Source organism: Chitinophaga eiseniae (genome assembly GCF_900167135.1).
Taxonomy (GTDB): Bacteria; Bacteroidota; Bacteroidia; order Chitinophagales; family Chitinophagaceae; genus Chitinophaga; species Chitinophaga eiseniae.
On record NZ_FUWZ01000002.1, the window covers coordinates 1,967,834 to 2,083,176 of the forward strand.

Genomic DNA, 115,343 nt, shown 5'->3' on the forward strand with positions numbered 1-115,343 from the left:
TAATACTTTCCTGGTAGAAACAATCCGCCAGCAGCTGGCGCCGCTGGGCATTGAAGTGGAAGTGCCCGACGAACTGACCGTAGCGTTTAAGGAAGCGCTGGTCATGGCGTTGATAGGCGCCCTGAGATGGAGGCAGGAAGTGAACGTGCTTTCTTCCGTTACAGGAGCAACGCAGGATTCTATTAACGGTGCGCTATGGATCAGTCAATAAACGACGGACCCTATTATATTAACGGCGGCAGACCTTCGGGACCTGCCGCCGTTTTTTTTGAAGATATAAACTTTCACTACGCTTCTAGCGGTGTAAAGGCAAACTTGTCGCCGTCAAACAGGCCCAGGTCACTGAGCTTCAGGTGCGGGATCACCAACAGTGCCATGAAAGACAAGGTCATATAAGGCGACGCGAGCGTAGCGCCCAGTTGTTTGGCAGCCTGGTCGAAGCGGCTGTACTGTTCAGCAATCGTATAGCCGTCGAGGTTGCTCATAAGTCCGGCAACGGGCAGCGGCAGCACCTGCAGCTCCTGCTGGTCTGCTACGCTGATACCGCCCTGATGTGCAATTACACCGTTGATAGCGGCGCAGATGCTGGCGTCATCGACGCCGGCGGCGATAATATTATGGCTGTCGTGCGCCACGGAAGAGGCGATGGCGCCGCGTTGCAGGCCAAAGCCACGGATAAAGGCGATGGCCGGCGGGGCCTGCCGGTAACGGTTCACGACCACCAGCTTGATAACATCCTGCTGCGTATCGCAGGCAATATGCCCGTCCTGTACCGGCAGCGTGGCCTGCAGGGCGTTGGTGATCAGTTGTCCGTCCATGGCTTCCATTACTTTGACTGTCGCAGCAGTGCCGGTGGAAGCCACCCTGAAGTCAGCAGGAGCTGACGGCTGGCATATAAAGTTGTTTACCGCAGGGGTATCTACCGGTTGGATCAGCGTTTTACCGTTTTCGGCTACTTTAATGCCGTTGATATATGTTGCGAGGACATGAAAATCTTTGAGATTGTCGGCGATGATAAAATCGGCAGGGTCGTTTTCCCGCAGCAGCCCCGTGTCCAACCGGTAATGCAGTACCGGGTTGACGCAGGCGGCACGCAATACTTTAAACAGATCGATGCCGTGGCCGAGCGCCCGTTTTACCAGCTGGTTGATATGTCCTTCCACGAGGTTGTCCGGATGTTTGTCATCACTACAGAACATGATCTTCTCCGGATGGTCGTGCAGCAGGGGGATCAGGGCTTCAAAGTTTTTGGCGGCGCTGCCTTCGCGGATCAGCACATGCATACCGTAGCCGAGTTTTTCTTTTCCTTCTTCCAGGGTGAAACATTCGTGGTCGGTGCTGATGCCAGCCGCGATATATATTTGCGCTGCTTCGCCGCGAAGCCCTGGTGCGTGGCCGTCTACCGGTTTGTTGTATTTTTTGGCGGCTGCTATTTTGGCCATTACGTCCGGGTCCTGGTGTAGTACGCCGGGGAAGTTCATCATTTCCGCGAGGTATTTGATATCGTCGCGTTGCAGCAGCTGATCGATATCGGCGACGTCTACGGTAGCGCCGGCCGTTTCAAATACGGTGGCGGGCACGCAGGAGGGGGCGCCGAAATTGAATTTAAACGGTACTTTTTTGCCGTTGTCCAGCATGAACTGAACACCTTCCACCCCCATCACATTGGCTATTTCGTGAGGATCGCTAACTGTAGACACCGTGCCGTGCACCACTGCAAGGCGGGCGAATTCAGAAGGGATCAGCATCGAGCTTTCTATATGTACATGAGCGTCTGTAAAGCCTGGCAGGATAAAATGCGGGTAGTCGTTGGTGTTACGAACGATCTGCCGGATGTGGCCGTCCGCAATATGCAGCGTGGCCGGGTAAATTTCCCGTTGCAGGATGTCTACAATATTGCCTGAGATCTGATAACTATTCATGCCGTAAAGCTAAGCAATAGCCGGCATTTTCAGCGTTTGCGCTGCAGCAGCTGCAAAAGGGGGTACGTTTTTTGGTGCCCTTGTCCATTCAAAAAAAAGACCGTGTTTATGAGATATGCAACCATTTTTTTACTGGCAGCAGGGATGGTGACAGGCAGCATCGGCCTGCAGGCCCAGACAGTGAACGAGATCCTCGACAAATACACCGCTGCCTTGGGTGGCACAGATAAGCTGAAAGCCATCAAAACACAATATACGGAAGGGGAGATGACGCTGAATTCCCAGCAGGGACTGAAGGTGCCTGTCAGAAAGTGGGTGAAACAGGATGAGGCGATGCGGATGGAGTTCGACATCCGGGACACCAAAAATATACAGGTGGTGCGTAAGGATGCCGGCTGGCAGTATATGCCGGTGACCACCAATCAGAACGTTGAAGAGATAGATCCTGCCGTTCGTAAACTGATGCAGCCGCAGCTGGATGTTACCGGGGAACTGTTTGATATTGCCGGTAAAGGTAAAAAGGTGGAGCTGGCAGGCAAAGAGACGCTGGACGGCGGCGAGGTATATAAACTGAAAGTGACAACTACCGAAGGTTTGAACGGTTTCGCGTACCTGGACGCCAACACTTTTTACCTGGTGAAAGCGACCAACGAAATCGATATTAAGGGGCACAAAGCCGAACTGGTAACACGATTGTCTGATTACCGGAAAACGGTGGATGGTTATGCTTATCCGGCGCAGGTAGAACAAACGACGGCCGACAGTAACGTGAAGATCCGTGTGAACAGGGTAGAGGTGAACCAGCCGATGGCAGATTCCCTGTTTGAGAAGCCGGCCGCTAAATAGAAGTTGTACAGGAGGCCGGGGCATCAGGCCCCGGCGCTGCGTTATTTATACAGTTTCATCATTTCTTTGGCTTCCGTAGCCAGTTTATCCGCCAGGTGCTGCGGCTCCAGTACTTTTACCTGGGCGCCATAACTCAGCAGCAGCATGGTCAGTTCCGGATTGATCACTACCTGGAGGGTGATACGGCATTCCTTACTATTGTCTGCCAGCACCTGCTGGGAGGAATGGATTGGCTGCGACTTGATATATTTCCCCTGCCTGGGAGAGAAGGACAGCACTACTTTTTCCGGCTCGCCATCGTGCACGGTGATACCGATCGCGTGCTGGAAGTAGCTGGCATCATCAAAATTTTTTTCATCAAAATGTTTCATGGTGGGCCACAGGTTCACCACCCTGTCCAGCGCGAAGGTGATGACCGCCCCGCCCCTGGTTTGCTGGCTTTTGCCGATGAGGTAAAAGCGGTGCTGGTATTCCCGCAGGTGATAAGGTTCCACCCAGTGTTCCTTTGGTTCGTTACGATCAAAGCTTTGGTAGGCGATGCGGATCACCTCCAGGTTTTTGATGGCGTCCACAATATCAGGGATGAACTGTGCGCCCTTGTATTGTGTGGTGCGGGTGAATTTGATAAGCCCTTTGTGTTGCAGGGCTTCCCGGTTCATTTTGAGGCTCGCGGCTATTTTGAGGATAGCGTCTTCAAACTGTTGCACAACAGGCAGGCTGCGGAACTGTTCGAGTATGCCGATAGCGATTTCCAGCCCCTGCAGGTCAGCTTCCTCAATAGGGATATTGCTGATGGAGAAGGAATCATCCGCATAACGGTACGTACGGCTGCTACGGTCATATACGATAGGCGCCATATAGTTGAGCTCCGGGTCCTGGCGCATGTCCTGAATATCTTTCTGAATAGTGCGGGTAGAGATCACCGCATCCATTTTGTCCGATACATATTCTATCAGGTTTTCCAGGGTGGGCTTTGGCAGCCTTTTGTTGCGCAAACGCTCGTCTATCCAGCGATAGCGCGAAACTGCGTCCTTGTTTTTTGGCACAAGCGTAAAATTTTGGGTTAAAAATAAGCATTTCCGGGTTTTAGGGGGAGATGATAAAAAAAATTTCACACGTTGTTGTCACTACGCAAATCCCTTGCGTGAGGAGCCGGTAGCTTTGTATTGTTATCAAAAGCTGATAGTTATGAGTAAAGCACATACATCAACAGCAACTATGCAAATGCAGGCCATTTCAGTGGGCCAGATCATTATGGACGATTCCAACTATCTGACATTATGGGGTCATGTGCAGCAGGATGGCGTGTGGTATCCTTGTGATCTTGTAACTACTTATGAAGTAATGAATACAATGTTAAGGTACAGCCATGAAAAAAATGATGCCGTACAAATGACCATTGTGAAGAAGTTGGAAACAATGCACCATATCCCGGAATTGATTGACGTAGAGGTAGAACTGGGAGGTGCGGTGGTTTTTGATAATATGCTCTTTCACATGAGCAGGCCGGAACACCATGAATGGGAAATCTGTGCGGACGACGCCTGCTATTTTATTCAAAAGGTGGTGGCCATGCCGGTGACGCCTCCGGTACCGCCGATGCGTGCAGCGTTTGCGGAGAAAATGGAGGAATGCCTGCAGACACTGCGCAACAAGTATGACCTGTACCTTGGATTTATTGAAATAGACCTGGAAGAGGAAGCTGCCCGCGTGAAAGCCGGCCTGACTGATGATCTTAGTTTCAGTACGGCCTATTATGCCTGGCAGCTACATCTTTCTGATCCATCTTGATTGAAAACCCCGTTTTTTCATCCGGATGTTTGTAAAACCCTTGTCCATTGTCCCTTTAACCCATGAAATATCCTTGTTTGTTAGTTCCATTTTTTACAAATCCCGTTGATTGAATCCTGTTTGTTTGCCCCTGTTTGTTAACCTCAAAACCCTATTTATGCCCTGGCCATTGTAGTTGTGTTTAACCCTGATTCATCCATTGTCCGCGGCCGCCGGGTATTTACGATGACGTTGTCAACGTAAGCCTGTCTGTCAGAACAGACAGTTGCCGGTAGGAAAAGCCTGCTGGTAGCGGCCGCGGTAACCCGGATCATCCGTTGTGGCCCGGATCATCCGTTGTGGCCCTGTCATCCGTTGAACCTGTAAAATCAGATGACCGTGACGGTCTGCCGCCCCAGAGGTCCATCACCCTCCCGGAAGGCAATCACCATGGTTAATCGATGCCGAATGGTTCATCGTTATCCCTGAAACAATCCATTGTGACCCTGAAGAGACAGGCTGCGCATTTCCCCGTTTGTGCAGCCTGTCTACCCAAACTACCTGCCGGTTCCCTATTTTCGCCTTCCTGGTTTTAAACCAGGAGGGTACCCGGTCGGAGATTTTACTTTCCGGAACCACTTTATCCAGTTCCTGAAAAAAAGCGATGAAAAAGTGAAAAAGTTATTTTAAAGTCTATAATTCTTGTAGGAAAATGCTATTTTTGGTCAAGTAAATTGTGAAATTATGAGTTTAAGACTGGGCGATACTGCTCCCAATTTCAAAGCTAAGACCACAATAGGAGAAATAGATTTTTACGAATACCTCGGCGATAGCTGGGGCGTCCTGTTCTCCCATCCCGCTGATTTTACCCCTGTTTGTACAACTGAACTTGGCAAAACAGCCCTTCTGAATGGCGAATTTGCCAAAAGAAACGTTAAAGTATTGGCACTCAGCGTAGATCCGCTGGATAAACATATGAGCTGGATAGGAGATATTAACGAAACGCAACAATGTGACGTAACTTTTCCTATTATTGCAGATGAAGACAAAACGGTAGCCAACCTCTACGGTATGATTCACCCGAATGCTTCAGAAACATTTACCGTAAGATCACTGTTCATCATTGGTCCCGATAAAAAAGTAAAACTGACGATCACCTACCCGGCATCTACCGGCAGGAACTTCAACGAAGTTTTACGCGTTATCGATTCCCTGCAGCTGACGGCTAAATACAGCGTAGCTACACCGGCAGACTGGAAAGACGGGGAAGATGTTATTGTGACGGCAGCAGTGCCTACGGCAGAAATACCGGAACGTTTTCCGAAAGGCCACAAAATTATCAAGCCTTATCTGAGAACAACACCACAGCCGAACAAATAAGAAACGACACAAAAGAAGCCGATCCACCACACAACCAGGTACCGGCTTTCGCTATAAGAGTTTTTAATGGTTGGTTTTTGATTTTTACGAAGCGGGGATTTTTCCCCGTTTTTTTTGCGCCTTACTTTTATATTATTAAATGCTATAATTTGTTTTAGCCGCCTTGTATAATTCCGGAAGTTGATGGATACCATCAATGTTCTCCTGATGAAAGTGCTGCTATGATAAGAGCCGTTGATAGTGAACAATGCCGCTTAGACAGACACAGCGAAGCGTTTTCCGCACCAGGTGTGATCGTTTACCGGTCCAGGCAGTCTGGTATGCATTGGCGCTTATGGCAGAGGCATAAAAAAGCCCGCCGGCATTATGCCAACGGGCCAGTATTAAACCAAAACGAGTTGTGTCCTACTCAGCTGTAATAGCATGTGCTATTACCTGTACGATCAAAACAGTGCCTGCGGTTACCGGTTTTTCCGTAACTGCGTGACCACGGCGTTGATATCTTTTGGCAACGGCGCTTCTACGGTATACGTCTTGCCGGAAGGGTCCTTAAACACCAGCATGGCAGCATGCAGCGCCAACCGGGAGAGTAACGGACGTTCTTCTTCTGTATGTTTCCCCAGCTTGAACTTTTTCTTGATGGACGATAACAACACAGGTTGCGGGCTGCCGTACAGCTCATCCACCGCAATCGGGTGACCGAGATGTTTCATGTGCACCCTGATCTGGTGGGTACGACCAGTATGGATCCGCCATTTCATCAGGCTGTAAAGCCCAAAAGATTCCAACACTTCATAGTCTGTCAGGGAAGCCTTGCCTTTGCGGTTGGTCACCATCTTCCCCTTCTGTACCGGATGCTCCATAATGCCTTCATTGACAGCACCTTTTTCCGGCATAGGAACGCCATGTACCAGGCCAAGGTAGTATTTCTCCACATCACGGCTCTCAAACAGCTGGGAGAAGTATTTGTGGGCTGCTTCGTTGCGGGCAAACAGGATAATACCGCTGGTATCGCGGTCCAGCCGGTGCACGGTGAATATTTCCCCGTAAGCCTTCTTCATGACAGCTATCAGGGAAGTGAGTTCATTGTCGTGGCGGTCCGGCAGCGTCAGCATGCCGGATGGCTTGTTTACAACAACAAAATCAGGTGTTTCCAGTAAAATATGCTCTTCTAATCGCACCGGTTATTTTTTAAAATGTTTCAGCAGGATCACTTCTTTTTCGTTGAGATAACGCCATTGGCCACGATTGAGCGTTTTTTTGGTGAGGCCGGCATACATCACGCGGTCCAGCTTTTCCACATTGTAGGAGAGATGCTCAAAAATACGACGGACGATACGGTTCTTGCCGCTGTGGATCTCAATACCAATCTGCTTTTTGTCTTTCGGGTCCACATACCCTAACGCATCTACGTAGGCTACGCCATCTTCAAGGGTAAGACCGGCAACGATCTGGTCGAAGTCCGTTTTGGTAAGCGGTTTGTCGAGTTCTACCTGGTATATCTTTTTGATGTTGTGTTTAGGATGTGCCAGTGTCTGTGCCAGTTCGCCGTCATTGGTGAGGAGCAGCAACCCGGAGGTGTTGCGGTCCAGGCGGCCCACAGGGTATACCCTTTCTTCGCCGGTGGCGTCCTGGATCAGGTCCATCACGGTTTTGCGGCCTTCGGGATCATCGGTGGTGGTGATGAAACCTTTGGGCTTGTTGAGCAGGATATACAGCAGGTTTTTGGTCAGATTTATTTTTTTATCCGCCAGTGTCACGGTGTCGGCGCTGGTCACTTTGGTAGCTGGTTCTACTACCACGGTACCGTTCACGGTCACTTTGCCTTCTTTGATAAAGTCTACCGCTTTGCGGCGGGAGCACAGACCACAGTGAGCAATGTATTTGTTCAGGGGCATTTCGCCCGGAGCGAAAGCGCTTTCTTTGCTTTCTTTTTTATGGCCGGAAGCCTGCGGGCTGCCGGTGCCGCCGCTTTTGGCTGCCATTCGCCTTTCCTGTTTGTCGGTAAAGCGATCATTGGTGCGGTCAAAGAATTTTTTGCGGTTAAAGCCACTGGGTGTTTCTTTTTTGGAGCCGCCTTTAGCTTCGTTAAAGTCTCCATGGAAAGAGCTTTCATCTTTGCGGGTATAGCTGTCGGTTTTTTTACCGAAAGGTTTTTTGTCGCCGTAAGTACGTTTGCGGAAGACGGGTTTCTCGTCATCACGGTCATCGCCGGAAAAGCCTTTGCGTACAGGTGCTTTACCATCGCCGAAGCTGCGTTTACCGGAGGTCGCTTTGTCGTCTCTGGAGAAACCTTTATCGCCGAAGCTGCGTTTACCAAAGGTTGTTTTGTCGTCTCTGGAGAAACCTTTATCGCCGAAGCTGCGTTTACCGGAGGTTGTTTTGTCGTCTTTGGAGAAACCTTTATCGCCGAAGCTGCGTTTACCGGAGGCCGCTTTGTCGTCTTTGGAGAAACCTTTATCGCCAAAGCTGCGTTTGCGGGGGGTGCTGTCATCTTTGGAGAAATCCTTATCACCAAAGCTGCGTTTGCGGGTAGGTTGTTCTCCGTTGTCGAACGTACGTTTGCGGAAGGTGGCGTTGCCATCATTGCTGTAGGTACGTTTACGTTGAGCGGGAGTATCTCCTGCGTTGTCTTTTGCAGATGCTCTTCCGGGCCTTTCGCCATCAAAGGAGGAGCGGTTGCGGTTGCCTGCTGCCGGTTTGTCTGTGTTGTCCGTTTTTCTTCCTTTAAAAGGAGCCGGGCCCTTCTTAGCAGGTTGTTTCTTCTTCATAAATTATTATTAATTGATGGCCATGCAAGCATGGCCCATAGATGTTTTTATTGTGCTGATTATCCTTTATTGGCCAGTTGTCCGCAGGCGGCGTCGATGTCTTTACCGCGGCTCCGGCGTAATCTGGCATTCACACGGTTTTTAGCGAGATAGTCCATAAAATCCTCCGCTGTTTCGGCGTCAGGTTTCTGGAAGCGGGCGTTGTCGATCGGATTGTATTCGATGATGTTCACCAGGTCAGCAGGCACCTGACGGTAGATTTTTATCAGCTCGTCAGCATCCTGTTTGGAATCGTTGAAGTCCCGGAAAAGGATGTATTCGAAGGATATCTCGTTACCGGTTTCCTTGTAGAAATAATTCAGCGCCGCCATCAGTTCCTTCAGGTTGTTGGAATCGTTGATAGGCATTATTTCGCTGCGTTTCTTGTCGTTGGCGGCGTGTAAGGACAGGGCAAGATTAAAGCGCACCTTGTCATCTCCCAGCTGGCGGATCATTTTAGCTACGCCCGCGGTCGACACGGTCACCCGCTTGGGAGACATGCCCAGGCCGTCAGGAGCGGTGATCCGCTCAATGGACTGCAATACATTTTTATAGTTGAGCAGGGGTTCACCCATGCCCATAAATACGATGTTGGTCAGCTTCTTTCCGTTATGCTCCATGGCTTGCTGGTTGATCAGCGCCACTTCATCATATATCTCGTCAAAATCCAGGTTCCGCTTGCGGTCCATGTAACCGGTGGCGCAGAATTTACAGCTGAGGCTGCAGCCTACCTGGGAAGATACGCAGGCAGTTTGACGGGTATCGGTAGGGATCAGCACGCCTTCCACGAGGTGATTGTCGTGTAAACGGAAGCGGCTTTTGATGGTGCCATCGTTACTGTGCTGGGTGGCATCCACTTTTACGGCAGGCAGTACAAAATTCTCTTCCAGCTTATGACGCAGGTCTTTAGAGAGGTTCGTCATGGCCTCAAAGCTGGTGGCATGGCGCAGCCACAACCATTCATACACCTGTTTCGCACGGAAGGCCTTTTCATCAATAGACCCAAAATATTCTTGTAAGGCTGGCAGACTTAAGTGCCGGATATTTTTTTTGTCAGACTTCATTATTGACCGTTATATGAGCAAATGGCTGCCTTACGGCAGTCGGAAAGCATCTGCAAAGATAGGTAAAATAGCAGTAGGCCCCGCGTTTATCACCTTTTAGCTTGATTATCAAGCTGAAAGAAAATAAATAATCATTAATTATTTGATAGTCAATTTGTTAAACATATTAATTGATGCTTGAAAAATGACTGTGGCGCCGGAAGCGGGGAGGAAGGCCGCCGGGGATTGACCAGAACGGAAAAAGCGGCAGCGGCAAAAAAGAGTTTTATATTGCAGATAAACACCAAAACCAACAACCATCAACATGAAAGTCGCTTATATTGTAGATGCAGTACGTACGCCCATAGGCCGCTATGGTGGCGTATTAAGCACAGTCCGCCCGGACGATATGCTGGCCCGCGTACTGAAAGCGCTGACAGACAGGAACCCTTCCATAGACCCGGCCGCCATTGAAGATGTGATTGCAGGCGCCGCCAACCAGGCCGGAGAAGATAACCGCGACGTAGCCCGTATGGCCGCACTGCTGGCCGGCTTACCGGTAACGGTCGGCGGCAGCACTGTGAACCGCCTTTGTTCTTCCGGCCTGCAGGCCATCATGGACGCCTCCCGTGCTATTATGTGCGGTGACGGCGAGATATACCTGGCCGGCGGCGTAGAAAGCATGACCCGCGCACCCTTCGTCATGAGTAAGGCAGATGGGCCCTTCAGCCGGAAAGCCGAGGTTTTTGATACTACCATCGGCTGGCGCTTTACCAATCCGCAGCTGGCCGCACTGCATCATCCCTATTCCATGGGGGAAACAGCGGAAAACGTAGCTCGCCAATGGCAGATAGGGCGGGAGGAACAAGACCGCTTTGCCCTGCGCAGCCAGCATCAGTACGCAGAAGCCCTCAACGCCGGCCGCTGGAACGATGAAATAGTGCCCATCACCGCCACTGTGGGTAAGGAACAGGTACAGGTGTCCCGCGATGAACATCCCCGGGAAACCACCCTGGAAAAATTGGCTGCCCTCCGCCCGGCATTCGCTAAAGACGGTTCGGTAACAGCAGGTAACTCATCCGGCATCAACGATGGCGCCGCCGCGGTGATGATCGTTTCCGAAAAAGCATTGCAACGGTTCAACCTAAAACCGCTGGCCATGGTACGCGCCATGGCAGTGGCCGGGGTAGACCCGTCCATTATGGGCATAGGCCCTGTGCCTGCCACCCAAAAAGCGCTGCAACGCGCAGGCCTTACCATCGACCAGCTACAGCTGGCCGAATTTAATGAGGCTTTTGCTGTTCAGGTGCTGGCCTGTATGCGCGATCTCGGCGTCAACCCCGATATCGTGAATGTGAACGGTGGCGCCATCGCCGTCGGCCACCCGCTGGGATGCAGCGGCGCCCGCATTGCCACAACCCTGCTGCATGAGATGAAACGCCGCCCGGAAGCACGTTATGGCCTCGCCACCATGTGCGTGGGCGTAGGACAAGGGGCCGCCATGATCTTTGAAAAATGCTGAGGGAAATATTTACAGGAAGGAAAGGACTTGCCTAAAAATAACGAGCGGTCGGACATTACATCCGGCCGCCCGCTGCTGGCAAGCAAAAAAAAGGGTCGTTCATAGACAAATTTGCTTCTCCGTCATCATCTTCCGGAGATTAATAAGGCCATATCTCATACGACCCAAAGCAGTATTGATACTCACTTGCGTGAGATCGGCAATTTCTTTGAAACTCAGTTCTGCATAATGTCGTAGGATAATTACTTCCCGCTGCTCCTCCGGGAGCATGTCCAGCATGATGCGGACGCGGTCGTGGCTCTGACGGGTAATGATCTTGTCTTCCACACAGCTGTCGCTGAAGCCCAGTACGTCGAAGATATCCTTGTCATCGCCGGTTTTTATCATCGGGGTGCGCTTGATCTTTCTAAAGTGGTCTACACACAGGTTGTGTGCAATACGCATCGCCCAGGGTAAAAATTTCCCTTTTTCTGTATAGCGTTCAGCCCTGATCGTGTCGATGATTTTGATGAAAGTATCCTGGAAAATATCTTCCGCCAGAAAAGAATCCTTTACAAGCAACAGGATGGAAGTGTACACCTTGTCTTTATGACGGTGAACCAATTCCTCCAATGCTGAAGTATGGCCTTTCTTGAAAAGGGTAATCAACTGCTCGTCGCACAATTTGTACATTATTTGCATAAACTTCTACAACTAGAACGGGTTAGTAAATAAATACGGATTTTACAGCCTGTTGGTTGTTTAATTGAGTAAAGTTTAAGCGATAATGAGCAGTTTTAAGCGTTAAAGATTTTGTTACAATTCCCAGGTATAGAAAACGTTCTACGCAAATATAAAAGAATACTTCAATAAAACAAATAATAAAAATAGCTTTTTTGCCCTTGGAGAGAAGCTTTTAGCCATTTTGGGGTACTTTGTTCAGGTTAATTTTCTGTGAATGAATTGCCTGACCAATTACTATTCAACTAACATCTTTTCCCGTAAATTTGTTCTGTCATGGCAATGAAAACTAAGAAAAAAGAAACCATCATTGATCCTCAGCCGGTTAACCCGCAGGACAATATCTTCATAAAAGGCGCCAGGGTCCACAATCTTAAGAATGTGAGCGTCTCCATCCCCCGCAACAAAATGGTGGTGGTGACGGGCGTATCCGGTTCGGGAAAATCGTCCCTCACCATGGACACCCTGTACGCAGAAGGACAACGCCGCTACGCGGAAAGCCTCAGTTCCTACGCCCGCCAGTTCCTCATGCGGATGAACAAACCGGACGTGGACTATATCAAAGGCATCTGCCCGGCCATCGCGATCGAACAAAAAGTGATCACCCGCACGCCTCGCTCCACCGTAGGCTCTATGACGGAGATCTACGATTACCTCCGCTTGCTGTTTGGCCGCGTTGGCAAAACCTATTCCCCCGTGTCCGGTCAGCTGGTGAAAAAACATGAAGTCAGCGACGTAACAGACTTTATCAGTAATCTCGAACATGGCAGCAAAGTGCTGCTGATGGTGCCTTTCCGCCGACATGCGAAAAGAGATGTGAAAGAAGAACTGAATATCCTGATGCAGAAAGGCTTCTCCCGTTTATACGCCCCGTCAGCGGGCGGCAACGGCCTGCTGCGCATCGAAGAGCTGATGGAGCAGAAAAAGCCGGCTGTGTCCGCAGATGCATGGGTGCTGATAGACAGGCTGGTGGTCAAAGATTTTGAGGAAGACGACAAACACCGTATAGCCGACAGCGTGCAGACAGCCTTCTACGAAAGCGAAGGCGACTGCTACGTGGAAGTGGACGGTAAAAACATCACCCACTTCGCTAACCGCTTCGAACTGGACGGCATCCAGTTTGAAGAACCGGTGCCTAACCTCTTCTCCTTCAACAACCCGTACGGCGCCTGCCCCACCTGCGAAGGCTTCGGCCAGGTGCTCGGTATCGACGCCGATCTCGTTATCCCCGACAAACGCCTCAGCGTTTTTGAAGGAGCCATCGCTCCCTGGAGAGGCGAGAAAATGGGCGAATACAAAGAGGCGCTCATTAAAGTGGCCCGTAAATTCGGATTCCCGGTACACAAACCTATCGCAGACCTGACAGATGAACAGGTACAGCTGCTGTGGACGGGCAATGAACACTTCTACGGCCTGAACGAATTCTTCAAAATGGTAGAGCAGAACCTCTACAAAGTACAATACCGCGTACTGCAGGCACGCTACCGCGGACGTACCGTATGCCATGAGTGCGGCGGCGGCCGTTTGCGGAAAGAAGCGCTTTACATCCGCGTAGGCGACAGCAATATCGCCCGCCTGGTGGACATGCCGGTATCAGACCTGAAAAACTGGTTCGATAACCTGCAGCTCAACGAATATGACCAGCAGGTAGCCAAACGTATCCTGTTTGAAATCAATCACCGGCTGAAAACATTGCTGGACGTAGGGTTAGGATACCTGACGCTCAACAGGGTGGCTAATACCCTCAGCGGTGGCGAAAGTCAGCGTATACAGCTTACCCGTACACTGGGCAGTAACCTCACCAACTCCATGTACATCCTCGATGAACCGAGTATCGGTCTCCATGCCCGCGATACCCACCGGCTGATCCACGTGCTGAAAGAACTGCGCGACCTGGGCAACACCGTGGTGATCGTGGAACACGACGAGCAAATGATGGAGGAAGCCGATTATATCATCGACATGGGCCCCCTGGCCAGTCACCTCGGCGGTGAAGTCATCTTCGCAGGTACCTACCCGGAAATACTGACCGACGGTAAAAGCCTTACCGGCAAATACCTGAGCGGCAACTACCGGATAGACCCACCGCAAAAACTGCGTAAATGGAAAAAAGCCATCACCCTCGAAGGCTGCCGGCAACATAACCTGAAAGATATCTCCGTCGATTTTCCGCTGGAAGTACTGACCGTGGTAACAGGCGTGAGCGGCTCCGGTAAAACCACGCTGGTAAAACAGATCCTGTATCCGGCGCTCATGAAGCTGAAAGGAGAATTTGCGGAAAGGGTAGGTTATCACAAAGCCCTGAAAGGCGCGGTGGACGATATCACCCAGATAGAAATGGTAGACCAGAACCCGATCGGTAAATCATCCCGCTCCAACCCGGTCACCTATATCAAAGCGTACGACGAAATCCGGGACCTCTTTGCCCGGCAGCCACTCAGCAAAATGCGTGGTTTCCAGCCCAAACATTTCTCTTTCAACGTGGACGGCGGTCGCTGTGACGCCTGCAAAGGTGAAGGCGAAGTGATTGTGGAAATGCAGTTCCTCGCAGATGTACACCTGTTGTGCGAAAGCTGCGGCGGTAAAAGGTTCAAGGATGAAGTGCTGGAAGTGGCCTATAAAGGGAAAAATATTTACGAAGTGCTGGAACTGAGCGTAGATGAAGCTTTGGAGTTCTTTAAAGACGAGAAAGATGTCTGCAATAAAATCCGCCCGCTGAGCGATGTGGGTTTAGGCTACGTGAAACTCGGACAAAGCAGCGATACCCTGAGCGGAGGCGAAGCGCAGCGCGTAAAGCTGGCTTCTTTCCTCGGTAAAGGCAAGGCGCAGGGCAAAATCCTGTTCATCTTCGACGAACCCACTACAGGTCTGCACTTCCATGATATCAAAAAACTGCTGAACTCTTTTAATGCGCTGATCGATCAGGGACATACGGTACTGGTGATAGAACACAACCTGGATGTGGTCCGCAGCGCCGACTGGGTGATTGATCTGGGGCCGGAAGGCGGCGCCGGCGGCGGAAATCTGCTGTATACCGGCGTACCCGAAGGACTGAAGAAAGTGAAGGAAAGTTATACAGGGAAGTTTCTCTGAAAAATACCAAACAGAAAGAGGGCTGGTCATCGATGATCAGCCCTCTTTTTATGAATTGCGTTGATGGTCGTTATCTGAGCCTGTCCAGCGACTTTATCAGTTTCTCATCTTTATAAATGCCTCTGGCAGCCATAAAGAGGAGTACGATCAGCAGGACCGGCAGGAAAGAGGCAACCTGGTATGATGCCGAAGTAATGGTGATACCGCCGGCAGCCAGTTTATTGGCCGTTTGCTGTACCACATAATACTGGTAGCCCAGTGCGGCAAACACAAACAGGATGTTGAAGATCGTCAGGCGGAACTGCAGCTTGCGTTTTTTGAACAGGAAAATACACACTACAGCCAGCAGGATGATGATCACGTACAGCACGAATAACAGATAGTTGCTGGAAGCGTTCACAGCAGTAACTGTTCCATTGCTCAGTTTGGCTTTCCACAGATCAAAAGACAGTGTGGCGGCTCCCGCTCCGGCAGCCAACAGCAGGTAAAGACTCTGAATACGTTGTATCATGATATTTGCGAATGTTTAACGGCGTAAAAGTAAGCAAATTTAGTGGTTGAAAAGCGCAATATCTGATAGCAGACTGCGGATTTTGATCGTCCGTATAGTGTAATACTTCGTATATTGCACGCCCAATAACAATCTTTTATACTTATATGGCAAGAAAACTGAACAAGCAGGATGCGTTGGACTATCATGCAAAGGGACGGCCGGGCAAGATCGAAGTAATACCTACGAAAGATACTAAAACACAATGGGACCTCTCCCTGGCCTATTCTCCGGGTGTTGCCGAACCTTGCAAGGAGATTCACAGAGATGTAGAAAATGTTTATAAATATACCGCCAAAGGTAATCTGGTAGGGGTTATCAGCAATGGTACCGCCGTGCTGGGCCTGGGCGACATCGGACCTGAAGCCGGTAAACCTGTGATGGAAGGAAAGGCGGTGCTGTTCAAGATATTTGCCGATATCGATGTATTTGATATTGAACTGAATACTAAAGATCCCGATAGTTTTGTGGCAGCAGTAAAAGCGCTGGAACCTACTTTCGGCGGTATCAATCTCGAAGATATCAAAAGCCCTGAGTGCTTTGAGATCGAAGACAGGCTGCGCAAGGAATTGAAAATACCAGTGATGCACGACGACCAGCACGGTACCGCTATCATTTCCGCGGCCGCACTGCTCAATGCGCTGGACCTGGTGAAGAAAAAAATTGACAAAATAAAAATAGTGGTGAATGGCGCAGGAGCCGCTGCCATGGCCTGTGTAAGGCTGTATGCGGCACTGGGCGCCAAACCGGAAAACTTCATCCTGTTCGATAAGGACGGCGTGCTGAACAAGTCCCGCACAGACCTTACCGAAAGACACATGCAGTTTGCTACCACTTCCAAAGTAAGCACGCTCACAGAAGCAATGAAAGGCGCTGATGTGTTCCTCGGTCTCTCCGTAGGCAACGTGGTAACGCCTGAAATGGTGAAGAGCATGGCTAAAAACCCGATCGTGTTCGCCATGGCCAACCCCGATCCGGAAATTGCCTACGATACCGCTATCGCCTCCAGGCCGGATATCATTATGGCCACCGGCCGCTCCGATTACCCTAACCAGGTAAACAACGTCCTCGGATTCCCTTACATCTTCCGCGGTGCGCTGGACGTGAGAGCCACCCAGATCAACGAAGCCATGAAACTGGCTGCCGTACGGGCGCTCGCCGAACTGGCCAAATCCCCCGTGCCGGATATCGTGAACCTGGCCTACAATGAAAGAAACATCGTTTTCGGACCTAAATATATTATTCCCAAACCGCTGGACCCCCGCCTGTTAAGCACCGTAGCGCCCGCAGTAGCGAAAGCCGCGATGGAAAGCGGTGTAGCGCACAATGCGATCACCGATTGGGAGGCTTACAAACAGGAGCTCAACAACCGCCTGGGCCTGGATAACCAGCTGTTCAGGGTGATTGGCACCAAAGCCCGCCGCGACCCGCGCAAGGTCGTATTCGCGGAAGCCGACAACGTGAAAATCCTGAAAGCCGCTCAGGTGGTGAACGACGAAAATATCGCGTTCCCTATCCTGTTAGGCAACGAAGCCCGCATCCGCCAGATCATGCTCGAAAACTCCATCGAGATCGACGACGTGGTGATCATCGACCCGAAAAGCGATGAAATGCAGGCAAAACGTCACCAATTTGGTGATCTCTTCTTCGAAAAACGTAAACGCAAAGGCTTTAACCTGTATGAAGCCCGCAAAATCATGCGCGAACGCAACTATTTCGGCTGCATGATGGTGGAAACAGGAGAAGCGGATGCCCTGATTTCCGGCCTTACCCGCAAGTATCCCGACACCATCCGTCCGGCCCTGCAGGTGATTGGTATGGAAGACGGTGTGAAACGTGTGGCAGGTATGTACATCATCAATACCAAACGCGGACCGCTGTTTCTCGCCGATACCACGGTAAACTTCAATCCTACTGCGGAAGAGCTGGCAGACATTACCCTGATGGTGGCGAAAGAAGTGAGACACTTCAACATTACGCCCCGTATCGCGATGCTGTCCTACTCCAACTTCGGCTCCAGCCAAACGCCGGAAGCCCAGCTGGTTGCCAAAGCACGGGAAATCGTGAAACAACGTGACCCCCGGCTGGTAGTAGATGGCGAAATCCAGGCGGCCATGGCCTTCAACAAGGAGATCCTGAAAGACAACTATCCGTTCACCGAACTGATGAACGAGGAAGTGAACACCCTCATCTTCCCGAACCTCACCGCCGGTAACGTAGCTTATAACCTGCTGCAGGAAGTAGCCGGCTTCGATGCCATCGGCCCGGTATTGCTGGGTATGAAAAAACCGGTGCACATCCTGCAGCTGGGCAGCACTGTAAGGCAGATCGTGAACATGGTGAACATCGCTGTGGTGGACGCCCAGGAGAAATGCCGCAAAGTGGCGGAGTGTAAAGAGGAAAAAGCCAGAGCGGACAAGAAAAAGAAAAAATAGTCACGCAAAGGCGCAAAGCAGCAAAGAACGCAAAGATTTAAATATAAGCGAGCTAAGAAAATAAAGGAGCGAAGATCAGCAATAGCTGGTTTTCGCTCCTTTATTTTCTTATTAATCTTAAAAAATCCTTTGTGTTCTTTGCTGCTTTGCGCCTTTGCGTGCCCCGTTTGATTAAATTTGTCTTATGCAGACAATCTCCAAAAAGAAGATATTTTTTCCGATCAACGAGGCTTTCCGTAACTACCTTAAATTGTATGAACGGGAGGTGAAGTTGCCCCTGACTTACCAGGAACTGCGCTATTATGAGCACTCCATTTCCGTATACGACAAGGACGGTAAAGATACGCTCTGGGAAACCGTGTTCTATCCGCAGAGCACCATGAGCGCCATTCATGCCGGTTTGAAACGGATTTACTCCATCCTGAAAGCCGGCGGTGACCAGACAGCGGAAGAACACCTGCATATAGAACGGATCGACTACTGCACTTTTGGGAACTCCCATCCTTTCCGTATCAAAATCGTCAATAATTACAATGAGGTATACGACTATTTCTACATCAAGGTGGCCGACGCGTCCCGTATCTACGGGCTCGAACTGGAACACATCCTGTCGCCCTACTGGATGAACTTCCTGATCGATGGTAACACCCTGGTGGAAGAACACATTGCCGGCGTGCCCGGAGATCAGTTTATCCTGCATTATCTTGACAGGATGGACTTTAACCCCAAACGTATCGCCAAAGAATTCGTTAAGTTCAACGAACGCTGTTTTGTGCGGCTGCTGGGCGATATGCGCTCCTATAACTTCATCATCGATATCACCCCGGATTTTGATGATGTGCAGTTCCGTATCCGCGCCATCGACTTTGACCAGCAGTTTTACGAAGGCCGCCGCACCCTGTATATGCCGCAGTTCTTTAAGGAGAACCGCGTGTTTGTGGAACTGGCCATGAAACACCTCAACGCTGAAGTGGTGAAGCAGTATCAGCAAGAGGAGCGGGCGCTGATAGCGCGCCGTCTAAAGGTACAGCGGCACCGTATCAAAGACCTGCGGGACGTGATTATGACCGACAAGGTATCTTTCCCGGAGAAAGTACAGCAGCTGGGAGATGAGTTGGCAGAGTACTATCACGATGCCGTTTTTTCACGTTGTAAAACCATGGGCGAAATTATCGAGCGCAGTTTGAAACGCTTGCTGGTAAGCAGTTTGCGTTAACCGCACCATAAAATCTTAAATTCGGGTCGGATTGGCAAAATCCTTCATATCTTTGACCAGCTATGGAATTCAGATTCTTTTATCACTTTGGAAATTTTCTGCTGATGCTGAAGGGCATGTTTTCCCGTCCGGAAAACATGAAGATGTACTGGAAGCAATTTATGCAGCAGTGCGTAGATATTGGCGTAGGATCGTTAGGGATAGTCTTTATTATTTCCCTGTTCATGGGAGGGGTTACCACCCTGCAAACCGCCTACCAGCTGGTGAGCCCTATCATTCCCAAGAGCACCATCGCGCAGGTGGTGCGGGACACCATCATCCTGGAATTTGCGCCTACCCTTACCAGCATCGTACTGGCCGGGGTGATCGGCTCTAAAATAGCCTCTGAGCTGGGCAATATGCGTATCTCCGAACAGATAGACGCGCTGGAAATTATGGGTATCAATACCAAGGGGTACCTGATACTGCCCAAGATCCTGGCGGCCACCCTGATGATCCCGTTGCTGGTAGCCATTGCGGGTTTCCTCGGTATCTGGGGCGGCAAAGAAGCGGGCGTGCTGTCCGGCGTGCTCTCCAGTGAACAGTTCATGATGGGGCTGCGGCAGGAGTTTAAGGCGTACAACGTATTTTTTGCCATGGCCAAATCCTATACGTTCGGGTTTATCATCGCCAGCGTGTCGGCCTATTACGGCTATAACGTACAGGGCGGCGCCCTCGAGATCGGTAAAGCCAGTACGACTGCGGTGGTAGTAAGCTGCGTACTGATATTATTTATGGACTACGCGTTAACGGCTATATTACTGTAACCATGATTGAACTGAAAGATATTACCAAAGGCTTTGGAGATAAGGAGATACTGAAAGGCGTTTCGGCCACTATGGAGTCCGGTAAGGTAAACCTGATCATCGGCGCCAGCGGTAGCGGTAAAACCGTGATGATGAAATGTATCGTGGGCCTGATGAAGGTAGACTCCGGGTCCATACTTTATGATAACCAGGATTTTACAGCCATGGACCACCGGGCTAAAAAGGAAATCCGCCAGCAGATCGGCATGCTGTTCCAAGGGTCTGCCCTGTTCGATAGTATGACTGTAGAACAAAATGTGATGTTCCCGCTGGAAATGTTCAGCAAAGACTCCTTAAAAGAGCGGAAAAAGCGGGTGGACGAATGCCTGGAGAGAGTGCAGCTGAAAGATGCCGCCAAAAAATTCCCCGCCGAAATCTCCGGTGGTATGAAAAAAAGAGTAGGGATTGCCCGTGCTATCGTACTGAATCCCAAATACCTGTTCTGTGACGAACCCAACTCCGGCCTGGACCCTCAGACTTCCCTGCTGATAGACCAACTGATCAAAGAACTGACCCAGGAATATAATATTACCACGGTCATCAATACCCACGATATGAACACCGTAATGGAAAGCGGCGACCATATCGTATATATGTATCAGGGACAGAAGCAGTGGGAAGGCAGCAATAAAGAGATTGTCTTCAGTAAAGACCAGCAACTCAACGACTTCATTTTCGCTTCCGAGTTCCTCCGGGATGCCAAAGAAATGCGCCAGCTGGACATGTTCAAGGACAGCAAATGGAAAGATCAGCTGGAAGAACAGCTGAAGCGCGACGGCAAAAAGTAATTTCCCTGCGAATTGGTAGCTTTATCTTAAAGGCCATAAATTGCAGAATTATGGAAATCGGCTTATTTTTGCCGCACCTATAGAAGAAACATATAAAATAATAAACCAATAAAACAAGCGCGATGAGTGTTTTAGTTAATAAGGATAGCAAAGTGATCGTGCAGGGATTTACCGGTACTGAAGGTACTTTCCATGCTACACAGATGATCGAATACGGTACCCAGGTTGTAGGCGGTGTTACCCCCGGTAAAGGCGGTACTTCCCACCTGGAACGCCCGGTGTTCAACACCGTGGCCGATGCGGTAAAAGCTACCGGCGCCAATGTATCTATCATTTTTGTACCGCCGGCATTTGCCGCAGACGCGATCATGGAAGCTGCCGAAGCTGGTATTGCCCTGGTAGTATGTATTACGGAAGGTATCCCTGTTCAGGACATGATCAAGGCGAAAAACTTCCTGCAAGGTTCCAATACCCGCCTCATCGGACCTAACTGCCCCGGTGTTATCACCGCTGAAGAAGCGAAAGTGGGTATCATGCCCGGCTTCATCTTCAAAAAAGGTAAAATCGGTATCGTATCCAAATCCGGTACCCTGACCTACGAAGCTGCTGATCAGGTAGTTAAAGCTGGCCTGGGTGTTTCTACCGCTATCGGTATCGGTGGCGACCCGATCATCGGTACCCCCACCAAAGAAGCCGTGGAACTGCTGATGAACGACCCTGAAACAGAAGGTATCATCATGATCGGCGAAATCGGCGGTAGCATGGAAGCTGACGCTGCCCGCTGGATCAAAGAATACGGCACCAAACCAGTAGTAGGCTTCATCGCCGGCCAGACAGCGCCTCCGGGCCGCCGTATGGGCCACGCCGGTGCTATCATCGGTGGTGCGGAAGATACTGCTGCCGCTAAAATGAAAATCATGGCGGAATGCGGCGTTACCGTAGTGGAAAGCCCTGCCAACATCGGTAAAACGATGGCTGAAGTGCTGAGCAAAAAGGCTGCACTGGCTTAATCAGTTTACCCACATATTTGAAAGGTGAAAAGTGAAGCGGGTCTCCCAGCACTTTTCACCTTTTTTTTGACCCCCTTATGGAAACCCGTATAATTCCTGCATCCTGTACAAAAAGAACTAACTTACCCGTAAATAGCGATATATATGCGTTTATGCCTCTCATTATTCATTGTTTTATTCTTAACCAACAGCGTGATGGCTCAGACCTATTATGACAATTCCTGGAAGAAAGTGGCTGCCCTCGACGAAAAAAATCTGCCTAAATCCGCGCTGGGAGAAGTAGACCTGATCTATGCCCGTGCAGTGAAAGACAACCTGCCGGCCCAGCAGATCAAAGCGCTCATCTATCAGATGAAATATGCCGACCAGCTGAGCGACAGCAGCATCCAGCAAAATCTGGAAAAACTCGATCAGAAGACCGCCGCGGCTAAAGGCGCCCAGCAGGCCATCCTGCAAAGCATCAAAGCCGAAGTACTGCTGAACTACCTCCGCAATAACCGGTACCGGCTCTATAACCGCACCGCCATTGCAGAAGAAAAACCAGGCCCGGATATTACCACCTGGAGCCAGGACTACCTCCACCGCCAGATCACCGCAGCCTACCAGGCATCGCTCGCCGACAAAGCCACCCTGGAAAAAACACCCATCGGGGATTTTGATCCCATCCTGATCAAAGGCGCCGGCACCCGCCAGCTCCGCCCTGTTCTGTTCGACCTGCTGGCCCACCGTGCACTGGACTATTTTAAATCCGGCGAAAATACCCTCGCCAAACCAGTGGACCAGTTTGAACTCGACGATCCTGCCGCTTTCGCGCCAGCTGCCGCCTTCGCCCGGCACACGTTTGCCGCTACCGACAAAACATCGCTGCAATACCAGGCCATCCTGGTGCTGCAACAACTGACACGCCTGCACGAAAACGATAAAGCAGCCCTGCTGGACATTGACCTCGAAAGGATCCAATACATGCAGCAGATCTCAGTAGCGGAAGATAAAACCACCCGGTACCGCAAAGCCCTGGAGGAAATGACGGTCGTCTACAACAGTGAAAAAGAAGTGACCGGCGTGCTGGCCCTGCTGGCCAATACCTATATCGGCAACGCCCTGTACGGTAAAGCCGACAGTACTGCCAACCTGAAAAAAGCCAAAGAAATATGTGAACAGGCTATACAGAAAGGCCCCGGCACACAAGGTGCAGCTGACTGCTCCAACCTGTTGGCCGAAATCAAAGCGCAATCCCTGGAACTGATGACAGAAAAGGTAAACATACCCTCCCTGCCTTTCCGTACATTAGTGAAATACAAAAACGCTGACAAAATATACCTGCGCGTACTGCAGGTGGATGAGGCTTTTGCCGCCGCCCTCCGCCTGGCGCAGAATGATTACACCGATCGCCAGAACAGGTACTGGAGACTGTTGCTGGACAAAAAACCGGTGAAAGCCTGGGAACAATCCCTGCCAGACCCGAAAGACTACAACCACCACGCGGCAGAAATAAAAATCGATGCGCTCCCGCTGGGACAATACATTATCCTCGCCAGCGTGAAACCTGGTTTCGATCTGAAAGAAAACCCCATGGCACTGCAATTTGCCTGGGTGTCCAACATCAGCTACCTGGAAAACAATGCAAAATTCATCGCGCTGGACCGCAGCACCGGTAAACCGCTGCCAGGTACCAAACTGACCGCCTTCAGCCAGGAATGGGCCGATGGAAAAGAAAAATGGGTGCAGCTGCAATCTACAGTTACCGATGCCAACGGCACCGCCGAACTGAACGTGAAAGGTACTACCAACCGCTCCGTACGGCTCAAATGGGAACGCCAGGGAGATATCCTGTTCCTCGATGATCACAAATACATCTATCACTATAACGAAGGGGAACCCAAATCTAAACCACATATCTTCCTGTTCTCCGACAGAAGCATCTACCGTCCCGGCCAGACGCTTTATTTCAAAGGGATCGTATTGCAACAGGAAGCCGGTAAGAAAACCAGTCACCTGGTCAAAGGCTTGAAAAGCACCCTGATTTTAACGGATGCCAACAGTGAGAAAGTAGACACCATCGTGGTGACCTCCAACGAATACGGTGCTTTCTCCGGTAAAATCGTACTGCCGGAAGGCCGCCTCAATGGCAACTATTTCCTGCGGGATGCGAAAAGTTATGGTGTGCACACCTTCCGTGTGGAAGAATACAAACGCCCGAAATTCTATGTGGAGTTTGATACCATCAAAGGCAGTTATCGTTTGGGGGAAACCGTTACCACACAAGGTAAAGCCCTGGCCTACGCCGGTAACAACATCAACGGCGCTACGGTGAAATACCGCGTGGAAAGAAGGACCCGCTTCCCATACCCCTGGTTATTCAGAGGGTATTTGCCCGCAGGCACGTCCCGTGAAATAGCTCATGGTGAAACTACCACCGACGAGAACGGCCACTTTAAGGTAAGTTTCCCTGCATCGCCGGATAAGACGGTATCACCCGATCAGAAGCCCATCTTTACCTATATCGTATCAGCAGACGTAACGGACCTGAACGGCGAAACCCGCAGCGCCAGCCAGTCTGTAGCTGCCGGTTACCAATCGGTGGAAATTAATGTGCAGGTGCCGGAGCGTGTAGAAATCAGCGCCCTGAAAGATGTCCGCGTTTTTACCCGCAACCTGAACGGCGCATTTGAACAGCTCTCCGTTAAAGTAGCGGTACAACCGCTGGAACCGAACAAACGACTGCTGCGTCCCCGTTACTGGGAGCAGGCAGACCAGTTCGCCATCACGGAAGCGGCCTACATCAAAGATTTCCCGCTGGACATCTACCATGATGAAGACGAAAAAGACAAATGGCCCCGTAAACCAGCGGTATCGGAACAACAGTTCACCAGCACCGCTACCGGCGAAGTGGCTTTAGATAGCAAAAAACTGACCCCAGGCTACTACGAACTGGTGGTAAGCGCTACCGATAAAAACGGACAGCCTGTTGTACAGAAAGCAGTGTTTGAACTGGTAGACCCACGCGTTAAAACGCTGGCGGCTCCCGCTTACTTATGGAGCTATCAGCCGGAAGAGAAGACAGAGCCAGGCAAGAAAGGCGCTGTCATATTAGGATCTTCCGCCAAAGACCTCCATATTTTACAATCCCTCACCCGGATTGGTCAGTCTTCTCAGATGACCAATATCACACTGGACGGGGTAAAACAATACGACTATAATGTCACTGAAGAAGACCGTGGCGGCATTGGGCTTGACTACGTCTTCGTGAAAGATAACAGGGTATTTACCAGTCAGCATACCATCCAGGTGCCCTGGGATAATAAAGACCTGGACATCAAAATCGGCACCCACCGTGATAAGCTGCTGCCGGGAGAAAAAGAAAAATGGAGCGTGGAAATCACCGGTTACAAAGGGGAAAAAGTGGCTGCTGAAATGCTGGCTTCCATGTACGATGCGTCGCTGGATGCTTTTGTGCCGCACCAATGGAGCAAACCCGGTATCTATCCTGATATCCGGACCAGCGGCCGCCTGGTGTACCACGCCTACGATAACTTTGGTATGGTGACTTCCCAGTATTATTTCGAAACAGACAGACAGGGAGCCACTGCAAAGGAAAAAAGCTACGACCTGCTGAACTTCTTCGGTTGGGGAATGGGCAACAGCTATGTATATGAAAAACTGGGCGGCAGAGCGTCTGGCGTGAGAACGAGAGGCGCTGCCGGCGCTGTTATGGCCATGGCGCCTGCCCCGGCTGCGGTACAGCGGAAAGAGGTGATGAAAGAAAAAGACGCGCGCGCAATGAACTATGTAACAGAGCAGGCGGCAGATTCCGCTGCCGCAGAAGAAACACCGAAAGCGCCGGAAAACAATGCCGGTAATGTTCCTGTCCGCAAAAACTTCCAGGAAACAGCATTCTTCCTGCCGGAGCTGCGTACCGACAAAGACGGTAAACTGTCTTTCGAATTCACCATGCCGGAAGCCCTCACCAAGTGGAACTTCCAGGGGCTGGCACATACGCAGGATGCTGCTTTCGGCATTGTCGGCGCCAGCATCGTTACCCAGAAACAACTGATGGTGGTGCCCAATGCACCCCGCTTCGTAAGGGCCGGTGATAAGATTGACTTCACTGCCAAGGTGAGCAACCTGACCGATTCCCAGCTGATCGGCCAGGCGCATCTCGAACTGCTGGATGCCGCTACCATGCAGCCGGTTGATGGCTGGTTCCAGAATATCTTCCCGGTGCAACATTTTACCGCTAACGCAGGTCAGAGCACGGTGGTGACCTTCCAGTTACAGGTACCGCGCAACTTTACCAGCGCATTGCTGTACCGCGTGAAAGCGCAGTCCGGTAACTACAGCGACGGAGAAGAAAATGCGCTGCCGGTGCTGACCAACTCTATGCTGGTAACCGAATCCATGCCGCTGCCGGTACGTGGCGACGGTCAACATACCTTCACTTTTGAGAAACTGTTGAAATCAGGCGCTTCTTCCACACTGCGCCAGCAGGGCGTTACAGTGGAATACACCAGCAACCCTGCGTGGTACGCCGTGCAGGCGTTACCGTACCTGATGGAGTATCCGTACGATTGCTCCGAGCAGGTGTTTAACCGCTACTATGCCAATGCATTGGCTACGCATATTGCGAAGAGCGTTCCCGGTATACGGCAGGTTTTCGATAAATGGAAAACCACCGATACCGCAGCGCTGCTGAGCAACCTGCAGAAAAATGAAGAGCTGAAATCCCTGCTGCTGCAACAGACGCCGTGGGTGCTGGAAGCGAAGAACGAAGCGCAGCAGAAGAAAAATATCGCGCTGTTGTTTGATCTGCAGCGGATGCAGCGGGAAAGAAAGTCCGCCCTGGACCAGCTGGCAGCAAAACAGGAGTCTGATGGCTCTTTTGCCTGGTTCAACGGTATGTGGGCCGATCGTTATATCACCCAGTACATTCTGGCAGGTATCGGTCACCTGCAACAGCTGACCAGCGTGAAAGATCCTGTGGCAGCAAACATCGCGAACAAAGCCATGCAGTACCTGGACAGGCAGCTGGACAAAGATTACCATCAGCTGATCAAAAACAAGGCAGATCTGAAAAAACAACAGATCAGTGAAATACAAGTGCAATACCTGTATGCCCGCAGCTTCTTTGACAATCCGGTGCCCAAAGGCATGGAGGCTTCCTTTAATTACTACGCCGGACAGCAGCAGCAGTTCTGGACCAAAATGGGCCGTTATGCACAAGGTATGGTTGCCCTGAGCCAGTTCAAAAAAGGCGATAAAGCCACGCCTGCCGCTATCCTGAAGTCACTGAAGGAAAACGCGATCAACCACCCGGAATTAGGCATGTACTGGAAAGATGTAGTGGCCGGTTATGGCTGGCATCAGGCGCCGATAGAAACACAGGCGCTGCTGATAGAAGCCTTCCAGGTGGCCGGTAAAGACGAAGCAGCCGTTGCCGATATGAAAACATGGCTGCTGAAAAACAAACAGACCAATAACTGGAGCACCACCAAATCCACTGCCGACGCCTGCTACGCGATGTTGCTGCAGGGCAGCAACTGGCTCACCGCCAGCCCGGAAGTAGATATCCGGCTGGGCCAGGAAACTATCAGCAGCAAACAACAAACTGCTGAAGCAGGTACGGGTTACTTCAAGCAACATATCGAGGCAAAAGATGTGAAAGCGGATATGGGCAACATCCAGGTGACGGTGAAAGACAGTAAAGGTCAGCCTTCCTGGGGCGCCGTATACTGGCAGTATTTTGAGGAGCTGGATAAAATTACTGCTGCTAAAACACCGCTGGTGCTGGAAAAAGAACTGTATAAAGAAGTAAGTTCTGATAAAGGCCCGGTGCTGACTAAAATTGCTGAAGGCAATGAGCTGAAAGTGGGTGACAAGGTAAAAGTGCGGATCGTGCTTCGTGTGGACAGGACGATGGAGTACATCCACCTGAAAGACATGCGTGCCGCCTGCTTTGAGCCGGAGAATGTACTGAGCAGCGCCAAATGGCAGAATGGCCTCAGCTACTACGAAAGCACCAAAGACGCTTCTACGGATTTCTTCTTCAGTTATCTGCCGAAAGGTACTTATGTGTTTGAATATGCATTGTTTGTAACGCATCAGGGTAAGTTCTCCAATGGCATCAGCACTGCACAGTGTATGTATGCGCCGGAGTTTAGCGCCCACAGCGAAGGCATCAATGTGAAAGTGGTGGAGAAATGACCCGGGTAGGATAAATTGATTTCCTTTATAATAAGAAAGCCCCGCTGGTATGATGCCCGCGGGGCTTTCCACTTTTATGGGTATTTTTAGGGCTTCAGATGAACAGATAGTATGACAAGCGTAGATTATATCATAGTAGGACAGGGGATTGCCGGTACCATGCTGAGCTGGTCGTTGTGGCGGGCGGGTAAAAAGGTGCTGGTGGTAGACGATGCAAAATCGAACAGTGCGTCGCGGGTGGCTGCGGGCGTTATTAATCCGGTATCCGGGCGCAGGTTTGAACCGGCGTGGATGTATGATACCATTTATCCGTTTGCCGGGGATGCTTACCACCAGTTGTCGGAACTGTTGCAGATACAGGTGCTCACGGAGCGCCGGTTGTGGAACGTGTTCCCTTCCCGGCAGATGCAGGAGGCTTTTATGAAGAAGGCCGCGGGCGGCCCGTATACGCTGCTGCCTGAACGGATGGAATACGAAGAGATACTGGACCAGCCTTACGGCGCGGCTATTGTGAAGGGGGCTACGGTCAACCTGCGGGCGCTGCTGCCTGCCTGGCGGCAGTTCCTGAATAGTAAGGGGGCGTTGCAGGAGGCGCATCTGAACCTGGGTGAGCTGGAAGTAACGGCCGCAAGCGTCCGTTACGGGGACGTTACCGCGCAGAAGATCATTTTCTGCGACGGGGTGGCTACGGCCCAGAACCCGTGGTTCGATAAACTGACATTTTTACCTAATAAGGGAGAAGTGCTGTGGGTGAGGGTCCCCGGGCTGCATACCGAAGATATCATCAAAAAAAGCATTACGCTGGTGCCTTATGGGCCTGAATTGTTCTGGGCGGGGTCTTCCTTTGTATGGGATTATGATGACGACCTGCCCACCGGCAGGCAGCGGGAGGTGCTGGAGAAGGGCCTGCAGCAGCTGTTGAAAGTACCTTACAGCGTGGAGTACCAGCTGGCGGCGGTGCGCCCTTCCGGTAATGACCGCCGGCCGATGATCGGGTTACATCCGGAGATGCCCGCTGTGGGTATCTTTAACGGCCTCGGTACCAAAGGCTGTTCACTGGCGCCCTTTATGGCTGCGCATTTTACGGAAGTATTAGCCGGGAATGCCCTGCTGATGCCGGAAGTAGACATAAATAGATATTTTAACATCTCCGGGGGGTGAAATGCCCGCATCATGCCGTATCTTTGCCCCCCTTACAGGTATGGCTGAACAACTGAACAGTGGTCTCGGAACAGCTGGCAGCACATCCAGGGGATTCAACCATAAAACATTAAAAATCAATTTTTTACGCATGTACAGGACGCACACTTGCGGGGAGTTAAGAATGGAGCAGATAGGCCAGGAGGTGACGCTGGCAGGATGGATACAGACAGTCAGAAAATTTGGCAGTATCAACTTTTTTGATCTGCGGGACCGCTATGGTATCACTCAGCTGTTATTCAACGAGAGCCTCAATGACAAACTGGATGCACAGCCGCTGGGCCGTGAGTTCGTAGTGCAGGTGACCGGCGTGGTAACAGAGCGTACCAGTAAAAATAAAAATATCCCCACCGGTGATATCGAAATCACGGTGAGCGACTATAAAATCCTGAATGCGGCTAAAACACCGCCTTTCACCATCACCGACGATACCGACGGGGGAGATGAACTGCGCATGAAATACCGCTATCTCGATCTCCGCCGTAACGCGGTAAAACAAAACCTGGAACTGCGTTATGCAGTAGGCCGCGCCGCGCGCAACTACCTGCATACAAGGAATTTCATCGATATCGAAACGCCGTTCCTGATCAACTCAACGCCGGAAGGCGCCCGCGACTTCGTGGTGCCCAGCCGTATGAACCCTAACCAGTTCTACGGTTTGCCGCAATCACCGCAGACATTTAAACAATTGTTGATGGTGAGTGGTTATGATCGGTACTACCAGATCGTAAAGTGTTTCCGCGATGAAGACCTGCGGGCCGACCGCCAGCCGGAGTTTACCCAGATCGACTGTGAAATGAGCTTTGTAGAACAGGAAGATGTACTGAACGTTTTTGAAGGTATGATGAAATATATCTTCAAAGAGATCAAAGGCATTGCGTTCGAAGGTGATTTCCCGCGTATGACATGGGATGATGCCATGGAATATTATGGCAATGATAAACCGGATATCCGCTTCGATATGAAGCTGGTTAACCTCAATGATACCGTAAAACAAAAAGGCTTTAAAGTATTCGACGACGCCGAACTCGTAGTGGCTATCGCTGCGCCCGGTTGTTCCGAATATACCCGTAAACAGCTCGATGAACTGACAGAATGGGTGAAAAGACCACAAATCGGTATGAGCGGCCTCATCTATGTTAAATACAATACAGATGGTACGCTGAAGAGTTCGGTAGATAAGTTTTTTGACGAACAACAATTGCAGGGGTGGGCGCAAAAATGTCAGGCGAAGCCCGGAGATCTTATCCTGGTGCTGGCTGGCAAAGAAGAACGTACCCGTAAAGCCATGAGCGAGCTGCGCCTGGAAATGGGCGAACGCCTCGGTTTCCGCAATAAAGACGAATATAAACCGTTGTGGGTGATAGACTTCCCGCTGTTTGAATACGCTGAAGAAGAAAATCGCTGGGTGGCCCGTCACCATCCATTCACCGCACCGAAACCGGAACAGATCGCACTCATGGACGATATGTCACAGTACGCTAATATCAAGGCAAATGCTTATGATATCGTATTGAACGGCACTGAAATAGGAGGAGGCTCTATCCGTATTTTCCAGCGCGATCTGCAGCAGAAAATGTTCGCAGCGCTGGGAATGTCACCTGAAGAAGCAGAACGCAAATTTGGCTTCCTGCTGGGAGCTTTTGAATATGGCGCACCACCTCACGGCGGTATCGCCTTCGGATTTGATCGCTTGTGCTCGCTTTTAGGCGGTAGTGAGAGTATCCGCGACTTCATCGCTTTCCCGAAAAACAATCACGGACGCGATGTCATGATGGACGCTCCGGCCGAGATCAGTCAAGCCCAGCTTGATGAATTAAAGATCAGTCTGGTAAAATAGGATTACCGGCACAATCTTTGCACAATACGGAGCTTTTGAAGCGAAAAAATCCCCTTTGATATGGCATTTTGCCGCATCAAAGGGGATTGATGCTAATATAAGGAACGAATTTTTTAACAAGAAATTAACGACGAAGATAAGGTTAGACGAAGAAAGAACGTATTATTTAATTTTTTAAAGTAATATTGCGGTGTGATGTGTGATCATCGTTGATATGTGAGGTAAGTAATGATGCTGAAAACAAACAACAATCTTTCACCTGTTACAAAGAATACTCCTATGAGAAAGGTAACCACCTACATCAAACGGTCAGTATGGGTATGTGCGGTGCTTTTATTGCTGATGCTCAGCAATGTTGGGTATGCTCAACAGTCCACGAGTAATTATCTGAAGAAATTTAAACCGGTATCTGTAGAACTCATGCAGGAAACCGGCATTCCGGCCAGCGTTATCCTCGGGGTAGCTATGCTGGAATCCGGCACAGGTACCAGCAGAAATGCCAAATTGCTCAACAACCACTTTGGTATTGTCGGTAAAAACAATCTTGCAAAAACTGCTCCCGGCAAAAAATCCCGGTACAAGCAATATGCTTCTGCAGTTGCTTCCTACGAACATTTCGTGGAAGTACTCGCCAGAAAAAAATGGTTCAGCCAACTGAAAGGTAACCCCGAATTCGCGGTATGGCTCAAACATATGAATCACAGCGGCTATTCTTCTGCCGGCCATGAATGGATCAGAAGAGTGACTGCCGTTATTAACCGTTACAAATTATATAAACTGGACGAAGGAATGGATAGCGATAGCCTGGCACGGAGCTCTTCCTGGTTAAGCGTAGGCATGCCGCCAACTACCGACGACCAGTGAGTGTGCTAATCGACTCGAAAATATGTCTGGCGAAAACAAGTCTGCCTACCCTTTTTACATTATCGTAGGTTCATTGCTGTGCCTGGTGATATGCTCCCAGCTCAACTTTAGTTTTTCATTCAAAGATTTTCAATTCCGCCGCCTGGACATGTTGTCGGAATTACGAACATCCGGACCGGAAAAAGATAGTACAACGCTTACTGCTGCGAAAGGCGGCGGTAAGCGTTCTCATGCCGACTCCACCGCAGCGGCGGCCGGTAAAACACCGGAAGGCACCGCCGTCAATCCCGACGCAGTGTATGACTTCATGTCGTACAAAGGCATCCTGAACTACACCACCGCTACCTCCAGCGACAGCAACGCGGGCATGGACCGCTTTATGGAAGCCCTCAAGGAACTGAAAGCAGGCAAACGTAAAAAAGTACGCATCGCCTACTTCGGCGACTCCATGATCGAAGGAGACCTCATCACCTCCGATCTGCGCGATAGCCTGCAAACCTTCTTCGGCGGCGCCGGCGTAGGATTTGTGCCCATCACCTCCGTGGTGGCCAGCTTCCGCACTACCATCACGCACACCTTCTCGCGTGACTGGAAAGATTACCATTATAAAAACTCACCCCCCTCCAATGTTGTACTCGGCCTGTCCGGTCATACCTTTTACCCGGGCGGCGGCAGCTGGATAAAATATACGCCGGTCAAAAAACCGCGTCTCAACAAATTCGACGAGGTATCCCTGCTGTACGGTCCCGCTGAAGCCACTACCGTTAACATCAACGAAAAGCCTTACACCCTCTCCGGCAACGCACCGGTGAACAAGCTGGACTTTCGCCAGGATACCGGCGCCGGCACCATCACCATCAAATACGGCGGCGGACCTGCCGCACCGTTCTATGGTGTTTGCTTCGAAACAGATAACGGCGTGTATGTGGACAACTTTTCGTTCCGCGGTATCAGTGGCGTGGAGCTCGGACACCTGTCAGCCGGCATGATCCGCCGCATGCAGGAAGAACGCCCGTACGACCTCGTAGTGCTTCACTACGGCGCCAACGTGCTGTTCCGCCCCGAACTGACTGACTACAGCTGGTACGAAAGACCCATGAAAAAAGTGGTGGACTCTCTCCGCAGGGACCTGCCGGGAACGTCCTTCCTCATCGTAGGTACGGCCGACAAGTCCTACAGAAAAGGAGACCGCTATATCACCGCTCCGGGCGTGGAAGCACTGCTGAAAGTACAGCATGACCTGGCTACCACCTACGGCACGGCATACTGGAACCTATACGCCAACATGGGCGGCTCCGGCTCTATGGTGAAATGGGTGGAAGGAGATACCGTACTGGCGAATAAAGACTATACACATCTTAACCGACAGGGAGCGGCCAAAGTGGGGGCGCTGCTGTATAAAGCTATCATGAATGATTACAGGCAGGGAGAACAACAACCGTAGAAAAAGTATGGCAGCAGTACTGGTACTGTTGCTCGCCACATTTACCACCTATGCGCAACCGCAGGCTAACGTGATCCAGCAGGACACCGCCCTGTACAGCGCATTTGAATCCCTGTATCACGCAGACAGTAATGTGGTTTCCATACTTCATCTCGGAGACTCCCATGTACAGGCAGGCTTTTTCCCGTTCGCCACCGCCTCCATGCTGCAGCAACAGTTTGGCTATGCCGGAAGGGGATACGTTTTCCCGTACAACGTGGCCGGCACCAACGGCCCCGAAGATTACCGCTGGAACAGCACCGCCCGCTGGACCATGGAAAGAGTTATCGACCGCTACAAACCACCTGTGCTCGGCCCCGGCGCTATCGCCATCCAGACACAGGCACAGGCCCCGGCCCTCTCTTTTGCAGGTAAACAGGACGGCACCATGGACAACAACTTCCGGAAAGTGCAACTGTTCTACGACGCCGCCACCGACAACAACACCGTCTTCAGCCCCGATGCTGCCGACATCACCATAACAGATATGCCGTTTCCCGGAACGCCCACCATCAAAATGGCGACCCTCGATTTCCTGCAGACCTCCCAAACGTTCCAGGTGCGCTGGGAAAATACCGGTAACCTGCCCTTCCGCTTCTATGGCGCCGTGCTGCAAAACGGCCGTAATGGCGTACTGTATCACAGCATCGGTATCAACGGCGCCATGTATCAGCAGTACAATGACCTCAACAGCATCCTGCTGGCGCAAATGGCGGTGTTTAAACCCCGCCTGGTCATCATCTCCCTGGGTACCAACGAAGCCTACGGCCGCTTCGACCCGCTGGCCTTCCGCGAGGAAATTGATAAGACCGTGCAGCTGATAAAGGAACAGGCGCCCCAGGCCAGCATCCTGCTAACCACGCCCCCCAACTGTATGCGGGCCGTGAAAAAGGCCGTCCGGAAAAAAATAAACAAGAAAAAATACCGGACCTACTATACCACTTCGTATTATCCCAATCCTTACATTGCCATGGCAACGCAACAGATTACAGGATATGCCCGGCAACATGGTATCGCCTGCTGGAATTTCAACGCAGTAAACAAAGCGGAAAACCGCCGCTTTGCAGGCGGTTGGGCCCCGGACCACATTCACTTTAATACGAAAGGATACCAGTTACAGGGACAGCTGCTGTATGAAGCATTGCAGCAGTCCTATAATCAATATTTACAGGTAAAAAAGAAAAACCAAGTCAACTCGGATGATCGACGTTAATAAGCTGCTGGCCCAGCTGCTGTACAATCCATCAGACCCGGTACTGTTTAACAGTGCTTTCTTCTTCTATTTTTTTGCTGTCTTCCTGTTGTGCTACCTCGCCGTAAGCCGCAGTCAGCAAGGCAGGGTATGGGTGTACACCATCTTCTCCCTTTACTTTTTTTACAAAGCCTGCGGTTTTTATGTAGGCCTTGTGGTGCTCTCAGCCATCGTCGACTTTAACCTGTCGCGCTGGATATATAACACCACCAGTCACCAGGTCAAAAAATCACTATTGATTTTTAGTATCATCCTGAACATCGGGCTGCTCTTCTATTTCAAATACACGGATTTCTTTATCGGCATCATCAACGATGTGGCCAACGGACACATCACCCCGTTGCACCTGCTGCTGCCGATCGGTATTTCGTTCTATACCTTTGAAAACCTCAGTTACACGATTGACGTATACCGGGGTGAAATCAAGCCGGTGAACCGCTTCATGGATTACCTGTTCTTCCTGTCTTTCTTCCCGAAACTGATGATGGGCCCCATCGTGCGGGCGGCGGATTTCATTCCGCAGATCCATCAGCCCTACCGGTTGAACGGGGAAGACATCGGCAAAGGCATGGCCCTGATCGTTGGCGGCCTGTTCAAGAAGATCGTGATTTCCGACTTTATCTATCAGAACTTTGTACAATATATTTTTGATGATCCCAGCAAACACACCGGCCTGGAATGCCTGTTGGGCGTGTATGGCTATGCGTTAGTGATCTATTGCGATTTCTCCGGTTATTCGGATATGGCCATCGGTATCGCCCGGTGGACCGGTTTCAAGATCCCGGCGAACTTCGATTCTCCTTACCAGAGCTCTTCTATTACAGAATTCTGGCGCCGCTGGCACATTTCCCTGTCCAGCTGGCTGCGCGACTACCTGTATATCCCGTTGGGCGGTAACCGTAAGGGCAAGGTCCGCCAGTATATCAACCTGGCGCTCACGATGCTGATCGGCGGCTTCTGGCATGGCGCCAGTTGGAACTTTATTTTCTGGGGCGGCCTGCATGGCGCGGCCCTCGCGATAGACAAGGTGCGGATTGACAGCCAGAAAAAACGGAAAACGGAGCGCAGCGGCTTCACTGCCGGGCTGATGAAAGTGGGCGGTGTCCTGCTGACTTTCCACTTTGTATGTTTCTGCTGGATATTCTTTAAAGCCGCCACTTTCCACGATGCATGGTCACTCATCCACCAGATTGTGTATGACTTCCAGCCAGGCATCTTCATAGAGCTGTATGACGGTTATGCCGCCGTGTTCTGGGTGATGGTATTGGGTTTTGTGCTGCACTTCCTGCCGGCAAAGGCGGAATTGAAAATGGCGGGTGTACTGGGCCGTATGCCATTAGCCGGAAGCATCGCCATTATGGTGATCTTTATCTGGCTGCTCGTGCAGGTGAAGAGCACCCAGCCGATGATCCCGATTTATTTCCAGTTTTAAACGCGCTTCTGCCAGGGAATATAAATTTCAGATACGCTTGGTTCCGGCAGAGAGATAAAGAAGTGATTGGTACGCATGTAAAAATTGCCCATGCGGCAGTTAGCGTTAATGAACTTATACATGGGAAGTCCCGCATCGGCGAAGCTGAGCGGGACTTTCAGCATTTTGTAATGTCCGTCCCCGATTTGTCTGTCTGCCAGCCGGTAGGCTTCCTGGTACCGGCGGATGATCTGGTAATGCGCCATATCATTGGCGGGCGTGTTGGGCAGCAGCAGACCAACGTACATCATCATACGGTCGTAGGTGGTAACGGGCACCACGTCGAGCGTACCGGCGATGATGCGGGGATCGTCCATCGCCAGTTCGGTGGTGAGTTCACGGAGCTGTCGTGAATAGCGGGCCATGGAGGCTACCATGCCTTTCACCGGATCGTTGCCGCTGGGAAGTATGTTGTAATACAGTGTACAATCCGGCAACCGGGTCTCGACGGTATTGTCCATATTGAAGTACTCCGGGAAATCCTGCTGCGAAGCCGTGGCGATCCGGGTTTGCTCCAGGGTGTATAGCTCGGCCGGCATGTATTCCCGGTTACGAAGGCCGGAGGGGCTGGTGTTAAACCACCCCCTGATAGCTTTGGCGAACGATTCGCCGGTATAACGGCACAATTCACCAATGTCGGAAATGGAAAAATTGCTGTGGCGGAGATACCCAACGCCGGCCTCCAGCCGCGTACGTTTCACATACCTGGCATATGGCTCTCCCATCAACGAGGAAAATTTATGCGAAAAAATGTCTTTGGACACGGCCAGCATGTCTGCTACCGTCTTCAGTTTAACTTCGATGAGGGAATTGTTGTGGGCATAGGCAATGGCCAACTGAACCTTCCATTCCCAGTGCTCCCTGGTGGTCGTTTTCATAAGTTACATAATCCTCCTTCAATTTAGCCCTTTGACAGCGTTTTAAGACGGGAAGGGCCTCGGATTAACGAGGGATTAACCGGACTGATGCCGGTCGGAGAAGGTGCGTTAAAGAGGATTCACTGTGATTATCTCCCTGAAAATCCTACTTTTGCGCAAATTTTTTGCGCAGATGCGACTGTTCAGATCTTTCCTGCTGATGGCAATACTGCTGGCGTCCTTTACGAGTGTAAAGGCACAGTTTCTTATGGATATGATTGATACCACCACAGAGCTGGGAAAGGGTATGATTTCCATGTATCACAAGTACGACGCCCTGCGTTTCAGCGGATATATCCAGCCACAGTTCCAGCTGGCGCAAGATAAGGGAATTGACAGTTACGCCGCCGGCGACTTCCCGGCTGCTGTCAACAACCGCTTCTCCCTGCGCCGCGGCCGCATCCGCGTGGATTATGAACGCTATAATCATCAGGATATGCCGGTGGTGCAGTTCGCCTTTCAGTTTGACGGGACGGAAAGAGGCGTAGCGATACGTGACTTCTACGGAAGGGTATTTGATACGAAATTTAACCTGTTTTCCCTGGTGGGCGGCATGTTTGCGCGGCCTTTTGGCTACGAGGTGAACCTGTCGTCGGCCGACCGTGAAACACCGGAGCGCGGACGGATGTCGCAGATACTGATGCGCACGGAGCGCGATCTGGGCGCCATGGTTTCTTTTGAGCCCCGCCGCAAAGGACATCCTCTGCGTTACCTGAAAATAGATGTGGGCGCATTCAATGGACAGGGCCTTACCGCCACCAGCGATTTCGACAGCCATAAAGACCTGATTGCCCGTGTCGCCTGGAAACCTTACCGTTTCAAAGGCAATAACTGGATATTGTCAGGAGGTGTTTCCGTTTTGTACGGCGGTATGCAGCAGTTTACCCCCTCCATTTACCGGATGAGCACTGTCAACGGGCAGAAAGGAATGGTGCTGGACTCCAACGCGCTGAATGTAGGCAAGATAGCGCCCCGGCACTATTATGGCGCCGATGTGCAGCTGAGAATTCCCAACGGGCCCAAGCGGGGCTACACCCAGTTCCGGGCGGAATATATCCGCGGATCGCAAACCGCTACTGCCGCTACCACTGAAACACCGGGCGTGATCCCCGTAGATGCGCAGGGTAATAAGCTACCGCTGTATATCCGGCGTTTTGATGGCGCCTATCTGTATTTTATTCAGCATTTGGGCAGTGAAAAACACCAGGCGGTTGTAAAATATGACTGGTATGACCCCAATAATGAGGTAAGCGGGAAAGAGATTGGCGCTCCCGGCTCCAACCTGAATGCGGCGGATGTCCGCTACAATACAGTGGGATTGGGATACCTGTATTACGCCAACGAACACCTGAAGTTTATGGTGTATTATGACTGGGTGGACAATGAAAGCACCAGCCTGTCCGGCTATACCACCGATATCAGGGACAATGTGCTTACCTGCCGGATGCAATACCGGTTTTAATTCCTTCTTATAACATGGATTCTCTGCCGGCTTCCATCGTAAAGCCGAACGTGCTGCCGATTTCCGGTTTGCTGCGAACGGTGATGGACTGGTCGTGCGCCTCTACGATGTGTTTCACGATGGCGAGGCCGAGGCCGGTGCCACCGATATCGCGGCTGCGGGCGCGGTCGGTGCGGTAGAAACGTTCAAATACGCGCGGGAGGTGCTCTTCCGACATTCCGATACCATCATCCGATATTTCCACCAGTACCCGTTTGCCATCCATGTTGTAGATGCTGGCCACCGTATGGCCGTCGGGTTTGCCGTACTTGATGGAGTTGTCTACCAGGTTGATCAGCACCTGGCGGATTTTTTCTTTGTCGGCCACCACGGGGATAGGGGCTTCACAACCCTTTTTGATATTGAATTTGATGCCTTTGGTATTGGCTTTCAGGGAGAGGGTGTCGAACACATCTTTCACGAGGTCCTGGATGACGAAGATCTCCGCGTTGATGGTCATTTCCCCGCTTTCCAGTTTGGAGATTTCGTCGAGGTCATCTATCAGACGGCAAAGACGGTCAATATTCTTAGTAGCGTTTTTCAGGAACATTTTGTTGACCGCAGGATCTTCCAGTGCGCCGTCCAGCAAGGTGTGGATGTAGCCCTGTACCGCGAAGATCGGCGTCTTCAGTTCATGGGAGAGGTTGAGCAGGAATTCTTTACGGAAAGCTTCGTTGCGGCGCAGGTTCTCCAGTTCTTCTTTTTTCTGGCTGGCCCACTTTTCCACATCTTCGCTTACCTCCTCGATGGTTTTCAATGGCAGGATATTTTTCTGGAAAAATTCTTCTCTTTTAGAAGCTTTTGTCTGGTAGATAAACTTGTAAATGAGTTTTATTTTCCGGTAGATAAAGTTCTGCAGGGTATACAAATAGAGATAGTAAGACACCAGGAAGGTGAGAACGAAGGCTCCCAGCATTATCTGCCAGTTACCATCCACCAACAGCATGCCCAGCGCTATGATAGCGGACAGAATAAGGGCGGTGAATCCCGCTAATTTTTGCGGGGACAGGTTTTTAGCTTTAAACATACTCCAAAGTGAGTAATTGGTATAATAATGGGAAATTACTTTAAATTTCGTTCTTGCCATAAAAAAGCCATTCGCCGCCAGCGGAAAGCATCAACGGTTAACAATAGTTCTGGTGCAGGAAAGGTGGTTTCCGTCAGTAATAATAAGGAAAGAAGGTCTCCGTCTTACATTTCAAATTTATATCCTACACCTTTCACTGTAGTGATCAGGTCGATACCGATTTTCTGCCGGATCTTACGGATATGCACGTCAATGGTACGGTCGCCCACGATTACTTCGGTGCCCCATACCTGGTTCAGTATCTCGTTGCGCAGGAATACACGGCCCGGTTTGGAGGCAAGCAACTGCAGCAGTTCAAATTCCTTTTTGGCGAGAATGATGTCCTGGCCTTTGTAGGTAACAGTGAATTTCTCCCGGTCGATGATGAGATCTCCCAGCTGCACCGTTGTTTCTTCTGCTTTGTGCAGGCGACGGAACAATGCATTGATACGGCTCACCAGTAATTTGGGTTTGATAGGCTTGGCGATGTAATCGTCGGCTCCCATGTTCAAGCCGTCAATTTCAGATTTTTCATCGTTCAGAGCTGTGAGGAACAGCACCATGGTATCTTTGAAGTCAGGGATTTTCCTAAGTTCACGACAGGTGTCGATGCCGTTTTTGTTGGGCATCATGATGTCCAGCATAATGAGGTCCGGCCGGAATATCTTCGCTTTCTGAATAGCCTCGCTGCCGTCCTTGGCTGTTACCGTTTCGTAACCGGCCGTCTTGAGATTGTAACTGATAATTTCCAGTATGTCCAACTCGTCATCTACTACCAGTATTTTTCCTGCAACCGCTTGGTCTACCATAAAAATTTGCTTTTAAAAAGACGGCACAAAATTATAAAGCCGGTTCCGTGATTAATGGAAAATTAACATTATGAAATTGTTAATTCAATACCACTCTTTTTCACATTGACAAACAGCAAGTTACACAGAATTCTTTTGAGGGTTGATATGTTCTTATTTCGACATCTGTATTTTTATGATTATGATGTAATAAGCATCAAATACGCGCAGCTCTCATAATTTGGTTGTAAATTTGCTATCTGGTCGAAGTGAAAAGTACATCTACAATGAGAAAAATTCTACTTCTGTTATTGCTGGCGGCTTCTCAAAGCAGCCTTGTGCACGCGCAAAACGGTCACTTACAGATACCTATCAGCAGGCAGGGATTCCATGACAACATTGACAAAGAACAGGCTGCAGCCGCAAAATTTGACGGTAAGGCGGATGATTTGGTGAAAGTGTCTGAAGATCAGACCATCAATCTCCAGGTCACCAACGCCCTGTTGAAAGAAGTGGACGACATGCAGGTTGAAATAGAACGGGACTCCGCGCTGGACCACCGTCTCAAAGTAAAATACCTGACAGGGCTTTATACGGTCGTAAAAGATTATAACCAGAAAAGGTCCCGCAGTAAAATAGAGCCGGAAGAAGCGCCTTCGATGATCACTGCCTACCGCAATATGATGCGGGCAGATATCAAAGGGAAAAGCATCGAGCCTTATATCAAAAACCTTTCTTTCGACGCTTCCGAGCGTATTATTGAAATCTTCCATGATAACCCGGGTTACAAGGAAGCAAGGGGAGAGGTGTTCTCCAAATATGCTTTCAACAACCTGGAAACCGTGATGCCCAAGTTGCAGGGCTACCTGGATTATCCGGGTACAGACTCCATCGTGGCGGCGGTAGCCCGTAAATACCCTAACCAGGTGCTGACCTATGCTACTTCCTACACACCCATGGCCAACCTGATCAGAAAGAACCAGGACCCGGTGGTGCAGCTGATCGTCCGTATCGGGCAATCCCCGCAGAGCACCAAGATCCTGCCTTTCATCGATCAGCTGATGGACGGGTCTATCACCGTGGAGAAACTGGAGAAAGTGGTGGACAACGACTACCAGTACTACAAACAGATGGTGAAATCCATGGTGGCGCTGCAGAAAATGAAAAGCGAAGGCCGCAATCCCTTTGGTATGAAGGCCATGATGGAAAACATGCTGGCCAAGTCACTGCTGTATATACGCGAGGTGAACGACCTGCACGAAGAATCGGCTGCTGTACGCTTCCGCATTGTGAAAGACTTTACGCCGGAAGAACTCTACTACCTGATCATCAACGGTCAGGAAGAACTGTATACTTCCAGCTATACCAACCATAACAACGCCGGTTTGTACGACCAGATGATGATCCGTATGAAACCGCCCCGCGGCGACAGCCTTCTGATGATGGTCAACTTCGATCGTTTCAAGAAATTCATCGCGATGGCCGCAGGTTTCAACACACTGGACCATTTCCTGAAATCCATGGCGCCGGAAAACGCCAACTACCTGATGCAGAAGTATGTACAGAACCTGGAGAAAACCGAAGACCTGGAAGATGCGGTGGACGTGGCCAACTCATTCGGCAGTATCCGCGACGAGAAGCTGCTTAACTTCCTTCGCGCAGAAGTGAAGAAAAACCTGGTTTACGTGAAAAAGCATAGTGACAGAAGAGGTACCGTGATCTATCAGTTGCTCACCAGCCTGTTTGAAAAAGAAGCTGCCAAAGGCGAAAACGATTCTTCCAAAGCGTCGGACATCGCTGCTGAACTGTCATTGCCGCCCATCAACTACGTAGGCTTTAATACGCTGCAAAGCGATAGCGGCCGCGTGTACCAGCAGGTGTTCTTCTATGGCGATAAAGACGGACAGGATTCTTACGCCAGCTTTATGGGCAACTTCCCCTCTTCGGACTGGAAGGCGGTGAAGAACAAATACTGGGTGACCATCACTTCGCTGAAAGGAAAGCCCACCACTATCTACGCCAATCTGCCGATAGATGAGCCGGGCGATAAGGAAGCCATCCAACGGTTGTCTGAATACCTTGATGAAAACGATATTCACCCCACGATCTTCATCCACCGCGGACACAGTTATCATATCAACACCACGCTGGACAATCTGCAAAGCTCTGCGAAGATTGTGGTACTGGGCTCCTGTGGCGGTTATCATAACCTGGCTACCGTACTGGAGAAATCCCCGGAAGCGCATATCATTTCTTCCAAACAGGTAGGTACCCGTTTTGTGAACGAGCCTATCATCCACAGCCTGGAAGATGTGGTACGTGCCGGTAAAAACGTAGACTGGGTGTTGATGTGGGCGCAGTTGGGCAGGAAATTTGCACCGGACGCCCGTAACCGCGAGCTGTTCAGCGACTATGTGCCGCCGCATAAAAACCTCGGCGCCATCTTCATCAAGGCTTACCGCCAGATTATGAAAGATGAGAAAAAATAATCACGCAAAGGCGCAAAGCAGCAAAGGGCGCAAAGAGTTTTAAGACTAAATAAGAAAGCAAAGGGGCGAAGATCAGTTTGATCTTCGCCCCTTTGCTTTCTCTGCTCGCTTATATAATCTTTGCGCCCTTTGCTGCTTTGTGTCTTTGCGTGAAATGTACTAGGTTTGTTATATAGTTTAGTCTAAACATCGTTCCTTTGGAAAATCTGGCCGTAAAGAAAGTATTTGATTTCAGTTTACTACGACGCATCTTCACATTTGCGGCGCCTTACAAGCGGGCATTGTACCTGTCTGTGGCGATGACCGTAATTTTCGCCGTTATTTCCCCGCTGAGGCCCTACCTGATCCAGGTTACTGTTGATAAATACATCGCCAACCAGCTCATGAAGATGCTGGTGACCGTAACGATTGTACAGATCGCTTTACTGGCGGTGGAAACCGTGGTCCGGTTTTACTTTTCGTACCTGACCAACTGGCTGGGACAGTCCGTCGTGAAAGACCTGCGGGTAACGGTATACAAGAAGATCGTACACCTGAACCTGGCGTTTTTTGATAAAACACCGATCGGGACGCTGACCACCCGTACCGTGAACGACATTGAAGCGATCAATGATGTGTTTTCAGAAGGGATTATCTCTATCGTGTCTGACCTGCTGACCATTCTGGCGATACTGGTGGTGATGTTCATTGAAGACTGGCGCCTGACGCTGGTGAGCCTGTCGCCTTTCCCGATATTGATTTTTGCGACTTATGTGTTTAAGGAAAGCGTGAACAAGTCCTTCTACCGGGTGCGGAATGCGGTATCAGCGCTCAATGCCTTTGTACAGGAGCATCTGACCGGCATGGTGGTGGTGCAGGCGTTTACTTCCGAAAAACGGGAGTTTGCGCGTTTTAAGCATATCAACAAGGAGCACCGTAAGGCGAATATCGACGCCATTTTTGCGTATTCTGTGTTTTTCCCGGTGGTGGAAATCATCCTGGCGATTTCGCTGGGGCTGATGGTGTGGTGGGGTTCCAACAAGGTATTGAATTATGAAGTGACGCAAGGGGTGATGATCGCGTTCATTATGTACCTCAACATGCTGTTCCGTCCGCTGCGTATGCTGGCGGATAAGTTCAATACCCTTCAGATGGGGATGGTGGCCAGCGAGCGCGTGTTCAAGATACTGGACAACCAGGATTACATTCCGGACAGGGGCCATGAGAAAGGCAATAAGATGAAAGGCGCCATTACTTTTGACCATGTGCATTTTGCGTATGTGGATGACCGTTATGTGCTGAAGGATATTACTTTCCACGCTAACCCCGGGGATACCGTAGCGATTGTGGGGCACACCGGTTCCGGTAAGACAACCATTATCAGTATCCTGAACCGGCTGTACGAAATTCAGAAGGGCAGTATTAAGATCGACGGCATTGAGCTGCCGGCTTATTCGCTGGAGGCTTTACGTAGCAGGATAGGGGTGGTGTTGCAGGATGTTTTCCTGTTTTCCGGCTCTATCTACGATAATATTACCCTGCATAACAAAGCTATTACACGGGAGCAGGTAGAGGAGGCGTCGCGGCTGATCGGGATTCATGATTTCATTATGCAGTTGCCCGGGGGATATGACTACCAGGTGATGGAACGGGGCAGTACGCTGTCTTTGGGTCAGCGGCAGCTGATTTCCTTTGTGCGGGCGTTGTTGTACGATCCGGCCATTCTGGTCCTTGACGAAGCTACCTCTTCCGTAGATACCGAATCCGAGATGATGATCCAGCAGGCCATTGATAAACTGATAGCGGATAGGACCGCGGTGATTATCGCCCACCGGTTGTCTACCATCAGCAAGGCGGATAAAATTATCGTGCTGGACAAGGGGGAGATCAAGGAGATGGGCACCCACGAGGAGCTGCTGAAATTGGAGGGGTTCTATTACAAGCTCCACAGTATGCAGTTCAATGCGAATAAGGTATAGATCCGGGGAGCGGGGGACAGGCTTCCGGCACGCAGGCGTGTAAGTTCAATGCCAATAAGGTATAAATCCGGGGGGCCGGGAAAAGTTCGGCCTGGCAAGGCATAAATCCGGCCGGTTGGGGATGGGCAGAGATTGCCTGAAGAAGGAAAAATTCGCCCAACGAGGTGTAAACCAGGCGCAGACTGGTGCTGCTGCGTTCTTATCGCAGTTCCGGCCGGGACCATTAGATGATAAAAAAATATATATGGCAGATCGCTGAAAGATCTGCCATTTTTTATGTTCTTTTCTTAAAGGGCGGCTGGCGTTTGGGGATGATTTAAGACATTGATTATCAATATATTTACATTATATCCATCATTTTTTCCATAGTCGCTGAATTTTTGAGACAAAATCGTTTATCTTTGCGCAAAATTTCAGAAAACGGTGATTTCTTTCAGTAAGTTCAAACACGGAGTGGTAGCACTTGTGATGGCTTTAGGCCTTCACGGTTTTGGTAATTTTGCCTATGCAGCGCCTGCAGAGGGTGCGGAACATGCAACAGAGGAGCATGTTCATGAAGCAGAAGCTACAGAACCTAAAAAATTTGATGCGAAGGAAGTAATTCTCGGTCACGTTAAGGATGCCTATGACTGGCACTTTTTCAGCATCGGTGAGTCACACTACACTATACCGCTGCCGGTTATCATTTATAACCCGGCACGCGGGCTTTCTGTATTTTCCGCTTCTCATTTCCATCATGGCCATGAGGCGTATGAGGGTTACCGTATCGTGAACGCACACTATCTGCATGAGAAAGGTCTGGACCCTGCCCAGTTCATTGAAGGCAGGATCATCGCAGTGGATGGCAACGACATGCCTTCCGGTGAGAAGATCTACGATTTCTCCATGACGAAGAACGTTACTTCCATGCTGATTGCGGCTATCCTGCTGATCGTGCTGATGCTGAACGTTGCGAAAGCTTACCGTGTGCGTGGCTCCAAAAAGGCGCCCAAAGGCTTCCAGAGCCTGGTAGAGCCGGTGATCATCTTCATGCGTGACGAAGTAGTAAAACCAAACATTCCCGGTAAAAAAGCGGAGAAATATACGCCGCTGATCCTGACCATATTTTTCTTTATTCTGATCAACAACCTGTTGGGCCTGTTACCGGGTTCTGCCAACGTAACCGGTAATATCGCGGTAACTGCAGCGCTGGCGCTGATCAGCTTTATTGCTACCATGTTTGCTACCAACAAACATTTCTGGGGTCACATTTTTAATCCTCCTGTGCCTTTTGGCGTAAAATTCATCCTGGCTCCGGTAGAGCTGATCGGTGTATTTACCAAGCCGGTTTCCCTGATGATCAGGTTGTTTGCCAACATCCTGGCTGGTCACATTATCATTCTGAGTATCATTTCCCTGGTGTTTATATTTGGTTCCCTGAACAAAACAGCTGGTTACGGCTTCCTGCCGATCACGATTGTGTTTAACATCGTGATGATGATGCTGGAGCTGCTGGTAGCATTTATCCAGGCGTTTATCTTTGCCAACCTGACAGCGGTGTTTATCGGTCAGGCGATGGAAGGTGGACATGACGACCACCACTAATCATTTAGTAATTTCTTAAATACAAATACATATTCATTATGGCACTTTTGACTGTTTTATTGCAGGCTGCTGCTGCATCTGGTTTAGCTAAAGCTGGTGGTGCTGTTGGTGCTGGTATCGCTGCTATCGCTGCAGGTATCGGTGTAGGCAACATTGGTAAAAGCGCTCTGGAGTCTATCGCTCGTCAACCGGAAGCTGCTAACGACATCCGTGCAAACATGATCCTGGCTGCTGCGCTGGTTGAGGGTGTTGCCCTCTTCGGTGTAATCGCTGGTCTGCTGGCGGTAGTTCTGTAAGCCAAACTTTTTACTGCATCCGGCGCACAGGGCAATGGATGCAGTAATCTTTCATTTCGGCATTTTATTATTTGGAGATTTATTGATCTCTCAATTGCTGAAATCAGTAAATGTCTAAATATCAAAATAAAAAATAATAAAATTCAAATAACATGGATCTGTTGCTCCCCGCGTTAGGTTTGTTTCTGATTTCATTTGTGATCTTCGTCATCGTATTCCTGGTGCTGAAAAAATTTGCCTGGACTCCGATCCTCGCTGTTTTGAAAGAAAGGGAAGGTTCTATCGCAGACTCCATCGCTTCTGCTGAGAGAGTAAAAGAAGAGATGGCGCAAATGAAAGCTGAGCACGAGCACGTACTGGCTGAAGCGAAAGCTGAAAGAAGCAAAATTCTGAAAGAGGCGAAAGACGCGAAAGACGCGATCATCAGCGAAGCGAAAGCGCAGGCACAGGCTGAAGCCAAAAAAATCATCTCCGAAGCTTACACCGCTATCGAAAACCAGAAAATGGCTGCGTTAACGGATGTGAAAAACCAGGTAGGCACCCTCGTGATCGAGGTAGCTGAGAAAGTACTGAGAAGAGAACTGTCTGACAAATCAGCACAGGAATCTTATGTGAAACAACTGGCCGGAGAAATTAAACTGAATTAAGAGATTAACTGTCAGCCTCCGGCAACACCGGAGGCTGACGGCTAAAAGCTATAAGCATATATGCAGAATCCCCGTTTAGCATCAAGGTATGCGAAATCATTGATTGACCTGGTCCAGGAAAAGGGCCAGCTGGAAGCGGTGCAGAACGACATGCTGTTCCTGCAGCAACTGGTGAAGTCCAACCGCGATGTGGTGAGTTTGCTGAGAAGCCCGATCATCAAGGCGGATAAAAAGCAGAAAATCATGGCCGCCATCCTGGAAGGCCGTGTAAGCGCTACCACGCTGGCTTTTATCAACCTGTTGGTCAATAAGGCGCGTGAAGCTTTCCTGCCGGAAATTGCAGTGGAATACACCCGCCAGTACAACATCATTAAAAATATCAGCATGGTGAAGATCACTACGGCGGTAGCGCTGGACAACGCTACCCTGGACACGATCCGTCAGAAAGTGGCCAGCGAGATACCGCAGCAGGTACAGCTGGAAACTGCCGTGAATGCAGACCTGATAGGTGGTTTCGTACTGGAAGCCAACGACAAGCTGTTCGACGCTTCCGTAGCGCGCGACCTGCACGATATTAAAAAACAATTCAGTCAGAATATTTACGTATCCGCGATACGCTAAATGAAAACAGCAGCCGCTGCGTACACGCAAAGCTGTTGTCGTTATACTAACTTTTTTAACGACTTTTTTTAAAAGCATAATTATGGTTGATATTAAACCTGATGAAATTTCGGCGATATTACGCCAGCAGTTAAGCAACTTCAATGCTTCTGCCGATCTCGAAGAGGTGGGTACAGTATTGTCGGTGGGTGACGGTATCGCCCGCATCTATGGTCTGGGAAATGTGCGTTATGGTGAACTGGTTGAATTCGGTAACGGTGTAAAAGCCATCGCATTGAACCTGGAAGAAGATAACGTAGGTGTGGTATTGATGGGTGAGTCTCAGGATATCAAAGAAGGTGATAAAGTACGTCGTACCGGCAAAATCGCTTCCATCAACGTAGGCGAAGGTCTGGTAGGCCGTGTGGTAAATACACTGGGCGAACCTATCGATGGTAAAGGCCCTATCTCTGGTGAACTGTACGAAATGCCGCTGGAACGTAAAGCTCCGGGCGTACTGTACCGCGAACCGGTAAAAGAACCGCTGCAGACCGGTATCAAAGCGATCGACGCGATGATCCCTATCGGCCGTGGCCAGCGTGAGCTGGTGATTGGTGACCGTCAGACTGGTAAAACTGCCATCTGTATTGACACCATCATCAACCAGAAAGAATTCTACGAAGCAGGTAAACCTGTATTTTGTATATACGTGGCTGTAGGTCAGAAAGCATCTACTGTTGCGGGTGTAATGAAAACTTTACAGGAAGCCGGCGCTATGGCTTACACTGTGATCGTTGCCGCTTCTGCATCTGAGCCTGCTCCGCTGCAGTTCTACGCTCCGTTCGCCGGTGCTGCCATCGGTGAGTTCTTCCGTGACAGCGGCCGTCCTGCCCTGATCGTATACGATGACCTGTCCAAACAGGCCGTTGCTTACCGTGAGGTGTCCCTGCTGCTGAAACGTCCTCCCGGCCGTGAAGCTTACCCTGGTGACGTATTCTACCTGCACAGCCGCCTGCTGGAACGTGCAGCGAAAATCATCAACAACGATGACATCGCCAAGCAGATGAACGACCTGCCTGAGTCTATCAAACACCTGGTAAAAGGTGGTGGTTCCCTCACTGCATTGCCGATCATCGAAACACAGGCGTCTGACGTATCTGCCTATATCCCGACAAACGTAATCTCCATCACCGACGGTCAGATCTTCCTGGAAGGTAACCTGTTCAACGCCGGTGTACGTCCTGCGATCAACGTAGGTATCTCCGTTAGCCGTGTGGGTGGTAACGCGCAGATCAAATCCATGAAAAAAGTATCCGGTACCCTGAAACTCGATCAGGCGCAATACCGCGAAATGGAGGCCTTCTCCAAATTCGGTGGTGACCTGGACGCTGCTACCAAAGCAGTTATCGACAAAGGCGCCCGTAACGTGGAAATTCTGAAACAGGCACAGTTTAGCCCGCTGCCAGTGGAAAAACAGGTAGCCATGATCTACCTGGGTACCAACGGCCTGCTGCGTGACGTTCCGGTTAAACAGGTACGCGCCTTCGAAGAAGCTTTCCTGAACGAAATGCAGGTACGCCTGCCTGACGTATTGGGCGAGTTCAAAAAAGGTAACCTGCCGGAAGATGGTATCAAAAAAATGATTACCCTCGCTAATGAACTGAAACCCCGTTTCATCTAATACAGCTTTTAATCCTTTTTATAAAGAAGCCTCTGCCAATAATACGGCAGAGGCTTCTTTCTTTATAAGCCCCCATCGCAGTTATATAAAAAGATAGCATATAAAAAATATACATATTATTAATATTCAGTCTGTTACGAATTTTTTTAACGTAGATTTTTTTTATTAATTGATCCGGCCGTTTTATATTTGGTTACAAGGCAATTAAACCTGACCAAGATCGTATCAATGTTTTTGCCCCGTTCATAACCTTTACCGCCCTTTAGACGAATAGTTTTCATTCCGGTTTTTTCTATTTACTGTAAGTGTTACTGGTTGCATGTGAGAAGCTATGACTGTTTGTGTCCCGGCCAGAGATACTCCGTCTAAATGCATTGTCTATGGATGTATGTCTACGTTTGTTCCTGAGCGTGGTAAAGAAAATGATCCGCGTCCGCCCGGACGCATGGCATTTCGTTTACGCCTGCCTGTTATTGTCCCTTTCTGCCCGTGCGCAGTTTACTATTACGGAAAACTTCAAAGGTAGTTCCGCCGGGAATGTGACGCTTGGTGGCGCCGCCAAACTTACCTCCGGTGGGGATGATCCCGCCGGGCAGGGATGGCTGCGGCTCACGGAAGACGTGGGCAACCAGGTGGGCTACGCCTTTGTGAACGCCGGTTTCCCGTCTACCCTCGGGGTACTGATGGACTTTGAATACGTAGCCTGGAGGCGCACCAATCCGGGCCTGGGGGGTGGTGACGGCTTCTCCGTGTTCCTGTTTAATGACAATATTACCGCGGCTACCTTCAGCCTCGGTTCCAGAGGCGGCAGCCTCGGATATGCACAATCTACCTCCACCGGCAATACCGGTCTGGCGGGTGGTTATGTAGGCGTGGGCATCGATGAATATGGCAACTACGCCAACTGTAGTGAAGGCAAATCCGGCGGTGTATCCGGCAACTGCGGCACGCTTTACCGTGACTATATCTCCGCCCGTGGCCCGTCCCCCACCTACAGTTACCTCGGCGGCAGCTCCGTCGGTACCTCACTCGACTATGATGTGGTGACGAGTACGCGCCCGACCGCCGCACAGTTTTACCGTCGTGTGCAGGTGACCATCCTGCCCACCGGCACCGGTCAGTACACCCTCACCGTAAAATCCACCAACGTACAAGGGGGAACGCTGCAAACGTTGTTCGGCCCCATTACCCTGACCTCCCCGCCACCGGCACGCATGAAGCTGGGCTTTGCCGCTTCTACCGGCGGCGCCTATAACCGGCATGAAGTAAGAAACCTGATCATCACCACGCCGGGTAATATCCGTATACAGAAACTGGTGGATAAACCCATTGCCAAAGTAGGAGACGCGCTAACCTATAAGGTGACGGTCCACAATGAAACCACTTCCGCGCTCACCGGCCTGCCACTGCAGGACGTATTTTCACCGGCCGGCGGATTCAATATTTCCAATGTCACTTTTTCCAATGATGGTTTTGCAGGCAATACCGCCACCGGCTATACGAGCACTAATTTTTCCAATGCCACGCTGAACATGCAGGCCAGCAGTACCAGTACCTTTACTGTCACGGGAACGGTGGCTTCGATGCCACCGGGCAAAGTACTGACCAACAAGGTATGGGTGACGCCATCGGCCACCGGTATCACCGACCCCGACGCGTCGAACGACACCTCCAGTGTGTCTACCAATATTATAGCACCCGACCTGGCCATTACCAAGACCCATAATGGCAACCTCAGGAAAGGACTCACCGGAAATTATGTGTTAAACATCGCCAACAGCGGGGTGGATGCCAAGCCGGATGTCAGCCAGGTGACGGTGACAGATGTAATCCCCACGGGACTCACGATCAACGGGACACCTACCGGCACCGGATGGACGATCAACGTCTCGGGTGCTACGGTAACGGCTACACGTCAGGATGCCCTTGCTGCCGGCGCCTCGTACCCGCCTGTTACCATCCCCGTGAAAGTGTCTGTCGGCGCGCCTGACAGCGTCACCAATACCGCTACGGTGGCTAATGCCTATGAAGCAAATACGGCTAACAATACAGCCACAGATAAAGTAGATACCCGCCGTAATATGGACCTGCAGGTGGTATCTTCTGTATCTCCGCCCAACAAACAAGGATGCCTGAATACGCCTTACAACATCCAGATCAATATCCGGAACAATGGTCCTGACTCGGCCGTGAATGGAAAATTCAGCTTCAGCGTACCGACTGCCATCAACAATATTTCGCTGGTGAGCCGCACGATTACCGCCGGTAGCGGTTCTTTCGGTGTGGGCAGTTCTATCAGCAACATCGGTTATACAGATTCTGTTACCCTGACAAGCGGTGGGGCGGCTACCTATATTTTCTCCGTCACCGTTACCACCCAGGCGCCCGCAGATCTGGCCATCTTCGAAGCCAGCCTGCTGCGCTCCGCCACAGACCTGGATACAGATGCTTCTGATCCCACCGTGGCGGTGCCTACCAACCCTAATCATGAATGTGATGCAGCGCCTTCCGGCGGTGGGTGTAACAACATCCTGCGCGACACCACTTTTGTGCGTAACAAGCCCACGCCTTCCAATGCTGGTACTGATCAGGCGGTATGTAACGTTACTTCTGCCACGCTGAACGGCAACAATCCGGTTACCGGCACCGGCACCTGGCGGCAGCTGACAGGTCCCAATACCGCTACCATCGCGAATCCGAAAATGGCGAACACAGGTGTCAGCAACCTTATAACAGGCACCTATACTTTCGAATGGGCCATCAACAATGGCAGCTGCGCTGCCTCTGCTGACACCATGCAGCTGAGGGTAGATGCGCCGCCCAGTCTCCCTATTGCGGGTCCTGACCAAAACCTTTGCAGCGCTACTACCACTACAATGGCTGCTACGGCGCCTGTAGTTGGCACCGGTGGCTGGCGTCAGTTGAGTGGGCCTAATACAGCCGTCTTTGCAGATACCGCCAGCAGCAATAGCGCTGTCAGCGGCCTGGTTACCGGTAGTTATGCGTTTGCATGGACGACCCGCAACGGCTCCTGTCCCGCGCTGGCAGATACCGTACTGGTGACGATCAATACACCAGGACCTGCTGCCAATGCTGGTCCTGACCAACAGCTGTGTAACGCGACCGGCACTACGCTGGCCGGTAATGCCGCAGCCCCGGGCATCGGTACCTGGACACAGATCGCAGGTCCCAACAATGCAACTATCGTCAGCCCCAATCAGAACAATACTGCATTGCAGAACCTTACACCGGGCGTTTATCAGCTGGTATGGACCATCCGCAACGGCGCCTGCGCTGCTACTGCCGATACAGTGCAAATCACAGTGTATGCACCGCCAACAACCGCCAATGGAGGGCCCGATCAAACCAAATATAACAACGGTCTCTTCACGATGAGCGCCAATGCGCCTGTCAATGGTGTCGGCAACTGGGCGGTGGTAAGCGGTACTGCTGCCGTAGCATCCAACAACGATCCTAATACGAACGTAACGCTGCAACCGAATACCAGCGCCACGCTTACCTGGACCATCACCAACGGCAACTGCCCGCCCTCCGTGGATACGGTAGTGCTGACTTTCAGACGGCAAGCCGATCTGAAAATCACCAAATCAGATGCCGGTAATACCTACCAAACCGGTAGCCCGCTCGTATATACGCTGACGGTAGAAAATCTTGGCCCCTCCGATGTTTCCGGCGCCAGCATACAGGATGTGCTGCCAGCATTGATGAGTAACCCCACATGGACGGCTGTCACCACCGGTGCAGGCGTAACAGTCAGCGCCACCTCCGGCAGCGGCTCCCTTATCAAAATAAATGTAAACATCCCTTTCGCTGCGGGTAACAAAATAGTAGTCACTGTCAGAGGCACAGTGGCCGCCACCGCCAAAGGCGGGGATGTGATCGAAAATATGGGCGTGCTGGCTTTTCCTGCTGATACACCGGACCCTGACCAAAGCAACAATACGTCTGCTGTAACCGGTACGGTGCCTAATAATCCGCCTATAGCGGTGAACGACCAATACACCACCCCGCGCGACGTGGCAGTGAGCGGCAACGTGCTGACCAATGACAGCGACCCTGAAAGCCAGCCGCTAACGGTAACGACTACACCGGTTACGCCACCGACGCATGGACAGGTAGTACAACGCGCTGATGGCACATTTACCTATACCCCCAATCCCGGCTTCACCGGTACAGATTCCTATGTGTACCAGGTGTGTGATAACCAGGGCGCCTGCGCCACGGCTACCGTTACCATACAGGTAACTGCTGCGGTGACTGACCTTGTGGTGACTAAAACAGCCACACCGGCCAGCGCTGTGGCTGGTCAACCGCTGACCTATAAGATCACCATTACCAACAACGGTCCGTCTACCATTCAGCCCAATGAAATCATTACCGTTGCAGATTCCATCCCGGCAGGATTCCTGGTAGGCAGCTTTAGTGCTTCCGAAGGAACATATGATCAGGGAAGTCAGCAATGGACCGGACTCACGATGCCTGCCGGAAAATCAGTTGTCCTGACTGTATTTGGAAGGGTTGCATCTCAATTCACCGGCAGCAGTTTGCGTAACGTAGTTTACCTCACCCCGCCCGCCGGAGATGTAGATCCCGGCGTTGATAGTGCCTCTGTGGTAACACCGGTGAGCAGAAGCGTGGAAGTGACGGTAGACAAAACCGATAATACCCCATTGTATGTACCGGGTACTACTACGCAGTACAAAATCACTGTCGTTAATAAAGGCCCTTCTGATCTGACAGGAGCTACCTTCCGCGACCCGCTGCCGGCTGGCATTACCGTTGCTTCATGGACGGCTGTTTCTCCTGACGGGGCACAACCGGCTATCTCCGGTAACGGTGCTATTGATCAACCGCTCAACATTCCGGCAGGGTCAAAAATCGTTTATACGTTAACGTTAAATATTCCGTCCGGCTTTACCGGTGCGCTCGTGAATACCGCCACCGCAACAGTTCCTGCCGGTTATACAAACATCAATCCTGCCGGCAATACCGCTACGGATACAGATGATCCGGACCTGCAATACAATATTACCGTATCTAAATCCGGCCCGGCGCAGGCCATAGCAGGAGACAGCATCACCTATCAGCTGCAGATCAGTAACAGCGGTCCGTCTGACCTGGTCAATGCTACTGTGGCAGATATTTTACCGACGGTGATCCAGAATGCAGCCTGGACGGTAGCAGTGCAGGGTAGCGCTACCGCCGCAAGTACTTCCGGTACCGGTAATGTGAACTTTACCGGCAGCATTCCTGCCGGTAGCGGCAATAGTATCCTTGTCACTATCAAAGGGCTCATTAATTCCGCCGCCACCGGCAGCTTTAGCAATACCGCCACCGTCACACCGGCTGGAAAAACACCGGTGTCTTCCAATACTGTAAACACCGTTATCAACAACAGAACGGGGCTGACCCTCTCCAAAGCAGGACCAGCTTCCGGTACTGTGGTGGCGGGCAACAGTATCAGTTATCTCATCCGGCTGACCAACGCTGGTCCTTCTGATGCCAACGGCATCGTATTACAGGATGCGGTTCCTGCCAATATTCAGAATGTTACCTGGAACGTGACTACGCTGGGTACCGCTTCTATGGCTGCCGGCGCACCGGTATCCGGTATCGGTAATACCGTAAGGACGACTGTAAATGTTCCTGCCGGTGCGGGCAATGTCGTACAGGTACAGGTTAACGGAGAGGTAAACGCCAGCGCCACCGATACGCTGATAAATACCGCCACCGCAACTTTAGCGGGCATCGATACCGCTACGGCCACCAGCAAAACCGTTGTCCTGACAGAACCGGGACTGCAGGTCCGGAAATCCGGCCCGGCTGCCGTTAATGCCGGTACCCCTATCGTATATACGATCACGGTAGGTAATACCGGTCCGTCTGATGCGGTGAACGCCACCATTACAGATCTTGTAGGCCCTAACTCCATCCGCAATGTCAGCTGGACAGCGACAGCTTCCGGTGCAGCGGTGGTGAACAGTGGCGCTACCGGCACCGGTAACAGCGTAAGCGTGAATGCAAACATTCCTGCCGGCGCCAATAATGAAGTGACCATTACCATTACGGGTACCGTAATGAGCAGCGCCACCGGTAGTACAATTAATACAGCTACCGTTACCATTCCTGGCAAGCAGCCTGTGAACTCCAACGAGGTGGTGACCACCATCGGGCAACAGCCAGGGCTGGTGATCACCAAACAGGGGCCTGCCAGTGCTACGGCTGGCGGTACTCTGTTATATGTATTGAAATTGACCAATACCGGTCCGTCTGACGCTTATAATGTGGCTTTTGCAGATACTATCGCCGCAGCGGTACAGAACCCGGCTATTAGCGCCACTGCTTTCGGAAATGCGAAGGTAGACTCCAAAGATGTGACCACTAATATTGCGCACGTAGTAGCCGATCTGCCCGCGGGAGACAGTAACTATGTATTGATACTGATAAGCGGTAAGATAGATCCTGCCTTCTCCGGCCAGATCAGAAACCAGGGCACTGCAGATGCCGGCGGCGGACATACAGCTGTTTCAGAAGTGGTAGTAACGACTGTCAGCAATGTGCCAGCGCTTGAACTGAGTAAGAGCGCGCCCGACACGGTAGCTGCGGGGCAGTCACTGACCTACACCGTGACCGCAGGCAATCATGGTTTATCTGATGCCAAAGGCGCGGTGATTACCGATGCGGTGCCGACCGGGCTTACCAATGTGAGCTGGACCGCCACAGCCGCCGGCCGTGCGGCTGTTACCGCAGGCGCCGCCGGTACGGGTAATAACATCCAGGTGACCGGGGACATTCCTACCGGTAACGATCATACGATTTTAATTACGATTACCGGCACCGTTTCACCGTCTTTTACCGGTGTGCTTACCAACTATGCAACGGGTACAGCAGGCGGACGACCTCCGGTGATATCTGATACCGTGAATACTGTGGTGCTCAATAAACCACAATTGCAGATCAGTAAGTCTGCTCCTGCCACTATATCGGCCGGAGGCCAGATCACCTATGTGATCACGGTGACCAACGCCGGTCCTTCCGATGCGCAGAACGTCAGCATCGCGGATGCGGTGGACACAACGGTGCAACATGTACAGTGGCAGGCCACTGCCTCCGGTGGTGCGGTGATCAGCAGTGGGGCTGCCGGCAGCGGCAATCAGACGCTGGTGACAGCTAATATTCCGGCCGGCGCCGGCAAAGTAGTGGTGACCATACAGGGTACAGTGAACCCCGCAGCAGCCGGCACATTGAGCAATGTGGCCACCGCAGGAGCTACTGGTCAGCCTACCGTAAAAACAGAAGTATCAACACAGGTACTCAATAATCCGCAGATAGCCCTCAGCAAAACAGGTCCCGCGCAGATCAATGCCGGTGAACAGATCAGCTACCGGCTGGTAGCCACCAACTATGGCCTGTCTGACGCCCGTAACCTGAAGATCCAGGACGTAGTGCCACAGCAGATAACCAACGTCAGCTGGACGGCTTCCGTGGCGGCCAATGGTGCTGTACTGACCGGTAATACCGGTACAGGCAATAATATCCTGGTGACGGGCAACCTGCCGGCAGGTACCGGTAATCATATATTCGTTGACGTTACCGGCACCGTAGCGCCGGGGTATGTGGGCGTACTGCGCAACAGCGGATATGTTGCCATGCAGGCGAAAGACACCGTGCAGAGTGATACTGTGGTAACTACTGTTCAGAATAAACCATCGTTGCAGATTGTGAAGACAGCGCCTGATACGGTAGCTGCAGGCGGCGCTATCACCTTTACGCTGACCGTCACAAACCCTGGTCCGTCAGACGCTACCAGTGTAACCGTGACCGATGCTGTACCGGCATTTGTACAGAACGTAAGCTGGTCTGCCGAGGCAAAAGGAAGCGCTACGCTGCAAACCACCAGTGGTACCGGCAGCAACAATGTCCCCGTTACCGGCACACTGCCGGCGGGTGCAGGTAATGCCATTATTATCACTATTCACGGCACCGTAGATCCGGCCTTTACCGGTGATATCCCGAACATGGCACAGGCCACTGCCGCCGGTCAGCCATCGGTAAGTTCCAATACCACTACCACGCATGTGGTGAAACAGGTGTCGCTCGCCGTTATAAAAGCCGGTCCTGACAGGATTGCTGCGGGAGCACATATTGCTTACCTGATAGGCTTCAGGAATTACGGTCCGTCCAATGCTACCGGGGTGCAGTTCCGCGATACCGTACCTGCTGCCATCCATAATGTAACATGGGAAGTGATCGGGTTGGGCAATACCGTGATTACTGCCGGCCAAAGTGGTACCGGCAACCCGATTGCGGTGACTGCCGATATGCCTGCCGGTTCCCCGGTCAGCAGTGCATTGGTGGTGGTGCAGGGTACCGTAGACGCCAGTTATACCGGCCCGGCGCTGGTGAACGTAGCGCATGTGTCATCTGCTGACCAACCAATACCTGCCCGTGATACGGCGGTGACTACCATTTACAACGAGGCGAAACTGGATATTGTGAAGAGTGGTCCTGGTAAGGCATTTGCGGGAGATTCGATAAAATACACCATCCATCTTACCAATAGTGGTCCTTCCGACGCGATGAATATTGCTGTCAATGACGTGATAGATCCGGCCATCCTGCAGCCGGTATGGACAGCTACAGCCACCGGTACGGCCAGTGCAGGCGTTGCCAGCGGCACCGGTAATGTGACACTGACCGGTAATATTCCTGTAGGCGCAGGCAATGGTATTGATATAACGGTAACGGGTACACTAAATCCGGACTTTACCGGCACCAGCCTGTCCAATACAGCTACCGCCGCTATCAGCGGGCAAACGCCGGTGACCTCTACTGTAAATACCACCGTAGGCCGCAGTGGCAGTCTCCGCGTGGTGAAGAGCGCACCAGGCAGCGCCGCCGCAGGCTCCAATATCACCTATGTACTCACTGTACGTAATGCCGGTCCTTCCAACCTGAAAGGTGTCGCTATCCATGATGCGATACCATCCAATATCCTGCAAGCCACATGGACGGCTGTTTCTACAGGACCTAATACCGTAGTGTCTGTAGGCGGCGGCACTGGCAATGTAGATCTGACCGCAGATATGGCTGCTGATACCAGCAGCGTTATCATCACGGTGAAAGGAAGAATAGATCCGTCCACTGCCAACGGTACCAATATCAGCAATACTGTTACCGCAACGCCGCCGGCAGGAGTGGATAACCCGCAACCGGTCAGCGCTACCGCTATCACTGCTGTAAGTCGTCAGGCCGACCTGGTCATGGTGAAATCCGGTCCGGCCAATATCAACGCGGGTCAGGATATCACCTATCAGTTGCAGATCACCAACCGCGGGGAATCCGATGTAGACGATGCCGTGATTACGGACGTTGTACCATCAGGTATTATTATCAGTGGCGCTACAGCCACCGCCACCGGCAATGCTGCCGCCGCTGCGCCGGCGATCACCGGTAACACCGTTACTCTCACGGGAGACATCGCTGCCGGCAATGGCAATAGCATATTGGTAATCATCAAAGGAACCGTAGATCCGTCTGCTACCGGCACTATCAGCAATACTGCTACTGTGACGCCGCCGGCAGATGTGACAGAAACTATTCCGGCAAATAACAGCAGCAGCATCTCCACCGTCATCACCACGGATGTAGGTGTACAGGTTTCCAAGTCCGGCCCGGCTTCCGTGAACGTGAACGACCCGATCACCTACAGTATCGTACTCACCAATAATGGTCTTTCCGATGCTACCGGCATGACCATTACAGATGCTGTGCCGGCTGATATTTCCGTCAACAACTGGACGGCCACCGCTACCGGCAATGCCAGCGTAACGCCGGCCAGCGGTACCGGTAATAACATCAGCCTCTCGGGTATGCTGGGCGGCAGCAGCTCAGGTACCATCACCATCACGGTGAATGGCATTGTAAGAACCACGGCAGCGGCTACCATCACGAATACCGTCGTGGTAGAGGCAGGAGGTACAAAAACCAGTTCCGTGGTGACTTCTGTTAACAAGTCTGTGGACCTGCGTATCAGCAAGTCGGGTCCGACAACCATGTTTGCCGGAGAGGCGATCGACTACCTGCTCACGGTGACTAATAACGGTCCGGCCGACGCTATGGGGGCTGCGATCCAGGATGTGGTGCCTGCCGGTGTGATGAATGTAACCTGGACGGCAACCGTTGCAAACGGCGCCGCCGTTACCAGCAACAGCGGCAGCGGTAATAACATCTCCCTGAACGCAGACATACCAGCTAATAGCGGGGAGGTGACCATTCATGTAAAAGGTATTGTAGATCCGGCCTTCACCGGCACGCTGGTAAATACAGCTATCGCCACACCTCCGGCGGGGGTGACCGATCCGCTGCCAACCACCGCTACTGTGAACACGGTAGTGACCGCCGCTACAGGCATCACTATCGTGAAATCCGGTCCGGCCAATGTAGTGGCGGGTAACGGTATCACCTATACGCTGTTGGTCCGTAACAACGGACCATCCAATGCTACCGGCGTTGTTATCCGCGATACCATCCCATCCGGCGTAGCGAACGTAAACTGGCAGGGAGTGGCAACGAATGCCACTATCACCGGCGCGGCTTCCGGTACAGGCAATGTAATCCTGACCGCAGATATTCCTGCAGGCGGCGCCGTAACGGTGACCATCAACGGTACCACTGATCCAACGTTCAACGGCATCATCAGCAACCGGGCCGTTGCCGGAACAATATTGAGCAATACCGTAGACACCCGTATCAACAATACGCCGGGACTGGTGATCACCAAATCCGGTCCGGCTAGGATTGCCGCGGGCAGCAATATTTCCTATAGTATTTCAGTGGCCAATAACGGTCCGTCTACCGCCGTAGGCGCTACTGTCAGCGACGTGCTGCCACAGGAAGTGCAAAACGCCACCTGGTCTGCTACCGCCGGCAACGGTGCAGCAATCACCGGTGGTAACATCACCAATGGCAGCGGTAACGTCAGCTTCAAAGCAGATATTCCTGCCGGCGGTACCATCATGGTGATGGTCAACGGGCAGACAGATGCCGCGGTATCGACCGGGACCATCACGAACGTAGCAGCCATAACACCGGCCAACGGTATACCGGTAACGGATACCGCACAAACAGTCCTCACACAGCTGAGCAAACTGCGCGTGGTGAAAGCAGGCCCTGACTCCGCCGCGGCCGGTAGCAGGATCGCGTACACCATCGATGTGTATAACGACGGTCCTTCCAACGCTGTCAATATGCAAATCGCTGATGTGCTGCCGGTGCAGCTGCAACAGGTTACCTGGTCAGCCACTGCCGCCGGCGCTGCTACTATCAATGGCGGCGATCTGAAGGACCAGCCTGGTAATGTGGCCCTGACAGCCAGTGTGCCACAGGGAAGCGGCCATTCCATACATATCATCGTGAGCGGTGTCTTACAAGCTTCCTTTGCAGCTACCGACACCATAGGTAATACGGCAACGGCTACACTGAATAATGTCACCACGTCATCCAACAGGGTGATTACCATTGTATACAACAAGGCGGCGGTGCAGCTCAGCAAGTCCGGTCCGGCTACCGTAGCCGCCGGAGGACATATCAGCTACAACCTGGTGTTGAGCAATGGCGGTCCGAGCGACGCGGCCAATATCCAGGTGAGCGATATCCTGCCGCCACAGTTGCTGAATCCTGTATGGTCTGCTACCGCCTTTGGTGCGGCAGTAATACAAGGAGGCAACGTATCTGATCAAACCGGTAATGTGGCCCTGACAGCGGGAGTGCCTGCGGGCGCCGCCAACCGCGTTGTTATCACGATAGAAGGGGACACCGATCCGGCGCTGACAGGTACTGTCACCAATACCGCCAGCTATACTTTCGGCGGCAATACCGTGCCTACTCCGCCGGTGGTGACAACGGTTACCTCGCAGACAGCGCTGCGGCTCAGCAAATCCGGTCCGGATACACTGGCCGCAGGCAGCACCATTACCTACACGCTGCAAGTCACCAATAGCGGACCATCCAATGCTGCGAATGTGACGATTGCCGACGTCGTCCCTGCCGCGGTAACGAACGTAACATGGACTGCCGCCGCTACCGGCGCTGTTGTTCATGGAAGTAGCAGCGGTACTGGTAATAACATCAGCATTAACGCAGATATACCGGCAGGCAGCGGGCATAGTGTATTGGTGACAGTTACCGGTACCATCGCTCCCAATGGCAGCGGTATCGTGAAGAATACGGCAACGGTGTCCAACAGCACCGGTGTGGTGGCACAGGACAGCGTGCAAACGCAGCTGGTACAACAGCCGGGTGTGGTGTTCACCAAATCCGGTCCGGAAGAAGCTGCCGCCGGCAACGATATAGTATACACCCTGAATCTCAGCAACACCGGCCCTTCCGATCTGCTGGAAGCGACTGTTACGGATATCATCCCGTCACAGGTAAGAGCGGTGTCCTGGAAGATCATCACACAGGGTGCTGCCTCCCTGGCTGCGGGTACACCGGTATCCGGTACTACGCAGCAGCTCTCCTTTAAAGCCAATGTGCCGGCCGGTGCTGGCAACAGCATACAGGTGATCATCACCGGGGTGATAGCGCCCGACTTTACCGGTACAATAGAAAATACAGCACAGACGACAGATAATAACGGTCAGCTATATCCGTCATCCGTTACAACAACCGTCAGCAATGAGTCGCAGTTGTCGCTCACCAAAACCGGCCCGCAAAATGCCGCTGCCGGAAGTACCATCACCTATGTGGTAACGGCCACCAACCTGGGCCCGTCCAATGCGAAAGGCATCCGCATTACCGATGTGGTGCCTGCCGGCGTCACCAACGTCACCTGGCAGGCCACCGGCACCGGTGCCGCGACTGTTACCGCTAATGCCACCGGCAGCGGTAATAATGTGAATGTGACCGGAAACATCGACGCCGGTGCGGGTAACAGCATCCGGGTGATCATCAATGGACGGATAGCCAGCAATACGGCTTCAGGAGGCATCTCCAACAGCGCGCTGCTGACGACTACAGACGGTCGTCAGGTGCCCAGTGATACCGTGTCCACCAGCATTATCAGGACCAATACCGTGGAACTGGTGAAAATAGCGCCGGCCAGGGCTGCCGCAGGCGACAGTATCCAGTACGACATCATCGTGTCTGACCCGGGCGTGAGCGACCTCAGTAAGGTAACCGTACAGGATATCATACCAGCTACCATTACGGGAGTACGCTGGACTACCGCCGTAACCGGCGCGGCGCAGGTGCTCAGTGGCGGTAGCGGTACCGGCAATACGGTCAACGTTACTGCAATGATACCTGCCGGTGGCGACAATATGGTGCATATCGTGGTAAAAGGAAAGATAAACCCTGTCTTCGCCGGAGTACTCACCAATAACGCCACCGCCACTGCGGAAGGCAATACCTTCAACGCATCTGCCACTACTACGGTGCAGCGGAACCTGGACCTGGCCATCGCCAAATCCGGCCCGCCAACCGCCAGCAGCGGCGATACCATCCACTACGTGCTCACCGCCAGGAATAATGGCCTGGCTGCGGGTGATGGCGCAGTGATAACGGACGTATTACCAGCAGGGATAAACGACATCGAAGGGGTGGTGCTCACCGTCAGCGGTGGCGCAGGTAACGTCCGGGTGAATGTGAACAATCGTACGGTAACGGCCACTGTCGGCACGTTCCCGGCAGGCGGCGAAGTAAGGCTGAGCATCAGCGGGGTAGCACCGGGACCGGGCACTTTCAGCAATACTGCCACTATTACCGCCCCCAATGGCGCGATTGATACCAACCCGGCCAACAATACCAGCGGAACAATTGTTACAAAAGTGGAACAACGGCTGATCCTGAAACTGGCTGACCTCCAGTTGAAAAAAGTGCTGATGAACAACGGGCCGTTGCAGACAGGCGGTAAGGCCGTATTCCGGGTAACATTGACCAATGCGGGACCGGATTCAGCACAGACTATCGTGGTGAGGGATACGCTTACCGGTAACCTCGATCTTATAGGTGGTATCAATGTGAGCGCGGGCATCACCCGTTATGACGCGGTGTCCAGAATTGTAGTATGGGAAGTGCCGGTGCTGGCATCCGGACTAACAGCTACCATGGAGCTGACCGCCCGCATCAACAGCAACGGTACCGTGGTGAATGCAGCGACCGCTACCAGTGCTGTTAAGGACCCGGACCTGTCTAACAACACTGCTGTTACCCAACCCGTAACGGTATCCGGTGATGATATTTTCATCCCCAACGTGATTACGCCGAACGGCGACGGCAGGAACGATCGATTTATGATCATCGGTATCTCGCGTTACCCCAACTCATCGCTCTTTATCTATAACCGCTGGGGCAACCAGGTATATCAATCTAAAAACTATCAGAACGAATGGGATGGCCATGGATTAAGCGAAGGCACTTACTACTATGTACTGAAGCTGAGAACAGCAGAAGGTGGCGAAAGGTCTTACAAAGGATGGATAGAATTGATGCGGTAATCAACATTAAAAACCAGTCCACACATATGACAAAGCGATTTTTATTACTTGTATGCGGCTGCATCGGGCTATTGACAGCCACTGCCCAGCAAAACGTGCAGTTCAGCCAGTATGTGTTCAATGGCCTGAGTGTAAACCCTGCCTATGCAGGATACAAACAGGATTGGTATCTGAATGCGATATACCGCCATCAGTGGGTGGACTTCCCGGGAGCGCCCACCACGGCAGGCATCTCCATAGATGGTCTCACCAATGCCAAAGATGAAAGGGTAGGGGTGGGCGCACAGGTGATGCTGGACAAACTGGGGCCGCAGGAAAACCTGTCGGCCTACGGGTTTTACTCCTATCGTATTCCATTGGACCCTGAAGACACCCGGCGCCTGTGTATCGGCATCGGTGGCGGTATCACCCAGTACAGCATAGATGGCACGGCCTTAAAATATGTGGACGACCTGGACCAGGCCATCCCGCTGGGCAAAACGTCCAGGATAGTGCCGGACGCGCGTTTCGGGGTATATTACTATACGCCTAAGTTTTACGCCGGCGTATCCGTGATGGACCTGTTCTCGCTCTATTCCGCGAACATCAACTACTACTGGGGTGGATACAACTACAATACGTTGAAGAAAACACAGCACCTTTACCTGACTGCCGGTTATATGCTTAACCTGTCCGAAAATCTCAAATTAAAACCGTCCCTGATGGTGAAAGAAGATTTTAAAGGGCCGACCAATGTGGACCTGAATGCTTTCCTGCTGATTGCCGACCGGTTATGGGTAGGGGGATCTTATCGTACCGGTGTGAAACTGTGGAACAAACCGGCGCTGTCCAAAGACCTGGAGCAGCTGGACGCTGCCAGTGTACTGGTAGAGTTTTATGCCACACAGCAATTGCGTATTGGTTATGCCTACGATATTACGGTCAGCAAAATGGCCAGCTATCAGCAGGGATCACATGAAATCTCTGTAGGCTTCCTGTTCAACAGTAAAAAATATGAATCCCGCACCCGTAGCCCAAGGTACTTTTAAAATATTGCAGGCATGAGAAAACCACTGATCCATTATTTTACCACCGGCATACTGTTTTGCATCACCCTGACGGCCGCCGCCCAGGAGCAGCCATCGATCAGCAAAACAGCGGATATCCGCTTCCGCAGGGAAGAATATGCACAAGCGGCAGGACTATACGAAAGGTTGTTACGTACCCGGGAAGGCCGCAAACATGCAGCGGAAATAAAGCAGCGGCTGGCCACTTCCTACCGGTTGTATAACCAGTATGAGAAAGCCGCCTACTGGTACGCCCAGCTGTTGCAGGACAATACCGCTACGCCCGAAGACCGCCTGTATTATGGCGACATGCTGAAGAGCCTCGGCCGCTACGATGAAGCCAGGCAACAATACAGCCAGCACCCCGACCCGCAGCGGGTAGCCTCCCGCATCGCCGGATGTGATTCAGCAGCGAGGTGGCAAGGGCTCCCCGGAGCGGTGAACCTGAGAAATGAAACGGGTGTCAATACCGGTAAAAATGACTGGGGCACCACCTGGCATGGCAATCATGTAGTTTTTGTGTCTGACAGCGTACGCAGAAATGTGTGGTACATCAAAGGGACACGCCGTCGTTATGGCCGCAACAATGCGGGTTATGGCAAGTTGTATGAAGCAACATCAGGACAGTCAGGCATCGGCTACGTGAAAGATTTTTCATCCGTGATCAATAATTATCCTTACCACGTAGGGCCGGTTTGTTTTACACCCGCTGGCGATACCGCCTATGTGACCGTTACCGATCCTGCGCGCCGCGTACCTTACGACAAAAAGGAGCGGCCGGTGTATGGCACACGGCATCTGAAGCTGCTGGTGTTTGTAAGACAGCAGGATAAATGGCAGGCGCCGGTGCCGTTTCCCTATAATAGTAACGACTACTCGATAGGGCATGCCGCACTCAGTGAAGGGGGCAATATCCTGTATGTTGCTTCTGATATGCCCGGTGGTAGTGGTGGTACCGATATCTGGTATTGTGAAAAACAAGCCGACAACAGCTGGGGAAAACCACAAAATGGAGGACCGGAGCTGAATACCGCAGATGATGATGCGTTTCCTGTCACGGGAGCCGGTGACAGGCTGTATTATGCGAGTAAGGGCAAAGCCGGTTTAGGGGGCTATGATGTATTTGCTGCCAGCGGTAACAAGGCGGCATGGACCACGCCGGTAAACCTGCTGCCTCCTTTTAACTCCAGTGCGGATGATTTCTACTATGTGCCGCAAACCAGCCGGGAAGGCTTTATCTCTTCCAACAGGCCAGGCGGCCGCGGCGGCGATGACATCTATAGCTTTAACCTGCCGCCTGCGCTGCCGGAACTACAGCCGTTGCCGGTACCACTGTTACGTATACCCCTCACCGTTGATATCTGCGCACATACCGCCACCTGCGTTTATCTGTATAACAAAACCAGGGGGATGGGATGGTGTTACATGATTATGCCGCCATCAGAGAAGATAGAAGCAAAGCTGGAACCAGACGCAGAATATGTTATCCGCGTACATTACCCCGATCATATAGAGAGTGTGGAGTTTGATACCAAAAATATGAACGAAAACACTCCGATCAATAAATCTATTTGTCCCACGACGCCTGCTGTGAAAGAAACAACACCGTACCCTCCAAAGGGACATGGTCATCCACCTAAAAAGAAACGGAAGAAGTAAGCATGCCACCATCGGTGTCTGCATATGCCCCAACTATATATCGTCGCATTCGCCTGCATAAAACGCCCGAAAGGTTTTGTGCAGGCTTTTTGTTTTTATAATAGGATTATAATCAATTTATTATAAAATGATTTTAAGATAATTTTGTTTACATTGTAAACTAGTTTATCTTCGGTTTCCCTAACTCCCAAAAAATGTTCAGGATCAACCTTTATCTATCCCTTTTACTTTTTTCACCTGTGATATTGCTGGCACAGCATAAAATCAGCGGGAAAGTAACAGACAACAGGAAACGTCCGTTGTCCGGTGTCAATGTGTACATCAAAGGCGCTTATGACGGCGCCACGAGTAAGGCAGACGGCAGCTTTTCCTTTACCACCACCGAAGCGGGGGAACGCATTCTGGCAGCCACATTGAGCGGCTACCAGCCCATGGAAATAAAAATCACCACAGAGAACGGTGAGCAGCTGTCTATCGTGCTGAAGAACGCCGCTAATGCACTGCGCGTAGTGACTATTTCTGCCGGTAGCTTTGAGGCCAGCGACGATAAAAAAGGCACCGTGCTGAAGCCATTGGACATCGTGACCACCGCCGGCGCCGGCGCTGATATCGTGAACGCTATCAAAACATTACCGGGGGCGCAACAGACCAATGACCGCGAAGGTCTGTTCGTGCGCGGCGGTACGGGATATGAAACCCAAACATTAATAGACGGTATGCTGGTACGGAACCCCTTTTCTTCTTCGCTGCCGGACGTGCCCGGCAGGGGCCGTTTTTCGCCGTTCCTCTTTAAAGGCACCACTTTCAGCAGCGGTGGCTATTCCGCGCAATATGGCCAGGCCTTGTCATCCGCACTGGTGCTGGAGTCTACAGACCTGCCTCAGCGCTCTTCTTCCAGTGTAGGGCTGTCGGTTATCGGCGTCAACGCAGGTGTGGAAAACCTCTCGAAGGATAAAAAATCTTCCTGGGGCGTGGAAGGGGACTATACCAATCTGGCGCCCTATTTTCAGGTGGTGAAACCCAAACAAACACCTAACCTGGGACCGGAGATCATCGGCACTTCGCTGAATTTCAGAAGAAAAACTTCTCCCACCGGTCTGCTCAAGTTTTACGGCTACGGTAACTGGAGTAAGATGGGGTTCAGTTCTCCCAGCATTGAATACCCGGGAGACCGCGAATCATACCAGGTTCGTAACGGTAATATCTATACGAATATGACCTATCGTGAAAGTCTTGGCAAGGACTGGCGGATTTATGTGGGGATCTCATTCAGCAACAACCGGGACAACATTGTAACAGATACGCTGGGTAAAGGCCAGACCCCGGCAGATATCCGGCTCCGGTCTTCTCTCAACCAGTCCCGGGTGATGCTGACCCGCAACATCGGTCAGTTCTCCGCCATCCGTTTCGGTGGTGAATACCAGTATGCCACGGAGCTGTTTTCCGTGAACCATCGGTCTTTCAACTACGCCGACAACTATACAGCCGCCTTTGCAGAAGGGGATATTTATTTCACGCCCAGCTTTGTAGGCCGGGTAGGTGGCAGGGCAGAGTATTCTTCCGTGCTGGCCAAAATGAACGTCGCACCCCGTGTGTCGCTGGCCTATAAAGTGGATAATTACAGTCAGTTCTCCGTTGCCTACGGTGATTATTATCAGAAGCCGGAGCCGCAGTACCTCCGTTTTGACCACGGTCTCGGCTATATGAAAGCAACCCACTACATTGCCAGCTATCAACGGGTGGCGTCCGATTATACCTTCCGTACAGAGGTGTTTTACAAGCGATATGCAGATCTTGTGAAAACGGCGCCGTATTATAGCAATAATGGTAAAGGCTATGCGAAAGGCATAGAGCTGTTCTGGCGTGACCGGAAGAGCATCAAAAACGTGGACTACTGGATCTCTTATTCCTGGCTGGACACCAAACGCGACTACCTGAACTATCCGAAGGAAGTGCAGCCTGATTTTGCCGCCACCCATACGGCCAGCCTGGTATACAAACATTTTTTCCCGAAGCTGAGCACCAATCTGGGGCTGACATATACTTTCGCCACCGGCCGGCCGTACTATAATCCGAACCTGCCGGCGGACAAATTCATGTCGGAGAAAACCATGGATTATCACGCGCTGGGCGTAAGCGCCAGTTATCTGACCACCATCCGCAAAGCCTTCACGATTTTTGTGCTGAGTGTGAGCAATGCGCCGGGTAATAAACAGGTATTCGGTTACCGCTATTCCAGCGATGGATTGCGTCGCGGGGAAATCACGCCCAGCGTGCCCCGGTTTATTTTCCTGGGGATGTTCATGAACTTCGGCATCGACAGAAGACAGGACGTTATTAATAACTTATAATTCACACACATATGAAACGTTTACTCCTTTCCCTTTTTATGATTGGCGGACTGGCAACGGTCGCAACAGCGCAATCCGCGCAATATCAGGACGCTATGTCCAAACAGGTAGCCGACCTGGACAGCAGTGGTACTTTTGCGCCGGATGCGCTGGTGGCTAAAACCAATACTTTTGAACGTATTGCCGAAGCGGAAAAAACGCAATGGCTGCCCTACTACTATGCCGCCTACTGCCAGGTGATGTCCTGCTTTGTGGGTCAGGACAAAGGCAAGATTGATGAGCTGGCAGACAAAGCTGCCGCCAACCTGGACAAAGCCGAAACATTAAATCCGAAGAATTCCGAAGTGGCTTGCATCCGCTCCCTGGTGGCTTCAGCGCGACTGATGGTGGACCCTGCCAGCAGAGGGATGAAGTATGGCATGGAAGCCGGTCAGCAGATTGAGCTGGCGAAATCCTACAATGCCGAAAACCCGCGCGTATACTTGCTGCTGGGCCAGTCGCTCCTGTTTACCCCCGAACAGTTCGGCGGCAGCAAATCAAAGGCGAAAACGATGCTGGAAACAGCCTTGCAGAAATATGCAGCCTTTAAACCCGAAAGCACTATCGCTCCTCACTGGGGCGAGCCTTATGCAAAAGAGCTGTTGACCAAAGCCCAGTAATTGGGTTATTGGGTTATTTTGAAATTTTATTATTTGATTTACAGATTTTGGAATTTACGGATTTTGAGATTTTGGATATTGTGATGCAGTCGATGTTTTGTTCGCGCATATCTCCCCAAAAATTCCAAAATCCGTAAATTCCAAAATCTGTAAATCAAATAATAAAATAACTAAATATAAAAATATATATAGTATGGACTTTAAAGATCTGGACCCTGTTTTACATTCACAGTTGCGCCTTGCGATCATGAATGTTTTGTTGAGTGAAAAGGAAGCGGAGTTTACGCTGCTGAAGGAGAGAACGAATGCAACAGCAGGCAACCTGAGTGTACAGATCAATAAGTTGCGGGATGCTGCTTATATAGAAGTGGTGAAGCAGTTCAGGGACAATTATCCGCAGACGCTGTGTAAGATCACGCCTGCGGGCAAAAAAGCTTTTGAAGATTATGTGCATGCCATTCAGGCATACCTGAAAGTGGGCAAATCGAAGTAGTCAGCGGTACTATTCGGAAGCCAGTTCTGTTTTCTTCAACGGGTTGCGGGTATTTTCCGCATAACGTTCCCGTTGTTCAATGATATCGAGGCAGGTAAAAACGGCCTGTCTGAAAGAGTTGGGATCTGCCAGGTTTTTACCGGCGATATCGAAGGCGGTGCCATGGTCCGGGGAGGTACGGACGATATTGAGGCCTGCCGTATAGTTGATGCCTTCGCCGTTGGCGAGGGATTTAAAGGGTATCAGGCCCTGATCGTGATACATGGCCAGTACACCGTCAAACTGCGTAAACATTTCCCGGGCAAAGAACGCATCCGCGCTGTATGGGCCGAAGCAAAGGATACCATTGCCTTTGGCGTGCCGGATGGCCGGTATGATCTGTTCAATTTCTTCTCTGCCGATCAGTCCCTCGTCGCCAGCGTGAGGGTTGAGGCCCAGTACCGCGATGCGGGGTTTATCGATGCCAAAATCCTTCACCAGGCTTTCTCTCATCAGCTGCAGTTTGGCGAGGATGTTTTCTTTCGTTACAAACCTGGAGACTTCCGCAATGGGCACATGCTCGGTAAGGAGGCCAACGCGCATATTGTCGGCGGTCATAAACATCAGTACGTCTTTGGCATTGAAGGCTGCTTTGAGGTAGGGCGTATGACCGGTATAATTGAATTGCTGGCTTTGTATGTTGTTTTTATGGATGGGGGCAGTAACGAGGCCTTGTACATGACCGTCTTTCAGGCATTGGATGGCGACTTCCAGGGCGCGGGCGGCGTATTTCCCACCGGCTTCATTGAGTACGCCCGGGGTGATCTGCACCTCTTCTTCCCAGCAGTTGTACACGTTCACCTGTTTGTGGTTCAGACGGGTGAAATCCTTTATAGACTGATAGTTGAAGTTATTTTCATTCATCAGCTTCCGGTAGAAGTTGATGGTTTTATTAGATGCGAAGATCACCGGCGTGCAAAACTCCATCATCCTGTTGTCCAGGAAGGTTTTGATGATGATTTCTGCGCCAATGCTGTTGATATCACCAATGGTGATGCCGATAACCGGTTTGTTGGTCTGTATATTGCTCATACTGATATTGCCTCCAATGAAAGGCAAATATAGCCAGTTTGCGGGAGAAATATTACGCCTTTGGCAGAAACCGGCTTATCTTTGCAGCCACGCATGTATACATTAAAAAAATCACTGGGCCAGCATTTCCTCACAGATGAGAACATGTGCAGGAGAATTGTGGAGTCCTTACCTGTAATAGAAGGCCAGCAAGTGCTGGAAGTGGGTCCTGGCGGCGGGGCCATCACCAAATACCTGTTGCAGCTGCCGGGCATTGATTTCAAGGCGGTGGAGCTGGACAAGGAGAAGGTGGAATACCTGGAGAAAACGTATCCTGCCATCCAGGGCAAGCTGATCAACGAGAGCATTCTTGATACCGCCCCTCCTTTCGCCGGCCAGTTCCGGCTCATCGGTAATTTTCCGTACAACATTTCTACACAGATCATGTTCCGGCTGCTGGAGTGGCGGGAGCAGGTGGATGTGGCGGTAGGCATGTTCCAGAAAGAAGTGGCTGTGCGGATCGCTTCTGCCCACAAGAGCAAGGAGTACGGTATCCTGAGTGTGCTGTTACAGGCTTTTTATAAGGTGGAGTATCTTTTTGAGGTGCATGAGAACTGCTTTAATCCGCCACCGAAGGTGAAATCAGCCGTGATCCGGCTCACGAGGCTGGAGCAGCCGGCGGATATCGCTTCCGAGCGGAAGTTTACCGTACTGGTGAAAACAGCGTTCAACCAGCGCCGGAAGCAGCTCCGTAATCCCCTGAAACCCTTGTTTGACAAGGAAACTTTGCAGGACCCGATTTTTACGAAAAGGGCTGAAGAATTGACTGTTGCTGAATTTGCAGCATTATCCCATAAGATGATATGAGCAGAAAAGTATTAATTACCGCCAGGGTACATCCATATTTGACGGACCAGCTGAAGAACAAAGGCTTTGAGGTGGTGTACGAGCCATCCATTACTTACGACGGGGTCCATAGCGCTATTGCCGATTGTGTGGGGTTGATCGTTACCACCCGTATCCGGGTAGACAAAAATATTATTGACAACGCCCGGCAGCTGCAATGGATAGGCCGGCTGGGTTCCGGGATGGAACTGATAGATGTGCCTTATGCAGAAAGCAAGGGCATTCATTGCGTCAGCAGCCCTGAAGGGAATATGGATGCCGTAGGCGAACAGGCGGTGGGCATGTTGCTCTGCCTGGTCAACAATATCCTGCGCAGCAACCTGGAGCTGAGGGAAGGTATCTGGGAGCGCGACGGCAACCGGGGCTATGAGCTGAATGGCAGAACGGTGGGTATCATCGGTTATGGTCATACCGGCAGCAGTTTCGCCCGTAAGCTCAAAGGTTTTGATGTGAACATCCTGGCGTATGACAAATACAAGAAAGGCTTCGGTACGGCTGACGTAAAAGAGGCCAGTCTGACCGATATCTTCACCAATGCCGATGTGGTGAGCCTGCATCTGCCGCTGACGGAAGAGACGTTGCATATCGCCAATATGGCTTTCTTCCAGTCGTTTAATAAACCCGTTTGGTTTATGAATACGGCGAGGGGCAAGCTGGTGAACAATACCGATATCATTGCGGCTTTGCAGCAGGGCATCATCGGCGGCGCCTGTCTTGATGTGTTGGAGAATGAAAAACTGAACACCTATACACCGGCCGAAAAAGAGCAGCTGAATTGGCTGCTGAATGCCCGGAATGTAGTGGTGACGCCACATATAGCTGGTTATTCCCACGAGGCGAGCATTAAGATGGCGCGCATCGTGCTGGAGAAGCTGAATATCCTGTAGGGTCCTTGTCCCCGGGTCCTGTATCCTGAATTAAATTGTTGATTTTCAATTGATTTAATTCGGGAGGGCGCTTTTTTTTCTTTACCCGAAATTTATTATATTTGCAATAACACCCGTAAACAACGCTTCTGTGCAAATGGAGGCGTTGATTTTTTTTTCTTATAACCATAAAAAACAAGCAGGTTATGTCTGGCATAAACTACGTTACGAAAGAGACCCTGGATCAAATGATGAACGAACTCACCATTCTTAAAACGAAAGGTCGTGCTGAGATTGCCCGTGCTATTTCTGAGGCACGTGAGAAAGGGGACTTGAAGGAAAATGCCGAATATGATGCCGCCAAAGAAGCGCAGGGAATACATGAGGCTAAAATCGCGACGCTGGAAGCAGCGATTGCTACTTCCCGTATTGTCAGCGCAGATGCCATCGATACATCCAAAGTGTCTATTTTATGTAAGGTGACCATTACCAATATGGCCAACAAGAAAACCGTGACTTATCAACTCGTTTCAGAGACGGAAGCGGACCTGAAGGCGGGCAAGATCTCGGTGACTTCCCCGATCGGGAAAGGCTTGCTGGGTAAACAGGTGGGAGATGTGGCGGATGTGCAGGCGCCCAATGGAGTGATTAAGTTTAAGATTGACAGTATTTCAGTATGATCCCCGGATGATGCTGTTTCACAATATGGAAGGGGTTGCAGCGATGCAGCCCCTTTTTCATTTTGTTATTTTGTTATTTTGTTATTTTGATATTGGGGGATGCAGGATTTTGTTATTTTAAGGATCCGATAGGGGCCTGTCAAATAACCAGATCATCAAACAATAAAATAATAAAATAACCAAATATGACAATCTTCACTAAGATCATCAAAGGAGAGATACCCAGTTACAAAATTGCAGAAAACGAGCATTTTTACGCTTTTTTGGACATTTTCCCGTTGATGAAAGGGCATACGCTGGTGATTCCCAAAGTGGAAACGGACAAATTTTTTGACGTATCGGATGATTTATTGAGGGAGTGGTTGGTATTTGCCAAGCCTATTGCGAAGGCTATTGAGCAGGTAGTACCGTGCAACCGGGTGGGGGTGAGCGTGGTAGGGCTGGAAGTGCCCCATGCGCACATACACCTGATTCCGATTAATTCCGTGCAAGACATGGATTTTTCGCGCGGCAAGCTGAAACTGTCAGCGGAAGAATTTAAGGCGATCCAGGAACAGATAGTAGCGCAGCTGTAGTATTATGACTTCACAGGGATATTGAACCGGAAACCGACACCGTGCAGTGTTTCCAGTTTTACATGTGGATCTGACTTGAAGTGTTTTCTGAGTTTGGTCACAAAAACATCCATGCTCCGGCCCAGGAAGTAGTCGTCTTTACCCCATACGTGAGAAAGGATATCTTCCCTTTTCAATGTTTTGTTGGGGTTTTCGCACAGGTATCTGAGCAGTTCGGCTTCTTTCTGGGTAAGGGAAATGGAGATTTCTCCGGTTTCGTTGTAGAGGCGGAGGTCTTCATAATCAAACATCAGTTTGCCGATAGCGAAAGTGGTGCTTCTTTTGGCGATCTGGCTTCTGGTCCTTTTCAGGAACACTTCTATGCGCAGGATCAGTTCCTGCATGCTGAAAGGTTTGCTGATATAGTCATCAGCTCCGGTCCGGAGGCCGGCGATGCGGTCTTCTTTTTCGTTTTTGGAGGTCAGGAAGAGAATAGGAATGTGGTCATTAACCGTGCGGATCTGTTGCGCCAGCGTGAGGCCGTCTTTTTTGGGCATTACCACGTCGAGCAAACAAATATCGAAAGTGCGTAACTGGAACTGTTCCCACGCGGCCTGGCCGTCTATACTGTGCACAACATCGTAGCCCGCTTCTTCCAACCGCTTCTTTGTAACTGCACCAATATATTCATCATCTTCCACCAATAGGATTCTTGCTTTCATATTTGCCTGATGCTGATTAATAAAAAGCTTGTTGCGCAATTCATGCTTAACAAATGATGGTCATTTTTCATAGTGATGCTAAATTTCCGGCCTTGCCGGGTTAGCCTTTGGTTCAGGATGAACAATTTCAAACAAAGTAACTACATTTTACGAATTTATGAAATAACCTTTTCGCTACCTGGAAATCCGTTCGGGGTGTTTTTGCAAAAACTGTTCCCATCCTTTCGCCTTGCTTACAGCGGCCAGGGGGCTGCTTTCCTGATAGAAGTGGCAGACTGCCACGGCCAGGGCGTCCGTTGCATCGAAGTAATCGGGCTGTTCACCGATACTGAGAATGCGTTGCAGCATCAGCCACACCTGCTCCTTGTCAGCGTTGCCATTGCCGGTAACCGACTGCTTTACTTTTTTGGGAGAATACTCTGTTACGGGTAAACCGGCATGCATGGCGGTGGCGATAGCCACACCCTGTGCCCTGCCCAGTTTCAGCATACTCTGTACGTTCTTCCCGAAGAAGGGTGCTTCAATGGCGAAACAAGTTGGTTTAAACTCCTGGATCAATTCATGTATGCGGGAGTGAATCAGTTGTAAGCGTTCGTAATGGTCCTTGGTCCGGGATAATTTCAGGACATCCATCGCAATCAGACTGGCTTTTTTTCCTTCCACGTGGATCAGTCCATACCCCATAACCAGGGTGCCGGGGTCAATGCCTAGAATTATTTTTGCCTTGTTTGCCAACCACAGTATATTTTTGCAAAAATCTTGATATCTGAACAAAAGTACCAAAATATTTCTCAATTACTTATTAGGAGCAGTGCTTTTTACATGGCTGGCGTACTCCATCTACAGCCAGTTGACCCACCGCGAAAACCTGGAGCAGTCGCTCGCGCAGATGAACAGAACACTGCAGGAGAAAGGCTGGGTAGGGTTAGTACTGGTATTGGTACTGATGTTTTTTAACTGGGGACTGGAAGCCAAAAAATGGCAGAAGCTCGTCCGCCCGCTGGAACCCATCTCCTTCGGAAGGGCTTTCAGCGCCATTCTTTCCGGCGTGTCCTTCTCCATTAATACCCCTAATCGTATAGGCGAATACGGTGGCCGGGTGCTTTACCTGAAGAACCATAACAAACTCAAAGCGATTGCCGCCACCATTGTAGGTAGCTTCAGCCAGCTGATCGTGACTGTTATTTTTGGGTTAATAGGCATGCTCTACTATCTCAATAATTTTGCGCTGGTAAAGGAAAACAGCTATTTTCCCCCGAACTTTTGGGAGAAAATCGTGTTTGGTATCCTCCTGGTAATTTGTGTGCTGACGATATTGTTATATTTTCGGCTACAGATTATTCTGGCCGTATTTGAAAAAGTCAGGTTCCTGCGAAAAGCAAAGGTCTTTGTACAGATTATAGTGCGCTATTCTGCCGGTGATTTACGTTACCTGTTGCTGCTTTCGGCCCTGCGGTACGTGGTCTTCTCGGCACAGTATTTGATTTTGTTGGACGCGCTGGGGCTGGAGTTTTTGTGGTGGCAGGCCTTCCTGCTGAATAGCGTTATCTACCTTGTTATGGCCGTGGTGCCGACCATCGCCATCGCAGAACTTGGAATCCGCGGGAAAGTCAGTATCTATTTCCTCGGACTGCTCAGTACCAATACAGCCGTTATTATAGCAGCCACGGGGGGTATCTGGTTAATCAACCTTTGTCTACCGGCAGTGATTGGAAGTGTGCTGCTCCTCGGTGTAAAAATTTTTAAGGACAAATAGCTTCCAGCAATGAGGTATCTTCTGCTTATCTTCTTATGCTTTGCCTGTGTAACCCCCGCTCATGCGCAAAATGACTTCTGTTCCATCCGTAATTCCAGCTTCAACGTCGGAGAAAGTATCACCCTCAAAGTGATGTATAACCTCGGTAAAATGTATGTGGGGGCCGGTGAGGCCGTTTTTACCGTAGCCCTCGAACGTTTCGCCAACCGCGACGTGTACCATATCACCGGCGACGGCCGCACCTTCCGCGCTTACGACTGGATCTTTAAAGTGCGCGATAAATACGAAACCTGGCTGGACACTGCTACCATGCAGCCACTGAAGTTTCTTCGCAACGTGAACGAAGGCGGATATAAAATCTATAACAACGTGGTGTTTAACCAGGCGGCCCATCAGGCCATCAGCACCAATGGCACCTTTACGGTGCCCCCCTGCGTACAGGACGTGATCAGCTCTATCTACTACGCCCGGAATATCGACTTCTCCCGCTACCAGGAAGGCGACAAAATACCCTTCGCCATGTTCCTGGACGACCAGGTGTATAATATCTATATCCGGTACCTCGGCAAAGAAGAAGTCAATACCCGCTTCGGTAAATTCAGGGCCATCAAATTCAAACCACTGCTGATCAAAGGCACCATCTTTGAAGGAGGAGAGAAGATGACCGTCTGGGTAAGCGACGACGCCAATAAAGTGCCGCTGCGGGTGGAAAGCCCCATCTCCGTAGGCAACATTATTGTAGACATGGTGAACTACAGCAACCTCCGCCACCCCTTCACTTCGTTGATAAAACAACGATAAAATATTTACCGCCCTGAAAATGAATAGATTTAACAATTCTTTGGGGTGCACCCGTCCAAATTTTACCGACCTTACGTGCCGTAGAAAAACTTTATATTTGTTATAATCAACCCTTTATGATTATGGAAGAACGCAAACCGAAAATATTACTGGCGGAAGATGATACCAACCTGGGCATGGTACTTAAAAACTACCTCGAACTGAATGACTACGATGTGGAATTATGCCGCGACGGCATCCTGGCGCTGGCTGCCTTCCGCCGCGAGAAATTCGATATCTGCCTGCTGGACATTATGATGCCCAATATGGACGGCTTTAAACTGGCGGAAGAAATCCGGGACGTAGACCCCGATATCCCCCTGTTTTTCCTCTCTGCCAAAACCATGAAGGAAGATATCATCCAGGGCTATAAACTGGGCGCGGACGACTATATCTCCAAGCCGTTCGACAGCGAACTGCTGCTGCTCAAGATCAAAGCCATCCTGAAGCGCAACCAGGAACTGAACAGCAAGGAAGAGGAACAACACGAGTTCCAGATCGGCTCCTATGCTTTTAATTCCCGCCTGCGTACCCTTGCACACAATGGCGACAGCCACACGCTCTCCCCTAAAGAGAACGAACTGCTGCACATGCTCTGCGAACATAAAAACGACCTCCTGCCAAGGGAACTGGCTCTGAAAAAGATATGGGGCAGCGATACCTACTTCAATGGCCGCAGTATGGACGTATATATCGCCAAACTCCGCAAATACCTGAAAGATGATCCGAACATCGAAATCGTAAATATCCATGGTAACGGCTTCCGGCTGGTTGTGAAGGAGCTGTGATGACCAGGACTTTTGCTGATTTCGCTGATTTGTCAAAGATTGCAGCGAACAACATGATTTGATATAAAAAGCGCCCCCATTGAATCTTCTCAATGGGGGCGCTTCTTGTTAATCAAATTCTTATCAATTGCTACGGTGCTCGAAAAAATCGGCGAAATCAGCAAAAATCATGGCCATCACCATCAGAAGAGAAGGTTGCTTCCGCCGCGGAACGGCGTTTTCCCCAGGTGCACATAGGCTTTTTCCGTTACCTCACGGCCGCGGGGCGTCCGCTTGATAAAACCTTCCTGTATGAGGAACGGCTCATATACTTCCTCCAGGGTACCGGCTTCTTCCCCCACTGCGGTGGCAATGGTAGTGATGCCTACCGGTCCGCCTTTAAAGTTCTCGATGATCACCTGCAGGATGCGGTTGTCCATCTCGTCGAGGCCGTATTCATCCACGTTGAGGGCTTTGAGGCTTAGCTGCGCTATCTCAAGGTCAATGACACCGTTGCCGATCACCATGGCAAAGTCGCGCACCCGGCGCAACAGTCCGTTGGCAATACGCGGGGTGCCCCGGGAACGGCGGGCAATCTCAGCGGCGGCGTCGGAAGTGATCTTGGTGCCCAGCAGCCCGGCTGCCCGCCAGATGATTTTCTGCAGTGTGGCGGCATTGTAGTATTCCATCCTCGACTTGATGCCGAAACGGGACAACAGGGGAGCCGTCAGCAACCCCGAACGGGTGGTGGCCCCGATCAGCGTGAAAGGATGCAGGTTGATCTGTATGGAACGGGCATTAGGCCCGCTGTCGATCATAATATCTATGCGGTAATCTTCCATGGCGGAATACAGGTATTCCTCCACCACAGTGCTCAGGCGGTGTATCTCGTCGATGAACAGCACATCCTTGTCTTCCAGGTTGGTCAGCAGCCCCGCCAGATCGCCGGGTTTCTCAATCACCGGTCCGGAAGTCTCCCGGATATTTACCCCCAGCTCATTGGCCACAATGCGCGACAGCGTGGTTTTCCCCAGGCCCGGAGGGCCATGGAACAAAACATGGTCCAGCGCTTCCCCCCGCATCTTGGCGGCTTTGATAAATATCTTCAGGTTTTCGATGATCTGCTCCTGTCCAGAAAAATCCATGATTTCCCTGGGCCGGATACTGTTCTCAAACTCTTTCTCAGCGGCGCTGAGCTTAGTCTCTTCTGGTCTTAAATGCGGATTGGACATAATACTGACCAAAAATACCAAATTATATCCAGCCGGTGACCGGATATTCATGTGCGTTCCCGCTATCCTACAAAGATGTTAATCTATCCCGCCGGAAAAGTGGTAGCATTGCAGTCAATTAACACAGATGATGTTATCTTACAGGTCTGACGGCAATAGCTGCCGTTGGGTCCAAACAACAACCAGAACGAAATACAACCCATCAAACCGCTCATGAAAAGACTGATCTTATCGCTCGCTGCGGGGTGCATGCTCACCACCGGTTACAGTCAACAGATACCGCAGAAAGAAGTCGCCCGTATCATTAACACACTGGCTGCTGATGATATGCAGGGCCGGCAGTCCGGTACGCCCGGCTCCGACAAAGCCGCTGCCTTTATCAGCGCTGAATTTAAAAAGGCCGGCTTGCTGCCGCTGCCAGGAGAAACAACCTACCTGCAAAGTTTCAATTACTACGGGCTGCATACCACCGCCACCAGCATGATTGTCAACGGTACTGCGAAAGACTGGCCGGTAGTGGCAGTAGGCGCATCGCGGCATGTGGAGCTGCGCAGGGACACCGCCAGCTGTACAGAGCTGCATGTGGCCAATGCAGATGAATTGCGCGCTGCGCTGGGAAAACGTAAATCCATGACCCGGAACATCGTGGTATGGATGGCGCCGGCGTTGAGTGGTTACCTCGCCAACCTGGAAGGCTCCATCTCCAACCGCATGTATGCCAAAGAAGCCGAGGTGCCCGCAGATACGGCCAAATGGCAAATGATCCTGGTGCTGGAAAAGGAACCGGTGACAGCACAGGACACCTGGTCTGTAGAACAAACGCGCAGCATCCGGACGCAGGCGTTCACTAACGTGGCCGGCATGATCAAAGGCGCTGCCAAACCGGATGAATATGTGATCTATTCCGGTCACTACGATCATCTGGGCATTTTACCCGCTGAAGCCGGTGACAGCATTGCCAATGGCGCAGATGACGATGCTTCCGGTACGACCGCAGTCATTATGCTGGCAAATTATTTCAAGAAGAAACGCCCTGCGCGTTCCCTGATTTTTGTGGCCTTCACCGCAGAAGAGATGGGTGGTTACGGTTCCTCTTATTTCTCCGGACAAATGGACCCTGCCAAAGTAGTGGCGATGTTCAACATCGAAATGATCGGTAAGGAATCCAAATTTGGTAAGAACAGTGCGTTCATCACGGGCTTTGAAAAATCTGACTTCGGTACTATCCTGCAAAAAAACCTGGAGAGGTCTGCCTTCCGTTTTTACCCCGATCCCTATCCTGAACAAAACCTGTTTTATCGGTCCGATAACGCCAACCTGGCCAAGGTAGGCGTTCCGGCACATACGATCTCTACCACACAAATTGATAAAGACAAATTTTATCATACGGTAAAAGATGAAGTGTCTACACTGGATGTGAAGAATATTACAGACATCATTAAAGCGATTGCCGTTAGTTCCGGTACCATCGTGAATGGAACGTCAACGCCTACACGTATAACACCTGTTTCCCAATAGGGGCGGTCATCATATATTCATCCGGTTGAGTGAGCTCAACCGGATTTTTTATTTTTAATTAATACAGTATCAGTTCTTTTTTCGAATTTCTTGTTTATTTTTATGGCCAATATTTCCCCGAGTAGTCATTTAAAACCATATCAATATGAAAACCGGAATCCTACAATTCTGCGGTGCGCTTGGCATCGCAACCATGATGCTCGCATCGTGTTCAAAAGATATGTCGGGACCTGATCAGCAAACCCCCGCTGATGTGAAGGACTCAACAGCTATCAACTACGAAATCGCTGCGGTAAATCCAACGTACACTTTATCACCCGATGCTGCGGGCCGTCTGTCTGCCATTACCGGCAATGCCGCTATGGCTAAGAGCTCCGGTGGTTTTGACATTACATGGGATACCGCCACTGCCCGCTTACGGGAAATCCGCTTTGATGCCAAACGCGGTAAAGATCAACTGGAATTCAGATTAAGAACAGACCGGCAGATCGATCTGAAACAGATCCCTGCGCAGCTGGGCGCCATCAAAATTCCGCTGGGCACCTATCAGCAGGTGAAAGTGTATGCCAGAGTAGAAGGAGATAAAAAAGATCCTGCGGTAAGATTGATAGGATTCCTGACCTGGGATGGTAAAAAGATCCCGATGGAAATCCTGCTGTCTGGTGTGATCGAATTGCAGGCACACGGCAAAGATGTAGTCGTTACCGACAAAAAAATCGACTGGAAAGGCTCTCTCAAGATCTCTATGGACCTGATCCTGACCAAGCTGCAGGTGGGTGACTTTACCGGTTCCTTTGCCAACGGCAAACTTAAAATCAGTGTAGACATCAATGGAAACCTGCATAATAAGGTAGTTGACGCGCTGGAAAACAGCATGAGCGTTGAACACACCCACGATTGAGTCTCGCAAAGACGCTAAGTGAGCAAAGAGCGCAAAGTTTATATAAGCGCAAAGAAAAAGGAACGAAGATTACAACTAATCTTCGTTCCTTGCTTAACTATTTTGCTTGCTTATCCTCTAATTCTTTGTACGCTTATTTTCTTTGTTTCTTTGCTCACTTTGCATTCTCTGCGAGCACCACCCGTGCCAATACGGCGAAGTGATCGGAAGCAAAGCGGCCGCCCCATGTCTGCGATATGGAAGCATGCTGCAATACTTTAAATTTCCCTTTCAGAAAAATATAGTCGATCGGCTGATCATCCACTTCAGCAGCATGCCACCCGTTGAACGTCCCGGTAGGGCCATAATGCGGCGTAGTGCTGATGCTTTTGCTATCGGTGAAATGCAGCGGGTCGCCGGTGTTCATCACCACCTGTATCGGTTCATCATCCGGCGTGGCATTGAAATCACCGGTGATAATGGCGGGTGTATTGCCGGCAATTTTATGCACCTGCTGCAATAGGAAACGGGCGCTTTCCCGGCGCGCCACTTTACCCATGTGATCAAAGTGGGTATTGAAATGATAGAATATTTTTCTGGTTTGTTTATCCCTGAACTGCCCCCATGTGACAATACGGGTGATGGCAGCGTCCCACCCTTTGCTGCCGGGAACGTCCGGTGTTTCTGATAACCAGAAAGTGGCTGATTTGAGTAACTGCAGCCGGCTGGTATCATAGAAAATAGCAGAGAACTCTCCCTTGTTTTTTCCGTCTTCACGGCCGCCGCCAATAGATTTGTACCCTGGCAGTAAGCGGCGCAGGTCTTCCATCTGATCGAACAGCGCTTCCTGTACTCCGAGCGTATTCGCCTGATGAAACAATACCTCTGATGCCACTTTCTCTTTCCGGTAGGGCCATGCATTCAGACTGTCGCTGTTGGTGTTCAGCCGGATGTTGAAGGTCATCACCTGCAGCGGCGTCTGTGCCATCGCTGCGCCCATGAGCAGGCACAATAAGCCTGTCAGCCATATGTTTCTCATATTGTATCTGTTTAGCCGGTAAAAATATCAATCGCGCTGCTTTATGTCAAGTCGCGAAGGATGGATGGCAGTTTTTAGTGCTGTAGACGGCTTAACCGTGGGTGTTCCGGTTGAGCTGCAGGATAAGGTCCGGATCGGGGCAGTTCTGCAGGTATTTATCGCGCTCACTGTAGCGGCACACCCCGGGATAGTCACCCCGGTAGTGCATCATGTCAATGATCACCTGGAAATGAAGATGCGGCGGCCAGCCGCCATTTTCTGAAGGGGTACCAAACCACGCGAACGGCTGCCCGGCGGCGATAGGCATTCTCTCATAAAGTCCCTGCAGGTTGGAGATACTCAGATGACCGTATAAAGTATGGAACGTATAGCCATCCAGCTGATGCTGGAGAATAATAGTAGCGCCATAATCCCCGAAATCGTCGTTGAAGCGGAAGCTGTGCACATGACCATTAAGTGGTGCCGACACCGGCGTTTCGGCAAGGCCCCATACATCGATACCCAGGTGCAGCCGGCGCGGTTCTTCGCCGGCATCAAAATGGGGACTGACAGCATAGATAGTGCGATGCTCGTTGTATCCGCCTATGCCCAGCCGGCATCCGCTGTCGGCGAGGGTATGGGTGATATAGGAACAAAACCGGTCTATATTATTCAGGATTGGCTTGGTAAGCGTTGTATTGTTGGCAGTAAAATCCATGACCAGCAGCTGTTCGTCGGGATGAAGCAGCGTGATCACCGGTTGGAAGGTGGATTGGTGTTGTTTGAGTACCTCCTGTAACATATTTTGTCAGCTTAAACTGTACATCTAAATATAAATATTAATTTGTGTATAAAATAATCAGTTACCCCGTGGTGTATCCTGTCTATGTGTCTGTTGGTTCTCTTCATCTTCCGTTGCACGCGATAACGGAGACGTTGGGTATGTTTATCGGTTTCCGTTATTTCCTTTTTCTGCGCCGGCGCCAGGGCGACCGGGTAGACAGTAACAATCGTATCTGGTCTATTATCGGGGCTACCTTCGGCGCTTTGCTGGGCAGCCGCTTGCTGGGAGCGCTGGAAAACCCTCCCGGACTGTTGCATGCCGACAACCCCCTGTTATACATCTACCAGAATAAAACTATTGTGGGGGGCCTGCTGGGCGGCCTGATAGGGGTGGAAACCGTCAAAAAAGCAGTAGGAGAGCGGCAGTCAACCGGCGATCTGTTTACCTACCCGCTCATACTGGCGATGATGATAGGCCGTATCGGCTGTTTCAGCATGGGCGTGTACGAAGAAACCTACGGGGTGTCTACTACGCTGCCCTGGGGGATGAACCTGGGAGATGGCCTGCTGCGGCACCCTGTGTCGCTATATGAAATTGTTTTCCTGTTGCTGCTATGGCAGTTGCTGCGCATGATAAGCCGGCGTTATGCGCTGGTCAGCGGCGCCCGTTTTCAACTATTCATGATCGGGTACCTGTTGTTCCGCTTTACGCTGGATTTTATCAAACCCGGTTACCGGTTCGGTTTTGGTCTTGGCTCTATACAACTGGCCTGTCTGGCCGGACTGATATATTATGCACCTGTTATTATTTCCCCATCACGATTAATTGAGAAACAATATGCCTGAGAAAAATTACACGTATTACGACTTTACGGTCAGTATCTGTAGCACCTGTCTGCGGCGTGTAGACGCGAAAGTGATCTTTGAGGACGACAAAGTATTTATGGTGAAAACCTGTCCTACCCACGGCAGGGAGAAAGTGCTCATCGCCACGGACATCGACTATTATAAAAATACCCGCAATTATAACAAACCATCGGAAGCGCCACTGAAAACCAATACGCGCACACATTACGGCTGCCCGTATGATTGTGGCCTTTGTCAGGACCATGAACAGCACTCCTGTCTTTCGGTGATTGAAGTAACGGACCGGTGTAATCTTACCTGCCCTACCTGCTACGCAATGTCTTCGCCGCATTACGGCCGTCATCGTACACTGGAAGAGATAGAGCAGATGCTGGATATCATTGTTGCCAATGAAGGACAGCCCGACGTAGTGCAGCTCAGCGGTGGCGAACCAACGATACATCCGCAGTTCTTCGAGATACTGGACATCGCCAAAAAGAAGCCTATCCGTCACCTGATGATCAACACCAACGGTGTCCGCATTGCGAAGGACAAGGAGTTTACCGCCCGGCTGGCGACCTACATGCCCGATTTTGAAGTATACCTGCAGTTCGATTCTTTCCGGCCGGAATCGCTGGAACGTATGCGGGGAAAGGATCTTACGGACACCCGGAAACAGGCGCTGGAGAACCTGAACGAGGTAAACCTCAGCACAACGCTGGTGGTGACCTTACAGCGCGGCATCAATGAGGATGAGATCGGCAGTATCATTGAGTATGCGCTGCAACAACCCTGTGTCAGGGGCGTTACCTTCCAGCCGGTACAGGTGGCCGGCCGCACAGATGATTTTGATCCGGCCACTGACCGTATAACGTTAACGGAAGTACGTCAGCGCATACTGGAACAGTCACCCATCTTCAATGCTCATGATATCATCCCGGTGCCTTGTAACCCGGATGCGCTGGCCATGGCGTATGTGCTGAAGATTGACGGCAAAGTGTTTCCACTCACACGTTTCGTAGACCCGGCGGTGCTGCTGAACAACAGTAAAAACACCATAGTATATGAACAGGATGAAAAGCTGCACCAGCATGTATTAAAAATATTCAGCACCGGTATTTCCACAGATGCGGCGGTTTGTGATATGCAATCGCTGTTATGTTGCCTGCCACAGATACAGGCGCCGGGGCTGGATTACAATAACCTTTTCCGGATCGTGATCATGCGGTTTATTGATGCCTATGACTTCGATGTGCGCGCTATCAAAAAATCCTGCGTACATATTGTACATAAAGACGGCAGGATCATTCCGTTTGAAACGATGAACCTGTTTTACCGGGATGATAAAGAGGAATATCTCAAGACACTGCAGGAAGAAAGAGCATCTGTTCAGCTATAAACATCGTATATGAAACCTTTTGTTAGTAAACTTTTGTGGTTGCTGGGGGTGCCGCTGGTACTGGGATTGGCAATGCTGGCGGGTGGTGAAGAGGGAATTATGAGCGCTGGTTTGATGTTAATGTTCCTTATGCCGGCCTACCTGGTGATCGGGTGTCTGCTGGCGATTTTCTCCAGGGAATATGCAGAAACAGGCAAAGCGTTGGTACTGGCTTCCGGCGTGATGCTGGTGGTGGGCTTGTCCACCTGTGGTATCATTCTCGCCTCGATGTAGGGGTAGCCGTTTAAAATCATGCTTATGCGCAACTTCAGGTGGATGACGGCTTATCTTACAGCAGTCCCGCTGCTGATTTTTTTTATTGCACTGGCTGCCGGCAAGGGTGATAACCTGGATACGGCGGGCATCCTGCTGGGAATGCTGGTCGTGGCCTATGGTATCGTAGGCGTTATGCTGCTGATAGCGGAGGACAGGGAGGAGGGGCTGGCGTTGTTGCTGTCCGGGTTTCTGATCATGCTGGCGGCGTTTATTACCGGGTGGATCATCTTGATTTAGGGATTTTTTGATGTACGATTTTTTGATTTCAGTCAGATAAAAACGAAGACCAAAGCAGACAAATAAAGTCGCTCTGGTCTTCGCTTTTTTATTCACAACATCAAAAAATCGTACATCAAAAAATCTCTAAATAACAACGTTGATCATTCTGCCTTTTACGATGATCACTTTTTTCGGTTGTTTGCCTTCAAGCCATTTTTGTACCACTTCGCTGGCCAGCACTTCTTTTTCGAGGGCGCTGTTGTCTGCATCCAGCGGCAGCCCCATTTCGGTGCGGGTTTTACCGTTTACCGCGATAGGGTAATTGAAGGTGCTTTCTTTGGTAAAGCTTTCGTCATATACCGGGTAAGCGGCGTCCAGGATGCTGGTGGTATTGCCTAGCAGGTGCCACAGCTCTTCTGCAAAGTGCGGCGCATAAGGCGTAAGCAATATCAGCACCGGCTCCAGTACGGCACGTTTGTGGCATTTCAGGGTAGCCAGCTCGTTTACACAAATCATAAACTGGCTTACCGCGGTGTTATAGGAGAAGCTGCTGGTGTCGCCGTCAATTTTATTAATGGTTTTGTGCAATATTTTCAGCTCTTCCGGCGTAGGGGCATCGTTGTTAACAATGAGGCCTTTGTTTTCGTCGGCAAAGAGACGCCACAGCTTCTTGAGGAAACGGTGTACACCTTCAATGCCTTTGGTGTCCCATGGTTTGGACTGTTCTACCGGTCCGAGGAACATTTCATACATACGGAAGGTATCAGCGCCGAATTTGTTCACTAATTCATTCGGGTTGACGGTATTGAACTTGCTTTTGCTCATTTTTTCGACCTCGGTACCGCAGTTGTATTGGCCGTCTTCGAGAATGAAAGTAGCATTGGCATAGTCTGGTTTCCACTTCTTAAAAGCTTCCGTATCTAATACAATTCCGTCTACAATATTTACGTCAACATGCAGTTTATCTGTCTGATATTGATCTTTCAGTCCGGCTGACACAAATTGTTGTGTGCCATGTATACGATAGACGAATCTGGATGAACCTTGAATCATACCCTGATTGATCAGCGATTTGAAAGGTTCATCGAATCCTATGTGGCCCAGGTCATAGAGGGCTTTGGTCCACATGCGGGAGTAAAGCAGGTGGCCTACGGCGTGTTCGGTACCGCCTACATATACATCCACCTGGTTCCAGTAGTCCGTGGCTTTACGGTCGGCAAAGGTGGTGCTGTTGTGCGGGTCCATATAACGCAGGAAGTACCAGCTGCTGCCGGCGTAGCCGGGCATGGTGTTGGTTTCGCGTTTTACGCCGGGCGCTACGTTTACCCAGTCGGTGATATTGGCCAGCGGGCCTTCACCTTCGTCGCCTGGTTTGTATTGGTCCACATGCGGCAGTTCCAGCGGGAGGTCTTTTTCCTCCAGCGGGTAGGCCACGCCGTCTTTAAACACGATCGGGAAGGGTTCGCCCCAGTAGCGCTGGCGGCTGAAGCCGGCGTCGCGCATTTTGAAGTTGACCTGGCGTTTGCCGATCTTCATTTCTTCCATTTTGTTGATCACTGCGTCCATGGCCGGTTTCATGTCCATACCATCGAGGAAGCCGCTGTTTTGCAGGGTGGCGTCTTTGGTCGGATTGGCTTCTTCGCCGTTGAACGCATCCCCGATGATATTGGTGATGGGGATGTTAAAGTGGCGGGCGAAGCTAAAGTCGCGCTGATCGCCGCAGGGCACGGCCATCACGGCGCCGGTGCCATAACCTGCCAGCACATATTCCGCGGTCCATACCGGTATTTCGCGGCCGTTGAAAGGGTTGATGGCGTATGCGCCGGTAAAGCAGCCGGTGATTTGTTTCACGTCTGCCATACGTTCCCTTTCGGAGCGGCTTTGTACGTATTCGAGGTATTTTTCGATCTCCGCTTTCTGCGCTGTGGTGGTGATTTGTTGTACCAGCTCGTGTTCCGGTGCGATTACGATGAAGTCTACCCCGAAGATGGTGTCGGGGCGGGTGGTATACACTTCGATGCGGTGACCGGTATCTTTGACGGAGAAGGCGAGTTCGGCGCCCTGGCTTTTACCGATCCAGTTGCGCTGCATTTCCTTCATGGCATCGCTGAAGTTGACCGTTTCGAGGCCTGTCAGCAGGCGGTCGGCGTATTCAGTGATGCGCAGGAACCACTGGCGCATTTTCTTTTTCACGACGGGGAAGCCGCCGCGTTCGCTCACACCGTTGATCACCTCGTCGTTGGCCAGTACGGTGCCCAGGGCGGCGCACCAGTTCACTTCGGCGTAGTCGAGAAAGGCGAGGCGGTACTGCATGAGTACTTCGCGTTGTTCTTTTTCGGAGTAGCTTTTCCATTCGGCAGCCGTGAAAGTCCGCTGGCGGTCGCCGGGACAGGCGTGGCGGCTGTTGCCTTCCTGCTCGAAGATGGCTGTCAGGGTGCTGATGGGTTCTGCTTTTGCGTTGAGGCGGTTGTACCAGCTTTCAAACAGCTGCAGGAAAATCCACTGTGTCCATTTATAGTAAGACGGGTCGCTGGTGTTTACCTCGCGTTCCCAGTCATAACAAAAACCGATATTGTCCAGCTGTTCCCGGAACGCCTTGATGTTCTGGGCGGTGGTCACAGCGGGGTGCTGGCCGGTTTCCAGGGCGTATTGCTCCGCCGGCAGGCCGAAGGCGTCGTATCCCATCGGATGCAGTACGTTAAAGCCTTTTAGCCTTTTATAGCGGGAGTAGATGTCCGTTGCAATATAACCCAGCGGGTGGCCAACATGCAGGCCGGCCCCGGAAGGGTAGGGGAACATGTCCAGCACATAACATTTGGGCCTGGGACTGTCATTGCTTACTTTATAAGCGTGGGACTCCTTCCATTGCTGTTGCCATTTTTTTTCGATTGCCCTGAAATTGTATTCCATATCTCAATGTAGATGAACGGTAACTGTCCGGATATAAACAATACATCCGGTCTTTACCGCGTTATCAGTTATAAATTTATAAACCGGTTGATGCCATTTCGGCAAAATAATGTTAAAAATATTAATACAGCAATGACATCCCCCAACATCTTTATATATTGCCGTTTTCTTAACATATATTATAGCCAGTGACACGTTGGACTGGCAAAATTAAACACATAACTACTAATTTTTATTATTTTCGCCGATAAACTGCAAGATTAATGGCGCAATCCGGGAAATCATCAGCAAAAAAGTCTAAACCGTCCTATATCTACTCCATTATCGGGGTAGCGCTGGTATTGTTTTCATTGGGAACCCTGGGACTGGTGGTCATCCATGCCAGCAAACTCAGCAAGTATTTCAAGGAAAACATTGAAATTCAGGTGATTCTGAGAGATAATGTGAAAGAGAACCAGGCGACGGCCCTGCGCGACTCCATTGCACACAAACCGTATATCAAATCCATTGAATACGTATCGAAAGATGTGGCGGCAGAGCGCTTTAAGAAAGACTTTGGCGAGGATTTTATCCAGCTGCTGCAGTATAATCCATTGTACGCCAGCATCAATATCAAGGCCAACGCCAACTACGTGAACACCGACAGCCTGAAGGTCATCGAAAACAATCTCACCCAGCAGAACATCGTACGGGAGATCTCCTATCAGCGCAGCCTGGTGCAGAAACTGAATGAAAACGTCAATAAAATAGGGATGGTGATCCTCATTATCAGCTGCCTGCTGGCGCTGGTGGTCATCTTCCTGATCGATAATACCATCCGCCTGGCGATGTTCAGCAACCGTTTCCTGATCAAAACCATGCAGATGGTGGGTGCTACCCGCTGGTTTATCGCCAAACCGTTCGATCTCCGCAGTATTGCCAATGGCGCTATCAGTGCGCTCATTGCTATCGCCGGACTGCTGGGCATCCTGTCCTTTGCAGATAAAGCGCTGCCGGAGCTGAACGGATTACGCGACAACCTGATGATAGCCCTGCTTTTCCTCGGTATGATCGTCGTAGGAATCGCTATCTCCCTGTTCAGTACCCACCGCTCCGTGATGAAATACCTGCGGCTGAAACTGGACGATCTTTATTAATGCAACATCATCTTAACCAATAAACACTATGGCTAAAGAAACGCTCAGATCAACTGTGACAAAAGATACCCAGGTGACCGACAGCCGGCCTATCTTTCCTAAAGAGAACTACAAAATCATGCTGGCGGGTATTGTGGTCATCGTTATCGGCTTCCTCCTCATGATGGGTGGCAACAGCAACGACCCTAATGCATTCAAGCCGGAAGAAGTATACAGCTTCCGTCGCATTACACTGGCGCCTATTGTCATTGTGCTGGGGCTGCTGATAGAAGTGTATGCTATCATGGCCCGTCCCAAAACGAAAGAGTAATTTTGAGCCAACGATCATATGATGACAGCGATGATGCCCTCATCGCTTTTTTTATCACATTTTAACCATACTTGTTTTAATGAACTTCTTCCATGCCATCATTATTGCCATTGTGGAAGGGCTGACGGAATTCCTGCCCATTTCCTCCACAGGGCATATGATCATTGCCAGCTCCCTGTTGGGGATTAAAGACGATGAATTTACCAAACTCTTTGAAGTGGTGATACAACTGGGCGCCATCCTGGCTGTTGTGGTATTGTACTGGCGAAAATTTCTTGTTTTCGATAAAAACAGGTTCAATTTCTACCTCAAACTGGTGGTAGCGGTGATCCCTGCGCTTATTGCCGGTTATCTCTTCAGCGATAAGATAGACCAGCTGCTGGAAAGCCCGCTCACTGTAGGTATCTCCCTGCTGTTGGGAGGTGTGGTGCTGCTGTTTGTGGATAACTGGTTCCAGAAGCCCACGATCGACACAGACGAAAAAATGAGTATGTTCACCGCCCTGCGGATTGGTTTCTTTCAGTGCCTGGCGCTGATACCGGGCGTTAGCCGCAGCGCCGCCACTATTATCGGCGGTATGCAGCAGAAGCTCACCCGCAGCCAGGCGGCGGAATTTTCCTTTTTCCTGGCGGTACCGACCATGGCTGCCGCCACCGGTTATAAACTGCTGAAAGGCAGAGAACTGCTGATGGCGCATCCGGAAAACCTGAAACTATTGCTGGTAGGTAATATCGTGGCTTTCATCGTGGCGATGGCCGCTATTAAATTTTTCATCGGCGCCCTGAAAAAATACGGGTTTAAGATGTGGGGCTACTACCGCATCATCGTTGGCGTTATTATCATTGCCGCCATCCTGATGGGAAAACAACTATGATTTCATTCCTGGCCCCGGGGCCAGGACAGCGTAATAAAACGAAGCGCCGGTGACTGATGTCATCGGCGCTTCGTTTTATTAACATCTTCGCTTATCAGCGAAATCCGTAAAAATCATGATCGTCACAGTTACCCTTTGACTGCCAGCAGCAGCTCCAGGTCTGTGTATTTGAGTTTGAATTTTTCGCTGAGGTGGTAGTTGGTCAGTGCTCCTTTGTACAGGTAGATCCCGTTTCTTACGCCGCGTTTGATCCATACCAGGTTTTCGAAACCGCCGTCGTCGGCAGCTTCCACCAGCAGCGGCATCAGGACGTTGCTGATCGCTTCGGAGGCGGTGCGGGCGAAGCCGGAGGGTATATTGGGAACACAGTAGTGTACCACGTCATATTTTTTGAAAACCGGGTTTTCGTGGCTGGTGATTTCTGATGTTTCGAAACAGCCGCCGCGGTCGATGCTTACATCCACGATCACGGAACCCGCTTTCATATTGCTGACCATCGCCTCGCTGACTACAATCGGTGTGCGGCCGCTCTGGGACGAGAGGGCGCCCACAGCCACGTCGGCATTGCACAGTTGTTCCGCCAGCACTTTGGGCTGTATCACGGAGGTGAATACGCGCACGCCTATATTGTTCTGGAGCCTTTTCAGCTTGTAAATATTGTTGTCGAACACTTTTACCGAGGCGCCCAGCGCCATAGCGGTACGCGCCGCAAATTCCCCTACAATGCCGGCGCCGATGATCACCACTTTGGTAGGAGGGATACCGGTAATGCCGCCCAGCAGGATACCTTTGCCTTTATTGCCGTTGCTGAGGTATTGTCCGGCTATGAGCATGACGGCTCCGCCGGCAATTTCACTCATCGCCCTTACAATGGGATAGGTGCCTGCATCATCTTTCAGATTTTCGAAAGACAACAGGGTGATGCGTTTGTCCATCATCTTCTGTACCTGCGGCGCTTTCAGCGCAGCCAGGTGGATGGGGGAGATAACGATCTGGTGGGGATGTAAGAGTTCTATTTCCTCATCGTTCAGCGGTGCCGATTTAACGATGATCTCTGCCTTGAAAACTTCCCTTTTATCGTAGACGATTTCTGCGCCGGCCTCTGAATAGTCGGTGTCATAATAATGCGAACCGTCGCCGGCTTTGTGTTCCACCACGATATGATGTCCGTGTGCAGCCAGGATGCTAACCGCGTCGGGCGTCAGGGCAATCCGGTTTTCCTGGAAGGAATTTTCTTTGGGTATACCGATAAATAAACGGGAATTTTTTTGTGGGATATCCAGCGTTTCTTCCAGAGGTGAATAAGTAAAGCCAGCACTCACTACAGGTTTTTGCCTTTGCTCCATAAATCGGTCAATATTGTTTTTCTGTATTTGTAAAGATACACTATTTGTCAGATGCGGAGATTTCGCGAAGCACCCTTTTTTGGTCAGGCAGCACCTCCAGTTGAAGGTGGATGGTATCGGGGGGGAGCAGGGGGGCTACCACGTCCGGCCATTCCACAAAACTGATGGCATCCTGGTAGAGCGTGTCCTCCACGCCGGCGCTGATAGCGTCGTTTTCGTCTTTCAGCCGGTAGAGGTCCAGGTGGAAGATCCGTTGTGGTTGTCCCTGTGCATCGAGGTAACCATATTCATTGATAATGGAAAAAGTGGGGCTGGCGGTGGCGTCGGCTACCCCTTTGGCCGCACATAAAGCTTTGATCATCGTGGTTTTACCGGCGCCCATGGGGCCGTTAAGCGTAAATACCTGTTTATCGCCAAAATAGTCCCAGAACGCACCGGCTACTTCCGGCAGCTGCTCCAGCGTAAATGTCCATTGCATAGGCAAATGTAGCGATTTATGGCTGTTTTTTCAGGTGGTAGCAATAGGTTAAATTTATACGCTGTTGCATTAATATTTTGACCATCTTACCCCGTCATGGGGTAATTTTACATTCGGAAAAAGGAATCACCATGACATCAGTTAGTTGTAAGGTGGAAGGCATGCACTGCACCAATTGTGCGCTCAGCGTATCCCGATACCTCGAGAAAAAAGGCATGGAAAATGTCAATGTCAGCTTTGCTACGGAAGAGGTGAGTTTTACCACTCCCGCCGGCGCCGATTCGGCGGAAGTGCTCAACGGCATCGCCGACCTCGGTTTCCGTGTGGTATTGCCTGATCAGGCGCCGGCCAAAGTACCGGTCTACCAGACCCTGACCTTTAAATTTTTCTTTTGTTTAATATTTACACTGCCGCTCCTGCTGCACATGTGGGTGGACTGGCACTGGCTGCATAACCCGTGGACGCAGTTCTGGCTTACACTGCCGGTATTTCTAACCGGACTGTGGCATTTCGGCAAAAGCGCCCTTCGCTCTGTCATGAACCGCATGGCCAATATGGACGTGCTGGTTACCCTCGGGGCTTCGGCGGCATTCTTTTACAGCGTCATCGGCGCATTGATCAACGGTAACCCGGACTACCTGTTCTTCGAAACCACCGCGGCGATCATCACCCTCGTTTTCCTGGGCAACCTGCTGGAAGAAAAATCCGTCAGACAAACTACCACCGCCATCGCGGAACTGGCCCGCATGCAGGTCACCACGGCACGACTGATCAATACAGACCACGGGCACGAACATATCCACGAGGTAGACAACAGGACGCTCCGTCCCGGCGACTGCGTGTTGGTCAACACCGGCGATAAAATACCGATGGACGGCACCATCTATTGGGGTAGCGGACATATCAACGAATCCATGATCACCGGCGAAAGCGACCCTGTCAGCAAAAAAGAAAAAGACAAAGTGATCGGCGGCACCCTCCTGGAAGAAGGCAGCATCAAAATATACATCACCGCTACCGGTAAAGACACCGTACTGTCTTATATCATTGAACTGGTAAAACAAGCCCAGAGCGACAAGCCGCCTATGCAGCGGCTGGCCGACCGCATCAGCGCCATTTTTGTGCCGCTGGTGCTGAGCATCGCCATCGTTACTTTCCTGGGGTGGTATTTTATCGGTCACACTACTTTCGGCACTGCTATGATGCGCAGCATTGCCGTACTGGTGATCGCCTGTCCCTGCGCCATGGGGCTCGCCACCCCGGCCGCTGTCATGGTGGGGCTGGGACGCGCTGCGCGCAACGGCATCCTGATCAAAGGGGGGCATACCCTCGAGTTGTTTAAAGATATCAAACGGGTAGTATTCGATAAAACAGGTACGCTCACAACGGGGAAACTCAGTCTTCGACACTATCATACTACGATGGAGGACACCAGCTTCCGGCAGATCGTTTACAGCCTGGAAAAATATTCCTCCCATCCTATTGCCCGCTCTGTGGCGGCGATGTGGAAATCGGCCGGAGAAGTGCCGCTGCAGCAGGTCCGCGAGCACAGGGGACTGGGCATGCGCGCCAAAGATAAAGAAGGCAACGAATGGCAGCTGGGATCTTTCCGTATGGCCACAGGCCTGACGGATGATGACAGTCATAATCTCTACCTGATACGCAACGGCGCTTTGATGGGATGGCTCGATTTCGCAGATGAAATACGGCCCGAAGCGGCTACGGTGATCCGGCAGCTGAAGGCCTCCGGTATACAGCCGGTGCTGCTCAGCGGCGATACCGCCCGCAAATGCGGGGAGCTGGCCGCTGCGCTGGGGATCACCGAAGTGTACGCAGAACAGTCACCACAACAGAAACTGGAACAGATCGATCGTTTTATGCAACAGTCACCAACCGCCATGGTGGGCGACGGCATCAACGATGCGCCCGCACTCTCCAGGGCTACCATCGGTATTTCGCTCAGCGATGCTACGCAGGTAGCCATGCAGAGCGCCAACGTGGTGCTGTTAAACAATCATCTCGGCAGTCTGCCGCTGGCGCTGGGACTGGGAAAACACACCTACCTGACCATCAAACAAAATCTTTTCTGGGCATTTATATACAACGTGGTAGCCATACCAGTGGCTGCGCTCGGACTGCTGAACCCTATTGTGGGCGCAGGGGTGATGGGCCTTTCCGATGTGGTGCTGGCCATCAATTCGGTACGGCTTCGGTATAAACGGGTGGTAAGTGCGGCGTAAATAGTAAATTGCAAACGCACTATTCAGCGAAAGATTTGAGTACACCCAAAGCCATACTACAGCAATACTGGGGTTACAGCCAGTTCCGTACATTACAGGAAGATATTATTAACAGTATCCTGGCTGGCCAGGATACGCTGGCGCTACTGCCTACCGGCGGCGGTAAGTCCATCTGCTTCCAGGTGCCAGCTATGATGAAACCCGGGCTGTGCCTGGTGATCACGCCGCTGATCGCTCTGATGAAAGATCAGGTGGCCAACCTCAAAAAGAAAGGTATCTCTGCTTATTCTATCTATTCAGGCATGTTGTACAAAGACGTGGAACGTGTACTGGAAGCGGCCCGCAGAGGAGGATGTAAATTTTTGTACGTATCGCCCGAACGTCTGCAAAGCAAACTGTTTCAAACCTATTGCGATGGCCTGCCGGTAAACCTGATCGCGGTAGATGAAGCACACTGTATTTCCCAGTGGGGATACGATTTCCGTCCTGCCTATCTGAAGATAGCGGATATCCGCAGTTTTTTCCCGGATGCGCCGGTACTGGCGCTCACAGCTTCCGCCACGCCCAGGGTGCAGACAGACATCTGCGATAAGCTGCTGATGAAAGACGCGAAAGTGTTTACCAAAAGCTTTACCCGCGCTAACCTCTCCTACAGTGTGCTGGAAGAAGCCACTAAAATCGATAAAGTAAAACATATACTGGACCGCGTGCCCGGCTGTGGCATCGTGTATTGCCGCAACCGTAAACGCACCAAAGAAATAGCCGACCTGCTGCAGCTGCAGGGTATCCCCGCCAGCTACTATCATGCAGGACTGCCACAGGCCGAGAGAGCCGCCCGGCAGGAAGCCTGGATCAACAATGAAACCCGGGTGATGGTCTGCACCAACGCTTTCGGTATGGGCATTGATAAGCCGGATGTGCGCATCGTGGTACACTACGATACGCCTGATGGCCTGGAGGCCTATTACCAGGAAGCGGGACGCGCCGGCAGAGATGAACAAAAGGCATATGCCGTGTTGCTCTACAACGAAGAGGAACTGGCTGAAATGCAGGAACGTATTGCGTTGCAGTTTCCCACGCTGGAACAGGTGCGGGAAGTGTACCAATGTATCGTTAACTATTTACAGGTGCCTGTGGGCAGCGCGGAAGGTATGTATTTTGATTTTGATATCAATGACTTTGCCCGTACTTTCCAGTTGAACCTCACGATGGTATACAGCGCTGTAAAGCTGCTGGAACAGGAAGAAGTACTGCAGCTGAGCGAAAGCGTGTTCCTGCCGTCACGTGCGGAGTTTGTGACCAATAAGGAATCGCTGTATGCTTTCGAAAGCGCGTATCCTGCGCTGGAAGAGATCACGAAGGTGTTGCTGCGTACCTACGAAGGTATTTTTGACCACCCCGTACCCATATACGAACGGCAGATAGGCCGGATCATGTACATGGAGGATGATGACATCGCCGCCTTGTTGCAGCAGCTGCATCAATACGGCATTATCCATTATCAGGCCCGCCGTGATGAGCCACAGCTCTGTTTTTTGCAGGAACGTGTTTCGGCCGCCAACCTGCGTATTAATATGGCGCGGGTAGAGGTACGGAAAAAAGTATATGCCGACCGGCTGGCGGCGATGTTTGCGTATGCCCGTCACAGTGATACCTGCCGTACCCAGCAGCTGGTGGCCTATTTTGGAGAAAAAGACGCAGCCCCCTGCGGCGTCTGTGACGTATGCCTGAAGAAAAAATCATCCCCGCCGGATGCCACGGCGTTTAAACGTATATCCGATAGCGTTGCCATTATACTGAAAGATAAACCCCTGCTGTTTGCAGAGCTGCATCAGCAAATGCCCGATGTGCGCCGGAGCGACCTGATGGCCGTGTTGCAGTTTATGAATGAGGAAGGGTTGCTGCGCCGCGATGAGGAAGGGAAACTTTGCATTTAGGGATGTAGTGATTTACGATTTTTTGATTTTGCGAATAAAAGAGCGAAGGCTAAAGCGATTTTAATTATCAGCTTTGGCCTTCGCTCTTATCATCCACGACATCAAAAAATTCGTAAATCAAAAAATCAAAAAATCAAAAAATCAAAAAATCTATAAATTAATCACCCGGCCTTCCTGGCTGCTCTGAAAGGCGGCTTCAATAATTCTGATCACATTTTCCGCATCTTTAGGATCTACAGGGTTGGGTGCATTGTTAGCGATGGCTTCATAAATGCCCTGATAGTAGTCCATATAGTTGCCATTGGTGCCGGGCAGGTATTGTTTCACCGTTTTACCGTCGATGGAGGTATGCAGCAGTCCCCATTCATGCGGCGCTTCAGCGCCCCAGTCCGGGCTATTGGGCAACAGGCCTCTCAGCAGTTGCGCTTCCTGTATATCGGATTTGGTTTTGATGAAAGAGCCGATGCGGCCGTGTATCTGGTAGGAGGGCAGCGCTTCCCTGATAAGGTAGCTGCATTTCAGGCGTACGCGAAGCGAGTCGTAGTAGAGTACCAGTTCAAAGTAATCGTCTACAACGGAGTCTTTGCGGATGATCCGGATGTCGGCCCATACGGCTTTTGGGAAACCGAACAGCTGCAGTCCCTGGTCTATCAGGTGGGAGCCGAGGTCATAGAGGCTGCCGGTACCCGGATTGGCCACTTCCTTATGTTTTTTGTAGCTCAGTTCTTCCTTAAAGCGGTCGTAGTGGATCTCTGCTTCGAGAACATCGCCGAGCAGGCCTTCGTTGAGCACTTTACGGACGATTTTAAAATCGCTGTCATAGCGGCGGTTATGATATACGCTGAGCAACAATTTTTTTTCTTTCGCCAGGGCGATGAGCGCTGCTGCTTCTGCGGTGGTAACGGTGAACGGCTTTTCTACGATCACATTCTTACCGGCTTCCAGTGCGGCTTTTACGTATTCAAAGTGGGTGTAGTTCGGCGTGTTTACTACGATCAGTTCCAGTTCTTTATCTGCCAGCATATCCGCTACGGACGTATATACTTTTACGTTAGGATACCGTTGTCTGGCCAGGTCCTTGCTGCGTTCCACGACGGCGGTGAATTCAAAGCCCGGGTTCACGTAAATAAACGGTGCATGGAAAACTTGTCCGGACATGCCAAAGGAGCAGATGCCCGTCTTAATCACTTTACTCATAATTATCGTTTGAATCGGCGTGTAAGCCGGTTAAGATTATCCGGATTAAAGTATAAAAAAACAGGCAGTTTTTTTACGGAAATCCTTTTTCCGGGTAATCCTGACCGGCTGTGCTACCTTAGAAAATAGACTTTTTCTTGCTTCTGCCGCCCAGGCCCAGCGCGCCCAGCAGGCTGCGGGTGATAACGTTGGCGGCTGTACGGCCTGCCTGCCGCATGGCGGAGCTGCCCATCACCTGTTCGAACAGGCTCTTTTCTTCTTTTTTCTTACCGGGACCGGAAGTGCCGGAAGAGTCGGCGGCAGCGGCTGTTTTTTCCGCCGCTTCTTCCAGTTTGGCGGTCAGTATTTCGTAGGCGCTCTCGCTGTCGATGGCTTCGGCGTATTTCTTCACCAGTTTGGAATTGCTGACCAGCGCGGCTATTTCCGCATCGGTGAGCACGTCCATACGGGAGTGCGGCGATACCAGCATGGTGGCGGCCAGTGGGGTGGGCACGCCTTTTTCGTTGAGGCAGGTGATCAGCGCTTCACCAATACCGATCTGGGTAAGCAGTTCATCGGTTTTATAGAAGTCGGACAGCGGGTAGTTCTCTGCTGTTTGTTTGATGGTTTTGCGGTCGTTGGCGGTAAAGGCGCGCAGAGCGTGCTGTACTTTGAGGCCCAGCTGTCCGAGCACGGAAGCCGGGATGTCCATGGGGTTTTGGGTACAGAAGAAAATGCCCACGCCTTTGGAGCGTATCAGTTTGATGATGGTGTCGATCTGTTTCAGCAGTGCGTCGCTGGCTTCGTTGAAGATGAGATGCGCCTCGTCGATGAACATTACCAGTTTGGGTTTTTCGAGGTCTCCTTCTTCCGGCAGCGTGGCATAAAGTTCCGCCAGCAGGCTGAGCATGAAGGTGGAGAAGAGTTTAGGGCGGTCCTGGATATCGGCTACCCGCAGGATAGACACTACGCCGCGGCCATCATCGCTGATGCGCATCAGGTCGTCCACTTCGAAAGATTTTTCCCCGAAGAAAAGATCGGCGCCCTGTTGTTCCAGCTCTATCACTTTACGCAGGATAGTGCCGGTAGAGGTGGTGGATATCTTACCGTAGTCTTTTTCCAGTTCTGCTTTGCCTTCGGCGCTGGCAAACTGTAATACTTTTTTAAAATCTTTCAGGTCCAGCAGGGGTAGTTTATTATCATCGCAGTATTTAAACAGCATGGCTACCAGGCCGGCCTGGGTATCGTTCAGCTCCAGTATTTTGGACAGCAGGACAGGGCCGAATTCGCTGGTGGTGGCGCGCAAACGCACACCTTTCTCATTACTGAGGGACAGCAGTTCGGTGGGGTAAGCGGCGGGGGACCAGGAGCCGCCGATTTTCTGGTACCGTTCCTGGATTTTGGGATTGTCGGTGCCGGCGGCGGCAATACCGCTAAGGTCGCCTTTGATGTCCATCAGTAAAACGGGCACGCTGGCGTCGCTAAGGCCTTCGGCAATCACCTGCAGGGTCTTGGTTTTACCTGTACCGGTGGCGCCGGCAATCAAACCATGCCTGTTCATGGTTTTCAGGGGTAGGGATACGTCTGCTCCGCTGATCACTTCACCATCCAGCATAGCACATCCTAATTTGAAATGCTCGCCTTTAAATGTATAGCCGTTCTTAATGGATTCCAGAAATGCTTCTTTATTGGCCATGGTGTAAAATGTTTTTTTATGAAGATAACAAAAACCGGTTGCAATCGCTGCCGTTGGATGGCAGTTTGCACGCCGGGAACGAAATATAATCTCCCGATAATATAAACAAAAAATCACCCCCGGTAGCCCGTTTATCTCTCCCAACGGGCAAAAAAAATCCCGCCCAGGCGGGCGGGAACTAAATATCTGAATATCAAAATCTCCCAATGATCACAGGTCTTCTTCCCTTTCCAGCATCAGGATGGCTCCCTGCGGCACAATGAAGTAGGTTTCGTCTTCATACATGATCTCCGTGGAGCCGCTCAGCAGGAAGATGGCCAGATCGCCTTCTTTGGCCTGTAACGGGATGTATTTCACTTTGTCTTCTTCCGGTTTCCAGGAGTCCTCGTCTTCCACAGGAACGGGAATTGCGTAGCCCGGACCGGTTTTGATCACATATCCTTTCTGTACCTTTTCTTTTGACTGCACACCGGGAGGCAGGTATAGTCCGCTTTTGGTACGGTCATGCGGCGTCGTTGGCTTAATCAGTACCCGATCGCCCACAACGATGAGTTTTTTGAGTTTGTTATCCGGTGTAATATGTATAGCCATGCTTCCTCCTGATCAAAAATAGTGCGGGCCTGCAGGCAATGACATACTGACAGTGCTTACAGGGTGTTGAGTGCAAATGTTTCCCCTGCGCGGATCCCTTTTTCGGTGTTTTGTAGTATGCAGCACTCGTTCACAGGATCATGCTCGAAGAACAGCACGTATTGTTTGTCCAACGCTTCCTGCAGGAATCTTTTCTTTTCCGTGAGGGTGGTAAGCGGGAACATATCGTATGCCATCACGTAGGGAATAGGCAGATGCCCTATAGACGGGAGGAGGTCGGCCATGTATACGATGGTTTTGTCTTTGTACCGGATCTGCGGCAGCATCATGGCATCGGTATGGCCGTTGGCAAACCGGATATTGATATGATTGGTGAAGGCTACACCTTCCTGGTGGGCGATGAATTTCAGCTGACCGCTTTCCTGGATCGGCAGAATGTTTTCCTTCAGGAAGGACGCTTTCTCCCGGTCGTTAGGTACGGTTGCCCACTTCCAGTGGTCTTCATTGCTCCAGTAGACAGCGTTTTTGAAGGCGGGGAGCAGCTTGTCGCCTTCGCGTACAATGCTGCCGCCGCAGTGGTCAAAATGCAGGTGCGTTAAAAACACGTCGGTGATATCATTGCGGTGAAACCCATGCGCTGCAAGGGATTTATCGAGGGTGGCATCGCCGTGCAGATAATAATGGCTGAAGAACTTAGCATCTTGTTTATCGCCGATGCCGTTGTCTATCAGTATCAGGCGGTTGCCATCTTCAATGAGGAGGCAACGCATTGCCCAGGAGCAGAGGTTGTTTTCATCTGCAGGATTCGTTTTGTTCCACAGCGTCTTGGGTACTACGCCAAACATGGCGCCGCCATCCAGTTTGAAAAAGCCTGTTTCGATGGTGTATAATTTCATATGTGCTTGTATTAGGTTGCAACAGCAACTACATGACTAAATCCTTTTCTTTTTCGGTGGCTGTCTGAGGGACCTGTCGTTGCTTCAGCAGCGCGGAAATGATCCACAGCAGACCGATCACGAAAAACACGACCAGCGCCAGTACGGAGTTGCGCATGTTTTCCGTATAATCATCAATATAGGCAAAAGAAAACATACCGATCACAATGGACAGTTTCTCGGTGACGTCGTAATAGCTGAAGAAGCTGGCGGTGTCTTTGGTTTCGGGCATCAGCTTGGCGTAGGTGGAACGGCTGAGCGATTGTATGCCGCCCATCACCAGGCCTACCGCTGTCGCCAGCAGATAGAAGTCGGTCGCGGTTTGCATTTTGTAGCCTGCTATGCAGATACCGATCCATACGATGACAACGCCAATCAATACACGAAGATTGCCGAAGATGCCGGAGAGGCGGGCCATGCCCCACGCGCCGGCAATCGCTACCACCTGTATGATCACCACGGTGCCAATCAGTTTGTCGGACGGGAGGTTCAGCACTTTGCTGCCGAAGATGGTAGCGGCCATCATCACGGTCTGTACGCCCATGCTGTAAAAGAAGAAACCGCGCAGAAAACGTTTCAGCACCGGCATGTTTTTCACCTGGGCATATACCTTGCGCAGTTCGTTGAATCCGTCGGTGAAAGCGCCGGCGTTGTGTTTGCCGGCAGGGGCTTTGGTCGCCGGCAGCCTGGCGAAAGTGATCTGGGCGAATCCCAGCCACCAAACGCCTACCAGCAGAAAAGTACTTCTGACAGCCTGCCCCTCGTCCAGCCCGAATGGCAGCGTCATGACGAGGGCGAAGCCTACCAGCTGCAGCAGTACGCTGCCGATATAGCCCATGCTGTAGCCGCGGGCGCTGATACGGTCGCGGTCTTCGGGGGCGGCTATTTCAGGCAGGTAGGAGTTGTAAAACACCAGTCCGCCACAATAACCCATGGTGGCCAGCATAAACGCCAGCACGCCCAGCCAGAGGGTACTTTTGGTAAAAAAGAAAAGGGCGGCGCAGGAGAGCGAGCCCAGGAAGGTGAAAAATTTCAGGAAGTTCTTTTTATTGCCCCGGGTGTCGGATATGGACGACAGGATAGGGGAAGCGATCGCTACCAACAGGAAGGCCGCTGCCATGGTATAATTATACAAGGCAGAGTTGACAAAACGCATCCCCAGGAAGGACACATGTTCGTCGGTGACGGCGAGAAAATAAATGGGAAAGAAGGTAGTAGTGATAACGAGATTGTACACGGAATTGGCCCAGTCGTACATGGCCCAGCCGTTAAGGACTTTTTTGCCGGCAGTAATCATTCGCGAAGACAGTTAGTTGGCAACGAAGATAACAAAATCGCGATATGACCGCACTATTGTTTGTAGTCGGTGATGCGGATGTGGTGTTTACACATGAAGTATTCCTGCTCATCGTTGGAGCTGACGATGATGAGGCGGTTATGGCCGTACTGATTGATCAGCCCCTGGTATAGCGCTACGCCGGCGGCGTCGAGGTTGGTACAGGGTTCATCCAGCAGCAATACGGGCACATCGCTAAGGATGGCCAGTGCCAGTTTGATCCGCTGTTTCATGCCGGAGGAGAAATTACGGAGCTGTTTTTCCGCCGCTTTTTCCAGTCCCACCATTTCCATGGCCATGGCGGGTGTAATGCCGGGCAGCAGGGATTTGAACTGGGTGTGGAAGGTGATGATTTCGGTGAGGGTAAATTCTTCTATGAGTTCGAGGTAGGGAGCTGCAATAGCACAGTACCGGAAAAACGCATCGGGGGCGATGGGTTTTTCCGGTGTGCTGTATTGGACGGTGCCTTCGTTGTGTTGAACGGCGCCACTGATCACCTGTAATAAAGTGGATTTTCCTGACCCGTTAGGCCCCAGAATCGCGTAGCGTTCTCCTTCCTGAAAGGTGAGGCTCACACCACGAAATATCCAGTCGTAGTTGAAACGTTTACCTGTTTGGTCAAGAGATATCGTCATTGGAATGGGAAGTGTAACCTCTCATAATACCGCGGCCGGACTCACGGATGAAGGACAGGATCTCGTCTCTTTCGTCTGTGGCGGGAAATTCAGCTTCGATGATGCTGATGGCCTTGGATAATTTATAGCCCTTCACAAAAATCACACGGTAAATATCCAGGATATGATTGATTTTTTCCAGGGAGAAACCTCTTCTTTTCAGGCCTACCGAGTTGATACCCACATAGGAGAGGGGTTCACGGGCGGCTTTAACGTAAGGAGGTACATCTTTTCTAACGAGGGAGCCGCCGGTAACGAAGGCGTGGTCGCCTACTTTACAGAACTGCTGGATAGCCACCATGCCGGCCAGTACCACATGGTCGCCCACGGTGATGTGCCCTGCGAGGGTGGTATTGTTGGAGAAGATGCAGTGGTTGCCCACTTCGCAGTCATGCGCAATGTGGCCGTAAGCCATGATCAGGCAGTTATCGCCGATCTTGGTCCTCCACTTGTCGCGTGTGCCGCGGTTGATGGTCACGAATTCACGGATAGTAGTGTTGTTCCCGATTTCCACAGTGGTTTCTTCACCCGCATATTTTAAGTCCTGAGGGATGGCAGAAATAACAGCGCCCGGGAAGATACGGCAGTTTTTACCGATGCGGGCTCCTTCCATGATGGTTACATTGGAGCCTATCCAGGTGCCGTCGCCGATTTCTACGTTTTTGTGGATGACGGTAAACGGATCAATTTTAACATTAGGCGCCACCTTGGCGTCCGGATGTATGTATGTAAGCGGGTGGATCATTGCTTTTATTTGCCTTCTCTGGTTTTTATAATTTGTGCTATCATGTCGGCTTCGGTAGCAACCTTATTGCCAATGAAGACCGTTCCCCGCATTTCCACGAGCCCTCTTCTGATGGGGCTCAGCAGTTCCATTTTCAGGATCATGGTGTCTCCCGGCACGACTTTCTGTTTGAATTTACAGTTGTCGATTTTCAGGAAGTAGGTGTCGTAATTCTCCGGGTCCGGTACGCGGTTCAGTGCCAGGATACCGCCTACCTGGGCCAGTGCTTCGAGCTGTAAAACGCCCGGCATGACCGGGTTGGCCGGGAAGTGCCCCTGGAAGAAATGTTCGTTGAAAGTAACATTTTTGATACCTACCACTCTCTCTTCACCCAGTTCGATGATTTTGTCTACCAGCAGCATCGGGTAGCGGTGTGGCAGCGTTCTTTCGATACGAGGGGTATCGAAGATCGGTGGCTGGTTGGGGTCGTATACCGGAACGTCTTTATTGTGTTTGTTCTTTTTAATATAGGCTTTGATCTTACGGGCAAACTCCACGTTGGAAGCGTGGCCCGGGCGGTTAGCGATGATATGCGCCTTGATGGGATAACCGATCAGGGCCAGGTCGCCCACTACGTCCAGCAGTTTGTGACGTGCCGGCTCGTTGGGGAAACGCAGCTCAATGTTGTTGAGGATACCTTCGCGCTGTACTGACATCGTTTCGCGGTTAAAGGCTTTGGCGAGGCGGGTCATGTCCTCCTCGTTTACGGCGCGGTCTACTACCACGATGGCGTTGTTGATATCACCGCCTTTGATCAGGTTGTTGTTCAGCAGGTACTCCAGCTCGTGCAGGAAGCAGAAAGTGCGGGAAGAGGCGATCTCGTTCCGGAAGTTTTCAATGCTTTTCATTTTCGCGTGCTGGGTGCCCAGTACGGGAGAGTTGAAGTCGATCAGGCAGGTGATGCTGTAGTCCAGTGCCGGCAAGGCTACCATCTCTACTTTTTTCTGCTCGTCGTAGTAGCTGATGTTGGTATCTATAGTATAATAGATCTTTTTGGCGTCCTGGTCCTGTATCCCTGTTTTCTCGATAGCTTCGATGAAGGGGAGGGAACTGCCGTCCATGATAGGAATCTCCGGACCGTCCAGCTCAATCAGCACGTTGTCAACACCGGTACCTACCAGGGCTGCCAGCAGGTGCTCTATCGTGCTCACACGGGCGCCGTTATGTTCCAGCGTGGTGCCGCGGGCGGTATCTACTACGTAGTCCACGTCCGCTTTTACAACGGGCTGGTTAGGCAGGTCTACACGTTGGAATTTGATGCCTGACCCCGGGGATGCCGGTTTCAGCGTCATGTTTACACTGGCTCCTGTATGCAAACCCACACCCGAAATGCTGATATCGCCTTTCAGGGTATGCTGGTTCTGCAACTGTTGATTTTCCATCATATTAACGAATGTATAACTGTTTGATCTTCAGATTAATTAAACCCCTGCTTTTTCTTGTAGCAGTTGTTTTACCATCTCCTCTAATTCTTTCACGCGTTTTTCAAGGTCCGGCAAATTTCTAAAAATTGCCTGACTTTTCAGCGAACTTTTATAATCGTAGGCGGGAGAGCCGGTGAGAGAGCTGTTGGGAACAGTGATGGACTTGGAAAGTCCGCTCTGGGCGTTGATCTTGGTGCCGTCAGCGATGTGGATATGCCCTACCATGCCTACCTGGCCGCCGATCACGCAGTTCTGACCGATTTTGGTGCTGCCGGAAACGCCGGTCTGCGCAGCGATCACGGTATTCAGCCCGATGTCCACGTTGTGGGCTACCTGGATCAGGTTGTCCAGCTTCACCCCCTGGCGGATGATGGTGGAACCCATCGTAGCCCGGTCAATGGTGGTATTGGCGCCGATCTCCACATCGTCATGGATCACCACATTGCCGATCTGCGGCACCTTTTTATAGGAGCCGTCCGGCTGCGGCGCAAAACCGAAACCGTCGCCGCCGATCACACAACCTGCATGCAGGATGGTGCGGCTGCCTACGATACAGTTGTCATATACTTTTACGCCGGGGTACAGCACCGCGTCGTCGTTTACTATGACGTTCTCGCCCAGGTATACCCCGGGATATATTTTTACGTTATTGCCCAGCACCACGTTTTCGCCCAGATAGGCGAACGCGCCCACAAATACGTTCTGCCCCATCTTTACAGACTGGGGAATGTGGGAAGGTTGCTGGATGCCGGATTTGTTGCCGGTCAGGTAACGGTATTTCTCCAATAACAGGGCAAAGCTGCTGTATGCATCTTTTACCCGGATCAGGGTGGAATGGATAGGATGTTCTATCACCAGGCTTTCATTCACGATCAAAATAGATGCTTTCGTCGTATATATGAACTCTTCATACTTAGGATTGGCAATAAAACTGAGCATGCCTTCGCCTGCCTCTTCGATTTTGGCGATGTTGCTCACCTTCACGTCCGGATTTCCCTCCAGCTTACCATCTAACATGGTCGCTAACTGTAATGCGCTAAACTGCATAAATAATATTTGTAATGTTTTCCAGGCCTACTCCGGAATGTATGAAATTATTCTTTAATGTTTTAAAGCTTGTAAAACGTTGTTAGCCTAGATTTTTGGATGACAAATGTAGAATTTTTTTACCGGTATCGCCAGTGTGTGACTAATCAATGCGTTGTCTATCGAGGAAATGTCCTTTACAGTTCCGTCTTTAAACAGGATGTTGATCTTTTCATCGTTTATGTTATAAGCCCTCAGCGAGGCCACATCCGTGAAAACAAAATAATCAAGGTCACTGCCTGTGATCTGCCATTTTTGTGCCACCTGTTGGCGAAGGAGGTCCACCGCACTGTTGTCGAACGGTTCGTTGGTCAATACTACTTTGAATAACTCCCTGTTAATAAGCCATTTACATAAAAGTGACAGTACTTTGTCCGGGTGCTCCGACCAGACTTTTATGGCTCCCATGATATCATAATCATCCAACATGCAAAACAATCGCAGACAATCAGGTTCCCTTTCAAAATTGTCTTTGCTGACCGTGTTATACAGGAAATAGGACAGCGCCGGTGAACAAAACAGCTGCTGACCGTCCTGTGCCAGGTTTTTTGCCCGCTGCAGGATCTTTACCAGCATATTTTCGGCACTCAGCACTGTTTTATGCAGGTATACCTGCCAGTACATGAGCCGCCGCGCCACAATAAACTTCTCAATGGAATAGATGCCCTTCTCTTCTACCATCAGCTCTCCCTGGTGCACGGTCAGCATCTTGAGGATACGATCGTAGCCGATAGTGCCTTCGGCCACACCGGTGAAAAAGCTGTCACGGTTCAGATAGTCCATCCTGTCTACGTCTAACTGGCTGGAAACCAGTTGATGCAGGAATTTTTTATGATAACGGCCGTTAAAAATATCAAGGGTAAGTGACAGTGCCCCGTCCATCTGGCGATTGAGGTCCTCGATCAGCCACTGTGAAATGGCTTCATGGGACACATCTTCGATGATGCCATTCTCCAGCGCATGGGAGTATGGCCCGTGGCCAACGTCATGCAGCAAAATGGCCATTTTGGCGGCCACTTCTTCTTCCGGCGAAATGTCCACGCCTTTGCTCTTCAGTTCCTGAAGGGCTATGCTCATCAGATGATAGGCGCCGAGACTGTGATGAAAACGAGTATGCATGGCCCCCGGGTATACCAAATGAGCGAGGGCCATCTGGTGTATCCGGCGTAAACGCTGGTAACAGGGGTGGGAAAGGAGGTTAAAAATCAACGGGTGATCTATGGTAATAAAGCCATACACCGGATCATTAACAATTTTTCGCTTGCGTTCGGTCATTGCATCAGATTATTCAATTTCAAATGCCTAAGCGCACCTGAAATCCATAGTGCCATTATGCAAAACTACACTATGAATTAATTATATGTATTTTTTTTACTTATAATGACGCTTTGAAGAGGGGAAACCCCTATTCACAGTAAAAACAATTGGTAGGTTACAGGTAGAAAATTGTAATACGCGAAGGTAATTAACTTTGAGGACCGACCCGCTATTTCCATCCCGGTTTTTGCCCGCATGACCCATTTTTAACATATAATTACGTGAAACGATGATCCGGGGAATGATTTTTGCCAAAAATTAGCGGTAATTTTCTGTTTTCCGCAACCATAAAACGAACTATGAGCCAGATCAACATACTATGGGTAGATGATGAGATAGAATCCCTCAAATCGCAGATTATTTTTCTGGAAAGTAAAGGCTACAACGTATCCGCCCTCACCAACGGCTACGACGCGCTGGAATTTCTGAAAGACCAGGTGGTGGACGTGGTGCTGCTCGACGAATCCATGCCCGGCCTCACCGGCCTGGAAACACTGGGGAAAATCAAAGAGATAGACCAGCAGATACCCGTAGTGATGATCACCAAAAACGAGGCGGAAAACGTGATGGACGATGCCATCGGCTCCCAGATCACGGACTACCTGATCAAACCGGTCAACCCTAACCAGGTACTGTTATCACTCAAAAAAATCATCGACAATAAAAGACTGGTGGCCGAAAAAACCACCACCGCCTACCAGCAGGAATTCCGGACCTTGTTTATGGCGCTCAATTCCAACCCGGACCATAATGAGTGGATGGACATCTACAAAAAACTGGTATACTGGGAAATGGAGATGACCAAAGCCAACAGCCCGGAAATGCTGGAAGTGTTTAATACGCAGAAAGCGGAAGCCAACACGGAATTCGCCAAATTCATCAGCCGCAACTACTCCAACTGGCTGCATCCGAAGGCCACAGAGGCCCCGGTGATGTCGCACACGCTCTTCTCCAAAAAGATCGTTCCTTTTATGGACCCTGACCTGCCGAACGTGTTCCTGCTGATAGATAACCTGCGGCTGGACCAGTTCAAGGCCATTCTCCCCATTTTCCAGGAATCTTTCAGAATGGTGGAAGAAGATACGTTCTACAGCATTCTGCCTACCAGCACCCAATACAGCCGCAACGCCATCTTCTCCGGACTGCTGCCGATAGACATCGAGCACAAGTTCCCCGAAGAATGGAAAAACGACGATGAAGAAGGCGGGAAAAACCTGTATGAAGAGAAGTTCTTCGCCTCCCAGCTGCAGCGGCTGAAAATGGACGGCCGGTTTTCCTACACCAAGGTGACCAATCATACCGATGCGCAGCATATGCTCAGCAACATCCACAACCTGCTGGATTATCCGCTGAGCATTATCGTATACAACTTTGTGGATATGCTCAGTCATGCCCGCACAGAAATGGAGGTGCTCAAAGAACTGGCGAGCGATGAAACATCCTATCGTTCCCTTACTGCCAGCTGGTTTGAACACAGTCCGCTGCACCAGGCGCTCAAACGTATCGGGGATAAAAAAATCAACCTCATCATCGCTACCGACCACGGCAGCGTACGGGTGAAGACGCCGGTCAAAGTGATCGGTGATAAACAGACCACTACCAACCTGCGCTATAAACACGGCCGAAACCTCAACTACGATCCTAAGGAAGTACTGGCTTTCCGCGATCCCAGAGATGCCGGCCTGCCCAAGCCCAATGTTAACTCCTCCTATATTTTTGCCCGTGGCGATGGTTACCTGTGCTATCCCAACAACTACAATTATTTTGTGAACTATTACCGCAATACCTTCCAGCATGGAGGTATTTCACTGGAAGAGATGATCGTTCCCGTGGTAAGAATGGTATCCAAGTAATTGTTTAAATTTGTAGCATGAACATTAAGATCACGCCTAATAACCTGACCAAGCTGGAGAAGATTTTTGAAGATGCCAAATACCTGTTGCGTTTTGAAAAAGGTTCTTTCACTTCCGGTTATTGTATCCTTGAAGACAAAAAGGTTGTGGTGATCAATAAATTCCTGAACCTGGAAGGACGTATTAACACGCTGCTGGATATTTTATCCACGCTGCCGCTGGATGAGGAATTGCTCACCGCAGAGTCGCACAAGCTCTACAAGCAGATCCTGAACAGTAAGCCCGTGCAGGATGCCGGTGAGGCAGCCGACGCCGGGGAACAGGCATCAGAAAACTAACGCTACGGATGAAAGTTACATTTCTTGGAACAGGCACATCACAGGGAGTACCGGTCATCGCTTGCGGTTGCGAAGTATGCACTTCTTCCAATCCCAAAGACAACCGCCTGAGGAGCAGTATCTTTATTTCTTCGCCGGCAGGCAATATCGTGGTAGACACCACGCCCGACTTCCGTTATCAGATGTTGCGGGCGAAGGTAAAACACCTCGAAGCCGTACTGATTACGCACTCACATAAAGATCATATCGCCGGGATGGACGATATCCGGGCGTTCAATTATTTCCAGCAAGGCGCTATCGATATCTATGCGACCGATTTTTCGCAAAACATCATCATGCGGGAATTTGCGTACGCCTTTGCGGACTTCAAATACCCCGGCATCCCGGAAATCAACCTGAAAACGATTGACGACGCGCCGTTTGAGATCAACGGACTCACGATCACGCCTATACAGGTGATGCACTATAAAATGCCGGTGATGGGCTTCCGGGTCCATGACTTCACCTATATCACCGACGCCAATTTCATCGCTCCGGAGGAAAAGGAAAAGATCCGCGGCTCCAAAGTGCTGGTGCTGAACGCGCTGCGGAGAGAAAAACACATCTCTCACTTTACGCTTGATGAAGCTATTGCGCTGGGCCGCGAGCTGGAAGTGCCCCAGGTGTATTTCACGCATATCAGTCACCAGATGGGCCTGCACGACGAGGTGATGAAAGAGCTGCCCGATGGCATGGCGCTGGCTTACGACGGCCTTACGCTGGAAATATAACGGCGTTTACTTCCTGTTAACATTTTCCTGGTAACGGTGCATTAACTTGGGGACAAGCGACGACCCCATATATGCACAAAACACCCCTGAAAGAATTACTCCGCTTTTCCCGTAAGGAACAGGCAGGGATTGTCCTGTTGCTGCTGCTGGTATGGTTGACCGGCCGTGCGCCTGACCTTTGGTTTTATTTATATCCTGTGCCACTGCCGGATACCACGGGGTGCGCTGCTGCGCTGCGTTCGCTGGAAGCGGCCGCCGAAGTGCAACGTGCACTGCCGGAAGACAGTGTAGCCGCTGCCGTTGCATCGCGGGCTTTGTTTTATTTCGATCCGAATACGCTGCCGGCGGAGGGATGGCAACGGCTGGGCGTCAGTGCCCGGACGGCCGCCACCATTGACCGTTACCGGCAGAAGGGCGGGCGGTTCCGCAGGGCGGACGACCTGGAACGGATATACGGGCTGGCGCCGGCGTTGTGCCGGCAGCTGCAACCTTATGTGCGGATCACGCGCGGGGGCGCCGTGCGGGACAGCACCCGGCAGGCGGGACGCAGGGATACAGCGTATCATTACAGGGAATATCACCGTAAGCCGCCGCCCCGGGCCATCGATGTGAACACCGCCGATACGGCCGGCTGGCAGGCATTACCAGGCATAGGACCAGGCTTTGCGAGGCGTATCGTGGCCTTCCGGGAGAAGCTGGGCGGCTTCTACGACGTCGGCCAGGTGAGCGAATGTTACGGTTTGCCGGATAGCACCTTTAAAAAAATTCAACCTTTCTTACAGATCGGTAATGGATCTCTAAAAAAAATAGACCTCAACCTCACAGATGAAAAATCTTTGGCTGCACATCCATACATACGCTATAAACTGGCCCGTCTGATCATACAGTATCGCAGTGCCCACGGGGGTTTCAGGCATGTTGAAGAGCTCCGGCAGCTGCCGTTGGTGGATGACGTTATTTATCGTAAAATTGAACATTACATTGTAATCACTTTTTAAACCCGCACGTTATGAATTTTGAGCCAACGGATATGCAGCAACAGATCGCGCAGATGATCCGGGATTTCGGAAAAACACATATTGTACCGCACGTGTTGGAGTGGGACGAAACACAGGAATTTCCTGTAACGTTATTCAAACAACTGGGCGAGCTGGGATTAATGGGGGTGCTGGTACCGCAGGAATATGGTGGCAGCGGCATGGGATACCTGGAGTATGTGACCGTTGTCAGCGAGATTGCCCGCTTCTGCGGCGCTATCGGCCTGAGCGTGGCGGCACATAATTCTCTTTGTACCGGCCATATCCTCCAGTTTGGCAATGAAGAGCAGAAAAAGAAATACCTGCCGAAGCTCGCCAGTGCAGAATGGATCGGCGCATGGGGCCTGACAGAGCCTAACACCGGCTCCGACGCGATGAACATGAAATGTGTGGCCAAAAAGGACGGCGACCATTGGGTGATCAACGGTACCAAATGCTGGATCACCCACGGCAAGAGCTGTGACGTGGCCGTAGTGATAGCCCGTACCGGCGACGTTCGCGACAGCCACGGCATGACCGCCTTTGTAGTAGAGAAAGGCACGCCGGGCTTCAGCGGCGGCAAAAAAGAAAATAAGCTGGGCATGCGCGCCTCTGAAACAGCGGAAATGATTTTTGATAATTGCCGTATCCCGGCTGCCAACATGCTGGGGGCGGAAGGAGATGGGTTCATTCAGTCCATGAAAGTGCTGGACGGCGGACGTATCTCCATCGCCGCTTTGTCGCTGGGCATCGCCATGGGCGCACGGGATGCCGCTGTAAAATATGCGAAGGAAAGACACCAGTTTGACCAGCCCATCGCGGCGTTCCAGGGTGTTTCTTTTAAACTGGCAGATATGGCCACCGAGATAGAAGCCGCTACGCTGCTTACTTTACAGGCGGCAGATATGAAAAACCGAGGCGTGAAAATGACGAAAGAAGCCGCCATGGCTAAGTATTATGCGTCTGAAGTAGCCGTAAGGGTAGCAAATGACGCCGTACAGATTTTCGGTGGTTATGGTTATACGAAAGACTTTCCCGTGGAAAAATATTATCGAGATGCAAAATTATGCACCATAGGAGAGGGAACGTCCGAAATACAGAAAATTGTGATCGCCAGAGAGGCATTAAGATAACTACAGCGAATTATTTGTTGATTTTGACAGGACTGAGATAAACGAATTTTTTTTAATTTAAAAAAAGATAAGGGGCAAACCATTTATCTTTTTTGACAATAAAATGAAATATTACCCCTTTAGTGTTATTTAATATTGCAAAAGGAACGTTAAATTTGGGTTAATTCATCACTCTTTACCGTTTATCAACCTTAACACAAAATCAAAGAAAGATTTGAAACACTTTTACGCACTGGAAAGCACCCTTTAAAACGGGTGCTTTCTTATACCGGAAAAGGCTCATCTTCCTCTTACGAATAGTATTACGACCTGTAATCCACGTTATGCTTTCTTACGTTAAAAGCACACTTACCCCATAAAAATGAGTAGTACTACTGATATCCAACAAATTTCCCCGTTTTAATTTTACCGCCTGATTCCTAAACCAACAATTGTAAACATCATGTTCCCCAAAATCCTGAAGTGGACCGGCATTGTATTGCTGGGCCTTGCAACATTGTTGCTGATTGTTTTCGGTATCTTCTTTTACCTGTACGGCACGCATGTGAACAAACAGTATGCAGTAACGGTGCGGCCGGTAGAGATCCCGCATGATTCGGCTACTATCGCCGCCGGCGCCCATCTTTTTGCTATTAAAGGTTGCGGCGATTGTCATGGTGCGGACCTGGGCGGTAAAGTCTTCCTCGATGATCCGGCGGTAGGCCGTTTTGCAGGCGCCAATCTTACGGCCGGGCAGGGCGGTCGTCCTGCGGGCTACACGGACCAGGACTGGCTGCGGGCCATGCGCCACGGCATTGGCACGGATAATAAAAGCCTGAAGCTGATGCCTTCTTATGAGTATGCAAAGCTGTCTGACAAAGACATGGCAGCGCTGATTGCTTTCTGTAAAGCACAACCGCCGGTAGACAGGAGCCTGCCACCCACGACGACCGGTGCCCTTGGTAAGGTGTTGACCGTACTGGGGAAGCTGCCGCTTTTTCCGGCCGAAAAAATAGACCATGCTTATCAGCAACCCGCTACGATGGCGGTTTCTGTGACGAAAGCGTATGGCGAATACCTGTCGGTGTCCTGTTCGGGATGTCATAATCCCCGTTTCACCGGTGGCGACAGCCCTATT

At 50.9% G+C, this 115,343-nt stretch carries 85 protein-coding genes (2 of these 85 running past the window's edge); 56 read left to right on the plus strand and 29 right to left on the minus strand.

The features are described 5' to 3' along the window. Positions 1 to 211 carry the end of an anhydro-N-acetylmuramic acid kinase gene (locus B5D63_RS17840; protein WP_078670117.1) on the plus strand. 881 nt of this gene lie to the left of the window's left edge, so the window shows 211 of its 1,092 coding nt (coding positions 882-1,092); the start codon falls outside the window, past its left edge; its stop codon occupies positions 209 to 211. Between the two features lie 76 nt (positions 212 to 287). Here B5D63_RS17840 and ade read toward each other — a convergent pair whose 3' ends face one another. After that, positions 288 to 1,922, minus strand: a complete 1,635-nt coding sequence (gene ade, locus B5D63_RS17845; RefSeq protein ID WP_078670118.1) for an adenine deaminase — start codon at positions 1,920 to 1,922, stop codon at positions 288 to 290. Positions 1,923 to 2,030: 108 nt separating this feature from the next. Between ade and B5D63_RS17850 the strand changes: the two genes are divergently transcribed. Then, positions 2,031 to 2,768: a LolA-like protein gene (locus tag B5D63_RS17850; protein WP_078670119.1), complete on the plus strand. Its 738-nt coding sequence runs from the start codon at positions 2,031 to 2,033 to the stop codon at positions 2,766 to 2,768. A gap of 41 nt (positions 2,769 to 2,809) precedes the next feature. Here the strand turns inward: B5D63_RS17850 and B5D63_RS17855 are convergent, their stop codons facing one another. After that, complete coding sequence (locus B5D63_RS17855; RefSeq protein WP_078670120.1) at positions 2,810 to 3,814, minus strand: helix-turn-helix transcriptional regulator; 1,005 nt, start codon at positions 3,812 to 3,814, stop codon at positions 2,810 to 2,812. Positions 3,815 to 3,956: 142 nt separating this feature from the next. Here B5D63_RS17855 and B5D63_RS17860 point away from each other — a divergent pair, with 142 nt between their 5' ends. After that, the gene (locus B5D63_RS17860) at positions 3,957 to 4,559 is read left to right on the plus strand and encodes a hypothetical protein (protein WP_143312957.1); all 603 of its coding nucleotides are present in this window, start codon (positions 3,957 to 3,959) and stop codon (positions 4,557 to 4,559) included. A 723-nt stretch (positions 4,560 to 5,282) separates the two neighbouring features. Then, a complete protein-coding gene (locus B5D63_RS17865) occupies positions 5,283 to 5,918 on the plus strand; it encodes a peroxiredoxin (protein ID WP_078670122.1) in 636 nt (211 codons plus the stop codon). Positions 5,919 to 6,379: 461 nt separating this feature from the next. Here the strand turns inward: B5D63_RS17865 and B5D63_RS17870 are convergent, their stop codons facing one another. Genes B5D63_RS17870 through rlmN form a run of 3 tightly spaced genes read right to left on the minus strand, consistent with a single transcriptional unit; the run spans position 6,380 to position 9,792 of the window. After that, positions 6,380 to 7,099: an RluA family pseudouridine synthase gene (locus B5D63_RS17870; protein ID WP_078670123.1), complete on the minus strand. Its 720-nt coding sequence runs from the start codon at positions 7,097 to 7,099 to the stop codon at positions 6,380 to 6,382. Between the two features lie 3 nt (positions 7,100 to 7,102). Next, positions 7,103 to 8,689 (minus strand): pseudouridine synthase, encoded by a 1,587-nt coding sequence (locus tag B5D63_RS35460; RefSeq protein WP_235021565.1) that lies wholly within the window; start codon positions 8,687 to 8,689, stop codon positions 7,103 to 7,105. A 59-nt stretch (positions 8,690 to 8,748) separates the two neighbouring features. Then, positions 8,749 to 9,792, minus strand: a complete 1,044-nt coding sequence (gene rlmN, locus B5D63_RS17880) for a dual-specificity RNA methyltransferase RlmN (RefSeq protein ID WP_078670124.1) — start codon at positions 9,790 to 9,792, stop codon at positions 8,749 to 8,751. Positions 9,793 to 10,096: 304 nt separating this feature from the next. Between rlmN and B5D63_RS17885 the strand changes: the two genes are divergently transcribed. After that, on the plus strand, positions 10,097 to 11,293 hold the full coding sequence (locus B5D63_RS17885; RefSeq protein ID WP_078670125.1) for a thiolase family protein: 1,197 nt from the start codon (positions 10,097 to 10,099) through the stop codon (positions 11,291 to 11,293). A 99-nt stretch (positions 11,294 to 11,392) separates the two neighbouring features. Here the strand turns inward: B5D63_RS17885 and B5D63_RS17890 are convergent, their stop codons facing one another. After that, positions 11,393 to 11,965 carry an RNA polymerase sigma factor gene (locus B5D63_RS17890; RefSeq protein WP_078670126.1) on the minus strand — a complete coding sequence of 191 codons (573 nt, stop codon included), beginning with the start codon at positions 11,963 to 11,965 and terminating at the stop codon, positions 11,393 to 11,395. Between the two features lie 324 nt (positions 11,966 to 12,289). Here B5D63_RS17890 and uvrA point away from each other — a divergent pair, with 324 nt between their 5' ends. Further along, entirely contained in the window at positions 12,290 to 15,106 is a 2,817-nt protein-coding gene (gene uvrA, locus B5D63_RS17895) for an excinuclease ABC subunit UvrA (protein ID WP_078670127.1), read from the plus strand. 70 nt (positions 15,107 to 15,176) lie between these two features. On the opposite strand, the gene B5D63_RS17900 is transcribed toward uvrA, so the two are convergent. Next, positions 15,177 to 15,617: a DUF4293 domain-containing protein gene (locus B5D63_RS17900; protein ID WP_078670128.1), complete on the minus strand. Its 441-nt coding sequence runs from the start codon at positions 15,615 to 15,617 to the stop codon at positions 15,177 to 15,179. A 146-nt stretch (positions 15,618 to 15,763) separates the two neighbouring features. On the opposite strand from B5D63_RS17900, the gene B5D63_RS35885 reads away from it, so the two are divergent. The 12 genes from B5D63_RS35885 to B5D63_RS17960 all read left to right on the plus strand — a co-directional run bounded on the left by B5D63_RS35885 (position 15,764) and on the right by B5D63_RS17960 (position 36,222). Beyond that, on the plus strand, positions 15,764 to 18,091 hold the full coding sequence (locus B5D63_RS35885; protein ID WP_078670129.1) for an NADP-dependent malic enzyme: 2,328 nt from the start codon (positions 15,764 to 15,766) through the stop codon (positions 18,089 to 18,091). A gap of 184 nt (positions 18,092 to 18,275) precedes the next feature. After that, positions 18,276 to 19,307, plus strand: coding sequence for a hypothetical protein (locus B5D63_RS17910; protein ID WP_078670130.1), 1,032 nt, complete (start codon positions 18,276 to 18,278; stop codon positions 19,305 to 19,307). Between the two features lie 62 nt (positions 19,308 to 19,369). Then, entirely contained in the window at positions 19,370 to 20,113 is a 744-nt protein-coding gene (locus B5D63_RS17915) for an MlaE family ABC transporter permease (RefSeq protein WP_078670131.1), read from the plus strand. A gap of 2 nt (positions 20,114 to 20,115) precedes the next feature. Then, positions 20,116 to 20,940, plus strand: coding sequence for an ABC transporter ATP-binding protein (locus B5D63_RS17920; RefSeq protein WP_078670132.1), 825 nt, complete (start codon positions 20,116 to 20,118; stop codon positions 20,938 to 20,940). Positions 20,941 to 21,062: 122 nt separating this feature from the next. Then, positions 21,063 to 21,950, plus strand: a complete 888-nt coding sequence (gene sucD, locus B5D63_RS17925; RefSeq protein WP_078670133.1) for a succinate--CoA ligase subunit alpha — start codon at positions 21,063 to 21,065, stop codon at positions 21,948 to 21,950. 195 nt (positions 21,951 to 22,145) lie between these two features. After that, on the plus strand, positions 22,146 to 28,151 hold the full coding sequence (locus B5D63_RS17930; RefSeq protein WP_159456066.1) for an alpha-2-macroglobulin family protein: 6,006 nt from the start codon (positions 22,146 to 22,148) through the stop codon (positions 28,149 to 28,151). 111 nt (positions 28,152 to 28,262) lie between these two features. Next, positions 28,263 to 29,312 carry an NAD(P)/FAD-dependent oxidoreductase gene (locus B5D63_RS17935; RefSeq protein WP_078670135.1) on the plus strand — a complete coding sequence of 350 codons (1,050 nt, stop codon included), beginning with the start codon at positions 28,263 to 28,265 and terminating at the stop codon, positions 29,310 to 29,312. Positions 29,313 to 29,442: 130 nt separating this feature from the next. After that, positions 29,443 to 31,191, plus strand: coding sequence for an aspartate--tRNA ligase (gene aspS / locus B5D63_RS17940; protein ID WP_078670365.1), 1,749 nt, complete (start codon positions 29,443 to 29,445; stop codon positions 31,189 to 31,191). A gap of 279 nt (positions 31,192 to 31,470) precedes the next feature. Continuing rightward, positions 31,471 to 32,055 carry a glucosaminidase domain-containing protein gene (locus B5D63_RS17945; protein ID WP_159456067.1) on the plus strand — a complete coding sequence of 195 codons (585 nt, stop codon included), beginning with the start codon at positions 31,471 to 31,473 and terminating at the stop codon, positions 32,053 to 32,055. Positions 32,056 to 32,077: 22 nt separating this feature from the next. Continuing rightward, positions 32,078 to 33,499: an SGNH/GDSL hydrolase family protein gene (locus B5D63_RS17950; protein ID WP_078670137.1), complete on the plus strand. Its 1,422-nt coding sequence runs from the start codon at positions 32,078 to 32,080 to the stop codon at positions 33,497 to 33,499. A gap of 7 nt (positions 33,500 to 33,506) precedes the next feature. Continuing rightward, positions 33,507 to 34,751, plus strand: coding sequence for a GDSL-type esterase/lipase family protein (locus B5D63_RS17955; protein ID WP_159456068.1), 1,245 nt, complete (start codon positions 33,507 to 33,509; stop codon positions 34,749 to 34,751). After that, the gene (locus B5D63_RS17960) at positions 34,738 to 36,222 is read left to right on the plus strand and encodes an MBOAT family O-acyltransferase (RefSeq protein WP_078670139.1); all 1,485 of its coding nucleotides are present in this window, start codon (positions 34,738 to 34,740) and stop codon (positions 36,220 to 36,222) included. Before B5D63_RS17955 ends, B5D63_RS17960 begins: the two co-directional genes overlap by 14 nt. On the opposite strand, the gene B5D63_RS17965 is transcribed toward B5D63_RS17960, so the two are convergent. Continuing rightward, positions 36,219 to 37,139, minus strand: coding sequence for a helix-turn-helix domain-containing protein (locus B5D63_RS17965; RefSeq protein WP_078670140.1), 921 nt, complete (start codon positions 37,137 to 37,139; stop codon positions 36,219 to 36,221). The two genes, B5D63_RS17960 and B5D63_RS17965, sit on opposite strands and share 4 nt — an antisense overlap. Positions 37,140 to 37,311: 172 nt before the next feature. On the opposite strand from B5D63_RS17965, the gene B5D63_RS17970 reads away from it, so the two are divergent. Next, positions 37,312 to 38,640 (plus strand): porin, encoded by a 1,329-nt coding sequence (locus tag B5D63_RS17970; RefSeq protein WP_235021566.1) that lies wholly within the window; start codon positions 37,312 to 37,314, stop codon positions 38,638 to 38,640. 7 nt (positions 38,641 to 38,647) lie between these two features. On the opposite strand, the gene B5D63_RS17975 is transcribed toward B5D63_RS17970, so the two are convergent. Next, positions 38,648 to 39,706 carry a sensor histidine kinase gene (locus B5D63_RS17975; protein ID WP_200817015.1) on the minus strand — a complete coding sequence of 353 codons (1,059 nt, stop codon included), beginning with the start codon at positions 39,704 to 39,706 and terminating at the stop codon, positions 38,648 to 38,650. Between the two features lie 164 nt (positions 39,707 to 39,870). Next, entirely contained in the window at positions 39,871 to 40,554 is a 684-nt protein-coding gene (locus B5D63_RS17980; protein ID WP_078670142.1) for a response regulator transcription factor, read from the minus strand. A 266-nt stretch (positions 40,555 to 40,820) separates the two neighbouring features. On the opposite strand from B5D63_RS17980, the gene B5D63_RS17985 reads away from it, so the two are divergent. From B5D63_RS17985 to B5D63_RS18130, 13 genes are all read left to right on the plus strand, one after another. Then, on the plus strand, positions 40,821 to 43,022 hold the full coding sequence (locus tag B5D63_RS17985; protein ID WP_143312958.1) for a hypothetical protein: 2,202 nt from the start codon (positions 40,821 to 40,823) through the stop codon (positions 43,020 to 43,022). Between the two features lie 197 nt (positions 43,023 to 43,219). Continuing rightward, entirely contained in the window at positions 43,220 to 44,980 is a 1,761-nt protein-coding gene (locus B5D63_RS17990; RefSeq protein WP_078670144.1) for an ABC transporter ATP-binding protein, read from the plus strand. Positions 44,981 to 45,403: 423 nt separating this feature from the next. Continuing rightward, the gene (gene atpB, locus B5D63_RS17995; RefSeq protein ID WP_078670145.1) at positions 45,404 to 46,564 is read left to right on the plus strand and encodes a F0F1 ATP synthase subunit A; all 1,161 of its coding nucleotides are present in this window, start codon (positions 45,404 to 45,406) and stop codon (positions 46,562 to 46,564) included. A 38-nt stretch (positions 46,565 to 46,602) separates the two neighbouring features. Further along, on the plus strand, positions 46,603 to 46,860 hold the full coding sequence (gene atpE / locus B5D63_RS18000; RefSeq protein ID WP_078670146.1) for an ATP synthase F0 subunit C: 258 nt from the start codon (positions 46,603 to 46,605) through the stop codon (positions 46,858 to 46,860). 152 nt (positions 46,861 to 47,012) lie between these two features. Continuing rightward, positions 47,013 to 47,507: a F0F1 ATP synthase subunit B gene (atpF, locus tag B5D63_RS18005; protein ID WP_078670147.1), complete on the plus strand. Its 495-nt coding sequence runs from the start codon at positions 47,013 to 47,015 to the stop codon at positions 47,505 to 47,507. Positions 47,508 to 47,567: 60 nt separating this feature from the next. Continuing rightward, a complete protein-coding gene (gene atpH / locus B5D63_RS18010) occupies positions 47,568 to 48,128 on the plus strand; it encodes an ATP synthase F1 subunit delta (protein ID WP_078670148.1) in 561 nt (186 codons plus the stop codon). 82 nt (positions 48,129 to 48,210) lie between these two features. Further along, a complete protein-coding gene (atpA, locus tag B5D63_RS18015; protein ID WP_078670149.1) occupies positions 48,211 to 49,788 on the plus strand; it encodes a F0F1 ATP synthase subunit alpha in 1,578 nt (525 codons plus the stop codon). Between the two features lie 380 nt (positions 49,789 to 50,168). Then, positions 50,169 to 64,307 (plus strand): T9SS type B sorting domain-containing protein, encoded by a 14,139-nt coding sequence (locus B5D63_RS34680; RefSeq protein WP_143312959.1) that lies wholly within the window; start codon positions 50,169 to 50,171, stop codon positions 64,305 to 64,307. Between the two features lie 26 nt (positions 64,308 to 64,333). Beyond that, a complete protein-coding gene (locus B5D63_RS18110; RefSeq protein WP_078670368.1) occupies positions 64,334 to 65,335 on the plus strand; it encodes a PorP/SprF family type IX secretion system membrane protein in 1,002 nt (333 codons plus the stop codon). Between the two features lie 12 nt (positions 65,336 to 65,347). Next, complete coding sequence (locus B5D63_RS18115; RefSeq protein WP_078670150.1) at positions 65,348 to 67,012, plus strand: tetratricopeptide repeat protein; 1,665 nt, start codon at positions 65,348 to 65,350, stop codon at positions 67,010 to 67,012. 194 nt (positions 67,013 to 67,206) lie between these two features. Beyond that, a complete protein-coding gene (locus B5D63_RS18120) occupies positions 67,207 to 69,363 on the plus strand; it encodes a TonB-dependent receptor (RefSeq protein ID WP_078670151.1) in 2,157 nt (718 codons plus the stop codon). Between the two features lie 11 nt (positions 69,364 to 69,374). Next, a complete protein-coding gene (locus B5D63_RS18125; RefSeq protein ID WP_078670152.1) occupies positions 69,375 to 70,022 on the plus strand; it encodes a hypothetical protein in 648 nt (215 codons plus the stop codon). Between the two features lie 193 nt (positions 70,023 to 70,215). Next, positions 70,216 to 70,515: a winged helix-turn-helix domain-containing protein gene (locus tag B5D63_RS18130; protein WP_078670153.1), complete on the plus strand. Its 300-nt coding sequence runs from the start codon at positions 70,216 to 70,218 to the stop codon at positions 70,513 to 70,515. 9 nt (positions 70,516 to 70,524) lie between these two features. Here the strand turns inward: B5D63_RS18130 and pdxA are convergent, their stop codons facing one another. After that, a complete protein-coding gene (pdxA, locus tag B5D63_RS18135) occupies positions 70,525 to 71,613 on the minus strand; it encodes a 4-hydroxythreonine-4-phosphate dehydrogenase PdxA (protein WP_235021567.1) in 1,089 nt (362 codons plus the stop codon). A gap of 66 nt (positions 71,614 to 71,679) precedes the next feature. On the opposite strand from pdxA, the gene rsmA reads away from it, so the two are divergent. The 4 genes from rsmA (at position 71,680) to B5D63_RS18155 (ending at position 74,592) form a co-directional block, all read left to right on the plus strand. After that, positions 71,680 to 72,432, plus strand: coding sequence for a 16S rRNA (adenine(1518)-N(6)/adenine(1519)-N(6))-dimethyltransferase RsmA (gene rsmA, locus B5D63_RS18140; RefSeq protein WP_078670370.1), 753 nt, complete (start codon positions 71,680 to 71,682; stop codon positions 72,430 to 72,432). Further along, positions 72,429 to 73,358: an NAD(P)-dependent oxidoreductase gene (locus B5D63_RS18145; protein WP_078670154.1), complete on the plus strand. Its 930-nt coding sequence runs from the start codon at positions 72,429 to 72,431 to the stop codon at positions 73,356 to 73,358. The genes rsmA and B5D63_RS18145 overlap by 4 nt, the downstream gene beginning before the upstream one ends. A 185-nt stretch (positions 73,359 to 73,543) precedes the next feature. Further along, positions 73,544 to 74,017, plus strand: coding sequence for a transcription elongation factor GreA (gene greA, locus B5D63_RS18150; RefSeq protein ID WP_078670155.1), 474 nt, complete (start codon positions 73,544 to 73,546; stop codon positions 74,015 to 74,017). 185 nt (positions 74,018 to 74,202) lie between these two features. Continuing rightward, positions 74,203 to 74,592, plus strand: a complete 390-nt coding sequence (locus B5D63_RS18155) for an HIT family protein (RefSeq protein WP_078670156.1) — start codon at positions 74,203 to 74,205, stop codon at positions 74,590 to 74,592. A gap of 2 nt (positions 74,593 to 74,594) precedes the next feature. Here the strand turns inward: B5D63_RS18155 and B5D63_RS18160 are convergent, their stop codons facing one another. Both B5D63_RS18160 and ruvC read right to left on the minus strand, forming a co-directional pair. After that, positions 74,595 to 75,293, minus strand: a complete 699-nt coding sequence (locus B5D63_RS18160) for a response regulator transcription factor (protein WP_078670371.1) — start codon at positions 75,291 to 75,293, stop codon at positions 74,595 to 74,597. 174 nt (positions 75,294 to 75,467) lie between these two features. Further along, the gene (gene ruvC / locus B5D63_RS18165) at positions 75,468 to 76,028 is read right to left on the minus strand and encodes a crossover junction endodeoxyribonuclease RuvC (protein WP_200817016.1); all 561 of its coding nucleotides are present in this window, start codon (positions 76,026 to 76,028) and stop codon (positions 75,468 to 75,470) included. A 76-nt stretch (positions 76,029 to 76,104) separates the two neighbouring features. Between ruvC and B5D63_RS18170 the strand changes: the two genes are divergently transcribed. The 3 genes from B5D63_RS18170 (at position 76,105) to B5D63_RS18180 (ending at position 78,677) form a co-directional block, all read left to right on the plus strand. Beyond that, entirely contained in the window at positions 76,105 to 77,049 is a 945-nt protein-coding gene (locus B5D63_RS18170; protein ID WP_159456069.1) for a lysylphosphatidylglycerol synthase domain-containing protein, read from the plus strand. Positions 77,050 to 77,058: 9 nt separating this feature from the next. Further along, positions 77,059 to 77,850 (plus strand): DUF3108 domain-containing protein, encoded by a 792-nt coding sequence (locus B5D63_RS18175; RefSeq protein ID WP_078670159.1) that lies wholly within the window; start codon positions 77,059 to 77,061, stop codon positions 77,848 to 77,850. A gap of 122 nt (positions 77,851 to 77,972) precedes the next feature. Then, positions 77,973 to 78,677 (plus strand): response regulator transcription factor, encoded by a 705-nt coding sequence (locus B5D63_RS18180; protein WP_078670372.1) that lies wholly within the window; start codon positions 77,973 to 77,975, stop codon positions 78,675 to 78,677. Between the two features lie 182 nt (positions 78,678 to 78,859). Here the strand turns inward: B5D63_RS18180 and ruvB are convergent, their stop codons facing one another. Then, positions 78,860 to 79,900: a Holliday junction branch migration DNA helicase RuvB gene (ruvB, locus tag B5D63_RS18185; RefSeq protein ID WP_281354954.1), complete on the minus strand. Its 1,041-nt coding sequence runs from the start codon at positions 79,898 to 79,900 to the stop codon at positions 78,860 to 78,862. A 201-nt stretch (positions 79,901 to 80,101) separates the two neighbouring features. On the opposite strand from ruvB, the gene B5D63_RS18190 reads away from it, so the two are divergent. Continuing rightward, positions 80,102 to 81,406: a M28 family peptidase gene (locus B5D63_RS18190; protein WP_078670374.1), complete on the plus strand. Its 1,305-nt coding sequence runs from the start codon at positions 80,102 to 80,104 to the stop codon at positions 81,404 to 81,406. Between the two features lie 145 nt (positions 81,407 to 81,551). Continuing rightward, positions 81,552 to 82,307: a hypothetical protein gene (locus B5D63_RS18195; RefSeq protein ID WP_078670160.1), complete on the plus strand. Its 756-nt coding sequence runs from the start codon at positions 81,552 to 81,554 to the stop codon at positions 82,305 to 82,307. Between the two features lie 154 nt (positions 82,308 to 82,461). Here the strand turns inward: B5D63_RS18195 and B5D63_RS18200 are convergent, their stop codons facing one another. Together B5D63_RS18200 and B5D63_RS18205 are read right to left on the minus strand one after the other, a co-directional pair. After that, on the minus strand, positions 82,462 to 83,325 hold the full coding sequence (locus B5D63_RS18200; protein ID WP_143312961.1) for an endonuclease/exonuclease/phosphatase family protein: 864 nt from the start codon (positions 83,323 to 83,325) through the stop codon (positions 82,462 to 82,464). A gap of 91 nt (positions 83,326 to 83,416) precedes the next feature. Then, on the minus strand, positions 83,417 to 84,106 hold the full coding sequence (locus B5D63_RS18205; protein WP_078670161.1) for a peptidoglycan DD-metalloendopeptidase family protein: 690 nt from the start codon (positions 84,104 to 84,106) through the stop codon (positions 83,417 to 83,419). A gap of 44 nt (positions 84,107 to 84,150) precedes the next feature. On the opposite strand from B5D63_RS18205, the gene B5D63_RS18210 reads away from it, so the two are divergent. The 4 genes from B5D63_RS18210 to B5D63_RS18225 are packed head-to-tail and all read left to right on the plus strand — an operon-like array spanning position 84,151 to position 86,884. Further along, entirely contained in the window at positions 84,151 to 84,933 is a 783-nt protein-coding gene (locus B5D63_RS18210; RefSeq protein ID WP_078670162.1) for a prolipoprotein diacylglyceryl transferase, read from the plus strand. After that, positions 84,926 to 86,332, plus strand: a complete 1,407-nt coding sequence (locus B5D63_RS18215) for a radical SAM protein (protein WP_078670163.1) — start codon at positions 84,926 to 84,928, stop codon at positions 86,330 to 86,332. Before B5D63_RS18210 ends, B5D63_RS18215 begins: the two co-directional genes overlap by 8 nt. Positions 86,333 to 86,341: 9 nt before the next feature. Further along, positions 86,342 to 86,605 (plus strand): hypothetical protein, encoded by a 264-nt coding sequence (locus B5D63_RS18220; protein WP_078670164.1) that lies wholly within the window; start codon positions 86,342 to 86,344, stop codon positions 86,603 to 86,605. Between the two features lie 24 nt (positions 86,606 to 86,629). Beyond that, a complete protein-coding gene (locus tag B5D63_RS18225; RefSeq protein WP_078670165.1) occupies positions 86,630 to 86,884 on the plus strand; it encodes a hypothetical protein in 255 nt (84 codons plus the stop codon). A 126-nt stretch (positions 86,885 to 87,010) separates the two neighbouring features. Here the strand turns inward: B5D63_RS18225 and leuS are convergent, their stop codons facing one another. Further along, entirely contained in the window at positions 87,011 to 89,776 is a 2,766-nt protein-coding gene (leuS, locus tag B5D63_RS18230; RefSeq protein ID WP_078670166.1) for a leucine--tRNA ligase, read from the minus strand. A 263-nt stretch (positions 89,777 to 90,039) separates the two neighbouring features. On the opposite strand from leuS, the gene B5D63_RS18235 reads away from it, so the two are divergent. From B5D63_RS18235 to B5D63_RS18245, 3 genes are all read left to right on the plus strand, one after another. Then, positions 90,040 to 90,912: a cell division protein FtsX gene (locus tag B5D63_RS18235; protein ID WP_078670167.1), complete on the plus strand. Its 873-nt coding sequence runs from the start codon at positions 90,040 to 90,042 to the stop codon at positions 90,910 to 90,912. 28 nt (positions 90,913 to 90,940) lie between these two features. Further along, the gene (locus B5D63_RS18240) at positions 90,941 to 91,222 is read left to right on the plus strand and encodes a DUF3098 domain-containing protein (protein ID WP_078670168.1); all 282 of its coding nucleotides are present in this window, start codon (positions 90,941 to 90,943) and stop codon (positions 91,220 to 91,222) included. A 79-nt stretch (positions 91,223 to 91,301) separates the two neighbouring features. Then, entirely contained in the window at positions 91,302 to 92,096 is a 795-nt protein-coding gene (locus tag B5D63_RS18245; RefSeq protein WP_078670169.1) for an undecaprenyl-diphosphate phosphatase, read from the plus strand. A 128-nt stretch (positions 92,097 to 92,224) separates the two neighbouring features. On the opposite strand, the gene B5D63_RS18250 is transcribed toward B5D63_RS18245, so the two are convergent. Further along, positions 92,225 to 93,442, minus strand: coding sequence for an alanine dehydrogenase (locus B5D63_RS18250; RefSeq protein ID WP_078670170.1), 1,218 nt, complete (start codon positions 93,440 to 93,442; stop codon positions 92,225 to 92,227). A gap of 40 nt (positions 93,443 to 93,482) precedes the next feature. Beyond that, on the minus strand, positions 93,483 to 93,920 hold the full coding sequence (gene tsaE, locus B5D63_RS18255; protein ID WP_078670171.1) for a tRNA (adenosine(37)-N6)-threonylcarbamoyltransferase complex ATPase subunit type 1 TsaE: 438 nt from the start codon (positions 93,918 to 93,920) through the stop codon (positions 93,483 to 93,485). A 131-nt stretch (positions 93,921 to 94,051) separates the two neighbouring features. Between tsaE and B5D63_RS18260 the strand changes: the two genes are divergently transcribed. Together B5D63_RS18260 and B5D63_RS18265 are read left to right on the plus strand one after the other, a co-directional pair. Continuing rightward, a complete protein-coding gene (locus tag B5D63_RS18260; protein WP_078670172.1) occupies positions 94,052 to 96,160 on the plus strand; it encodes a heavy metal translocating P-type ATPase in 2,109 nt (702 codons plus the stop codon). A gap of 35 nt (positions 96,161 to 96,195) precedes the next feature. Then, complete coding sequence (locus B5D63_RS18265) at positions 96,196 to 98,097, plus strand: RecQ family ATP-dependent DNA helicase (RefSeq protein ID WP_078670173.1); 1,902 nt, start codon at positions 96,196 to 96,198, stop codon at positions 98,095 to 98,097. A 150-nt stretch (positions 98,098 to 98,247) separates the two neighbouring features. Here B5D63_RS18265 and B5D63_RS18270 read toward each other — a convergent pair whose 3' ends face one another. The 10 genes from B5D63_RS18270 to B5D63_RS18315 form a co-directional block, all read right to left on the minus strand. Then, positions 98,248 to 99,294: a Gfo/Idh/MocA family oxidoreductase gene (locus B5D63_RS18270; protein WP_078670174.1), complete on the minus strand. Its 1,047-nt coding sequence runs from the start codon at positions 99,292 to 99,294 to the stop codon at positions 98,248 to 98,250. Between the two features lie 118 nt (positions 99,295 to 99,412). Further along, a complete protein-coding gene (locus B5D63_RS18275; RefSeq protein ID WP_078670175.1) occupies positions 99,413 to 100,969 on the minus strand; it encodes a helicase HerA-like domain-containing protein in 1,557 nt (518 codons plus the stop codon). 210 nt (positions 100,970 to 101,179) lie between these two features. Then, entirely contained in the window at positions 101,180 to 101,560 is a 381-nt protein-coding gene (locus B5D63_RS18280) for a co-chaperone GroES (protein WP_235021569.1), read from the minus strand. 56 nt (positions 101,561 to 101,616) lie between these two features. Beyond that, positions 101,617 to 102,456: an MBL fold metallo-hydrolase gene (locus B5D63_RS18285; protein WP_078670176.1), complete on the minus strand. Its 840-nt coding sequence runs from the start codon at positions 102,454 to 102,456 to the stop codon at positions 101,617 to 101,619. Between the two features lie 28 nt (positions 102,457 to 102,484). After that, the gene (locus B5D63_RS18290) at positions 102,485 to 103,792 is read right to left on the minus strand and encodes an MFS transporter (protein WP_078670177.1); all 1,308 of its coding nucleotides are present in this window, start codon (positions 103,790 to 103,792) and stop codon (positions 102,485 to 102,487) included. 53 nt (positions 103,793 to 103,845) lie between these two features. Then, positions 103,846 to 104,466, minus strand: a complete 621-nt coding sequence (locus B5D63_RS18295) for an ABC transporter ATP-binding protein (protein WP_078670178.1) — start codon at positions 104,464 to 104,466, stop codon at positions 103,846 to 103,848. Then, entirely contained in the window at positions 104,450 to 105,250 is an 801-nt protein-coding gene (lpxA, locus tag B5D63_RS18300; RefSeq protein WP_078670179.1) for an acyl-ACP--UDP-N-acetylglucosamine O-acyltransferase, read from the minus strand. The genes B5D63_RS18295 and lpxA overlap by 17 nt, the downstream gene beginning before the upstream one ends. Before the next feature lie 5 nt (positions 105,251 to 105,255). Beyond that, positions 105,256 to 106,674, minus strand: a complete 1,419-nt coding sequence (locus B5D63_RS18305; RefSeq protein ID WP_235021570.1) for a bifunctional UDP-3-O-[3-hydroxymyristoyl] N-acetylglucosamine deacetylase/3-hydroxyacyl-ACP dehydratase — start codon at positions 106,672 to 106,674, stop codon at positions 105,256 to 105,258. Between the two features lie 36 nt (positions 106,675 to 106,710). Beyond that, entirely contained in the window at positions 106,711 to 107,760 is a 1,050-nt protein-coding gene (gene lpxD / locus B5D63_RS18310) for a UDP-3-O-(3-hydroxymyristoyl)glucosamine N-acyltransferase (RefSeq protein ID WP_078670180.1), read from the minus strand. An 87-nt stretch (positions 107,761 to 107,847) separates the two neighbouring features. After that, entirely contained in the window at positions 107,848 to 109,074 is a 1,227-nt protein-coding gene (locus B5D63_RS18315; protein ID WP_078670181.1) for an HD domain-containing protein, read from the minus strand. A 341-nt stretch (positions 109,075 to 109,415) separates the two neighbouring features. Between B5D63_RS18315 and porX the strand changes: the two genes are divergently transcribed. From porX to B5D63_RS18345, 6 genes are all read left to right on the plus strand, one after another. After that, positions 109,416 to 110,969, plus strand: coding sequence for a T9SS response regulator signal transducer PorX (gene porX, locus B5D63_RS18320; protein WP_078670182.1), 1,554 nt, complete (start codon positions 109,416 to 109,418; stop codon positions 110,967 to 110,969). Positions 110,970 to 110,986: 17 nt separating this feature from the next. Then, positions 110,987 to 111,307: a hypothetical protein gene (locus B5D63_RS18325; RefSeq protein WP_078670183.1), complete on the plus strand. Its 321-nt coding sequence runs from the start codon at positions 110,987 to 110,989 to the stop codon at positions 111,305 to 111,307. An 8-nt stretch (positions 111,308 to 111,315) separates the two neighbouring features. Beyond that, positions 111,316 to 112,077: an MBL fold metallo-hydrolase gene (locus B5D63_RS18330; protein WP_078670184.1), complete on the plus strand. Its 762-nt coding sequence runs from the start codon at positions 111,316 to 111,318 to the stop codon at positions 112,075 to 112,077. Positions 112,078 to 112,148: 71 nt separating this feature from the next. Continuing rightward, positions 112,149 to 113,075, plus strand: coding sequence for a ComEA family DNA-binding protein (locus B5D63_RS18335; protein WP_078670185.1), 927 nt, complete (start codon positions 112,149 to 112,151; stop codon positions 113,073 to 113,075). Positions 113,076 to 113,086: 11 nt separating this feature from the next. Beyond that, positions 113,087 to 114,226 carry an acyl-CoA dehydrogenase gene (locus tag B5D63_RS18340; protein ID WP_078670186.1) on the plus strand — a complete coding sequence of 380 codons (1,140 nt, stop codon included), beginning with the start codon at positions 113,087 to 113,089 and terminating at the stop codon, positions 114,224 to 114,226. 442 nt (positions 114,227 to 114,668) lie between these two features. Then, positions 114,669 to 115,343 carry the 5' portion of a c-type cytochrome gene (locus tag B5D63_RS18345; protein WP_078670187.1) on the plus strand. The gene runs 201 nt beyond the window's last position, so only the first 675 of its 876 coding nucleotides appear in the window; the start codon lies at positions 114,669 to 114,671; its stop codon lies off the right edge, out of view.

What these genes read in the sequence shown, in the direction of transcription:
- ade (WP_078670118.1), bottom strand. Translation starts at nt 1,922, where the DNA reads ATGAATAGTTATCAGATCTCAGGCAATATTGTAGACATCCTGCAACGG.
- B5D63_RS17850 (WP_078670119.1), top strand. Translation starts at nt 2,031, where the DNA reads ATGAGATATGCAACCATTTTTTTACTGGCAGCAGGGATGGTGACAGGC.
- B5D63_RS17860 (WP_143312957.1), top strand. Translation starts at nt 3,957, where the DNA reads ATGAGTAAAGCACATACATCAACAGCAACTATGCAAATGCAGGCCATT.
- B5D63_RS17865 (WP_078670122.1), top strand. Translation starts at nt 5,283, where the DNA reads ATGAGTTTAAGACTGGGCGATACTGCTCCCAATTTCAAAGCTAAGACC.
- B5D63_RS35460 (WP_235021565.1), bottom strand. Translation starts at nt 8,689, where the DNA reads ATGAAGAAGAAACAACCTGCTAAGAAGGGCCCGGCTCCTTTTAAAGGA.
- rlmN (WP_078670124.1), bottom strand. Translation starts at nt 9,792, where the DNA reads ATGAAGTCTGACAAAAAAAATATCCGGCACTTAAGTCTGCCAGCCTTA.
- B5D63_RS17885 (WP_078670125.1), top strand. Translation starts at nt 10,097, where the DNA reads ATGAAAGTCGCTTATATTGTAGATGCAGTACGTACGCCCATAGGCCGC.
- B5D63_RS17890 (WP_078670126.1), bottom strand. Translation starts at nt 11,965, where the DNA reads ATGTACAAATTGTGCGACGAGCAGTTGATTACCCTTTTCAAGAAAGGC.
- uvrA (WP_078670127.1), top strand. Translation starts at nt 12,290, where the DNA reads ATGGCAATGAAAACTAAGAAAAAAGAAACCATCATTGATCCTCAGCCG.
- B5D63_RS17900 (WP_078670128.1), bottom strand. Translation starts at nt 15,617, where the DNA reads ATGATACAACGTATTCAGAGTCTTTACCTGCTGTTGGCTGCCGGAGCG.
- B5D63_RS35885 (WP_078670129.1), top strand. Translation starts at nt 15,764, where the DNA reads ATGGCAAGAAAACTGAACAAGCAGGATGCGTTGGACTATCATGCAAAG.
- B5D63_RS17910 (WP_078670130.1), top strand. Translation starts at nt 18,276, where the DNA reads ATGCAGACAATCTCCAAAAAGAAGATATTTTTTCCGATCAACGAGGCT.
- B5D63_RS17915 (WP_078670131.1), top strand. Translation starts at nt 19,370, where the DNA reads ATGGAATTCAGATTCTTTTATCACTTTGGAAATTTTCTGCTGATGCTG.
- B5D63_RS17920 (WP_078670132.1), top strand. Translation starts at nt 20,116, where the DNA reads ATGATTGAACTGAAAGATATTACCAAAGGCTTTGGAGATAAGGAGATA.
- sucD (WP_078670133.1), top strand. Translation starts at nt 21,063, where the DNA reads ATGAGTGTTTTAGTTAATAAGGATAGCAAAGTGATCGTGCAGGGATTT.
- B5D63_RS17930 (WP_159456066.1), top strand. Translation starts at nt 22,146, where the DNA reads ATGGCTCAGACCTATTATGACAATTCCTGGAAGAAAGTGGCTGCCCTC.
- B5D63_RS17935 (WP_078670135.1), top strand. Translation starts at nt 28,263, where the DNA reads ATGACAAGCGTAGATTATATCATAGTAGGACAGGGGATTGCCGGTACC.
- aspS (WP_078670365.1), top strand. Translation starts at nt 29,443, where the DNA reads ATGTACAGGACGCACACTTGCGGGGAGTTAAGAATGGAGCAGATAGGC.
- B5D63_RS17945 (WP_159456067.1), top strand. Translation starts at nt 31,471, where the DNA reads ATGAGAAAGGTAACCACCTACATCAAACGGTCAGTATGGGTATGTGCG.
- B5D63_RS17950 (WP_078670137.1), top strand. Translation starts at nt 32,078, where the DNA reads ATGTCTGGCGAAAACAAGTCTGCCTACCCTTTTTACATTATCGTAGGT.
- B5D63_RS17955 (WP_159456068.1), top strand. Translation starts at nt 33,507, where the DNA reads ATGGCAGCAGTACTGGTACTGTTGCTCGCCACATTTACCACCTATGCG.
- B5D63_RS17960 (WP_078670139.1), top strand. Translation starts at nt 34,738, where the DNA reads ATGATCGACGTTAATAAGCTGCTGGCCCAGCTGCTGTACAATCCATCA.
- B5D63_RS17965 (WP_078670140.1), bottom strand. Translation starts at nt 37,139, where the DNA reads ATGAAAACGACCACCAGGGAGCACTGGGAATGGAAGGTTCAGTTGGCC.
- B5D63_RS17970 (WP_235021566.1), top strand. Translation starts at nt 37,312, where the DNA reads ATGCGACTGTTCAGATCTTTCCTGCTGATGGCAATACTGCTGGCGTCC.
- B5D63_RS17975 (WP_200817015.1), bottom strand. Translation starts at nt 39,706, where the DNA reads ATGTTTAAAGCTAAAAACCTGTCCCCGCAAAAATTAGCGGGATTCACC.
- B5D63_RS17980 (WP_078670142.1), bottom strand. Translation starts at nt 40,554, where the DNA reads ATGGTAGACCAAGCGGTTGCAGGAAAAATACTGGTAGTAGATGACGAG.
- B5D63_RS17985 (WP_143312958.1), top strand. Translation starts at nt 40,821, where the DNA reads ATGAGAAAAATTCTACTTCTGTTATTGCTGGCGGCTTCTCAAAGCAGC.
- atpE (WP_078670146.1), top strand. Translation starts at nt 46,603, where the DNA reads ATGGCACTTTTGACTGTTTTATTGCAGGCTGCTGCTGCATCTGGTTTA.
- atpF (WP_078670147.1), top strand. Translation starts at nt 47,013, where the DNA reads ATGGATCTGTTGCTCCCCGCGTTAGGTTTGTTTCTGATTTCATTTGTG.
- atpH (WP_078670148.1), top strand. Translation starts at nt 47,568, where the DNA reads ATGCAGAATCCCCGTTTAGCATCAAGGTATGCGAAATCATTGATTGAC.
- atpA (WP_078670149.1), top strand. Translation starts at nt 48,211, where the DNA reads ATGGTTGATATTAAACCTGATGAAATTTCGGCGATATTACGCCAGCAG.
- B5D63_RS34680 (WP_143312959.1), top strand. Translation starts at nt 50,169, where the DNA reads ATGGATGTATGTCTACGTTTGTTCCTGAGCGTGGTAAAGAAAATGATC.
- B5D63_RS18110 (WP_078670368.1), top strand. Translation starts at nt 64,334, where the DNA reads ATGACAAAGCGATTTTTATTACTTGTATGCGGCTGCATCGGGCTATTG.
- B5D63_RS18115 (WP_078670150.1), top strand. Translation starts at nt 65,348, where the DNA reads ATGAGAAAACCACTGATCCATTATTTTACCACCGGCATACTGTTTTGC.
- B5D63_RS18120 (WP_078670151.1), top strand. Translation starts at nt 67,207, where the DNA reads ATGTTCAGGATCAACCTTTATCTATCCCTTTTACTTTTTTCACCTGTG.
- B5D63_RS18125 (WP_078670152.1), top strand. Translation starts at nt 69,375, where the DNA reads ATGAAACGTTTACTCCTTTCCCTTTTTATGATTGGCGGACTGGCAACG.
- B5D63_RS18130 (WP_078670153.1), top strand. Translation starts at nt 70,216, where the DNA reads ATGGACTTTAAAGATCTGGACCCTGTTTTACATTCACAGTTGCGCCTT.
- rsmA (WP_078670370.1), top strand. Translation starts at nt 71,680, where the DNA reads ATGTATACATTAAAAAAATCACTGGGCCAGCATTTCCTCACAGATGAG.
- B5D63_RS18145 (WP_078670154.1), top strand. Translation starts at nt 72,429, where the DNA reads ATGAGCAGAAAAGTATTAATTACCGCCAGGGTACATCCATATTTGACG.
- greA (WP_078670155.1), top strand. Translation starts at nt 73,544, where the DNA reads ATGTCTGGCATAAACTACGTTACGAAAGAGACCCTGGATCAAATGATG.
- B5D63_RS18155 (WP_078670156.1), top strand. Translation starts at nt 74,203, where the DNA reads ATGACAATCTTCACTAAGATCATCAAAGGAGAGATACCCAGTTACAAA.
- B5D63_RS18160 (WP_078670371.1), bottom strand. Translation starts at nt 75,293, where the DNA reads ATGAAAGCAAGAATCCTATTGGTGGAAGATGATGAATATATTGGTGCA.
- B5D63_RS18175 (WP_078670159.1), top strand. Translation starts at nt 77,059, where the DNA reads ATGAGGTATCTTCTGCTTATCTTCTTATGCTTTGCCTGTGTAACCCCC.
- B5D63_RS18180 (WP_078670372.1), top strand. Translation starts at nt 77,973, where the DNA reads ATGGAAGAACGCAAACCGAAAATATTACTGGCGGAAGATGATACCAAC.
- B5D63_RS18190 (WP_078670374.1), top strand. Translation starts at nt 80,102, where the DNA reads ATGAAAAGACTGATCTTATCGCTCGCTGCGGGGTGCATGCTCACCACC.
- B5D63_RS18195 (WP_078670160.1), top strand. Translation starts at nt 81,552, where the DNA reads ATGAAAACCGGAATCCTACAATTCTGCGGTGCGCTTGGCATCGCAACC.
- B5D63_RS18200 (WP_143312961.1), bottom strand. Translation starts at nt 83,325, where the DNA reads ATGAGAAACATATGGCTGACAGGCTTATTGTGCCTGCTCATGGGCGCA.
- B5D63_RS18205 (WP_078670161.1), bottom strand. Translation starts at nt 84,106, where the DNA reads ATGTTACAGGAGGTACTCAAACAACACCAATCCACCTTCCAACCGGTG.
- B5D63_RS18215 (WP_078670163.1), top strand. Translation starts at nt 84,926, where the DNA reads ATGCCTGAGAAAAATTACACGTATTACGACTTTACGGTCAGTATCTGT.
- B5D63_RS18220 (WP_078670164.1), top strand. Translation starts at nt 86,342, where the DNA reads ATGAAACCTTTTGTTAGTAAACTTTTGTGGTTGCTGGGGGTGCCGCTG.
- B5D63_RS18225 (WP_078670165.1), top strand. Translation starts at nt 86,630, where the DNA reads ATGCGCAACTTCAGGTGGATGACGGCTTATCTTACAGCAGTCCCGCTG.
- leuS (WP_078670166.1), bottom strand. Translation starts at nt 89,776, where the DNA reads ATGGAATACAATTTCAGGGCAATCGAAAAAAAATGGCAACAGCAATGG.
- B5D63_RS18235 (WP_078670167.1), top strand. Translation starts at nt 90,040, where the DNA reads ATGGCGCAATCCGGGAAATCATCAGCAAAAAAGTCTAAACCGTCCTAT.
- B5D63_RS18240 (WP_078670168.1), top strand. Translation starts at nt 90,941, where the DNA reads ATGGCTAAAGAAACGCTCAGATCAACTGTGACAAAAGATACCCAGGTG.
- B5D63_RS18245 (WP_078670169.1), top strand. Translation starts at nt 91,302, where the DNA reads ATGAACTTCTTCCATGCCATCATTATTGCCATTGTGGAAGGGCTGACG.
- B5D63_RS18250 (WP_078670170.1), bottom strand. Translation starts at nt 93,442, where the DNA reads ATGGAGCAAAGGCAAAAACCTGTAGTGAGTGCTGGCTTTACTTATTCA.
- tsaE (WP_078670171.1), bottom strand. Translation starts at nt 93,920, where the DNA reads ATGCAATGGACATTTACGCTGGAGCAGCTGCCGGAAGTAGCCGGTGCG.
- B5D63_RS18260 (WP_078670172.1), top strand. Translation starts at nt 94,052, where the DNA reads ATGACATCAGTTAGTTGTAAGGTGGAAGGCATGCACTGCACCAATTGT.
- B5D63_RS18270 (WP_078670174.1), bottom strand. Translation starts at nt 99,294, where the DNA reads ATGAGTAAAGTGATTAAGACGGGCATCTGCTCCTTTGGCATGTCCGGA.
- B5D63_RS18275 (WP_078670175.1), bottom strand. Translation starts at nt 100,969, where the DNA reads ATGGCCAATAAAGAAGCATTTCTGGAATCCATTAAGAACGGCTATACA.
- B5D63_RS18280 (WP_235021569.1), bottom strand. Translation starts at nt 101,560, where the DNA reads ATGGCTATACATATTACACCGGATAACAAACTCAAAAAACTCATCGTT.
- B5D63_RS18285 (WP_078670176.1), bottom strand. Translation starts at nt 102,456, where the DNA reads ATGAAATTATACACCATCGAAACAGGCTTTTTCAAACTGGATGGCGGC.
- B5D63_RS18290 (WP_078670177.1), bottom strand. Translation starts at nt 103,792, where the DNA reads ATGATTACTGCCGGCAAAAAAGTCCTTAACGGCTGGGCCATGTACGAC.
- B5D63_RS18295 (WP_078670178.1), bottom strand. Translation starts at nt 104,466, where the DNA reads ATGACGATATCTCTTGACCAAACAGGTAAACGTTTCAACTACGACTGG.
- lpxA (WP_078670179.1), bottom strand. Translation starts at nt 105,250, where the DNA reads ATGATCCACCCGCTTACATACATACATCCGGACGCCAAGGTGGCGCCT.
- B5D63_RS18305 (WP_235021570.1), bottom strand. Translation starts at nt 106,674, where the DNA reads ATGATGGAAAATCAACAGTTGCAGAACCAGCATACCCTGAAAGGCGAT.
- lpxD (WP_078670180.1), bottom strand. Translation starts at nt 107,760, where the DNA reads ATGCAGTTTAGCGCATTACAGTTAGCGACCATGTTAGATGGTAAGCTG.
- B5D63_RS18315 (WP_078670181.1), bottom strand. Translation starts at nt 109,074, where the DNA reads ATGACCGAACGCAAGCGAAAAATTGTTAATGATCCGGTGTATGGCTTT.
- porX (WP_078670182.1), top strand. Translation starts at nt 109,416, where the DNA reads ATGAGCCAGATCAACATACTATGGGTAGATGATGAGATAGAATCCCTC.
- B5D63_RS18325 (WP_078670183.1), top strand. Translation starts at nt 110,987, where the DNA reads ATGAACATTAAGATCACGCCTAATAACCTGACCAAGCTGGAGAAGATT.
- B5D63_RS18330 (WP_078670184.1), top strand. Translation starts at nt 111,316, where the DNA reads ATGAAAGTTACATTTCTTGGAACAGGCACATCACAGGGAGTACCGGTC.
- B5D63_RS18335 (WP_078670185.1), top strand. Translation starts at nt 112,149, where the DNA reads ATGCACAAAACACCCCTGAAAGAATTACTCCGCTTTTCCCGTAAGGAA.
- B5D63_RS18340 (WP_078670186.1), top strand. Translation starts at nt 113,087, where the DNA reads ATGAATTTTGAGCCAACGGATATGCAGCAACAGATCGCGCAGATGATC.